This window comes from Streptomyces johnsoniae, assembly GCF_031845565.1.
Classification (GTDB): domain Bacteria; phylum Actinomycetota; class Actinomycetes; order Streptomycetales; family Streptomycetaceae; genus Streptomyces; species Streptomyces johnsoniae.
Genome location: NZ_JAVREV010000007.1, coordinates 283,421 through 398,763 on the forward strand (window position 1 = coordinate 283,421; position 115,343 = coordinate 398,763).

Below are 115,343 nucleotides of genomic sequence, written 5' to 3' on the forward strand. Positions count from 1 at the left end.
TCGATGGGCCTCCTCGCCGAGTTCACCGGCGCCCGCGCCGCGGTGATCACCGGCGGACTGGTCTGCGTCGCCGCCACCCTCGTGGTAGCCGCCGCCTTCCCCGCACTGCGTCACGCCTCCCTCACCGGCCCCGCCGCCGAGGAGGCGCCGCGGCCGTGACCGCGGCCCGACCGCGAATCTCACTGTCAGTGACGCGCCGTACGCTGAGCGCGTACAGGTGTGAACGGCGAAGGAGGCGCGCCATGACGGTGATGACGGTGGTGACGCAGCGGCCGAAGAGGACGGAGGACGTCCCGGGCGCCGCGGAGTTCGAGGAGCTGCGCCATGCGCTGGACGGGATGGATGTGCCCGCGGGCTACCAGGCGGCCCCAGGGGTTCTGCCTCGACGTCATGGAATCGCTGGCGGAGCAGCTGAAGCCGCACGCGCCGACGGGACACCGAGTCAGCCAGGCGCCCTGCCTGTACGTCTTCCCGAAGCGCCATCGCGGCTTCGGGCCGGACGTGCACGTGGCGGACGCGGCGGCCACGCGCGTCCGCGGCACACGCCTGCCAGGCGAGGCGCTGTCCCTGGTGGCCGAGCTGACTTCAAAGGCCACGGCCGAGCGGGACCGCTTCGAGAAGGTGGAGAGCTACGGTCGGGCCGGAGTCCCGGTGTACGTCCTGGTGGACATGCTGGCCTCACGGGTCGTGGTGCACTCGCGGCCCTCCGAGGGGGACGGCTACCGGACCGCCTGGAGACGAAGTTCGGCGAAGCGGCGCACGTTCCGGCGCCGTTCGGCTGCGATATCGGCACCTCGGGCTGGGAGACCTGAGCCCGGCCGCCCCCCGGCCCCGCGGGTGAACGGCGGGGCCGGGGGCGAAGATCAGCGGGAGGTCAGCAGCCGACGAGGCGGACGGCCAGGTAGGACTCGATCTGGTCCAGGGAGACCCGCTCCTGCTTCATGGAGTCGCGCTCACGCACGGTCACCGCGTTGTCGTCGAGCGTGTCGAAGTCGATCGTCACGCAGAACGGCGTGCCGATCTCGTCCTGCCTGCGGTAGCGGCGGCCGATGGCGCCCGCGTCGTCAAACTCGATGTTCCAGTTGCGCCGCAGCGCCGTTGCCAGGTCCCTGGCCTTCGGCGACAGCTGCGGGTTGCGCGAGAGCGGCAGCACGCCGACCTTGACCGGGGACAGCCGGGGGTCGAGGCCGAGCACGACGCGCTTCTCCATCTTGCCCTTGGCGTTGGGCGCCTCGTCCTCACGGTAGGCGTCCAGCATGAAGGCCAGCATGGTGCGGCCCACGCCGGCCGCCGGCTCGATGACGAACGGCGTCCAGCGCTCGCCCGCCTCCTGGTCGAAGTAGCTCAGGTCCTGACCCGACGCCTTGGAGTGCGAGTTGAGGTCGTAGTCGGTGCGGTTGGCGACGCCCTCCAGCTCGCCCCACTCCGACCCGCCGAAGCTGAAGCGGTACTCGATGTCGACGGTGCGCTTCGAGTAGTGCGACAGCTTCTCCTTCGGGTGCTCGTACCAGCGGATGTTGTCCTCGGACAGGCCGAGGTCGCGGTACCAGTTCCAGCGCTGCTCCATCCAGTAGCCGTGCCACTGCTCGTCCTCGCCCGGCTTGACGAAGAACTCCATCTCCATCTGCTCGAACTCGCGCGTGCGGAAGATGAAGTTGCCCGGCGTGATCTCGTTCCGGAAGGACTTGCCCATCTGCGCGATGCCGAACGGCGGCTTGCGGCGCGACGTCTGCTGCACGGCGGCGAAGTTGGTGAAGATGCCCTGGGCGGTCTCCGGGCGCAGGTACGCGACGGAGCCGGTGTCCTGGGTCGGCCCGAGGTGGGTGGCCAGCAGCCCGGAAAATTGCTTGGGCTCGGTGAACGAGCCCTTGTTCCCGCAATTCGGGCAATTGATGTCGGCGAGGCCGCTCGCCGGCGGGTGGCCGTGCTTCGCCTCGTACGCCTCCTCCAGGTGGTCCGCGCGGAAGCGCTTGTGGCAGGAGGTGCATTCGGTCAGGGGATCGGTGAACGTGGCGACGTGCCCGGAAGCCTCCCAGACCTCGGTGGCGAGGATGACCGACGAGTCGAGTCCGACCACGTCGTCGCGCGAGGTGACCATGGCGCGCCACCACTGGCGCTTGACGTTTTCCTTCAGCTCCACTCCCAGCGGTCCGTAGTCCCAGGCGGCGCGCTGCCCCCCGTAGATCTCACTGCTGGGGTAGACGAAGCCACGGCGCTTGCTGAGGCTGACGATGGTGTCGATCTTGTCGGCGGCCACGGTGCTCTCTTCAGGACGAAGGACGACATGGGATTGCCTCAGGTTACCGGCGTACGAGGGGCGCGCAGCAAATCGGTTGAGCGGAAGGCCGACCGCCTCCCGGTATCCCCCGACAGGAGGCGCTGATCACACTCATGTTGACACATTTGACAATCGTTTCCACATAACTTGAAAATGGCTGTCATGACCGCAAGAAGCCGTTCACGCTCTCGCTCCCGAATATCCGCCACCGCCCTGGTCGCCGGCATCACGGCGCTCGGCGTGCTCACCGGATGCGGTTCCGACGACGGCGACAACGGTGGGGGCGGCGGGGACGGCGGCCGGCTGGACGTGGTCACCTCGTTCTATCCCCTGGAGTTCCTCGCCGAACGCATCGGAGGGGAGCACGTCGACGTCCAGACCCTCACCGAGCCCGGCGCCGAGCCGCACGACCTGGACATCAGCCCGCGGCAGACCGCGGAGCTGACCGACGCCGACCTGGTCGTCTACCTGGCCGGGCTCCAGCCCGCCGTGGACGAGGCGATCGAGCAGTCCGGCGCGCAGGACGTCGTCGAAGCCTCCTCGCTCACCACCCTGCGCGAAGAGGAAGCGCACGAGGAGGACCACGACCACGACCACGGGGACGAGCACGCGGACGAGCACGCGGATGAGGGCCACGGTCACGAGGACGAAGGCCACGAGGGCCACGACCACGGGCACGACCACGGCGGCCAGGACCCGCACGTCTGGCTCGACCCGGTGAAGTACGCCGAGGTCGCCGAGGGGCTCGGCGCGGCGCTGGCCGAGCAGGACCCGGACCACGCCGCCGACTACGAGCGGAACACGGCGGAGCTGACGGACGAGCTGGCCACCCTGGACGGGGAGTTCGCCGAGGGGCTCGCCACCACGGAGACCGACACGTTCATCACCACGCACTCCGCGTTCGGCTACCTCGCCGAGCGCTACGGCCTGCACGAGGAGTCCATCAGCGGCCTCGACCCCGAGTCCGAGCCGAGCGGCGCCCGCATGCGCGAGCTCCAGGAGATCGCCGAGGCGGACGACGTCAGCACCATCTTCTTCGAGACCCTCGTCAGCGACGAGACCGCGCGTACGCTCGCGGGCGATCTCGGTCTGGAGACGGCCGTCCTCGACCCCCTGGAGGGAATCACGGAGGACTCCCCGGGCGCTGACTACTTCGAGGTGATGCGCGCCAACCTTCAGGCCCTGCGCGAGGCGCTGGGCGCATCCTGACCGACCACGGAAGCGGTGACCCATGGAGACCGTCATATCGCTGGCCAAGGTGACCGCCGAGCTGGGCGGGCGGCCCGTGCTGCGCGGCATCGATCTGGCCGTGCGCCCCGGCGAGGCGGTCGCGCTGCTCGGCGCCAACGGGTCGGGCAAGTCGACGGCCGTGCGGGCCGTCGTCGGCCAGGTGCCGGTCACCGGGGGTGAGCTGACCCTGTTCGGCTCGCCGGTCCGCCGGTTCCGCGACTGGGCGCGCGTCGGCTACGTGCCGCAGCGTTCCACCGCCGCCGCCGGCGTGCCCGCCACCGTGCGCGAGGTCGTGTCCGCCGGGCGGCTCGCCCGGCGCCGGCTGCGCCCGCTCGGCCGGGCCGACCGGGCCGCCGTGGACCGGGCGCTCGGCCTGGTCGGCCTCGCGGACCGGGCGGCGGAGTCCGTGAACGACCTGTCCGGCGGCCAGCACCAGCGGGTGCTGATCGCCCGCGCGCTGACCGGCGAGCCGGACGTGCTGATCATGGACGAGCCGCTGGCGGGCGTGGACCTGGACAGCCAGCAGGTGCTCGCGGACACGCTGCGCGAAGCGCTGGGCCGCGACGTCTCCGTACTGCTCGTGCTGCACGAGCTCGGGCCGCTCCAGCCGCTCATCGACCGGGCCGTGGTCCTGGCGGACGGCCGGGTGGAGCGCACCGTCGAACGGCCCGGCCGCCTGCCCGGCACGCAGACCGCCTGCCACCCGCCGGCCGCCGACGAGCTTTCCGCCACGCCCACCCTCCGGACCGGAATCCTCTGATGCTCGAACTTCTCGACTACCCCTTCATGCAGCGGGCCCTGCTGGCCGCGCTGCTGATCGGCGTTGCCGCACCGGCCGTCGGCATCTACCTGGTGCAGCGCCGGCAGGCCCTCATGGGCGACGGCATCGGCCACGTCGCCCTGACCGGCGTGGCGCTCGGCTTCCTGCTCGACACCAGCCCGGTCTGGATGGCGGTGGCCGTGTCCTCGCTCGGCGCGGTCGCGATGGAGCTGCTGCGCGCCTGGGGGCGGGCGCGCGGGGACATCGCGCTTGCCATGCTGTTCTACGGCGGCATGGCGGGCGGTGTCATGATCATCAACCTGGCCCCGGGCGGCTCGACGGCGAACCTCACCTCCTATCTGTGGGGCTCGGTCACCACCGTCTCCCCGTCCGACATCACCGCGATCACGTTCCTGTCCGGTTTCGTGCTGCTGATCTGCCTCGGCCTGCGCCGCCAGCTGTTCGCCGTCTGCCAGGACGAGGAGTTCGCACAGGTCACCGGCCTGCCGGTCCGCACGCTCAACCTGCTGCTCGCCGTCACCGCGGCGGCCACCGTCACGGTGGCCATGCGCGTCGTCGGGCTGCTGCTGGTCAGCGCGCTCATGGTGATCCCGGTGGTGGCCGCGCAGCAGGCGACCCGCGGGTTCGCGATGACGCTGGCCCTGTCCGTGGCCATCGGCGTGCTGGTCTCGGTGTCCGGAACGGTCACCTCGTACTACGTCGACGTCCCGCCGGGCGCCACGATCGTGCTCATCGCGCTCGGCCTGTTCCTGCTGATCTCCGCCCTCGCCCTGCCGCTGGCCAGGCGCCGCGCCCGCCGGGCCGCGCCCGTTACCCCCGCCGTGGCGAAGGCCCATCCGGCCGTCCGTTCGTGACGGCCGGGAAAGCGGCTACCCTGGCCGGGGCACGGATGCCGGATGCAGGGAGGCCAGACGTGGGGACGGCAGAACCGCCGGTGCGAGGCCGGTCGACGCGCCAGCGCGCGGCGGTGGCGGCGGCACTGGCCGAGGTCGACGAGTTCCGCAGCGCGCAGGAGCTGCACGACATGCTCAAGCACCGCGGCGACTCGGTGGGCCTGACGACCGTCTACCGGACTCTCCAGTCCCTGGCCGACGCCGGCGAGGTCGACGTGCTGCGCACCAGCGACGGCGAGGCGGTCTACCGCAGGTGCAGCACCGACGACCATCACCACCACCTGGTGTGCCGCTCCTGCGGCAAGGCGGTGGAGGTGGCGGGTCCAGCGGTGGAGAAGTGGGCCGACACGATCGCACGCGAACACGGCTTCCGGGACGTCGACCACACGGTGGAGATCTTCGGCACCTGCGGCGACTGCACCACCTGAGCCGCACGCGGATTCCGCAGGTGCGCGGGTTTCGCGGTTTTCCACCCACGCCCCAGCTAGTAAGGTTAGGCTTACCTCACCTGTTTCGGATCGGTGAGGGAGCTGTGCATGGCAGACGACGAGACGGCCGGGCCGCGGGTTCCGAGTGAGCGGGGGCGGGTGACTCAGCTCGTCTTCGGCACCATGGCGGCACAGACGCTGCGCGCGGCGGTCGAGCTTGGTGTCATGGAGCGGATCGGCGAGGGGGAGCGCACGGCCCGCGATGTGGCGCGGGAGTGCGGTACGCAGCCCGTGGCGACGCTCCGGCTGCTGCGCGCGCTGGCCGGTCTCGGGCTGCTGGCCCAGAGCGGCCCCGACACGTTCACCGCGACCCCGGCGGGCGCGCTGCTCGACGGGCGGCGGCCCGACTCCTACGCCTCGTTCGTCCGGATGTTCTCCGATCCGGTCATGACCCGCGCCTGGGAACGGCTCGCGGACAGCGTCCGCACCGGCGAGACCTCCTTCGACGCCGTGTTCGGCGCCGACTTCTTCGCCCACCTCGGGCGCCGGCCCGAGCTGTCGGCCGAGTTCAACGCCGCCATGAGCCAGGGCACGCGGGCGGCGGCCCAGGCGCTTCCCGGCGCCTACGACTTCGGCCGGTTCTCGCGGGTGGTGGACGTCGGCGGCGGCGACGGCACACTGCTGGCCGCCGTGCTGACGGCGTTCCCCGCGCTGCGCGGCGTCGTGTACGACACGGCCGAGGGGCTGGCGCAGGCCGCGGGCGTCTTCGCGGACGCGGGCGTCGCGGACCGGGCCGAGACGGTGGCCGGCGACTTCTTCGTCTCGGTGCCGTCCGGTGGCGATCTGTACCTGCTCAAGAGCGTGATCCACGACTGGAACGACGAGCAGTGCGCCGGTCTCCTGCGGCGCTGCGCCGAGGTCCTGCCCGCGCACGGCCGGGTTCTGATCGTCGAGCCGCTGCTGCCGGAACGGGCCGAGGAGGCGTTCGGCGGGCTGCCGTACCTGAGCGATCTGAACATGCTGGTGAACGTCGGCGGGCGGGAGCGCACCCGCGGGGAGTTCGCGGACCTCTGCCTGGCGGCGGGGCTTTCCGCGCCGGTGATCACCCCGCTGCCGCCGCCGCACTCCTTCGCGCTGATCGAGGCCGCTCCCGCCGGCTGACCCGGCCACGGCTACAGGCGTGCGGCCGGGTCAGCCGTGCGCAGCGGGTGCCGGGTCGACCTCGGCCGCACCCACGCGGGAACGGTCAGGAGCCGGGCTTGGACCGCAGCTCGTTGGGGATGGCGCCGCCGAACCTGCGGTCGCGCGAGGCGTACTCGACGCAGGCGTCCCACAGGTTGCGCCGGTCGAAATCCGGCCACAGGACGTCCTGGTAGACCATCTCCGCGTAGGCGCTCTGCCAGAGCAGGTAGTTGGACGTGCGCTGCTCGCCCGAGGGGCGGAGGAAGAGGTCGACATCCGGCATGTCGGGAAAGTACAGGTACCGGGTCAGCGTGCGCTCGTTCACCTTCTCCGGCGATATCCGGCCGGCGCGCACGTCCTCGGCGAGGCGCGCCGCGGCGTCCGCGATCTCCGCGCGCCCGCCGTAGTTGACGCACATGTACAGCGTCATCGCCTCGTTGTCCCGGGTGCGCTCCTCCGCGGTCTGGAGCTTGCGGATCACCGACTTCCACAGCCGCGGCTCGCGCCCCGCCCACCGGACGCGCACGCCGAGCGCGTGCAACTCCTCCGTGCGCCGGTCGATAACGTCCCGGTTGAAGCCCATGAGGAACCGGACCTCGTCCGGTGAACGCTTCCAGTTCTCCGTGGAAAAGGCGTACAACGACAGGTTTTTCACGCCGATCTCGATGCAGCCCTTGACGACATCGAGCACGACCTGCTCGCCGATCTTGTGCCCCTCGGTGCGCGGCAGCCCGCGCTGCTTGGCCCACCGGCCGTTGCCGTCCATGACGATCGCGACGTGCCCGGGCACCAGCTCACCGGGCAGCTTGGGCGGACGCGCACCCGACGGGTGGGGGTCGGGAACCCGGTATTCGCGGCGCCGCGCAGGCGCCAGCATTCCGCGGCGAGCCATAGGGGAACTCCGTTTAGTCGTTGCGGTCCTGTCACCGAGGGTATCCCGGTCAGCCCTTCTCGACGAACCTCAGGGACCGCAGCCCTCTTTCCAGATGCCAGTGCAGATAGGCCGACACCAGCCCGCTGCCCTCGCGCACGTGCCTGGCCTGCGCGCCGTCCGCCGTCGCCCAGTCGCCGGTGAGCAGCGCGCCCAGCAGCCGCAGCGCCTCGGGCGAGGGCACGACGCTGCCCGGCACGCGGCAGTCGCCGCACACCGAACCGCCCGCCGCCACGGAGAAGAAGCGATTCGGCCCGGTCATGCCGCACTTGGCGCAGTCCGCGAAGCTGGGCGCGTAGCCGCCGACGGCCAGCGAACGCAGCAGGAACGCGTCGAGCACGAGCCCCGGCGCGTGCTCCCCGGCGGCGAGCGTCCGCAGGCCGCCCACCAGCAGCAGGTACTGCTGAACGTTCGGCTCGCCCTCGTGGTCGGTGAACCGCTCCGCCGTCTCCAGCATCGCGGTGCCCGCGGTGTACCGGCCGTAGTCGTCGACGATGTGCCGTCCGTAGGGCCGGATCGTCTCGGTCTGGGTGCACAGCGGAAGCCCGCGCGCCACCAGCGCACTCCCCCGCGCGAAGAACTGCACGTCCACGTGCGAGAACGGCTCCAGGCGCGCGCCGAACCTCGACTTCGTGCGCCGCACCCCGCGCGCCACGGCGCGCACCCGGCCGTGACCGCGCGTGAGCAGGGTGATGATCCGGTCCGCCTCACCCAGCTTCTGGGTGCGCAGCACGATGCCGTCGTCGCGGAACAGACTCATGCGGCCATTCTGGCCCATGCCCCGTTCGGCCCACCCCCGCCGGGCGGGGCGGGCCCGCCTCGCGGATGGTGGGAAGGTGGACCCCACCCTGACGCCCCGCCGCACCACGTGGCTCCGCAGGGTCCTGATCCCCGGCGAGCCTGCCCTGCGCATCGGCCGCCTGAACGTCTCCTGGGTGCTGCCCGCCGCGCTGTTGGCCGCCATCGCGATCGGCGACTGGAACAGTTCGGGCGACTTCCGCATCATCACCTGGATCGTGCTGGTGCCGGGCATCGCGGCGGCGCTGTGCGGAGTCGCGGCGACCCTGATCTTCGGCGTGCTGTCCGTGGTCACCTACGTCGTGCTGGACAACGCCTGGGAGTACAGCTACCAGAAGGGGCCCGCCGACTTCCTGCTCGTGGTGGCCGGAGCCGCCCTCGCGGTGCTCGCCTCCTGGCTGAGCGGGCGCGCGCGGGGGCACATCCGGCGGGTGGTGAACGCGGCGGACGCCATCCGGCTCACCGTGCTGCGCCCGATCCCGCCGGGCGCGGGCGGTCTGGACACCGCGAGCCTTTACCTCACCGCGGACATCGAGACCAGGGTGGGCGGCGACTTCTTCGACGTGCAGCCCTCGCCGCACGGAGCGCGCGTGCTGCTCGGCGACGTCCAGGGCAAGGGCACCGGCGCGGTGGACGCGGCGGCGGCGCTGCTGAGCGCGTTCCGGGAGGCGGCCTACTACGAAAGCGACTTGGCCGTGGTGGCCGAACGCCTGGAGAGCCGGATGCGGCGGCACAACGGCTACATGGCCGAACTCGGCCAGCGGGACGAACGTTTCGCAACGGCCGTGCTCGTCGGCTTTCCTGCCACGGTCACCGACTGCGTCGAGCTGGTCAACTTCGGTCATGGCGGGCCCCTGGCCCTCACCCCCTCCGACGTGCGGAGCCTGCCCGAGGGCACCGGCGTGCCGCTCGGTCTGGCCGGGCTGATCGGCGGGCTGCCACCCGTGCTGCGCGTACCGTTCGGCACGGGTGAAACACTGCTGCTGGTGACGGACGGGGTGACGGAGGCCCGGGACGGCAACGGCGCGTTCCTGCCGCTGGCGGAGCACCTCCGGCGGGTCGGCGACGACCTCGCGCCCCAGTCCGTGGTGACCCGGGTGGAGGTGGCGGTGCTCGCCCACACCCGCGGGCGGCTCGCGGACGACACGGCCATCCTGGCCGTCCGGCGCATGCCCCCCTGCCCGGCGGACCCGGCCCGCTGACCGAAGCGCAGGACCGGAGCAGGACCGAAGCAGGACCGAAGCAGGACCGGAGCACGACCGGAGCACGACCGGAGCCGGGGACTCCGCGTCACCGGACGACCCCGGAACGGCAACGGTTCGGTACGGCCCCGTACCAGCGGCAGGGGCTGGGGCTAGGCTCCGGGCCATGACGGCCGACAGCGACAGAACCCGGTGGCGGTTCCGCCCCGTGGCCCTCGGGGCCGCGTTCTTACTCGCCGCGGCAACGGCGTGCTCCGGCTCCGAGGAGCCGCCCTGGGGCGGCGCTTCGGGCGATACCTCGGAGGGCGCCCTGCTGAGCGCACTGGAGAAGGTGCCCTACGCGGACGCGCCACCCGAGGGCCTGGCCTGGGTGGACATCGAACGTGCCGAGGAACTGCTGGCCGCCGACGAGCAGCGGTTCACGTACGTCCAGGACTTCGGCACGTCGCTGCTCAGCCATTACAGCGTGCCTGAGCACCGCTACGGCCTCGACCCGGCCGCCGCGCACACCGCGGTCACCGTGGGCTTCCGGGACCAGTGGGGCTTCTGGGCGGGCGACTTCGACGCCGCGGCCGTCGCCGAGGACCTGGCCGCGGACGGCTTCCGCGAGGATCGGTCGGGCGAGGCACCCGTGTGGACCGGGCCGGAGGGGCAGCCCGTGCTCCAGGTCACCGGCGAGGAGATCACCTGGGGCAACGAGGGCTTCGACCCGGCCGGCTCCGCGAGCGGCACCCCGCTCACGGAGGCCCCCGGCTATCAGGAGCTGAGCCGCTGCCTCGGCGACGAGGTCTACCGCGTGGACGTCATACAGCGCGATCCGGACAGCGCGGTGCTCGTCTGGGCCGTGGGGCTGCTCGCCGAGTCCCCCGAGGACACCTCAAGCGTGCTGTGCGGCATCAGCGCCGACCAGGACGCGGCGGACCGGGTCGCCGACCGTCTGCGCACCGTGCTCGACGAGGACGATGAGGCGTACGCGGGCAGCGAGATCGAGCGCGTCGACGGGGACCGGCCCGGCGTGCGGGTGCACATTCCGGACGATGCGGCCGAGCACCGGCCGGGGCGGCTGCTGACCCACCACATGGATCTGATGCTGGCCATGTCCGACCTGTGAGGCCGCCCCGCGGGGCGCGGCCGCCTCACTGCGGGGCGCGCGGAGTGATCAGGCCCGATTCGTAGGCCACGATGACCAGTTGGGCCCGGTCGCGCACGCCGAGCTTGCCCATGATGCGGCTGACGTGCGTCTTGGCGGTGAGCGGTGACAGGCCGAGCGCGTCGGCGATCTCCGCGTTGTTCAGGCCGCGCGCCACCAGGGCCAGCACCTGCCGTTCCCGGTCGGACAGCCGGGCGAGCGCGGCGGGCGTGGCCGTGCCGCCCGGGGCGTCGGGGGCGCGCAGCGCGCGGGCGATCAGGCGGGCGGTGGGACCCGGCGAGAGCAGCGCGTCGCCGGCCGCGACGATGCGGACGGCGTCGAGCAGGTCGGCCGGCCTGGTGTCCTTGACCAGGAAGCCGGAGGCCCCGGCGCGCAGCGCCGCCACCACGTGCTCGTCGGTGTCGTAGGTGGTGAGGATCAGCACCTTCACGCCCGCCAGATCCTCCTCCGCGGCGATGCGGCGGGTCGCCTCGATGCCATCGAGGTCGGGCATCCGGATGTCCATGACGACCAGGTCCGCACGCGCGGTGCCGGCCAGTTCCACGGCCTCGCGGCCGGTGCCCGCCTGTCCGACGACCGCCATGTCCTGCGCCGAGTCGATGAGCATGGCGAACGCCGACCTGACGAGCGTCTGGTCGTCCGCGAGCAGCACTCTGATCATCTGGGGGCCTCCTGGGCGGGCAGCCGGGCGGTGACGACGAAGCCGGGGCCGTCCTCCCGGGCGCCGGCGAACAACGTGCCGCCGATGCTGCGGGCCCGTTCCCGCATCCCGGCGATGCCGTAACCGGGCGGGTCGGCCGCCGTCTTTCCGGCCGGGGACGGATTTCCGGCCGGGAACGGCACGGACCCGCCGTCCGCCGCCGGCCCGTCGTCCTGGACGCGGATGCGCAGGTCGGGCCCGTCGCGCCGGACGGACACCCGTATCAGCACCTCGGCGCCCGCGTGCCGGACGGCGTTCGTCAGCGCCTCCTGCACGATGCGGTACGCCGCCGCCCCGGACGCCTGCGGCACCGGCTCCGCCGCGTCGAGGGCCAGTTCGACCCGGGCGCCCGCGGCCTCCGCGGCCCGGACCAGGTCCGGCAGCCCGGCGAGCCCCGGCAGCGGCCCGTCCGACTGCCGTTCGCCGTCGCCGCGCAGCACCTGGAGGGTGGTGCGCAGGTCGGCCTTCGCGTCCCGGCACGTGCCGGAGATGCTGTCGAGCGTCTCGGCCACCGCGGCCCGGTCGAGGCGCTCGGGACCGGCGGTCAGCAGGTGCGCGGCGACCGAGGCGCGCACCCCGATGAGCGTGATGGTGTGCGCGAGCAGGTCGTGGAGGTCGCGCGCGATGCGCACGCGCTCCTCCGCGACCCGGCGCGCGGCCTCCTGCTCGCGCGTGCGCTCGGCGCGCTCCGCACGTTCCCGCATGGCGGCCAGGTACTGGTGGTGCAGGCGCACCGCCTCGCCGAAGGCGATGACCGCCAGAATCCAGCCGGAGACCTGGAGCATTTCGACGCCGCGCTCGGGCCCCGACGAGGACCACACGGCCAGGATGACGGCCACCACGAGCACGGCCATGCCCAGGGTGCGCCGCCGCGGCCCCGTGGCGGCGGCCGTGAAGACCGCCAGCGCCGAGGCGGCGAACGGCGCCGCGTGGGTGTAGTCCAGGGCGTGGTAGAGCGCGGCGAAGGCGAGGCACAGCACCAGCACGGGCAGCGGCCGGAGCCGCCGCCACGCCAGCGGCACCACCGCACCGGCCAGCAGGAGCCAGCCGAGCGCGTCCAGCGGGCCGCCGTCGTGCTCGACGGTCACGGCGAGGGTGGCGCACAGCAGGCCGACGCCCGCGGCGATCGCCCCGTCCCGCCGGAACACCCGGTGCTCCGGGTCGTCCTCGCCCTCGGGCCGCGCCGGTTGCAGCAGATCCCTGATCACGGACACGCGTTCATCATCGGCCATCCGCGGCGGCGCCCGCGGGGCGGGCCGTGAACGTGCCGGGCAGCGCGCCGACCGCGCCGACGAGGCCGCGTCCGTTCATCGGCTCGGCTGTCACGTGCCCGGTGCCCATGGGCCGCCTCCTCGTGCGTTGCGCTGTGCGGACTTGCTGTGCGACTTGCTGTGCCGGCTTGCTGTGCCGGCTTGCCGTGCGGGCTTCCAGACTCCCCCGCCGCCGCGGGCCGGCGCGTCGTCCTGCGGGGCGAGGTCGCGGGTACTGCGGCCGGGGGCAGTCCTGGCGCGTTACTCCCCGGGGAGTAGCGCGCGGGGCGCCCGGTGGACGTCTCGGATGCTGATACGGCCGGGGCGGGTGGCGCGGGGCGGGTTAGGCTTGCCGTGCGATGCGTTTCGGGATGCTCCTCCTTAGCTGCCGCGGCGAGGGTCTGTAGTCACCTACGGCCGGCCCCCTCCCCGCGGAGTTCGGCGTTGCCGTCGGCCCTCTTTCCCACCGGGGCGCACTCCGGCCCCCGGTCGACGCCCAGGAGACACGCATCATGAGCAAGCCGACGCCGCTGACCGCCGCCTCCGTGACCCAGCGGTCCTCCGGAATGCCGATCCACAAGTACCGCCCCTACGAGGCGGTCGACATCCCCGACAGGACCTGGCCGCAAGCGCGCGTCACGGCCGCCCCCCGCTGGCTGTCCACGGATCTGCGCGACGGTAACCAGGCCCTGATCGACCCGATGTCCCCCGCGCGCAAACGCGCGATGTTCGACCTGCTGGTACGGATGGGCTACAAGGAGATCGAGGTCGGGTTCCCGTCCTCGGGCCAGACCGACTTCGACTTCGTGCGCTCCATCATCGAGGAGGACGCGATTCCGGAGGACGTCACCATCTCCGTGCTGACGCAGGCCCGCGAGGAGCTGATCGAGCGCACCGTCGAGTCGCTGGTCGGCGCCCACCGGGCCACCGTCCACCTGTACAACGCCACGGCCCCCACGTTCCGCCGCGTCGTCTTCCGCGGCGGGCGGGACGAGGTCAGGCAGATCGCGGTGGACGGCACCCGGCTGGTCGTGAAGTGCGCGGAGAAGCTGCTGGACGACCGGACGGCGTTCGGCTACCAGTACAGCCCGGAGATCTTCACCGACACCGAGCTGGACTTCGCCCTGGAGGTCTGCGAGTCGGTGATGGACGTGTGGCAGCCGGCCGAGGGGCGCGAGATCATCCTCAACCTGCCGGCCACCGTGGAACGGTCCACGCCGTCCACGCACGCCGACCGCTTCGAGTGGATGTCGCGCCACCTGTCGCGGCGTGAGTTCGTCTGCCTGTCCGTCCACCCGCACAACGACCGCGGCACCGCCGTCGCGGCGGCCGAGCTGGCGCTGATGGCGGGCGCGGACCGGGTGGAGGGCTGCCTGTTCGGGCAGGGCGAGCGCACCGGGAACGTGGACCTGGTGACCCTGGGGATGAACCTGTTCTCGCAGGGCGTCGACCCGATGATCGACTTCTCCGGGATCGACGAGATCCGCCGCACCTGGGAGTACTGCAACCAGATGACGGTCCACCCGCGCCACCCGTACGTGGGCGACCTGGTCTACACGGCCTTCTCCGGCTCCCACCAGGACGCCATCAAGAAGGGGTTCGAGGCGATGGCGGCCGAGGGCGCGGACGGCGTGTGGGACGTTCCCTACCTGCCGATCGACCCCAAGGACGTCGGCCGCTCCTACGAGGCGGTCATCCGGGTCAACTCGCAGTCCGGCAAGGGCGGTGTGGCCTACGTGCTGAAGAACGACCACAGCCTCGACCTGCCGCGCCGCATGCAGGTCGAGTTCTCCCGCATCATCCAGGAGAAGACCGACGCCGAGGGCGGCGAGGTCACCCCGGGGCAGATCTGGGAGGTCTTCTCCGACGAGTACCTGCCGGTGCCGGGCACGGGCTGGGGCCGCATCGCGCTGCGCGACGCGCAGACCTCGACGACGAGCGAGGGCGAGGACGCGCTGACCGTGGAGGCCGTGGTGGACGGCGCGGACACCGTGCTGACCGGCACGGGCAACGGGCCGCTCGCCGCGTTCTTCGACGCCCTGGGCTCGGCGGGCGTGGTCGGGGACGAGGTCAGGCTGCTGGACTACGTCGAGCACACGATGAGCGAGGGCGCGGGTTCGCAGGCCGCGGCGTACATCGAGTGCGCGATCGGGGACCGGGTGCTGTGGGGCGTCGGCATCGACGCCAACATCGTGCGCGCCTCCCTGAAGGCGGTCGTATCCGCCGTCAACCGCGCGGCGCGGTAGCGCACGACGGCGGGGCCGCGCGCTGTTTGTGCGTCCGGACTACTGACGCCGACGGTGGAGTGTGGTTAACATCACGCCCACGGCAATGTTGCCAGCGGGTAACGGAGGTACGGCGTGGTGCACTCCCGGATGGCGGGCGTCCGCACGGCCTGGCGTGTGGTGGACGACGGGGACTTCTTCTGCGTCTCGTGCGGCGGGGACCGCTGCTACCGGCGGCTGAACGGGCGGCGCAGGCTGACGCTGCTCGGGCTGCCGGTGCTGCCCCGCGGGGCGGCCGAGCCCGTGGTGGAATGCGTGGCCTGCCGCGGCCGGTTCCCGCTCGGCGCGCTGAACCAGCCGACCACCACGCGGCTCACCGCGCTGCTGCGCGACGGCGTCCACTCCATCACGCTGGCCCTGCTCGCCACGGGGGACAACGCCGCCGCCAACGCCGCCACCCGCCGCACCGCGGTGGAGGCGGTGCGGGCGGCGGGGTTCGCGGACTGCACCGAGGAGCGCCTGCTGACGCTCCAGGCCGCGCTGGCCGCCGACAGCCCCGCGCAGCTGGACCGGGAGGTGCGCGAGGCGCTGTCGGCGCTGACCCCGCATCTGGCGAGCCCGGGCCGCGAGAGCCTGCTGCTGCACGGGGCCCGCATCGCGCTGTCCGACGGGCCGTACCGGACCTCGGAGCTGGCCATGCTGTCGGTGATCGGCGAGGCCCTGAGCCTCGGCCCCGCCGACACCGAACGGCTGCTGGCGACGGCGGCGCTCTCCGCGTAACGGCCGCGCCCGCGGGCCGAGTCGGGGCGTTCAGGGCGTGCGGCGGCGCAGGGGCGTTCAGGGCGTGCGGCGGCGCAGGGTCACGGCGGCCAGCGCGAGGAAGCCCAGCGCCATGCCGACGACCACGGCCACGTCGCGCAGGAAGTGGTCGGGGACACCGGTGCCGTTGAGCACGCCGGTCATCGCGTTCACCGAGTACGACATCGGCAGCACGTTGGAGGCGTACTCCAGCGCGGGCTGCATCGTGTCGCGGGGCGCGAACAGGCCGCACACCAGGATCTGCGGCACGATCAGTGCCGGCATGAACTGCACGGCCTGGAACTCCGAGGCGGCGAACGCCGATACGAAGAGCCCGAGGGCGATGCCGAGCAGCGCGGTGAGCAGCGCCATGAACAGCAGCAGCCACGGCGATCCGGCGAGGTCCAGGTCCAGCAGCCACACCCCGACGGCGGTGGCCAGCCCCGCCTGGAGCACCGCGAACGCGCCGAACGCGAGCGCGTAGCCAAAGATCAGGTCGCCCTTGCCCAGCGGCATCGCCATCAGCCGCTCCAGCGTGCCCGTGGTGCGCTCGCGCAGCGTCGCGATCGAGGTGGTCAGGAACATCGTGATGAGCGGGAAGATCCCCAGCAGAGAGGCCCCGACCCGGTCGAACAGCCGCGGGTCGGCGTCGAAGACGTAGTGCAGCAGCGTCAGCAGGAACAGCGGAACGAACAGCAGCAGCGCAACGGTCCGCCGGTCGTGGCCGAGTTGGCGCAGCACACGGCGCGCGGTGGCGAGCGTGCGGCCCACGCTCACGGCGTGCGCGCCCTGCGGTCGGCCTCGACGAGGTGCAGGAACGCGTGCTCGACGGAGTCGGTGCCGGTGCGGGCCCGCAGCTCCCCTGGCGTGCCCTCGGCGAGGACGCGGCCCTCGCGCATCAGCATCAGCCGGTCGCAGCGGTCGGCCTCGTCCATCACGTGCGAGGAGATCAGCAGCGTGGCCCCCCGTTCCGCCGCCAGCCGGTGGAACAGATCCCACAGGCTGCGGCGCAGCACCGGATCGAGACCCACCGTCGGCTCGTCGAGCACCAGCAGCTCCGGCGCGCCCAGCAGCGCCACCGCAAGCGACACCCTGGCCCGCTGGCCGCTGGACAGCCGCCCGGCCAGCGCACCCGCGTGCTCGGTCAGATCGACGTCCGCGAGGACGGAACGGACGTGCTCGGAACGGTCGGCCCGCCCGACGCCGAGGACGGCGGCCCAGTAGTCCAGGTTCTGCGTGGTCGTCAGGTCGAGGTAGACGGACGGGGCCTGGGTGAGATAGCCGAGGCGGTGGCGCAGCGCGGCGCTGCCGGCCCGTTCGCCCAGCACCTCAAGACGCCCGGTCACCCGCGCCTGCGCCCCCACGACCGCCCGCATCAGCGTCGTCTTGCCGCAGCCGGAAGGCCCGAGCAGCCCGGTCACGGTGCCGCGCGGCACCGAGAACTCCAGCTCCTTCAGCACCGGCGCCCCGCCGCGCACGACCCCGAGGCGATGTGCGAGCACGGCCGGCCGGGACGTGTCGTTCATGCCGCCATTGCACCCCGCCCCGGCTGCCGCCGCGCGCGGGCGGCGGCAATCGGGGGACGGCCCCCGGGCCTTCAGAAGCCGAGGCGGCGCAGCTGCTTGGGGTCGCGCTGCCAGTCCTTGGCGACCTTCACGTGCAGGTCGAGGAAGACCGGCGTGCCGAGCAGGGCCTCGATCTGCCGCCTGGATGTGGTGCCGACCTCCTTCAGCCGCTTGCCCTTGGGGCCGATGACGATGCCCTTCTGGCTGGGCCGCTCGATGAAGAGGTTGGCGTGGATGTCCAGCAGCGGCCGGTCCGCCGGGCGGTCCTCCCGGGGCAGCATCTCCTCCACCACCACCGCGATGGAGTGCGGCAGCTCGTCCCTGACGCCTTCGAGGGCGGCCTCCCTGATCAGCTCCGCGATCATGACCAGCTCGGGCTCGTCGGTGAGGTCGCCCTCCGGGTACAGCGGCGGCCCCTCGGGCAGCAACGGCACCAGCAGCTCTGCCAGCAGCTCGACCTGTCGGCCCTCGACGGCGGAGACCGGGACGATCTCCGCCCACTCGAAGCCCGACTCCTTGCCCAGCTGGTCCACCGCGATCAGCTGCTCGGCCAGGGCATCACCCGCCATCAGGTCCGTCTTCGTGACGATCGCGACCTTCGGGGTGCGGGTGATCTGGGCCAGCTCCTTGGCGATGAACCGGTCGCCGGGTCCGACCTTCTCGTTCGCGGGCAGGCAGAAACCGATCACGTCGACCTCGGCCCACGTGGCGCGGACCACGTCGTTCAGCCGCTGGCCGAGCAGCGTCCGCGGCTTGTGCAGGCCCGGGGTGTCCACGAGCACAAGCTGCGCCTCCGGCCGGTGCACGATGCCGCGGACGGTGTGCCGGGTGGTCTGCGGGCGGTTCGAGGTGATGGCGACCTTGGTGCCGACCAGGGCGTTGGTGAGGGTGGACTTGCCCGCGTTGGGGCGGCCCACGAAGCAGGCGAATCCGGAACGGTGGTCCGGCGGCGGCGTGCTCATGAGGCGGCGATCGTCTCGCGGAGCCGTCCGTCGGGCCCTGCCAGCAGCACGGGAACGCCGGGCCCGCCGAGGTCGCGCACCGCGGCCAGGTCGCCGTCCGGCAGCGCGTCGGCCTCGGACACCACCGCGGCGGCCTCAAGCGACCCGGCGCCGCTGGCCACGGCCATGGCCACGGCGGTCCGCAGCGCGCTCAGGTGCAGCGAGGCGAGCGCGACGGTGGCGGCCACGTAGGTGCGGCCCGTCTCGTCCCGCACCGCGGCCCCCTCCGGAACGCCGTTGCGGGCGCGGGCACTCCGCGCCAGCGTGATGATCTTGCGGTCCTCGGGGTCAACGGCGTCATTCATGGGTCCGAGCTTATGCGGTGCCGACGGGTCACAGATCCGTGGTGCCCGGCTGATCCGGCGGCGGGGCCGGGGTGCGGCCCTCGGCGACCTGCCGCAGCTTCTCCGCCGCGCGTTCCGCGATGGCCGCCATCTCCTCGGTGCCCTCGTCCTCCCGCCCGGCCTGTGCGACGCGGACGGTGTGCGCGCCGACCCGCACCACCACCAGATCGGCCACGACCGGCGTCGCCGCGCCGGGACCCGACGGGCGCCGCTGGTACCGGACGGCCACGCTCTCGTCGCCCAGCCGTTCGGCGTCCAGCGCGGCGGCGTCGTAGGACACGGTGACGGTGCCCTCCCCGGCGCGCTCCTGGGTGTGAACGGTGGCGCACGCGCCGCGCACCGCGCCCTCCACCGCGGCCAGCACCCGCCCGGCCGCGGCCTCGTCGCCGTGCGCGGCGGCGACCGTGGTGACGAACGGGCCGCTGCGGGTGCGGGCGAACCCGGCCCGCGCGGCGGTGTCCGCCGTGCTGTCGAACAACCCGCCGCAGGCGGGCTCCGCCGGCCGCGGAACGCCGAAGCCCCGCTCGGCGGCGGACCGTTCACTGTCCCCGGCCCACCCCGCGGGCAGGTCCACCGCGTCGAGCAGCGCCTCGCGCAGCTGCCGCTCGCCGAGCACGTCGGCGGCGGCGGGCTGGCCGGGCGCAAGCCCCAGACTCAGTGCGGCCGCCCCCGCGACGACGGCCGTGCGTAGATGCGCGTACATGCTTCCATGGCGCCAGCCGGCCGCCCGTACGGCCACCGTCGCACGCCCATTGGAGTGAGCGCGCCCCTTCCGGGCCTTCCGCCCCTTCCGGGCCTTCCGGGCCTTCCGGGCGCGCGCGTCAGTCCGCGGGCTCCGCGGGGGCCGGGACCGGCTCGACCACGATGCGGTCGATCCGGTTGCGGCGGCCGGCCGGTGACTCCGCGGTCAGGCGCAGCCCCGCGATGCCGTCCGCGAGCGCGCTGCGCCCCTGCTCCTCGGACACGTCCACCACGGCGTGCGCGCCCGCGATGGGCACCCGCCCGAGCGCCTTGGCCAGCAGGCCGCCGACGGTCTCCACGTCCTCGTCGTCCAGCCGCAGCCCGTACAACTCGCCCAGCGCCCCCAGGTCGAGGCGCGCGGTGACCCGGTGGGCGCCGTCGCCCAGCTCCTCCACCGGCGGCAGCTCCCTGTCGTACTCGTCGGTGATCTCGCCGACGATCTCCTCCAGGATGTCCTCGATGGTGACCAGACCGGCCGTGCCGCCGTACTCGTCGATCACCACCGACACGTGGATGTGGTCGCGCTGCATCTCGCGCAGCAGATCCCCGGCGTTCTTGGTGTCGGGCACGAACGAGGCCGCGCGCATCACCGCCTCCACCTGGTCGGCCTCCGCCTCCCTGCTGACGTGCACCCGCCGCACCAGGTCCTTCAGGTAGACGATGCCGACGACATCGTCATCGCTCTCCCCCGTGACCGGAATCCGGGAGAAACCCGAGCGCAGCGCGAGCGTCATGGCCTGGCGCACCGTCTTGTGGCGGTCGATCGACACCAGGTCGGTGCGCGGCACCATCACCTCGCGGACCAGCGTGTCGCCCAACTCGAAGACGGAGTGCACCATCCGGCGCTCCTCGTCCTCGATCAGCGACTCGCGCTCGGCCAGGTCCACCATCGCCCGCAGCTCCGCCTCCGAGGCGAACGGCCCCTTGCGGAAGCCCTTCCCCGGCGTCAGCGCGTTGCCGAGGATGATCAGCGCCTGCGTCAGCGGGCCGAGCACGCGGGCCAGCGGCACCAGCACGTAGGCCGCGGCGGTCGTGGTCGCCAGCGGGTGCTGCCGGCCGATCGTGCGCGGGGACACCCCCGCGGCGACGAACGACAGCAGCACCATCACGCCGAACGCCACGGCGAGCGCCTGCCAGACCTCGTCGAACTCCTTGAGGCAGGCGTACGCCACCAGGACCCCGGCGCCCATCTCGCCCGCGACGCGCAGCAGCAGCGCCAGATTGAGGTAGCGGGTGGGGTCGGCGGCCACCGCGGCGAGCCGGGCGGCGCCCCGGCGCCCGGCGCGCACCGCCTCCTCGGCCCGGTAGCCGGTGATCACCGCGAGGCCCGCCTCGGCGCAGGAGGAGAGCCAGGCCACCACCAGGAGCCCGAACACGGCGAGCAGCAGGGTGGCGGTCATGTCGTCGTGGGGGCGGGGGACGGGCCCGGCAGCCCGCGCTCGTCGCGCCAGCCGTCGACGATGGCCTTCTGGAGGCCGAACATCTCGGCCTTCTCGACGGGCTCCTCATGGTCGTAGCCCAGCAGGTGCAGCACCCCGTGGACGGTGAGCAACTGCAGCTCCGCGTCCATGGAGTGGCGGGTCGGGGCCTGCTCGCCCTGCATCCTCGCCACCTCCGGGCACAGCACCACGTCCCCGAGGAGCCCCTGCACGGGCTCCTCCTCCTCGCGGGAGGGCGGACGCAGCTCGTCCATCGGGAACGACATCACGTCGGTGGGCCCGGACAGCTCCATCCACTGGAGATGGAGCTGCTCCATCGCCGCTACGTCGACCGCGATCACCGACAGCTCGGAAAGCGGGTGAATCCGCATCCGGCCGAGGGCGTAGCGGGCGATGTCGAGGATGGCCCGTTCATCGATGTCCAGGCCGGATTCGTTGTTGACCTCGATCGCCATGATGCGGGGCGGCTACTTTCCGTTCCGGTCGTCGAAGCGGTCATAGGCGTCCACGATGCGGCCGACGAGCTTGTGCCGCACCACGTCCTGGCTGGTGAGCCGGGAGAAGTGGACATCGTCCACGCCGTCGAGGATGTCCTGCACCTGCCGCAGACCGCTCTTGGTGCCGCCGGGCAGGTCGACCTGCGTCACGTCGCCGGTGATCACGATCTTGGACTCGAACCCGAGCCGGGTGAGGAACATCTTCATCTGTTCCGGGTTCGTATTCTGCGCCTCGTCCAGAATGATGAACGCGTCGTTGAGCGTCCGGCCTCGCATGTACGCCAGGGGCGCGACCTCGATCGTGCCCGCGCTGAGCAGCCGCGGGATCGAGTCGGGGTCGAGCATGTCGTGCAGGGCGTCGTAGAGCGGCCGCAGGTAGGGGTCGATCTTCTCGTAGAGCGTGCCCGGCAGGAAGCCGAGCCGCTCCCCTGCCTCGACCGCGGGCCGGGTGAGGATGATGCGGTTGACCTGCTTGGACTGGAGCGCCTGCACGGCCTTGGCCATGGCCAGGTACGTCTTGCCGGTACCGGCCGGGCCGATCCCGAAGACGATGGTGTGGTGGTCGATGGCGTCGACGTACCGCTTCTGGTTCAGCGTCTTGGGCCGGATCGTCTTGCCGCGGTTGGACAGGATGTTCTGCGTGAGCACCTGCGCGGGGCTGGTGCCGCCGCCCGTCCCGTCCGTGCCGCGCAGCATCGCGATCGACCGCTCGACGGCATCCTCCGTCAGGGGCTGACCGGTCCGCAGCACGAGCATCATCTCGTCGAAGAGACGCTGCACGAGCTGGACGTCGTCCTGCTCGCCGGTGGCCCTGATCTCATTGCCCCGGACGTGGATGTCGGTCCCGGGAAAGGCACTTTCGATCACGCGGAGCAGCGCGTCTCCAGAACCCAGCACCGTCACCATCGGATGCTTGGCCGGGACGGTGAACCGGGCGGTCGCCTCAGGAGCCGGGGCCGCTGGCTGGTGTGTGGGTGTCTGTGTCATGGGCGGCCCACTGCGGACCTGCTCATCCCTCTCTGCACTGGAGTACCTGAAGTCCAGGGTACGACGAGGGACCGACAGAGCCGTAGGGCATTACCGGGTGCGATCGCCGAGGACGGCGAGGGCCGGCCCCCGCCGCGCGCGTTCAGCGGCCGGGACGGGGACGGGGGCGGGGGCCTGCGCCGGGGCCTGTGCCTGTGCCTGGGCCGCTCGCCGAGCGGGGGCGGAAGCCGAGGGTCGGGACCGCGCGGCGCAGCGGCCAGGGGCGGGTCGCGCCGGGCAGCAGGCCGGAGAGGAACGCGTACCGGTCAAGCGCCGCCCCCGGCGGGCCCTCGGCCGGGGTCACCTCGCGGACCCGCTGCCACCACGCGGCCACCTCGCCCCAGCCGGGCGCGGACAGGGAGCCGCCGAACTCCTGCACGGACAGGGCCGCGGTCAGGCCGGCGAGGGCCAGCCGGTCGGCGAGCGGCCAGCCCGCGAGCGTGCCGGTCACGAACCCGGCCATGAACACGTCCCCCGCGCCGGTGGTGTCCAGCGCCTCGACGAGGATGGCGGGCACCTCCGCGGTCTCCCCGGTGCGGCCGTCGGCCGCGTACGCCCCCTCGGCGCCCATCGTGACGACGGCCAGCGGCACCGTCTTCGTCAGGGCACGGGCCGCGGCGCGCGGGCAGCCGGTGCCGGTGTAGCGCATGGCCTCCACCGCGTTCGGCAGGAAAGCCTCGCAGTACGCCAGGTCCGGCAGCGCCGCCAGGTCCCAGGTCCCGGTGTCGTCCCAGCCGGTGTCGGCGAAGACCATGCTGCCCGCCCGCGCCGCCTCGGCCACCCAGCCCTGCGGCTGCCCCGGGGTGAGCGACGCGATGCAGGAACGGGCGGGCGGCGGTCCTGGCAGCGCCTCGTGAACGGGCGCCTCGTGGCCGTGGGAGACCATCGTCCGCTCGCCCTCGTACGCCATGGACACGGTCACGGGCGAGTGCCAGCCGGGGACGGTCCGCGAGGACGTCAGGTCGATGCCCTCGCCGCGCTCCAGCGTCTCCCAGCAGTACTCGCCGTACATGTCGTCGCCGAACGCGGCGGCGAGGCTGGTGTGCAGGCCGAGGCGGGCCAGCGCGGTGGCCATGTTGGCCACGCCACCGGGGCTGGAGCCCATGCCGCGGGCCCAGGACTCGGTGCCGCGCACCGGGGCGGAGTCGAGGCCGGTGAAGATGATGTCGAGGAAGACGGTGCCGGTCAGGAACACGTCCACGGGCGGGTCTCCGGGGGCGCGGATACCGGCGAGCGGGTCCTGGGTCTTCGTGCTCACCGGCCGCTCCCCCTCGTCCCGCGCCTCGTCCCGCCCCTCGTCCCGCTCGTCCCCGTGGTCATCCGTCCCCGTCCCGTCCCCGTCCGATCCCGCCGACGTTCCCGGTCACTTCTACGGTACGTTCCGGGCCATGAGGCTCACGATCATCGGCGGGGGTGGCTTCCGCGTCCCCCTGGTATACCGGGCGCTGCTGTCGGACGCCGCACGCGATTCACCCGATCGGTGTACGCGGGTCACGCTGCACGACACCGATCAGGACCGGGTCCACGTCATCGCCTCGGTGCTGGCCGGGCTGGCCGCGGGGGTGCCGGGGGCGCCCGAGGTGCGGGTGGCCCGGTCGTTGGACGAGGCGGTGCGGGGCGCCGACTTCGTGTTCTGCGCGGTCCGGGTCGGCGGCACGGCGGGCCGCGTCCGCGACGAGCGCGTGCCACTGGGGCACGGCGTGCTGGGGCAGGAGACGACGGGCGCGGGCGGGGTGCTGTACGGGCTGCGCACGGTGCCGGTGGCGCTGGAGATCGCGGCCCGCGTCCGGGCGCTGGCGCCGGAGGCGTGGCTGATCAACTTCACCAACCCGGCGGGCATGGTGACCGAGGCGATGGCCACGCAGCTCGGCCACCGCGTCATCGGCATCTGCGACTCGCCGGTGGGGCTCGTGCGGCGGGCGGCGCGGGCGGCGGGGGCCGATCCGGGGGCGGTCGGTTTCGGCTACCTGGGGCTCAACCACCTCGGCTGGCTGCGGTCGCTGACCTACCGGGGCCGTGACCTGCTGCCGGGGCTGCTGGCGGACGACGAGGCGCTGGCGTCGTTCGAGGAGGGCCGGCTGTTCGGCGGCGCGTGGCTGCGCGCGCTTGGGGCGCTGCCCAACGAGTACCTGCACTACTACTACTTCCGGCGGGAGACACTGGCCGCGGCGCGGGCGGCGGAGGCCACCAGGGGCGAGTTCCTGAACGCGCAGCAGAGCGCGTTCTTCTCGGACGCGGCGCGCGAGCCGGGCCGCGCGCCGGAGCTGTGGGAACGCACGCGCCGGGAGCGGGAGGAGACGTACGGCGCGGAGGGGCGCGCGGCGTCGGGCGGCTGGCAGCGGGACAGCTGCGATCTGGCCGGCGGTGGCTACGAACGCGTCGCGCTCGACCTGATGGCGGCCATCGCGGGCGACCGGCGTTCCCGGCTGATCCTGAACGTCCGCAACGGCGGAACGGTGCCGGAACTGCCGGCCGACGCGATCGTCGAGACGGTCTGCGAGGTGACGGCGCAGGGCGCGCGCCCGGTGCCGTGCCTGTCGCCCGGAGCGGCGGAGCTGGGCCTCATGCTCCAGGTCAAGGCGGTGGAGCGGGCCACGATCGAAGCGGCGGCGACCGGCTCGCGCCGCGCGGCGCTGCGCGCCCTGGCACTGCACCCACTGGTGGACTCGCCCGCGGTCGCCACCCGCATCCTGGCCGAGCACGCCGGGGACACCGCGGCGGGCTGAAAAACACGTGGCGCGCCGCGGCGCCGGGCCCCGATGCTTCGGGACATGTCTCCCGCATCCCCTGACGCCACGCCGCCCGCACCCGCCTTCGGCTGGTCCGACATGTTTGTCCACCCCGACGAGGACCCCCGCTCCGACGGCCGTTTCCGCGGCGAACGCGACAACCTCGTCGGCTACCTGGCCGACCAGCGCCTGACCCTGGCCATGAAGTGCGAGGGGCTCGACGCCGAGGCGCTGGCGCGCCGCTCCGTTCCGCCGTCCCCCATGTCGCTGCTCGGTCTGGTCCGGCACATGGCCGACGTGGAGCTGGGCTGGTTCCGGCAGGTGCTGGCCGGGCAGGACGTGCCGCGGCCGTTCCGCACCGCGGAGGACCCCGACGCGGACTTCAACGGCGCGGTCGCCGACCCGCGGGCGGTCGAGGAGGCGTTCGCCGCCTGGCGCACCGAAATCGCCTTCGCGGAACGGTTCGTGGCCGAGGCACCCGATCTGGGCGTCACCGGGCGCCGGGCCAGGGACGGCGAGCCGGTCGAGCTGCGGGAGGTCATGGTGCACATGATCGAGGAGTACGCCCGGCACAACGGGCACGCGGATCTGCTGCGTGAGCGGATCGACGGCCGGGTCGGGCAGTAGCGCGTCAGGTCACGCGGCGCGGCACCGGGACGCGCATCAGGTCCTCGGCGACCGTCAGCGTGCCGGCGAATCCGGCGGCCCGCGCCTCGGCGGCGAAGTCCGCCGGGTCCTGGTAGCGCTGCGAGAAGTGCGTCAGCACCAGGTGCCGCACCCCGCACTCGGCGGCGACGCGGCCCGCCTGCCCGGCGGTGAGGTGGCCGTACTCACGGGCGAGCGCGACGTCCCGGTCGAGGAAGGTCGACTCGATGACCAGCAGGTCGCACCCGTCCGCGAGCGCGAAGACGCCGTCGCACAGCCGGGTGTCCATGACGAACGCGAAGGACTGCCCGGGCCGCGGCGCGGTGACGTCGTCCGCCGTCACGCCGCGCAGCGTCCCCGCGCGCAGGAGCCGTCCGACGTCCGGGCCCTCGATGCCGTGCGCCGCGAGCCGCTCGGGCAGCACGCGGCGGCCGTCTGGCTCCGTCAGCCGGTAGCCGAACGTCTCGACGGGGTGGGACAGTTCGTGCGCGGTGAGGGTGAACTCCGCCGTGCGTTCCAGGACTCCGGGGCCGGTCACGGGGCGCGGCAGGATCTGCGCGGTGTCGTGGTAGGCGGTGGCGTACCGCAGCCGGTCGAAGAACTCCTGCCCGCCCGCCGGGTAGTGCGCGGTGACCGGGTGCGGGACCCGGTCCAGGCTGATGCGCTGGAACACGCCGGCGAGCCCCAGGGAGTGGTCGCCGTGGAAGTGCGTGACGCAGATCCGGGTGAGCGCGGTGGCGCCGACCCCGGCGAGCAGCAGCTGCCGCTGCGTTCCCTCGCCCGGGTCGAAGAGGATGGTCTCCGCGTCCCAGCGCAGCACGTAGCCGTTGTGGTTGCGGTGCCGGGTCGGCACCTGGCTGGCGGTGCCGAGGACCACCAGTTCGCGTGCGGTCACGGCCTACCCGGGGGGCCATTCCAGGCCGCGGCCGCCCAGCACGTGGGCGTGCGCGTGGAAGACGGTCTGCCCGGCGCCGGTGCCGGTGTTGAACACGACGCGGTAGCCGCTGCCGTCCACCTTCTGGTCGGCCGCGACGTGCCCCGCCTCGCGCAGCACGTCGGCGGCGAGCGCGGGGTCGGCGGCGACGAGGGCCGCGGCGTCCCGGTGGTGCGCCTTGGGGATGATCAGCACGTGGCAGGGCGCCTGCGGGTTGATGTCCTGGAACGCGACCGTGGTGGCCGTCTCCCTGACCACCGTCGCGGGCACCTCGCCCGCCACGATCTTGCAGAACAGGCAGTCCGCCTCGGGTTCTCCCGCCATTGCCCGGCACTCTCCTCGCGGCCCTCGTCAACGCGTACGCACGGATGCTACCGCCGGGGCGGTACGGAAACGGGCCGCCGTACCTGATTCAGGCCCTGCCCGCCGGCCGAACCGGCTGGTAACGTGCGGCGGGCTCGTATACGGACAGACCGGATGATCAAGGACGCTCGACCATGACCCAGGAACCGCAACGGGAACAGTGGGGCACCCGCGCCGGCTTTCTCATGGCCGCCATCGGCTCGGCCATCGGCCTCGGCAACATCTGGCGCTTCCCCGCGGTGACCTACGAGAACGGCGGCGGCGCGTTCATGGTGCCGTACCTGCTCGCCCTGCTCACCGCGGGCATTCCGCTGCTGATCCTCGAATACACGATCGGCCGCAGGTACCGCTCATCGCCCCCGGGCGCCCTGCGCCAGCTGTCCCGGCCCGCCGAGGCGATCGGCTGGTGGCAGGTGGCGATCTGTTTCGTCGTCGCCACCTACTACGCGGCGATCCTGGCCTGGGCGGTCCGTTACGTCGGCTTCTCGTTCGACCAGTCCTGGGGCGACGACCCCGAGGGCTTCCTGATGGGCGACTTCCTCAAGGTCTCCGACAGTCCGGGCGAGATCTCGACGTTCGTGCCTGGCGTGGTCTGGCCGCTGATCGCCGTGTGGCTGGTCGTGCTCGCCATCCTCATCCTGGGCGTGCGGCGCGGCATCGAACGCGCCAACACGGTCTTCATCCCGCTGCTCGTGGTGTTCTTCCTGATCCTGGTGGTCAGGGCCCTCACGCTGGACGGCGCGGACCTCGGCCTCGACGCGCTCTTCGCGCCCGACTGGGGCGCGCTCGGCGACGGCGGCGTGTGGGTCGCCGCCTACGGACAGATCTTCTTCTCGCTGTCCGTTGGCTTCGGCATCATGATCACCTACGCCTCGTACCTGCGCCGCAAGTCCGACCTCACCGGCTCCGCGCTCGTGGCCGGTTTCGCCAACAGCTCCTTCGAGATCCTGGCCGGCGTGGCCGTCTTCGCCACCCTCGGATTCATGGCCGCCGAGTCGGGGCTCGCCGTCAGCGAGGTGACCAGCAGCGGCGTCGGCCTCGCGTTCGTCGCGTTCCCGCAGATCATTTCCGAGATGCCGATGGGCGCGTTCTTCGGCGTGCTGTTCTTCGGCTCCCTGGTGCTCGCCGGACTCACTTCCCTCATCAGCATCGTGCAGGTGATCGTCGCCACCGTCGAGGACCGCATGGGGCTGCGGCGCGTGCCGGCCGTGCTGGCCGTCTGCGGCGCGGTGGCCGTGGTGTCCACCGTGCTGTTCTCCAGCGACAGCGGGCTGCACTTCCTGGACGTCTCCGACCACTTCATCAACCAGTACGGCATCGTCCTGGCCGGGCTCGCCCTGGTGATCACCGTCAGCTGGGGCCTGCGCAGACTGCCCGCCCTCCAGCGGCACGCCGACGCGACCTCCGCGGTGCCGCTGCGGATCTGGTGGCGGATCTGCCTGGGCGTCATCACCCCGCTGGTGCTCATCTGGATGATGGTGGACAGCCTCACCGACGAGTTCGACGAGAACTACGCGGGCTACGACACCTCGTTCCTGCTCTGGTCCGGCTGGGGGGTCGCCGCCGCCGCCCTCGTCGTCGGCGTCCTGCTCTCCCTGGTGCGGTGGCGGCGTAATCCGGCCAGTTCCGAGGACGCCGAGGACACCGAGGACACGCAGGACACCCAGGACTCGACCGCGCGAAGGAGCAGCTGATGTCGGCCTCGGCCATCGTCATGATGATCATTGCCATGGCCATCGTGTGGGGCGGCCTCGTCGCCGCGATCGTGTGGCTGCGCCGCCACCCCGACGAACCGACCCCGGAAGCCTGACCGTTCCGGGACCGGTCACCGGTCTGGCCGGATATCCTCCAACCAACCCCGGGCGACGGAACGTCCATGCCGACATCCGGACCGTGCCGCGACGGGGCACGACGGGGACGGGGCAACGGCATTCCGAGGGGGACGGCAGATGCAGGGCGGGCGTGTCATCCGCAGGCTGCGGTTCACCCTGAGCACCGATGAGGTCACCGAACGGGTCACCGCCGCCGCGGACGGCACCGGCCGCCTGCCCGAGCACCTGCTGCCCCTGGTCGCCGCCGCGGCGCCCGCCCCTCCCGCGGGCGACGGCGGCTGCCTGGCCCATGCCGGGCTGCCGGGCGGCGGCAGCCTCCTCCTGTGCCGCGGCGCCGCCGACGGCACGGCCGACGGCACCGTCGACGCGCTGTACCTGCCGCACGGGCCGGAGCGCGCCCTCGGCGACATCCTGCCCGTCGACCTGTGGCGCTCCCCGCTGTGGGACCGCCCGCACGAGCCGGACACCGATCCGGCGCGGGAGCCGGAGCCGGAGCCGGGCACCGAGCTGACCGCCGAGGAGCTGGCCGACTTCGCCAGGGCGCGGTCCGACCGCCTGATCCCGTTCCTCAGCGACGTGCGCGCCCTGTTCACCTCCCCCGCCGGCCGGCAGCTCGTGCTCGCCGAGGAGGAACAGGCCACCGTGGCCCGGTGGATCGGGCTCGCCACCTGGTTCCTCGACCGGTACGGCACCGCGGGGCAGGCCAGGGCGCTGACGTTCACCACCGGCAGCACCCGTCCGCTCGACGCCCCGCAGCAGATCATCGGCATCGGCCCCGACGCCACGTTCGACCGCAAGGACCCCGACGTCCTGCGGCACCGCTACCGCGTGCACGACGGACTCGGCGGCGAGGGCAGCCCGCCGCGCGCCGACCCGTGGGTGGCCCAGGCCGTCCGGGACTGGCTGCCGCGGCTGCCCGGCGCGTCAGGCCCCCCGCCGCCGCTGCCGCCCGCGGCGCCCGCCGCCGTTCAGGAACGGCTGCGCGAGTCGGCGAGAAACCTGCGCGGCGGCCCGCACCACCTGCACGGCGTGGGCCTCTTCCGGATGCTGCGCGGCCGGCTCGGCGAGAACGAGGAGCTGAACGAGGAGACCCTCGGGCTCATCTACGAGCTGGTCTGGGACAAGTCGGACCCCGACCTGGCCGGCGCCCTCGAACTGGCCAGGACCTGCCCGCTGCCGCTGCTCGTCAGCACGCGCATCCACCTGCGCCTGCTGAACTGGATCACCCGCGGCGGCACCGTCAACGACAAGCGCTGCGAGCTGGCCCGCGAACTGCTGCGCCACGAGGACGCCTACCCGTTCACCTCCAGCAGGCGCGAAACCGCCCGCCTGCTGGTGCGGGGACAGGAGGTGAACGCGGGCGGCCCCGGGGCCGCCGACGCCGCGCAGCACCTGCGCCGCGAGCTGAACCGCGGCGACTCCATGGTGCTGGCCGAGGTGCGGATCTGGGCCCGGCGCCAGCTGCGCCAGTACGAGGAGAGCACCGCGCTGCCCCCGCCCCCGCCGCCCCCGCCGCCACGGACGGCACCCCCGCCCCCGCCGCCCCGGCAGCCGCCGCCCGCGCAGCCGCCACCCCCGCAGCCGCCGCCTCCGGTGCGCCGGCCGCCCCACATTCCGCCAACTGACCGGACCTGACCGTCCCTTCGGAGAGGTATCCCGTGAGCGACATCCCCGGTGGCCCCATGGCCAGCCGTCCCCTCCACTTCATCTGGCTGCTCGACTGCTCGGGCTCCATGGGGATCAATGGCAAGATCACACAGCTCAACTACGCCATCCGCGAGGCCATCCCCGAGATGCGCAAGGCCGCCGACGACAACCCCGGCGCCGAACTCCTCGTCCGCGCCGTCACGTTCAGCTCCGGCGCCTCCTGGCACCTGGCCGCCCCCACCGCCATCCAGGACTTCACGTGGGAGGACGTCTACGCCCACAGCACCACCGACCTCGGCGCCGCGCTGCGCCTGACCTCCGAGGCGCTGAAGACGCCGCCGATGCCGGGCCGCGCGCTGCGCCCGGTGCTCGCGCTGGTCTCGGACGGGCTGCCCACCGACGACTGGCGCTCCGGGCTGCGCGACATCGACGCCACCCCGTGGGGCAAGCGCGCGGTGCGCGTCGCCATCGGCATCGGCGAGGACGCGGACCGCGAGATGCTCAAGGAGTTCCTGGCCAACCCGGAACAGGAGCCGCTGCGCGTGAAGAACCCCAAGCAGCTGGTCGCCGCGATCCGCTGGGCCTCCACCGTCGCCGTGGCCACCGCCTCCACCCCGGCCGTCGAGGGCGACAAGCAGCTGGCCACGCCGATGGACCGCACGCCCACCATCACGGCCGGCGCGAGCGACGACGACGTCTGGTGAGCGACGCCCACGCGGCCACCGGGCCGCACCTCGTCACCCACCGCCTGCTCCGCCGCGTGGGCGGAGAAGCGAACGAGGAGGCACAGTGAGCGACGCCCACGCGGCCACCGGGCCGCACCTCGCCGGGTCCGCGCATGCCGCCTTCCGGCTGCTCGGGCAGGACGTGACGGGGCGGGGCAAGGAGTACAGCCAGGACAGTCACCTGGCGTTTCTCGCCGCGGACGGGGGCGCCGCGGTCCTCGCCGTCGCGGACGGGCACGGGGCCGCCGCCCACTTCCGCAGCGACCTCGGCGCCCGCTGGGCCGCCGAGGAGTTCGCCGCCTGCGCCCGCCGCTTCGTGGCCGGTGCCCTGTGCGGGGAGAAGTCGCCCGGGTGGCCGGTGCGGCGGGAGATGGCGCGGGACCTGCCGCGGCGTCTCGTGCACGGCTGGCGGCTGCGCGTCGCCCGGCACGAGGCCAGCGCGCCCGCCCACGGCCGGGCGGGCCAGGCCCCCGCGTTCGACGCCTACGGCAGCACCCTGCTCGGCGTGGTTCTCACCCGCGAGCTGCTGGTGTGCTGGCAACTCGGGGACGGCGACATCACGCTGGTGTGGAACGAGGGGCCGCCCGAGGCCCCGCTGTACGCGGGGCAGGATCTCGGCGACGAGACGGAGTCGCTGTGCCAGCCGGAGGCGTGGCTGCGCGCCCGCATGCACTGGCGGCCGCTGACCGGCAAGGGGCCGCCGCCGGCCGTGCTGCTGTCGACCGACGGCCTGTCGAAGAGCTTCGAGGACCACGACGGGTTCCTCGGATTCGCGCGCGGCGTGCGCGACCGCGTCGAGTCGGAGGGACGCGCGCAGGTGCAGGACAAACTCGCCGACTGGCTCGGCCATGCGGCGGCGCATTCGGGGGACGACACCACCTTGGTGGGCGCCATTCCCGTCCCCCTGGAACGCACGCCGGAACGCACGACAGAACGCACGGCAGAACGACCTGAGTGACGACCTGAGTGACGAGGGGGAACACCGGATGAGCAGTACGCAGGGCACCGGCGGCATGCTGGACGCGGGGACCCGGCTGACGACGGAACGGGACGAGCAGGTCACCGTCAAGAGCCTGCTGGGCTTCGGTGGGCAGGGCGAGGTGTACGAGGTCGACACCCCGGGCGGGCCCGCGGCCCTGAAGTGGTACTTCCCGCAGCTCGCGGACGTCCACCGGTGGCGCATTCTGGAGGCGCTGGTGGACAGGGCCTGGGGCGACGACCGCTTCCTGTGGCCGCGCACGATCGTCGCCGACCCCTCGCGCGAGAGCTTCGGCTACGTGATGGACCTGCGCCCCAAGCGGTTCCACGATCTGCCGGCGCTGCTGCGCCGCGACAAGGCGGTGGCCGCGGCGACGCCGCGTTCGCTGATCACCACGGCCCTCAACACGGTCGAGGCGTACAAGACCCTGCACGAACAGGGCATCGCCTACCGCGACATCAGCTGGGGGAACGTCTTCTTCGACCCCGACAACGGCGATGTCCTGGTGTGCGACAACGACAACGCGGTCGTCGAGGGCGAGTCCGCCGGCATCGAGGGCACCATGAACTTCATGGCGCCCGAGCTGGTCCGCCGCGACCAGGGCGTCAAGCCGGGCATCCAGACGGACCTGCACTCGCTTGCGGTGCTGCTGTTCTATCTGCTGATGAACCATCACCCCTTCGACGGCGCCCTCGAACTGCGGATTCACTGCCTGGACGAGAAGGCGCAGCGGAAGCTGTACGGCACCGAGCCGGTGTTCGTCTACGACCCGGTGCGCACCGCCAACCGGCCAGTGCCGGGCGAGCAGGACACCGTCATCGCGACCTGGGGCGTTCTTCCGCAGGTGCTGCGCGACCTGTTCATCAAGACGTTCACCGAGGGCCTGACGAGGCCAGGGGAACGGGCGCGCGAGTCGGAGTGGCGCGACGCGCTGAGCGCCGTGCGCGACGCGATCGTGCCGTGCGCGACCTGCGGCAAGGAGAACATGACCCAACCGGACGGCGCCGCGCCCGAATGCTGGAAGTGCCGCCGCCCGGTGGATCTGCCGATGCGCCTTGAGCTGACCGCGGGCAAGGGCAAACGGCGTCCCCAGCGCCACATCCGGCTGAACCGCGGCGCCGAACTGTACCCGCACCACCTGCAGGAGGACCCCGAGCGGCACGACTTCGGCACGCCCATCGGCGAGGTCACCCCGCACCCGACGACGCCGGGCCGGTTCGGGCTGACGAACCGCTCCGCCCGGCCGTGGCGGGTGCGGCGCGCGGACGGCAGCCAGCTGGAGGTGCCGCCGGGCCGCACCGCGGCGCTGCGCCCGGGTCTGCTCCTCGAACTGGGCGACGGCGCCGAGGCGGTCGTGCGGGAACGGTGAACCCGCCGGGCGCCCGCTACCGGCGGACCAGTCGGCTCGCCTGGCTGACGGTCCTGCCCACGGTCCTGCCCACCCTCTCGCGGGCGTAGTACAGCGCGAGCCGCGGGAACGGCAGCGCGGGCAGGCGGGTCTCCGCGGGTTCGCTGGTGGCGTGCGTGGCGTGCGTGGCGTCCGGGCGGGCCAGGGGCACGGCCGTGATCGTGTACGCGGCGCGGCCGACGGGCAGTTGGACAGGACCGGCGCGGTGCAGGCTGCGGGGCACGCGCCGCTCCTCGCGCCGCCCGCCGCCCTCCCACGTCACCAGGACCAGCACGGCGGGCTCCGGCCAGGTGAACGAGAGCTCCGCGCTGCCCGGCCCCCGCCTCCTCGCCGACAGGTCCCGCACCGCGCCCAGGGTCTCCAGCAGCACCGAGGGCCCGGCCACGGCCCGCGGACCCAGCACGCTGACGGCGGTCAGCCGCAGCGCGGCGCGCGGCGGCGGCAGCACGGTGACGGTGCGTTCCCTGCCCTCGCCCTGGAGCGCGGACAGGCCAGGCAGCGCAGCGGACACGTCGTCGCCGGGCTCGGGCACACGCTCCCGCCACCGCACGAGGCGGGACTCGCCCCGCTCCGGGGCCTGCCAGTTCAAGGTGACCCGGCCGTCGGCCGCGGCGGCGAGCGCGATGTCGCCCGGCACCGGCGCGGGCCACTCCTCGGCGACTCCGGTGACCCGTTCCCCGGCCGACCACACCGTCTCGCCGTCCTCGCCCGGGTAGGCGCACCGCAGCAGGTAGCTGTGGGGGCCGGGCGGCAGCGGCCGGTCGGTCAGCCCATCGGGGCCGCAGGGCACCGGCGTTCCGGCGTCCGCGCCCGGCCCCGCGGTCCGCACCACGCGCACCTCGGCCGCCGCCGGATGCGCCCGCCACCGCAGCCGCAGCCCGTCGGGCACCACCTCGGCCCGCGCGCCCGTGACGTCCGGCGTCACGCGCAGCGGCGCGGTGGCGCGGGCCGTGCCCGCGATGCGGCCGTCCTGCCAGGGCACGACGGCGTAGCGCAGCGTCCGCCCGGTCGGCGGGTCGGCGTCCCACGCCTCGTGCCCCGCGCCGCCCGCGGCGGAGGCGGCGACCTCGACGGCCGTGCCGGGTCCTTCCGTCTCGGCCCAGCGCAGCACCTGGAAGCGGACGGAACGGCCGGGCGCCGGCCACGTCAGCCGGGCCGTGCCTGACTCGACGCCGACGGCCACGCGGGACATCGCGCCGCTGTCGCCGCCCGTCACCGCGGCGGCGAGCAGCGCGGCGCGCGCCCCCTCGTCGTCCACGGCGAGCCGCACGGCGCGCAGGCAGGCGGTGGCGGCGGCGCGGTACAGGCCCGCCTCCCCGTGCCGGCCGGCGTCCGTCAACTCCCGTGCCACGTCGGCGAGCCGGGCCTCGATATCGGCGCGCAGCCGGACAAGTCCTGGGTCGGCCGCGTCCGGCGGAAGCTCCTGCGCGAGCTGCCGCGCCCGGTGCAGGCGATGCGCGCGCCAGGCATCGTCCAGGTCCTCCGCCGCCTTCCGCATCCGGCCCGCGGCGGGGAATCCGGCCGCGACGGCGGCGGCGAGGACGGCGGCCTCGGCGGGGTCGACGCCCAGCGCGACGGCCGCCTCCTCGGTGGGCCCGCCATCGGTCAGCAGGCAGGCCAGCTGGTACAGCACGAGGCGCCGCAGCGCCATGGGGTCGTCGTCCGCCGCCTCGGCCAGCCGTTCGAGGACGTGCCGGGCGGCGCCCGCGCGCGGGTCGCCCGACGTCTCCCACCGCTCCGCGGCGCGGCGGCACTCGGCGGCGTCGGCGCGGCGCAGGTCGTGGCCGCGTTCCGGGGGCAGCCACAGCCCGTCGAGGACGCGGAGGCCGGGCCCGGCCGTGTCGTCGCCCGCCAGCCCCTTCGGCCGGTAGGCGGAGCCGCCGCCGGGCGGCAGCAGGGCGTCGGCGGCGTGCCGGAAACCGCCGTCGGCGAGGTGGCGGCTCAGCTCCTCGTACCGGGGCACGGCAGGGAACAGCGGCAGCCAGGGCGGCGGCGGCCCGTCCGCGTCGGCCCGGCGGCCGGGGCGCCAGGCCCCGGCGGTTGCGGTGTCCACGGCGGCGGTCACCTCGGCGAGGTGTAGAAGTAGACCCAGAGCCGCGCGGTGTTGGCGGGCTCGTTGACCTGGAGGAAGTCCTCCGCGGTGATCTCCTCGGCGAACATGTCGGGGCGGGCCTCGTGCAGCTGGTCGTTGACGAGGCGGGCGTAGCCGGTGCCGTTCAGCGTGCCGCCGAAGGTCAGCACGAACGCGGCCTCCTGGCCGGCCCACTCCTCGGTCGCCGCCGCGATCTGCTCCCGCAGCCACCCCGTGTCCCGGCCCTCGACGTCGAACATGACGGGCTCCTGCTCCACCCCGCGCGGGATGTCGGGCTCCTCGGGCGGCTCGGTGGGCTCCTCCGTCGGCTCGGCGGGCCCGGTGGGCGTCGGCTCGGGTGCCGCGAGCGGGTCCTCCTGGCCGCTCATCGACACCAGCGCCAGTACCAGCAGCAAGTCGGCGAACAGCCAGCCCGCGAGCGCCATGAGGCCGATGCGGCGCCGCGGCCGCCGGGGGCGCCCGGGGCGGACGGCGGTCACCGGCCCGCGCCCTGCTGGCTCGGTACACCACCGAACCCGGGCGGCCGGCCGGTCAGTTCACGGACTCCGGTGTCGACGCGGGCCGCGGCGTCCTGCCAGTGCGCGGCCGCCACGTCCCACCGTTCCGCGGCCTCGCGCATGCCGAGCACCGCGTCGTCGGTGCGGGCGGCGCTGTGCGTGACGGCCTCCGCGGCCTCGTGGGACGCCTGCGCCGCGGCCTGGGTGGTGGCGGTCAGCTCCCGCTGCACGGTGGTGAGTTCGGTCAGGGCGGCCTCGATCTGCTGCCCCATCCTGGTGATGCGCTCGCCGACGTCGCGGACCTCGGCGGCGTTGGCCGAGCTGACACGGGTGGTCTCGGCCTGCCCGGACTGCACGGCCGCTTCGAGGCGGACGGTGGCGGCGCCGAGCGGCGTGGCCGCGTCGACGATGCGCTGTGCGGCGGCGCGCAGTTCCGTGGTGGCGTCGTGCGCGGCCGTGGTGGCCGTGGCGAGCGCCTGCTGCCCGTCGGTGGCGCGGCGCACCAGGGTGCCGAGCCGTCCAGCGGCCTTGGACAGCTCGCCGGTGAACTGCCGTGGCGTGGACAGGCGTTGCCCGGACAGGGCCAGCTGGGTGCGGGTGAGCACCGAGGTGAGGCGGCCCATGAGCCGTTCCCGCTCGGTCTGCTGCGCGTCCCACTCCCGCTCGGTGCGGCTCCTGACGCGGGCGTGCCAGATCGCGAGCAGCACGAGCAGGGAGATCAGCAGCACGGCCATCAGCGCGACATTGTCGAACTCGCCGAGCGTGGAGACCCGCCCGTCGAAGCCGGACTGCCACAGCTGGAGGAACGGCCGGGTCGCCTGCTCCGGGTCGTCACTGGCCAGCTCGTCGTAGGCGCGCCCCGCCTCCCGCAGGCCGTACCAGGTGATCAGCAGCGGCACGAACACGAGGATGCCGAGCGCGGCTTCCAGCAGGTCGTCGCGGACGCGGCGCCGCCGCACGGCCGCCACCGCGTCGCGCAGCAGCTGCCCGGCGGGCCGCCCCTTCAGGCCCTGCCGGAACGCGGGGCTCAGCAGGTGGCGCAGGGTGCCGAGGGCGCCACGGCGGGCCGGGGCCGGCGCGGCCGGGGCCATGCTCTCCTGGCGGGCGAACGCCTGGAGCAGGTCGATCTCGGCCCACTCGGCCAGATCGCGGTCGTGCTCCAGGTCGTCCGCGAGCCCGCGCAGCTCGGCGCGTCTGAGCGCGAGCAGCTCCTCGTCGGAGAGGAGCCTCAGCTCCCTGGCCAGCTCCGTCGTGTCCGTCAGCGGCGCGTGCGGCACTATCGCGTTCCCCCCTGGGCCGAAGTACGCAGGACCCTACCCCACCACGGCTGGGACCGGTCCCCAATCACAGGACGCCGGACCGCTGTTGACCGGTTGCGGTCCGGGCCCGTCCGGTTGCTCAGGCCCAGCGGCCGGTGCGGCCCATCAGGAGGGCGGCGGCGGCCGTGCCCGCCGTCGAGGTGCGCAGCACGGTCGGCCCCAGGCGGTAGGCGCGGGCCCCGGCGGCGGCGAACGCGTCCAGCTCCTCGGGCGTGACACCGCCTTCTGGGCCGACGATCAGCACGATGTCGCCCTGCTCCGGCAGCGGCGCCGTCGCGAGCGGCTGGTCGGCCGACTCGTGCAGAACGGCCACGAACGTGGCCCCGGCGACCGGCCCTTCGGCCACCTGACGCGTCGTCATCGGCCCGGGAACCCGCGGGAACCACACGCGGCGCGCCTGCTTGCCCGCCTCGCGCGCGGTGGCGCGCCACTTCTCCAGCGACCTGGCCCCTCGTTCGCCGTGCCACTGGGTGACGCACCGGGCCGCCGACCAGGGGACGATGGCGTCCACGCCCGTCTCGGTCATGGCGGCCACCGCCAGCTCGCCGCGGTCGCCCTTGGCCAGGGCCTGCACCACGGTGAGCCGCGGGCGCGGCGGCTCCTCCTGGCTGACCTCGGTCACGTCGATCGTGAGCCGGTCCCGGCCGTCCACCGCGGCCACCGTTCCGGAGGCGCCGGTGCCCTCGCCGTCGGTGAGGACCACGGCCTCGCCGACCCGGAGGCGGCGCACCGACACGGCGTGCCTGCCCTCGGGGCCCGCCAGGGTCAGCGGCCCCGGGCCCCTGCCGGTGAGGCCGTCGTGCACGAAGACGGGCGCCGTCGCCATGCCGTTCGACTCCTGCCGTCCGTTGCTCCGATTCCTGCCGCCCTGGCCGCTAACGGCCGTTGAACGCGTCCTTCAGGCGCGAGAACAGGCCCTGCTGCCCCGGCTGGAACTGCCCGAGGGGACGCTCCTCACCGCGCAGCTTCGCCAGCCTGCGCAGCAGCTCCTCCTGCTCCGGGTCCAGCTTGCCGGGGGTCTGCACCTCGACGTGCACGATGAGGTCGCCCCGGCCGTTGCTGCGCAGGTGGGACACGCCGCGGCCGTGCAGCGGGATGGACTGCCCCGACTGCGTGCCGGGCCTGATGTCCACCTCCTCCATGCCGTCGAGCGTCTCCAGCGGCACCTTGGTGCCGAGCGCGGCGGCCGTCATGGGGACGGTGACCGTGCAGTGCAGGTCGTCGCCGCGGCGCTGGAAGGTCGGGTGCGGCTTCTCGCGGATCTCCACGTAGAGGTCACCGGCGGGACCGCCGCCGGGGCCGACCTCGCCCTCGCCCGCGAGCTGGATGCGGGTGCCGTTGTCCACGCCGGCCGGAATCTTCACGGTCAGCGTGCGGCGGCTGCGGACCCGGCCGTCGCCCGCGCACTCCGGGCACGGGGTCGGCACGACGGTGCCGAAGCCCTGGCACTGCGGGCAGGGCCGCGAGGTCATGACCTGCCCCAGGAACGACCGCGTGACCTGCGAGACCTCGCCGCGCCCGCGGCACATGTCGCAGGTCTGCGCGGAGGTGCCGGGGGCCGCGCCCTCGCCGCTGCACGAGGTGCAGACGGTGGCGGTGTCGACCTGGATCTCCTTGGTGGTGCCGAACGCCGCCTCGTTGAGATCGATCTCCAGACGGATCATGGCGTCCTGGCCGCGCCGGGTGCGCGACTTCGGGCCGCGCTGGGACGCGGTGCCGAAGAAGGCGTCCATGATGTCCGAGAAATTGCCGAAGCCGGCGCCGAAACCGGCCCCCGCCCCGGCCGAGGCGCCGCCCATCGGGTCGCCGCCAAGGTCGTACATCTGTTTCTTCTGCGGATCGGAGAGCACCTCGTACGCGGTGTTGATCTCCTTGAACCGCTCCTGGGTCTTCGGGTCCGGGTTCACGTCCGGGTGCAGCTCACGAGCCAGCCTGCGAAAGGCCTTCTTGATCTCGTCCTGCGAGGCATCGCGCTGCACGCCAAGGATCGCGTAGTAGTCCGCCGCCACCTAGTTCTCCGCGAGGATCTGTCCGACGTAACGTGCCACTGCGCGCACTGCTCCCATCGTTCCGGGGTAGTCCATGCGGGTCGGTCCGACCACGCCGAGCTTGGCGACCGCCTCGTCTCCTGAACCGTAACCGACCGAGACCACCGAGGTGGACGTCAGGCCCTCGTGAGCGTTCTCATGGCCGATGCGCACGGTCACGCCCGAGTCCTTCGCCTCCCCCAGCAGCTTCAGGAGCACCACCTGCTCCTCCAGCGCCTCAAGCACCGGCCGGATGGTGAGCGGGAAGTCCTGCCCGAAGCGGGTCAGATTGGCGGTGCCACCGATCATCAGCCGCTCCTCGGTCTCCTCCACCAGAGTCTCCAGCAAAGAGGACAGCACCGTCGAGACCGTGCCGCGCTCTTCCTGGTCGAAGGAATCCGGCAGATCCGCGACCAGGCGCGGCACCTCGGAGAAGCGCTCGCCGACGATCCTGCTGTTCAGCCGGGCGCGCAGATCGGCGAGCGAGGTCTCGCCGAAGGGTGCGGGGCAGTCGACGACGCGCTGCTCGACCCGTCCGGTGTCCGTGATCAGCACCAGCATCAGGCGGGCCGGAGCGAGCGAGAGCAGCTCGACGTGGCGCACCGTCGAGCGGCTGAGCGAGGGGTACTGCACGACGGCGACCTGCCGGGTCAGCTGCGCGAGCAGCCGGACCGTGCGGCCGACGACGTCGTCCAGGTCCACCGCGTTGGCCAAGAAGTTCTGAATGGCGCGGCGCTCGGCCGTCGAGAGCGGCTTGACGTCGGCGAGCTTGTCGACGAACAGCCGGTACCCCTTGTCCGTCGGCACCCGCCCCGCGCTGGTGTGGGGCTGGGCGATGTACCCCTCCTCCTCCAGCGCGGCCATGTCGTTGCGCACGGTCGCCGGGGAGACGTGCAGGTTGTGCCGCTCGGTCAGCGCCTTGGAACCGACCGGCTCCTCGGTGCCCACGTAGTCCTGGACGATGGCACGCAACACTTCCAGCCTGCGCTCACTGAGCATGTCGCACACCTCCCGTCCGGCTGTCCGTCGCTGGTCGGCCGCCCTGGCACTCATCTGCGAGGAGTGCCAAGCCCTGTCCCAGTGTACGGCCGGGTAGCACGGCCAGGGAACGAGCAGCGGGCAGAAGGTGCCCACCACCCCGGCCGTTCATGCCCGTACGCGCGGCCAGACAGGGCCTAACGTCGTGGCATGGAATACACGTGGGAACGGCTCGCACCCGGTGTGATCAGGTGCCGGCTGGCCGGCTGGGACGAAACGGTCGGGGCCGTCGCCGGGGCGGACGGCGTTCTGCTGGTGGACGCCGGGCCCTCGGCCGCCGCGGGTGCCGCCCTGGCCGGGGAGGCGGCCGGGCTGCTGGGGGCGCCCGTCACCCGCGTGGTGATCACTCACCCGCACTTCGACCACGTGCTCGGGCTCGCGGGCCTGCCCGGGGTCGCCGCGCACGGCGCGGCCGGGCTGCCCGCCCACCTGGACCGCGGCGGGCGGGCGGAAGTCGCGGCCGCCGCCGTGCGGTACGGCATCGCGCGCGAGGCCGCGGAGGCGGACGCCTCGGCGCTGCGGCGCCCGTGGCACGAGGTGCGCGGCGAGACGGCCGTCGGCCTCGGCGGCGGCAGAACGGCGGTGCTCGCCGACCTGGGGCCCGCGCACTCGGGGCACGACGTGGTGGTGGTCGTTCCGGGCCCGGTGCCCGTGGTGTTCTGCGGCGACCTGGTCGAGGAGTCGGGCGAGCCGCAGGCCGGGCCCGACGCGACGCCGGAACGCTGGCCCGCGGCCCTGGACCGGCTGCTCGCCCTCGGCGGCCGGAACGCGCGCTACGTGCCGGGCCACGGGGCCGTGGTGGACGCGGAGTTCGTGCGGGCGCAGCGGGGCGTGCTGGCCCGCAGGTTCGGTGTGCCCGCATGAGGCGGCGTGGTCGAATGGGCCCATGCGCAGCAGACAGTACGGACCCGATCTGACGCCGCCGTGGAAGCGGCGCAAGCCCGTTCCCGAGCTGGCGGCCGACCCCGGGCTCGTCGTCGAGGAGGTCACCACCGGCTTCTGCGGTGCGGTGATCCGCTGCGACAAGACGGCCGTGACGCTGGAGGACCGGTTCGGCACCCACCGGGACTTTCCGCTCGCTCCGGCCGCGTTCCTCTTCGAGGGTGACCCGGTGACCCTGGTCAGGCCGCGTCCGCGGGCCGCCGCGGAAGGGCCGGCCCGCACCGCCTCCGGCTCACTCGCCGTACCGGGCGCCCGCGCCCGGGTGGCGCGCGCCGGGCGCATCTATGTGGAGGGGCGCCACGATGCGGAGCTGGTCGAGAAGGTGTGGGGCGACGACCTGCGGATCGAGGGCGTCGTCGTGGAGTACCTCGCGGGCATCGACGACCTGCCCGAGGTCGTCCGGGCCTTCGGCCCCACCCCCGGGGCCAGGCTCGGGGTCCTGGTGGACCATCTGGTGCCGGGCTCCAAGGAGTCCAGGATCGCCGCCGGGATCGACGACCCGCACGTACTGGTCGTCGGGCACCCCTTCATCGACATCTGGGCGGCGGTCAAGCCCGCCGCCGTGGGCATCCCGGCCTGGCCGGACGTGCCGCGCGGGCAGGACTGGAAGACCGGCGTGTGCCGCGCGCTCGGCTGGCCCGAGCACACCGGCGCGGCCTGGCAGCGCATCCTCGGCCGCGTGCACAGCTTCCGCGACCTCGACCCCGCACTGCTCGGCCCGGTCGAGCACCTGATCGACCACGTGACCGTCGGCGGACCGGGCGGACCCGGCGGACCGGCGTAGGCGGCGGACCGGCGTAGGCGGGCCCGCGGGGCAGGGGACAATGGGGGCATGCCCTCCGCACCCCTGGACGGCGAGCCCGTGCCCGCGGACGGCGCGCTGCCCGCCACCGCGCGCGCCGGCGCCGCCGGCCGGCCACTCGCCTTCTACCTGCACGTGCCGTACTGCGCGACCCGTTGCGGGTACTGCGACTTCAACACCTACACGGCGGGCGAGCTGCGCGGTTCCGGCGGGGCGCTGGCCTCCCGGGAGAACTACGCGGAGGTCCTGGAGCAGGAGGTCCGGCTCGCGCGCAAGGTGCTGGGCGACGACCCGCGCCGGGTCAGCACGGTGTTCGTCGGCGGCGGCACCCCGACCCTGCTGCCGCCCGCCGACCTCGCGCGCATGCTGGACGCGGTGCGCGCCGAGTTCGGCCTCGCCGCCGACGCCGAGGTCACCACCGAGGCCAACCCGGACTCGGTCGGCCCCGAATCGCTCGCCGCGCTGCGCGCTGCGGGCTTCACCCGGGTCTCGTTCGGCATGCAGAGCGCACGCCGGCACGTGCTCGCCGTTCTGGAACGCACCCACACGCCGGGGCGCCCGGAGGCGTGCGTCGCCGAGGCGCGCGCCGCCGGCTTCGAGCACGTCAGCCTCGACCTGATCTACGGCACCCCGGGCGAGACCGACGCGGACTGGCGGGCCTCGCTGGCGGCGGCCATCGGCGCGGGCCCCGACCACGTCTCGGCGTACTCGCTGATCGTCGAGGACGGCACGCGCCTGGCGGGCCGCGTCCGCCGCGGCGAGGTGGCCGCACCCGACGACGACGTGCACGCCGACCGCTACCTGATCGCCGAGGAGGCGCTCGCCGCGGCCGGGTTCGCCTGGTACGAGGTCTCCAACTGGGCCACCTCCCCCGCCGCCCGCTGCCGGCACAACGAGCTGTACTGGACCGGCGCGGACTGGTGGGGCGCGGGACCCGGCGCGCACAGCCACGTCGGCGGCGTCCGCTGGTGGAACGTGAAACACCCCGGCGCGTACGCCCAGGCGCTCGCCGAGGGCCGCTCCCCCGGCGCGGGCCGCGAGGTGCTGACGGCGGAGGACCGCCGGGTGGAGCACATCCTGCTCCGGCTGCGCCTCGACGCCGGCTGCGAGCTGTCCCTGCTGCGCCCCGACGGCCTCGCGGCGGCCCGCCGCGCCCTGGCCGACGGCCTGCTGCGCCCCGACGCGTTCACCGCGGGGCGCGCGGCGCTGACGCTGCGCGGCCGGCTCCTCGCGGACGCCCTGACCCGGGACCTCGTGGACTGACGGCCCTCCGACGCCGGCCGCCCCGCGGCCCGGCGTTGCCGACGGCGGCCACCACGACCAGCCCGCGTTCCCGGCCCGCGTTCCCGGCCCGACCACCGGCGCCCAAGAGCTCTCTCCCGGCCTTCCGCGTTTCCCGGCCTCGCCGGCCGGCGAAAGGCCGCCGCCGTTCCGACCCGGTCGCCGTCGGCGTCGGCGTCGGCGGGCTCGCCGCTCAGGCGTTCTCGTACATCGAGCCGATCAGCCCGTCGAACTCGCGCTCCACCACGGGCCGCTTCAGCTTCAGGCTCGGCGTGAGGTCGCCGTGTTCCACGTCCAGCTCGCGCGGCAGCAGCTGGAACTTCTTCACCGTCTGCCAGCGCTGGAGCGTCCCGTTCAGCTCCTGCACGTACCCGTCGATCAGCTGCCGCGTGCGCTCGTGCGCCACCACCTCGGCGTAGCCGCCGCTGATGCCCGCCTCCTCGGCCCAGCCGAGGATCGCCGCCTCGTCCAGCGCGATCAGCGCGGAACAGTACTTACGGCCCGCGCCGATCACGATCATCGTCGAGGCGTAGGGGCACACCGCCTTGAAGCGGCCCTCGATCTCCGTGGGCGCCACGTACTTGCCGCCCGAGGTCTTGAACAGGTCCTTCTTCCGGTCCGTGATGCGCAGATAACCGTCGTCCGACAGCTCGCCGATGTCGCCGGTGTGGAACCAGCCGTCGGTCCCGAGGACCGCCTCGGTCTGCTCCGCAAGCCCGTGGTAGCCCTGCATGATGCCGGGGCCGCGCAGCAGGATCTCGCCGTCGTCGGCGATCTTGACCTCGTTGCCCGGCAGGGACTTGCCGACGGTCCCGGTGCGGTAGGCGGCGCGCGGGTTGCAGAAGCTGGCCGCCGCGGACTCCGTCAGGCCGTAGCCCTCCAGGATCGGGATGCCCGCGCCGCAGAAGAAGTAGCCGATCTCCGGGGTGAGCGCCGCGGAGCCGGACACGCATACCTGCATGCGCCCGCCGAAGGCGGCGCGCAGCTTGGCGTACACCAGCCGGTCGGCGACGCGGTGGCGCGCCGCGAGCCCGGCGGGGACGGTGGCCTTGCCGGTGCGCCGGAAGTTCTCCTGGGAGACCTGGGCGTACTCGCGGGCGATGCCGGCCGCCCAGTTGAAGATCTTGAAGCGCAGCGCGCCGCCCGCCTTGGCCTTGGCCGCGACGCCGTTGTAGACGCGCTCGTAAATGCGCGGCACCCCGCACATCAGGCTCGGCCGCACGACCGGCAGGTTCTCGATGATCTTGTCGATGCGCCCGTCGACGGCCATCACATGCCCGATCTGGACGTGCGCGGCGAGCAGCACCTTCCCGAAGACGTGCGCGAGCGGCAGCCACAGGTACTGCAGGCCGTCCGGCCGTTCCAGGTCGATGGCCTCTATCGCCAGGCCCATGTACGACCAGGTGTCCTGGCTGAGCCGCACACCCTTGGGGCGGCCGGTGGTGCCCGAGGTGTAGATGAGCGTGGCCAGCTGGTCGGGACGCAGCGCCGCGACGGTGTCGGTGACGCAGTCCGGGTTCTTCTCCAGGTGGGCGGCCCCGCGTTCCGCCAGGTCGGCGAGCGAGAGGACCCAGCCCTCCGGGTCGCCCTCGGCGGGCACCGCGTCCGCCGCCTCGATCACCACCACGTGCGCGAGGCCGGGCAGCTCGGCCCGCCGTTCGCGGGCCTTGGCCAACTGCGCCGCGTCCTCGGCGATCAGGACGCGGCTGCCGGAGTCGGCGAGGATGTACGCGGTCTCCTCGGCGTTGGTCTGCGGGTACACCGTGGTGGTGGCCGCGCCCGCGCAGATGATGCCGAGGTCGGCGAGTATCCAGTCCACGCGCGTCGTGGAGGCGATCGCCACCCGCTCCTCCGGCCGCACACCGAGGTCCATCAGACCCGCCGCTATGGCGTAGACGCGCTGCGCGGACTGCGCCCACGTGTAGCTGCGCCAGTCGTCGGGCCCCTCCCCCGCGGAGGGCACCGGGTAGCGGAACGCCTCACGGTCCGGGGTGGCGGCGACCCGGTCGAGGAACAGGTTGGCCACGGACGGCGGGCGTTCCGCGATCGAGCGGGTCGGGGTCTGCTTCTCGCTCACGACTTCCTCCGGGTGCCGCACTGCAACGGGGGTCACGGGTCACCGGGGTAACTCGTCAGTAACCGCCGGGTGGCGATCAGACTAAAGGGCCCGGCCCTCGCACGTAAGGGGCCTATTTCTTGTTCTTCGCCTCGCCGCCGTCGGAGTCGGAGGAAAGCGCCGCGATGAACGCCTCCTGGGGCACCTCGACCCGCCCCACCATCTTCATGCGCTTCTTTCCCTCCTTCTGCTTCTCCAGCAGCTTCCGCTTGCGGGAGATGTCGCCCCCGTAGCACTTGGACAGCACGTCCTTGCGGATCGCCCGCACCGTCTCCCTGGCGATCACCCGCGAGCCGATCGCGGCCTGGATCGGCACCTCGAACTGCTGCCGCGGAATCAGCTCCCTCAGCTTCCCGGCCATCTTCACGCCGTACGCGTACGCCTTGTCCTTGTGGACGATCGCCGAGAACGCGTCGACCTTGTCGCCGTGCAGCAGAATGTCGACCTTCACCAGCGCCGCGGCCTGTTCGCCGGTCGGCTCGTAGTCGAGCGAGGCGTAGCCGCGGGTCTTGGACTTCAGCGCGTCGAAGAAGTCGAAGACGATCTCCGCGAGCGGCAGCGTGTAGCGCAGCTCGACCCGCTCCTCCGAGAGGTAGTCCATCCCCTGCATGGCCCCGCGCCTGGCCTGGCACAGCTCCATGATCGCGCCGATGAACTCGGTGGGGGCGATGAGCGTGGCCCTGACCACCGGCTCGCGGACCTCCGCGATCTTCCCCACGGGGAACTCGCTCGGGTTCGTCACCGTGTGCTCCGAGCCGTCCTCCATGGTCACCTGGTAGACCACATTGGGCGCGGTGGCGATCAGATCGAGACCGAACTCGCGCTCCAGACGTTCACGGATGACCTCCAGGTGCAGCAGCCCCAGGAAGCCGACGCGGAAGCCGAAGCCCAGTGCCACCGAGGTCTCCGGCTCGTAGACCAGCGCCGCGTCGTTCAGCTGGAGCTTCTCCAGCGCGTCGCGCAGCGCCGGGTAGTCCGAGCCGTCGATGGGATACAGGCCGGAGAACACCATGGGCCGCGGGTCCTTGTAGCCGCCCAGCGGCTCGGTCGCGCCGTTCCGCTGCCAGGTGACCGTGTCGCCCACCTTCGACTGCCGCACGTCCTTCACGCCCGTGATGAGGTAGCCGACCTCGCCGACGGCGATGCCGTCGGAGGGCGTCATCTCCGGGGAGTTGACGCCGATCTCCAGCAGCTCGTGGGTGGCGCCCGTGGACATCATCTGAATGCGCTCGCGCCGGCCGAGCCGCCCGTCGACGACCTTCACGTAGGTGACGACGCCGCGGTACGCGTCGTACACGGAGTCGAAGATCATGGCGCGGGCGGGCGCGTCCGCGTCGCCGACCGGCGCCGGAACCTGGCGGATCACCTCGTCGAGCAGCTCGGGAACGCCGTCCCCGGTCTTGGCGGAGACGCGCAGCACGTCGTCCGGATCGCAGCCGATGAGGTGCGCCAGCTCCGCGGCGAACTTGTCGGGCTGGGCGGCGGGCAGGTCGATCTTGTTGAGCACGGGGATGATCGTCAGGTCGTTCTCCATCGCCAGGTAGAGATTGGCGAGGGTCTGCGCCTCGATGCCCTGGGCCGCGTCGACGAGGAGGATGCAGCCCTCGCACGCGGCGAGGGACCGGGAGACCTCGTAGGTGAAGTCGACGTGCCCCGGCGTATCGATCATGTTGAGCACGTGCGGGGTCCCGTCGGACGCCCACGGCATCCGGACCGCCTGGGACTTGATCGTGATGCCCCGCTCGCGCTCGATGTCCATGCGGTCGAGATACTGGGCACGCATCTGGCGCTGCTCGACCACGCCGGTCAGCTGAAGCATCCGGTCGGCGAGCGTCGACTTGCCGTGGTCGATGTGCGCGATGATGCAGAAGTTGCGGATGAGAGCCGGCTCGGTGCGGCTCGGCTCCGGCGCGTTCGAAGAGATCGCGGGCACGCGTGGTCCTGTCGGGTCATGGCGGTGGGTCGCTTGGTCGCCCCCATGGTCCCATGCGGACGGCCCCGCTCCCCGATTGGGAGCAGGGCGCAGGCCGCTGGTACGCTGGCCCACTGTGTCCCGTTCGGACACCCATCATCTCAACCGCACTGAGAAGGCTCATTCGTGGCGAACATCAAGTCCCAGATCAAGCGGATCAAGACCAACGAGAAGGCCAGGCAGCGCAACCAGGCCATCAAGTCCGAGGTCAAGACCGCCGTCCGGCGCGCCCGCGAGGCCGCTGCCGCCGGTGACTACGAGCAGGCCGAGGCCGCCCGCTCGGCCGCGGCCCGCAAGCTCGACAAGGCCGTGAGCAAGGGCGTGCTGCACCGCAACAACGCGGCGAACAAGAAGTCCGCGCTGGCCGCCCAGGTCAACGCGCTCAAGGGCTGACCACTCCCGTACCAGGACCGGCTCCCGCGGCCCCTCTCTCCGCACCGGCCGGTACGCCACGGGCACCGCGCTGATCCCAACGTTCGCCACGACGGGTGCGGTGCCTGACCATACGTCCAGGGCCCCTGGCCGCCTCCCCGGCGGCCGGGGGTTCTGCCTTTTCCGGTGCGTGCGCTGGCTTTTCTGTGCGCCCGGCGACCCGAAAGCGACTGGGGGCGGCCGGTCGGAGGCGGTAGGTTAACGGCATGTCGATACCGGGGGGGTCGTCGAACCCCTACCAGCAGCCGCCCTACGGGGCGGCCCCCGCGGCCTACGGATACTCGCAGGGCCCGGCCGGGTTCGGGCCGATGGTGCCGCCGCAGCCGGGCCCGCCGCCGCGCGGCGGCGGGATGCCCGGCTGGCTCTACGGCGTCGGCGGGGTACTGGTGACCTCGGCGGCCTGGGGCGGTGTCATGTTCGCGACCGGTGCGATCGGCTCCGACGACACGGCCGACCTGGCCGGATACCGGTTCGAGGCGGACCTGTGCGGCACGGCGGACATGGCCGCGTTCGAGGCCGACTACCAGCCGTACGAGGACGACGAGCCGACCTCGCAGGCCGCGCAGACCGAGGCCCTCGACATCAGCAGCTGCGAGTTCACCCTGGAGCCGACCGGGGCCGACTCGGACAGCTACTACAGCGCCTACATGATGTACGAGCTGAGCTGGCACAAGGGAACGGACCCGGCCCCCGAGTTCGCGGCGAGGGCCGAGGCGTTCGAGCAGTACAACGAGGGCGACGGCTACTACGACTACCGGACGGAGCCGCTGGCGGACCTGGGCGAAGAAGCGTTCATCATCTTCGGCGAGGACGCCCTCAGCGGCGACCTGACCTGGGCCAGCGTCACCGTGCGGGACGGCTGGTTCGAGTACTCACTGACCTGGAACGCCTACCTCGGCGACGATCCCGACGGCCTCGCCGAGGAGGACCGGGTGCGGGACATGCTGCGCGACGCCACCGAGGAGACGCTGGCGGCCCTGCGCGACGGGACCGGCGAGGGCGACGGTCCAGACGGTGGTGTCGATGGCGGTGTCGACGGCGGCCGGGACGGCAACGACGACGGCGGCACCGAGGGGCCGGACGACGGCGGAAGCCGGGGCGGCCCGGGAGAGCCGGAAGCGGTCTGAGCACGGGAGGCCGGCTGCCGCCGTCGGCAACGACCGCGCGCCCTCACGTCAACGGGAGCGCGCCGCCCCCGCGATGGCGACCACGGCCTTCTCCAGCGCGTACGCCGGGTCGTCGCCGCCGCCCTTGACGGCCGCGTCCGCGTCCGCCACGGCGCGCAGCGCGAGCGCCACCCCGTTCGCCGACCAGCCGCGCATCTGCTGCCTGACCCGGTCGATCTTCCACGGCGGCATACCCAGCTCCCTCGCCAGGTCGCCCTGCCGCATCCCGCCGGGCGCCGAGGCCAGCTTGCCGATGGCACGCACGCCCTGCGCCAGCGCACTCGTGACGAGCACCGGCGCGACCCCCGTGGCGAGCGCCCAGCGCAGCGCCTCCAGCGCGTCCGCGGTGCGGCCCTCGACGGCCCGGTCGGCGACGGTGAAGCTGGACGCCTCCGCACGACCCGTGTAGTAACGGGCCACCACCGCCTCGTCGATGGCCTCCGGCACGTCGGCGGCCAGCTGCGTGCAGGCCGAGGCCAGCTCGCGCAGGTCGCTGCCGATCGCGTCGACCAGCGCCTGGCAGGCGGCGGGGGTGGCACTGCGCCCCGCCGCGCGGAACTCGGCCCGCACGAACGCCAGCCGCTCCGCCGGCTTGGTCATCTTCGGGCAGGCGTACTCGCTCGCCCCCGCCTTGCGCGCCGCATCGAGCAGCCCCTTGCCCTTCGCGCCGCCCGCGTGCAGCAGCACCAGCGTGATCTCCTCCGCTGGCGCGGCCAGATACGCCTTGATCTCCTTGACGATGTCGGCGGGCAGATCCTGCGCGGCCCGCACGACCACCACCTTGCGCTCGGCGAACAGCGAAGGGCTGGTCAGCTCGGCCAGCGTGCCGGGCTGGAGCGCGCCGGGCGCCAGATCGCGCACGTCGGTGTCCGGGTCCGCGGCCCGCGCGGCGGCGATCACCTGCTGCACGGCGCGGTCGAGCAGCAGCTCCTCCTGCCCCACGGCCAGGGCGAACGCCCCGGGGGCTCCGCCATCGGACACGGTGGTTGTGGCAGCCATGCGCCCCAGCATCCCACGCGCCTGTGACAGCCTGGCCCCATGCAACACGTGCTGGTGCTGCCCGACCGCGAGGCCGCGGACGACGTGGCGGCGGAAGTGGCCGACCGCCTCGGCCTGCCCGAGGAGCCGCGGCCGGTCCGGGACGCCCTGGCGGGCGAGGACGACGCCGAGGACGCCCAGTGGCTCGTGGTCCTCAACGCCCCACCGGCCGGCTGGTCCCCAGCCACCCTCGCCGCCCTGGCGGCCCTGGCCGAGGAGTACGACGGCTGGCTCGAACGCGAGTGAGGCGTTCCGCGGGGCGACCGGGCGTGGCGCGTTCCTACTGCCAGGTAAAAATCATGGACGCCCCTTCTTGCGTTCCGCGCCTCCTCGCGGCTCAATGAACATCGCGCGGTAAACAGCAAGTTCGAGCAGAGTTCGACATGCCGGCGGAGACCGGTACGGGACCGTGCACGCCCGTACGCGATCCGGCCGCCGCGGGCACCCCGCATCCGCACGCGCACGGGCGCACCCCCGCGCGCCGCAGTCCCCCCAGCACCGCCCCGGGGCACGGTGGAGCTCCGCCACGCCCCGGTACATCCGTGCGCCCGTGCGCCGTGCACCCGTGCACGGCGGCGAGCGGAAGTGAAACGACTCCCCCACACCGAAAGGCAGTTTCCATGCGACGCAGCAAGCTCGGAATCGGTCTCGTGACGACCACCGCGGCCCTGGCCACGGGCGCGCTCGCCCTGGCCCCCACCGCCATCGCGGTGGAGCCGACGACCGCGACGGTATCGGCCGACTGTGGTTCGTACGGCTCCGGCGAGGCCACGCTCGTGGCCACGCAGGACGGCACATCGGCGACCATCACCGTGACCTCCTCGGCCGTCACGGCGCCCATCGCCGTCCCGGCGGGCACGGTCGACTCCACGCTCACGCTGACGCTGAACGGCAGCGGGACGACGACGTTCACCGGGAACGACAACCCGGCGATGGCGGCCGGTGACGATGTGACGACCGGCCCGCTGAGCGGGACGGTCGCCGCGGGCGACGTGCTCGAAGTGGAATCCCTGGAGTTCACGGCCCTGGGGCTCATCACGGTGAACTGCACCGCGACCTCGCCGCAGTCGCCGGGACCGTTCGAGTTCTGACGGCGGACGGACGTCAGGGGTGCGGCGGCCGGATGGCCGCCGCACCGGCGCTCAGGGCGCTCAGGGCACTCAGGCGCGGCTCCGCGTCCAGCTCGATCCCGAAGTGGGTGCGGTAGGCGTCCAGAACGGCCGCCTCGTCCGGCAGCTCCGTGACCTCGCGCCGACCCGCGGTCGTCATCTTCAGCGTGCGTCCGCTGAGCGTGACCCGGCCCTGTTCTGTGAACCGGGAGCACACCAGGGAGCGGGTGAAATGCGAGAGCGGCGAGGTCCTGTGGTACCAGCAGGTGGCCTCGAAATCGGCGAGCACGCGCGGCCGTTGTTCGACGACCAACTGCGGCTTGCCGTCCCGCAGCAGCTCCAGGTCGCCGTCCGCCGTCTCCGCCAGCCGGAACGTTCCCGCCGGATCGGCCTGTTCGTCCCGGCTGTCGTAGCGCAGCGGGTGGTGCGCGTGGTCGCCGAAGCCGACGTCCGCGAGCCACGGCTCGGTCAGCCCCGCGCCGGTGACGAGGAGCACGAGGTGGTCGTAGGGCAGCCCGGGGCCCCCGTCCGCGACGACCCGGCCGCTGAGCGGCGTCACGTCGAAGCCGAGGCCGCGCAGGAGCGTGGCGAACGCGCCGTTGAGCTGATAGCAGATGCCGCCGCGCCGCCGGTCCACCACCTGCTCGTGGACGGCCGCGTCGGTGAGGGGCATCTCCTCGCCGAGGTGAATCGACAGGTTCTCGAAGGGCACCGTGTGCAGGTGCCGCACCTGGAGCTGCCGCAGGGCCTCCGCGTCGGCGACCGCGGGGCGCCCGGCCCCGATGCGGCGGAGATAGGCGGCGATGCGTCCGTCGTTCATCAGCCAATCGTGACACGGGCGTGGGACTAGGTCCTGCGGCCTATGGCCTGGTCAGCTGCCTGGTACTAGCGTGACGTGCATGGCGAGCGAGAAGGCCGCGGCGCGCGAGGGCGCGCAACGCAAACAGGACGTGCTGGCGCGGCTGGCGGAGGACATCGACCTGTGGGTGTCCACCTCGGGCCCGGACGGCGACACGTGCCTGGTGCCGCTGTCGTTCGTGTGGCACGAGGGCGTTCTCGTGGTCACCACGCGGGAGACCAACCCGACGACGGTCAACGCCCGCAGGACCGGCCGCGCGACGCTCGCCCTCGGCCACACCAGGGACGTGGTGATCATCGACGCGGACGCCGAGGTCGTGGCGAACGACCGGATCGGCGACGAGGAGGGCGACCGCTTCGCGGAAAAGCTCTCCTGGGACGTCAGAGGCCGTCCCGCCTGGACGTTCATCCGCTTCCACCCGCGCACGGTGCGCGCCTGGCGCGAGGTCAACGAGATCCCGGGCCGCCACCTGATGAGAGACGGCACCTGGCTCGTGTGAACGCTTCGGCCGCGCTGGAGCGAGTGGCGGCGGCACCGACGGTTCGGCTCGGACTTCTCATGGCTCAGAGGTGCTTGTTTCGATGGACCTGACCACGGCTTACAGCGACGCCCGGCACCGGCAGCCCGACCCGGTGAAGCGGGCAGGCGGCCGGCGGCCGACGAACGAGCAGTGGGTGATGGTCGCGGCGGTGTGGCTGCTGGCGGCGTGGTCGCCGGAGGAGACGACCGGGTGGGCAGCCACCCTGGTGCCCGGAAGGACCAAGTCGCGCGAGGATCAGCAGTGGCCGAAGCCGCCGCCGTTGCCGGAGATCGCGGAGGCCGGTGACCTCCCGGCGGTCAGCGGTGCAACAGTGCTGACCAGTCGCGTGTCTGTCGGCCCCGGCCGACCGTACGGGTCGGCCCGTTCCGACGCGGAGGTGGCGGACGAACTCGCGACTTCGATCACGGAAGTGACGGGAGTGCGCGGTGGGCGTGGGGAAGCGCTGGTCCGTCTTCTCGCCGACCGTATCGCGGGCCCGTATTCCGACGTGCTCCGGTTGACCACCGCCGCCGGGGCTTCGAACGGGCCGGGCCCGCGTGAGCCGCTGCACCTGCTGCACCGCGACACCTGGGGCAGCACGCTGCGTGTCCTTCTTGAGGCGGCGCCGAAGGTCCAGCAGCCGCCGGCCTTCGCCGCCGAGGGCGCGGACGGGCCGCTGCGCACCCGGATCGCCTGCCTCATGACGTTGCTGAGCGAACTGCTTTGGGTGGACAACAACACCCCGGTCACCTTCCGCTTCCGGCTCGACCAGCTCGGTCAAGGCGACGGCAACCGAATGACCGAGGCAGTCCGCTGGTGGGCCGAGAGCGGCGAGAACGGCGAGAACGTGAACGAGCGCGGCGAGGGGGAGTTTCAGACCGTCTCGGCGGCCGAGTTCCCGGCCCGGCTCCGCAACGGGATCCTTTTCAACAGGCTATGGGACGAGGACGACGCCGAGGACGGCGAGGAACTGCCGGACGGCCACCTCGTGGCCTTCCTCATGGATGACCTGAGCGACCTCCTTCTGACGCGCATGGGAGAGGGCGCGCGGATCGCATGCGCGGGCTACCCGTCCGACGGGGCGCACGAGCGAATCACCGTGCTGCTGGCCGCCGGTCAGGAGGCAGCGGTCCTCGAAGTCGACCTCACCTGATGCCCCGCGCGTTGCGGGGAGTGACCTATGTGGCCAGCTCATCCGGGCGTACGACAGCCCGTATGAACGCCCGCCACGCGCCAGCGGAGACGACGAGGCCCGAGCCGGGCATCTTGCTGTCCCGCACCGGAACGCTCCGGGGAAGCCCTCCGGCCACCTCCAGGCATTCGCCTCCGGTTGTATTGGAGTAGCTGGACCGCCGCCAGTGAACGGCGCTCAGGCCGGGGGATCGCATGGTCCGTAGTCCTCCATCGCTTGCTCGATCAGCGCCGCCGTGTCCTTGGGGGACAGTGCGTACGCCCGCAGGGCATCGTAGATTCGCTGACGCCTGCTGACATCCCTAGGGTCCTCGAACAGGCGGCTCGTCTCAAGGCCTTCTTCGTAGGCGACCTCGACGCCGTTGGGAAGTTTGAGCAGTGTCAGTGGTCCACCGAGCAATGCGTGGGCACCGTGGCTGTACGGCAAGACCTGGATCTTGGTGGTGGCGGTGTCCGTCAGCGGCAGCAGGGCGGCCAACTGGTCATGCATCACCTGTGGTCCGCCGATGGGCCGCCGGACCACCGCTTCGTCCAGGATGGCCCATATGTAGGGCGCACCATCCGGTGTCAGTCGCTCCTGGCGGCTCATGCGCGCCGCCACCAGCTCCTCGGCCTTTTCGGCGGAGGTGTCGGGGTCGCAGCGCAGCAGCGCCCTCGCGTACGCCTCGGTCTGCAGCAGCCCGGGAACGACGTGGGCAGCGTAGTGGGCGATGGACTCGGCGGCGGACTCGGCACTCATGTATCTGCGGTACTGATCGGGGTGCACTTCCCGTCTGACCAGTCCGTAGAGGCGGGTGAAGTGGCCGTCCGTGCCGAAGATCCGGTCGAACTCCTCGGACAGGCCGGGCGGAACGATCGACTCGGCGGTCTCGATCCGCGCCAACTGGCTCTTGCTGCACGGCACCTGCCCCGCGAGCTGCGCGAGCGACGTGTCCGCCTTCATCCGGTGACGGCGCAGATCCGCGCCGTAGAGGTGCCGCACCGACCGGTCGGGGGTCAACTCCCCCGGCTTGAAAAGCATCTGTCCCCCATTCCCCGGATCTCCCGTGGACCCGTGTTCGCCACCTTACCCACCGTGACTGACACGCGTGGCGGAACGACTGCCGGAGCTTGCGGCCCGTCGGCCTTCCGGCGTGTGCCGAGCGGGGGAACCGTGCCCGCGGTGGCACAGGAGGGCGGGGTGGGTGCGGCGGGATCGGAAGTGACACTTCCGCTCAGGCCGCTGACTCGACCCGGGGCGCCGGTTCGGCGGTGGGGAGGTCGCGGAGGCGGGGAATCGGGGAGGGGAGTATCCACAGCAGGCCGAGTACGGCGCCGGCGGTGCCGATCCACAGGCTCGGGCGTAGTCCGATGGCGGTGCCGAGTGCGCCGCCCGCGAGGGCGCCGAGCGGGCGGAAGCCGTGGTTGAGCATGCGGTAGGCGCCGGTGACACGGGCGCGCAACTCGTGCGGGATCAGGGCCATCTGGAGGGAGCCGAGGGTGATGTCGGCGAGCATCACGCCGAAGCAGGACAGGAATTCGGCCGTGCCGAGCATCGCGATCACCAGGGGCTGCGGGCCGTCGGCGAGCGGTATGAGCATCAGCGGCACGGTGAACCCGGCGGCGCCGAGGACCGCGGTGGGTCCGACCCCCAGGCGCCGCACCACGCGGCCGGTGAGGGCGGCGCCCAGCAGGCCGCCGACGGCGCCGAGGCCGAGCACGAGGCCCAGAACGCCGGGGCTGAGGCCGAGTTCGGTGGTGGCGTAGAGCACGAACAGGGTGTGGAAGATGAAGTTGAAGAACTGGAGGGTGCCGGATGCGGCGAACATCGCCCGCATGTACGGGTTGTTCAGCACCCAGCGCAGGCCCTCGGTGAAGTAGCCCTTGGCGGGCGCGGCGGGCGGCGGCTCCACCGGGTGGACGCGGGCGAGGAAACCGGCGGACGCCAGGTAGGCCAGGCCGGTGGCGATCAGCGCGATCGGGGCGGTCAGGATCTGAACGAGGATGCCGCCGGCGCTCGGCCCGCCGACGTTGGCCATGGCGCGGCTCCCGTTCAGCAGCGACTGGCCCTGTACGAAACGTTCGGCGGGGACGAGCGAGACGAAGAGCGTCACGTTGCAGACGTCGAACAGCACCGTCAGCGCCCCGATGCCCGCGGCGACGCAGTACATCTGCGCGAGGGTCAGCACGCCCAGGAGGTGGGCGAGCGGCACGGAGGCGATCAGCGCGGCGCGGCCGAGGTCGGTGGCGATCATGACGTGGCGACGCCTGGTCCTGCGGTCGGCCCAGGCCCCGGCGGGCAGGGAGAGCAGCAGGGCGGGCAGCAGCTCGACGGTCTTGAGCAGCCCCATCTGCGCTGCGTCGGCGTCCAGGATGAGGACGGCGGCGAGCGGCAGCGCGATGAGGGATATCTGATCGCCGGCCAGCGAGATGGACTGGCCCGTCCAGTAGCGGCGGAACGGCCGCCCCCGCAGCAGCTCGGGCACGTGCCGGCCGAACCGGCTCACCTGGAGTCCCCGCCGTCTTCGCCCTCCTGACGGGCGTAGGCGATGCGCAGGAACTCGACCGGCAGTGCCCCCTCGGGCCGCCGCGCGGGATCGGCCCGGTCGGCGTACCTGTCGAGGAGCGCCGTGATGTCCGCCCGCAACTCCTTCAGCTCGGCGGGCAGCAGGAAGAGCACCTCGTCGCTGAACTCCTCGGCCTCCTGCCATTCGCGCGGCAGCGTGCCGCGCGTCTCGATGGCCCGGAGGACACGCTCGAACCAGTGCTCGGCAACCGCGGTGGTCAGGGCGGCGCTCGCCTCGGCGACGGCGGGATCGTCGGAGTGCTCGGGCCACGAGGTGTAACGGGCCGTGGCGCGCCAGGGCTTCTGCCGCCCGGTGCCGCTCGCGTCCTCCTCCACCAGTCCGTACTTGGCCAGCATCCGCAGGTGGTAGGAGCAGCTGGCCACGGACTGGCCGGTGAGCTGGGCGGCCTCGGTCGCGGTCAGCGGCCCCCGCAGGCGGAGCAGCCCCACCAACTGCATCCGGGTCGGATGGTTGTAGGCGCGCAACGCCTTCGGGTCGGTGAGACGGATGTGTGACTGCGCGAACGGCCCGGCACTCGGCTCCGGGGCGGCGGGCTCGTTGTCGTTCTCCATGCCCGCGACGATAGCTATAACAAGAAAGCTTTAGCAAGATACCTTTAGCAACTTTCCTTTAGTGGGTTTTCTTTACATGGGGGCTTCGCGGGCGATACCGCGCGGCCCCTCGGCCGTCGAGGCGACGGCCAGCGGGCCGTGCGCGTCCGTCCGCAGCACCGCCGCCCCGGCTCGGGACAGGGCCGCGAGGGTGCGCGGCGCGGGGTGGCCATACCGGTTGTCCGCGCCGCAGCTGACCAGGGCGATCCGCGGTCGCAGCCGGTCGAGCAGCGGCTGGTGCTGCGCCGCCGACCCGTGGTGCGCCACCTTCAGCACATCCACCCGCGGCAGACCGGGGCGCTCGGCCAGTAGCCGCTCCTGCGCCGGTGGCTCCAGATCACCCGGCAGGAACACCGTCAGCTCCCCGGCCCGCACCAGCAGCGTGACGCTCGCGTCGTTGGCCCCGAGCCCGGCGGCGCCCGCGCCCGCGGGCGGCCACAACACCTCCCAGCTCAGCCCCTCCCCGAGGCGGCGCCGCTCCCCCGGCACCGCGGTGAGCACCGGCACCCCCGCGTCGGCGGCCGCCCGCGCCACGAACTCCGCCTGCTCCGGCGGGTCCCGCACGGCCGTGGTCTGGACGGCGCCGACCGAACGCCCCCGCAGCACGCCGGACAGTCCCCCGACGTGATCGGCGTGGTAGTGGCTCAGGATCACCAGCGGCACCTCCCGCACCCCGAGATCCCGCAGGCACCGGTCCACGGCCGCCGGCTCGGGACCCGCGTCGACCACCAGCGCCCGGCCGGGTCCCGCCGCCAGCACCAGCGCGTCGCCCTGGCCCACGTCACACGCCACGACCCGCCAGCCCGGCGGCGGCCAGCCGGTCAGCACCCGTACCAGCGGCGGCGGGCGCAGCACGGCGAGCAGGAGCAGCAGCACGCAGACCGCCGCCGTGACCGGACGGCCGGGCAGCCGCCGCGCCAGCGCCACCGCGGCGACGGTGGCGCCCGCGAGCAGCACCGCCCCCCACCAGCCGCCCGGCCAGTCCAGCTCGGCCCCTGGCAGCGCCGCGCCAGTGCGGGCCACGGCCGCGATCCAGCGCACCGGCCAGCTCGCGATCAGGGTCAGCGCTTCGGCCGCGCCCGGCGCCGGCAGCGCCAGGGCCATCGCCGCCCAGCCGAGCACGATGACGGGGGCGACGGCGAGTCCGGCCAGCAGGTTGCACGGGATGGCGACCAGGCTGGTGGTCTCCGCGAACACGGTGACCACCGGGGCGCACACCAGCTGGGCCGCCCCCGCGGCGGCCAGCGCCTCGGCCGGCCGCCGCGGCACCCCGCGGCGGCGCAGCGCCAGGCTCCAGACCGGGGCGACGGTCAGCAGCGCACCCGTCGCCAGCACCGACAGCAGGAAGCCGAACGACCGCGCCAGGGACGGGTCGTACAGGATCAGCAGAAGGGCGGCGGCGGCCAGCGCGGGCAGCAGCGAACGGCGCCGCCCGGTGGCCAGGGCGAGCAGCAGGATGCCGGCGCAGACGGCGGCGCGCAGGACGCTGGGATCGGGGCGGCACACCAGGACGAAACCCACCACGAGCACCCCGCCGACCAGCGCCGTACTCCGCAGCGGTATGCCGAGCCGGGCCGCGAGCCCGCCCCGCTCGGCCCGCGACGCGGTGCCGGGGCTGCCGATGAGCAGGCCGAGCACGATGGCCACCTGACTGCCGCTGACCGCGACAAGGTGCGTCAGCCCGGTGGCCTGGACGGCCTCCTCCAGGTCGGCCGGCACGCCGGAGTCGTCGCCGATGACGAGCGCGGGCAACAGCACCCGGGCATCGCCCGGCAGATCCGCCGCGGCCTCACGCAGCCCGGCCCGCAGCCGCCCGGCGAACCGCTGGACCGCACTCGGCCCGCCCGTCACCGCGGGCGGCCCCGCCTCCCGCACCCGCAGGACGGATGCCAGCTCCCAGGCGCGTCCCGGCATCGGCGGCGCGGCGCGCGCGGTGGTCCGCAGGCGCGTCGAGGGCAGCAACGACAGCCAGGGCGCCGCCCGTTCGCCCTGGGCGACGACCAGGACCCGGCCGCGCAGGCTCCGCACCCCGCCGTCGGCCGTGTGCAGCCGCACGACCTGAGCCGGCAGCAGCACCGGACGGGGTGCGTCTCCCGCGGCGCCTGCCCGCCGCGCGGCCAGGACCGGATCGCCGGTGACCTCGACCTCCACGTCGACCCGCTGCCCGGCCAGGCCGGGGAGCGGCCCAGCCCTGGCCGCCGCCGCGTGCAGCCCCGCGACCGCGCCGCCCGCGGCGGCACACAGCAGCGCCATCGCCACGGCCGCCGCGAGCCGGCGGCCCGGCCGGTGCAGCCGCCACAGCAGCACCGCTCCCGCGGCGAGCAGGCAGCCCACGACGCCGAGGGCGACCGGCCGTCCCGGGGCGTCGAGGGCCAGGGCCGCGGCCGCCCAGGCCGCGGCGGCGGCCGGAACGAGACGCAGATCCGCCGGTGCCGCCCGCCGCTCCCCCGCGCGCCCCGGCCGCCCGGCCCGTGCGGCCGGGATCGCGGCGTCAGAGCGTGACACGGTCCCTCAGATCCGCGAGGCGCCGCTCACCGATCCCGGCGACCTCGCCCAACTGCTCGACGGAGGTGAAGCCCCCGTGCTCGGTGCGGAACGCGACCAGGCGCCCCGCCAGGACCGGGCCGATACCCGGCAGCTCCTGCAACTGCTCGACCGTCGCCGTGTTGAGCCGGAGGGGAGCCGCGGGGCCGCCGCCGGGCGGCGGCGCGCCCCCGGCGGGCGCGGCCGGCGCGGCCGGCTGCTCGCCGCCGACGAGGACCTGCTCGCCGTCGACCAGCACCCGGGCCCGGTTGAGCCCGTCGGCGGCATCGCCCGGCGCCCCGCCCGCGGCCTCGATCGCGTCGGCGACGCGGGAGCCCGCGGGCAGCGTGTACACGCCGGGCTCGCGGACCTCGCCCGCCACGTCGACCACGACGGACCCAGCGGCGGGCGCCCCGGACGGCGCCGCGGCGGCGTCGGCCGCGGGGCCTGCCGCCTCCGCCGCGGACTCCGCCGGGGAAGCCGCGGCACCGGAACCAGATCCGGGACCGGCACCGGAACCGGCGGACGGCGGGGCGCCGGGCGGCGCCGCCGCCTGCTCCACCGCCGTCACCGCGCGCGGGCGCCCCGTCCAGTAGTGGTGCACGGCGAACCCCGCGGCGACAACGAGCACCAGGCACAACGCGGCGACGGTCCTCGGCTCGACCCCGCAGCGCAACCGCGCCCACCCCGGCAGCCGCTCGCCCACGGCGAGCCGGACCCGTGCGCGCCATGGCAGCGGGGCCGCGGGCGGCGCCGCGTCAACGGCAGCCGGCCCGTCGGGCTCCACCCGCCCGGCCGACGACGGTGACGGCGGCGACGGCGACGGCGACGGTGGCGGTGGCGGTGGCGGCGGTGGCGGCGGTGGCGGTGGCGGCGACGGCGCTTCGGGCTGGAGCCCCGGACCCCGACCGGGACCGGGGCCGGGACCGGGACCGGGACCGGGACCGGCCGCGAACAGCGCTGCCGCGCGGCTGCGCGCCGCCTCGTCCCGGGCCGCACGGCCGCGCATCGCCCTGCGGCCCGGGCCGCTCCCGCCCCGGCCGCCCGGCGCACGACCGGCCCCCGAGCCGCGTACTCGCGTCATCTCCATGACTACAGAGAGTAATCACCACAGGTGGCACGCCGCCAGACCCGCCCCCAAATCTGTGGATAACCACTTGCATGTGGAAAACTCCGTCACCCGCCCGAGTGACCACCCCCCGCCGCGCCTCAACGCGGGGCGCCTCAACGCGGGGCGCCTCAGCGCGGGGCGACGACCGCGCCGAGCAGGCCCGGGCCCGTGTGCGCGCCGAGCACCGCGCCGACCTCGCTCACGTGCAGCTCGGCCAGCCCGGGCAGCCGACCACGCAGCCGCTCCGCCAGCTGCGTCGCCCGTTCCTCCGCCGCCAGGTGGTGCACGGCCACGTCCACCGGCCCCGCCCCCGCCTCCGCGTGCTCGACGGCCAGCTCCTCCAGCCGGGCGATCGCCCGCGACGCCGTCCTGACCCGTTCCAGCGGCTCGATGCGCCCGTCGGCCAGTTGCAGCAGCGGCTTCACCGCGAGCGCCGAGCCGAACAGCGCCTGCGCCGTGCCGATCCGGCCGCCGCGCCGCAGGTGTTCCAGGGTGTCGACGTAGAAGTAGGCGCGGGTGGCCTCGGCCCGTTTGACGGCCGCCGCGACCGCCTCGTCCGCCGTGCCGCCCGCCGCTGCCGCCTCCGCCGCGGCGAGCACGCTGAACCCGAGCGCCATCGCGATCATGCCGCTGTCCACGACGCGCACCGGGACCGGCGCCTCCCGCGCCGCGAGCACCGCCGCGTCGTGCGTGCCGGAGATCTCCGAGGACAGGTGCAGCGAGACCACACCGTTCGCGCCCGCCTCGGCCGCCGCCCGGTAGGCCGCGGCGAACGTCTCGGGGCCCGGCCTCGACGTCGTCACCGGCTGCCGCTGCTGCAACGCCCGCGTGAGCCGCCGCGCGGCCTCCCCCGTGCCGTCCTCGTGCGCGGTGCCGCCGAGCACCACCGTCAGCGGAACGACGGTGATCCCGTGGCGCGCGACGGCCGCCCGCGGCAGATAGGCCGTGGAATCGGTGACGATGGCGAGGGAGCGGGACATAGACCGGAGACTAGCGGAGCGCGGCGGAACGGCCCCGGTCGCCCGGGTCCCGCTCCCGGCGGCTACGCCTCCTCCTCCGCCTTCCGGAAGCGCCGGGAGAGCCGCGAAGGCCGGGAGGAATCCCCGGCACCGGGGGCCCCCGGAGCTTCGGGAACCTCCTCGCCCTTCGGGCCCTTCGGCACGTCCGAGGAAGCCCCCAAGAGATCCGAGGCACCCGAAGCACCCGAAGCACCGGACGCATCCGGCGCGTCCCGCAGCTCCCGCGCGGCGTCCTGCGGCTTGCGCAGCCCGGAGGGCCCCGCCGCGGCTCCCGGCCCCGGCACCGCCGCCCCGGTGCCCTGCACGCCCTGCACGCCCTGCGATCCGTCGCCGCCCTCCACCGGGTCCCAGTGGCGCAGCGCGCTCGCCTCCATGCCGATCTGCTGGTGGAGGGCGTCGAGGGCCTCCGCGTCGTGCCGCCCGGCCCGTTCCTGCGCGGCGAAGCGCAGCGCGTCCGCGGACCGCTTGATGTCCTCGGCGCGCTTGCGCAGCTCCGGCATCCTGGCGGCGATCCGTGCCCGGTCCGGCTCCCCGGACATCAACGCGCTCAACTCGCCGTCCAGCTGCCGGTAGTGGCCGTCGAGCCGGCCGAGCAGCGCCAGCGCCTCGCCCAGCGCCGGGTCGTCCTCGGTGCCGAGCCGCAGGGTGTTCCGCGTGCCCTCGATGCAGGCCCGCAGCTCCTTGCGCGTGCGCGCCAGCTCACCCACCATGCCGGGCTGCGCCGCGCGCGCGGCGAGCGTGGCGTCGCTGACCGTGCGGCGCACTTCCCGCCCGGCGCGCTGGATGCCGCGTTTGGCGGCGCGCACCCCTCGTACCACCGCGACCACGCACATCACGACGGACAGGAGCAACAGCGCCAGCAGGGCGAAAGCTATCTCCATAAGTCCCCAGAGTAAGACGCCTTCGGGCCCTTCGAACCGGAACGAGCCGATACCCGCCCCCGAACGTTCCCTCCTCCGTGCCCGGCCCGCCCGTCACACCAGGTCAGCGAGCCAGAAAACGGAGAAGGGAACGGAGAAGGGAACGGACACGGACCAACTCACACCGGAACGATCACGCCGGAACGATGTTGACCAGCTTCGGCGCGCGGACGATCACCTTCCGGACCGCGCCGCCGCCCAGCGCGTCGACGATCGCGGGTGCGCCCAGCGCCAGCGCCTCCAGGTCGGCCTCGGACACCGTCGGCGCCACCTCCAGCCTGGCCCGCACCTTGCCCCTGATCTGCACCACGCACGTGACCGTCTCGTCTACCACGAACGCCGGGTCGGCCACGGGGAAGTCCGCGGCCGTCACGCTGTCCTCGTGCCCCAGCCGGCGCCACAGCTCCTCGGCGACATGCGGCGCCAGCGGGGCGATCAGCAGCACCAGCGTCTCGGCCGCCTCCCGCGGCACCCGGCCGCCGGCCTTGGTGACGTGGTTGTTCAGCTCGGTGATCTTGGCGATGGCCGTGTTGAACCGCAGCTGCTCCAGGTCCTGCCGCACCCCGTCGATCGCCTTGTGCATGGCCCGCAGCGTCGCCTCGTCCGGCGCCTCGTCGGCCACCGCCGGCTCGCCGGTGGCCTCGTCCAGCACGTTGCGCCACAGGCGTTGCAGCAGCCGGTACTGGCCGACGACCGCCCGGGTCTCCCACGGCCTCGACACGTCCAGCGGGCCCATCGCCATCTCGTACAGCCGCAGCGTGTCCGCCCCGTACGCGGCGAAGATCTCGTCCGGCGAGACCACGTTCTTCAGCGACTTGCCGATCTTGCCCAGCTCGCGCGTCACCGGCTCGCCCGCGTGGACCCAGCCGCCGTCGTGCTCCTCGACCTCGGCCGCGGGCACCGGGAAGCCGCGGGCGTCCCGGTAGACGTACGCCTGGATCATGCCCTGGTTGTACAGCTTGTGGTAGGGCTCGGGGGACGACACGTGCCCCAGGTCGAACAGCACCTTCTGCCAGAACCGCGCGTACAGCAGGTGCAGCACCGCGTGCTCGGAGCCGCCGACGTACAGGTCGACGCCGCCGGTGGGCATGCCCTCGCGCGGGCCCATCCAGTAGCGCTCGATCTCCGGGTCGACCAGCTTCTCGGCGTTGAACGGGTCCAGGTAGCGCAGCTGGTACCAGCAGGAACCCGCCCAGTTGGGCATGGTGTTGGTCTCCCTGCGGTACTTCTTCGGCCCGTCGCCCAGGTCCAGGGTGACGTTCACCCACTCCTCGTTGCGCGACAGCGGCGTCTCCGGCCGGGTGTCCGCGTCGTCCGGGTCGAACGTGCGCGGCGCGTAGTCGTCGACCTCTGGCAGCTCCAGCGGCAGCATCGACTCGGGCAGCGCGTGGGCCACGCCGTCCTCGTCGTAGACGACGGGGAACGGCTCGCCCCAGTACCGCTGGCGGCTGAACAGCCAGTCGCGCAGCCGGAAGTTGACGGTCCCCTCGCCCAGACCGCGCTCCGCCAGCCAGACGTTGACCCGCGCCTTGGCCGAGGCGACGTCCAGGCCGTCCAGGGACAACTTGCCGGCCGCCGAGTTGACGATGCGGGCGTCCTTCGCATTGAACGAGTCGTCCCACGCGGCCGGGTCGGTACCGCGCCCGTCCGTCGGCTCGACGACGCAGCGCATCGGCAGCTCGAAGGCGCGGGCGAACGCGAAGTCCCGGCTGTCGTGCGCGGGAACGGCCATGATCGCGCCGGTGCCGTACCCCAGCAGCACGTAGTCCGCGATGAAGACGGGGATGCGCTCCCCGGTGGCCGGGTTGACGGCGAAGGCGCCGGTGAAGACGCCCGTCTTCTCCCGTGCCTCGGCCTGCCGCTCCAGGTCGGACTTGGCGGCCGCCTGCTTGCGGTAGGCCGCGACCGCGTCGCGCGGCGTGGCGTGCCCGCCGGTCCACGCCTGCCGCGTGTCCGCGGGCCAGGACTCGGGGACGACCGTGTCGATCAGGGGGTGTTCGGGCGCCAGGACCATGTAGGTCGCGCCGAACAGCGTGTCCTGCCGCGTGGTGAAGACGGTGATCGTCTCCTCGCGGACCCCGCCCGCCGCGTGCGCCAGCGGGAAGTCCAGCCGGGCGCCCTCGGAACGGCCGATCCAGTTCCGCTGCTGGATCTTGATGGCGGCCGGCCAGTCGACCGTGTCCAGGTCGTCGATCAGCCGGTCCGCGTAGGCGGTGATCCGCATGTTCCACTGGCGCAGCTTGGCCTTGAAGACGGGGAAGTTGCCGCGTTCGGAACGGCCGTCCGCGGTCACCTCCTCGTTCGCCAGCACCGTGCCCAGGCCGGGGCACCAGTTCACCGGCGCGTCCGAGGCGTAGGCCAGACGGTGGCCGCTCAGCACGTCCGCGCGCTCGGCGGCGGTCAGCTCGGCCCAGGGCCTGCCGTCCGGGGTGGCGCGCTCGCCCGCGGCGAACTGCGCCACCAGCACCTCGATGGGCCGCGCCCGGCCCGCGTCGCGGTCGTACCAGGAGTTGAAGATCTGGACGAAGATCCACTGAGTCCAGCGGTAGTAGTCCGGATCGATCGTGGCGAACGAACGCCGCAGGTCGTAGCCCAGGCCCAGACGGCGCAGCTGCGTGCGGTAGGTCCGCATGTTGGCCTCGGTGGACACCCGCGGATGGGTGCCGGTCTGCACCGCGTACTGCTCCGCGGGCAGCCCGAAGGCGTCGAAGCCCAGGGTGTGCAGCACATTGTGCCCGTTCATCCGCTGGAAGCGGGCGTAGACATCGGTGGCGATGTAGCCCAGCGGGTGGCCGACGTGCAGGCCCGCGCCCGAGGGGTACGGGAACATGTCCATGATGAACTTCTTGGGCCGGTCCGCCCGGCCCGTGCCGTCCGCCAGCTCACCCGTCGGGTTGGGCGTCTCGTAGGTGCCGTGCCGCTCCCAGTAGTCCTGCCAGCGTGCCTCGATGTCCGCGGCCAGGGCGGCGTCGTACCTGTGTGTCTCGCTCATCGTCCTCGAAGCTCCATCGGTCGTCATCTGCCATGCCATGAAAAAACCCCCCGCTCAGGAGGGGTGGCCGCGCCGACGTCGATCGTGGTCAGCGCGGCTGCATAAGCAGAAGGCGTACAGCACGCATGGCGACAGGGTAGCGCACTCGGTGAAACCCGGCCGGGCGCGGGGCGCCCGTAATGCCCAGTTCGGTGGGCCGTGTCACACGCTGATCGGAAACGGTCCAGACCGGCGTCCGCTTCTCGTCATGTCGGCCGGAAACGCTCGCAGCCGTTCCATGAAAGGGCGGAGGCCGCAGTGAGAGCAGTGACCGAAGTTTCCCGGGTGTCCCGAGTGAAGAAGCAGGTCTGGCGGGCGACGGCGGTGGCGGCGTTCGGCTGCCTCGCGCTGACCCTGGCACCGGCGGCCGCGCAGGCGGACGAAGGGAATGAGGGGAACGCGGGGAACGAAGGACCCGCCGTCCTCGCCCACCGCGGTTCGTCCGGCATGGCGCCGGAGAACACCGCGGCGGCCACGGACCTCGCCATCGCGCAGGGCGCCGACTTCGTCGAGATCGACGTCCAGCGAACGAAGGACGGCCGGCTGGTCAACTTCCACGACTGCACGATGGAGCGCACCACCAACGTGGAGGAGGTGTACCCGGGCCGTTCCAGCTACCGCGTCTCGGACTTCACCTGGGCGCAGCTGCGCCGACTGGACGCGGGCTCGTGGTTCCACGAAAACTTCGCGGGGGAACGGATCATCACGGTGAACGACGTGATCCGCCGCGTCGATCGCAGCAACGGCGCGACCGGGCTGCTGGCCGAGATCAGCCCCTGTGCGCACTACGAGGGTCTTGCGGACGACCTGGCCGAGACGCTGTGGGGGAAGCCGCGCTTCACCGAACGGGCGCTGGCCGCCGGGCGGCTGGGCGTTCAGTCCTTCGAACTGGACGACGCCCAGGCGTTCCACGGCCTGATGCCCGAGGTGCCGATCGGCTTCCTCACCGCCGAACGGCCCACCGAGGAGGAGCTGGTGACCCTCGGCACGTGGGCCGACCAGGTCAACCCGCAGTACACGGTCACCGACCAGGAGCTGGTGGACCGCGTCCACGAGCTGGGCATGGCCATCAACGTGTGGACCGTCAACGAGCCGGGGGCCATGCGCACGATGGCGGGCCTCGGCGTGGACGGCATCATCACCGACTACCCGCAGTCGCTGACCCAGCGCTGAACGGGCACGGCTCACGGGAGGCGGCCCCGCGGGGCCGCCTCCCGGCGCGTGGTCAGCCGAGCGCGCCCGCCACCTCTTCGCGCAGCTGCGGCAGCATGTCGTGGAGGACGCCGGGGCACAGCGTGTTCCCGAAGTCCTTGTGGCCGTAGATCTCGGTCGGTGGGACGGCGTACTGCTGGCACACGTACGCGCACAGGCCCACCAGCACGTCCCACTGCGCGGCCGGCGGCGTCGCACCGTCGTGGTAGGCGCCCTCATTGGCGATGCCGATGCCCCGGTCGTTCTGCCCCGAGGTGTGCGCGCCGAACACGAAGCCGGTGCCGCCGTTCAGCGCCTCAAGGCTCCGGTGCCTGCCCTCGGTGATCCAACCGCCGCGGCTGACCAGGAAGTTGTACCCGGTGTCCACCCAGCCGTTGCCGTCCATGTGCAGGTCCTGGACCCAGTGCGCGTGGGAGTGGGCCTGGGCGCGCGAGAAGTCCGAGGTGTTGTCGCTCACGGTGTGGTGGACGACGATCATGCTCGGCCGGTACGGCAGGACGGAGATGTTGCCGCCCGGTGGCCGCGCGTTCCACTGCGCCGTGCCGTCGATGTCGGGCTCGACGGCCTGGGCCGCCGACGCGGCGCCTGGCAGGGCGACGGCGGCGGCGGTGCCCGCCGCGGCGGCGAACAGCAGCCGGCGCCGGATCGAAAAGTCGCGGACCACGGGTGCTCCTTCGAGAACGGGGTGGAGCCGGGTGGGAGCCGGCTCCACCGCGAGCGTGGGGGTTTCTCAGGGCGTGTTACCGATGTCGGACCGTGTCAGGCCGCCGTGTCAGGCCGTGTTGTTGGCCAGGGCCAGCAGCCGTTCCCTCGACCCGTTGAACTTGTTGCGGTCGACGTCACCCGAGACGCCGCCGACCCTGCCGGTGGCGGTGTACTGCCACACCGTCCACGTGGGGAACCCGGCGGGGATGGTGGGGCTGCCCGTGGTCCAGTGGGCGACCCACAGCGGGGACTTGGCGGCCATGCCGGTCCAGCTCCCGGTGCAGGTGTTCCACCAGCTCGCCGTCGTGTAGATGACGATGTCACGGCTGGTGCGCGCCTTGTAGGTGTTGTAGAAGTCGTTGATCCAGGTGCGCATCTGCGTGGTGGACAGGCCGTAGCACATCGCCCCGTACGGGTTGTGCTCGATGTCCAGCACGCCCGGCAGGGTGAGGTTGTCGCGCGACCAGGCGCCCCCGTTGGAAGCGAAGTAGTTCGCCTGGGTGGCTCCGTTGGAGACGTTGGGACGCGCGAAGTGGTAGGCGCCGCGGATGACACCCGCGGCGTGGGCCGCCGGGTAGTTGGTGTTGAAGCGCGAGTCCTTGAAGTTGGTGCCCTCGGTGGCCTTCATCCAGGCGAACTGGATGCCCGCGTTGCGCACGGAGCCCCAGTTGATCGCACCTTGCCAGTGCGAGATGTCGATGCCCTGGACGCCCGTGGTGTCGAGCGGAAGCACGGGCTCGCCGCCGGTCGGGTCCTCGCCCTCGTGGATGAGGGCGCCCGCGCCCATGAACGCCTCGCCCGGCTCGATGGAGCCGAAGGCGGGCGCCGGGGTCGCGTCGGCCGGGGTGGCCGCGGCCGCGGAGGGCGCGGTCAGCAGCATGGCGAAAACTGCCGTGAAGACGCCGGCCGCGGTGGCGGCACGCCACCTGAGCTTCGGCAGGGGGGATCTGAGGGTAAGCATGACTGACTCCTGGTACGTCGCGGACGGGGGGGACGGATCAGCAGCACTTTGACGCGGCCACGTCATTAGTGACGCACGTAGACCCCGCTGACGGGAAGGGCCTTCGGGGGATCTCTATGGTCTAACCCTGTGAAAAAGAGATGCGCCTGCGGCGATGACACGCGGGAGACGAGAACTTTCACCCACTGAAGGGCCGCACCTCCCTGCCGCACCGCCACCCGACCGCCGCACCGCCACCCGATCGCCGTACCCGGGCACCCACCGCCCACCGCCCGCCTCCGGCCCGGCGGCGCGGCGGGCCCGCGCTACGCGCCGGGGACCGGGGGCCCGCCGAGCTTGTGCAGCACCCGGTCCCTGAGCAGCTCGTACTCCTCCCGGAGCCGCACGAAGGTCGGCGGCCTCGGCACGACCACACCCTCCGTGACGATCTCCTCCGGGCCGAACTGCTCGCGGGTCAGGTCTACTTCGACTCCGAGACCCAGCCGGTTCCACCAGTGGTAGTCCGTGCGCTCACCGTCCACCATGACCTCGCCGCGCAGCAGCTCGCCCCCGAGCAGGTCGTTGATCACCATGGCGGTCACCCCGCACTGGTCCCGCGACGGATTGTCCTGGCTCCAGTGCGGCCGGTGGGCGGGCGTCGCGGTGTCGGCCCCCCAGCTGCTGCGCACGGCCCGTTCGATATCGGCGAGAAGCAACGGTGTCGTCATACCGGCATCCTCGCACCGGCCACTGACAACCGCGGAGCTGAGCCGAGCTGAGCCGAGCTGAGCCGAGCTGGGGAAACTCACAGGGAAACGTCGAGTCGCGCCGCGTGAAGCCGCTCGTAGAAGGGCCGGTGGTGAGCGGCGAACCGGGCCAGCTCGGCGGAGTTCTCGACGGTGCGCGTGTACACGCGTGCGCGCCGTTCCAGGCCGGAGCTGGCTTGTACGTCGGCGTGCCAACGCGCGGACCGCCGCCACTCGGGGCGTTCGCCTGGCTCCCAGCTCAGCGCCCGCGGGATGAACGGCAGCCCGACGGCCGCGCAGTAGGCCGCCATCGTCGCTGCGGGCCGTGCCACGAGGTCGTCGGAGTCGATGACGACCGGCGGGTTCCCGCCGGCGTCACGCACCGCGGTGTACAGCTCGTACAGCGCCTGGAGCCCGATCGCGTTGATGCTCATGTCGGGGTACAGCGCGTAGTAGGACGCCGCGATCTCCTCGGGACGGCGGATGAGGAAGGTGTGCCGGCCCTCGGCGAGGAACCGCCGGTCGGCGAGGACTTCCCGGTGCCGGTTGTCGGTCGTGTCCTTGAGGAAGACGGTGACGCCGCCCGTCTCGTCACGCAGCCAGGCGAGGAGCGCCCGGGGCGAGTCGAACGTCCGGCCGTCGACGTCCGTTTCCCCGAAGCCCGCCAGATTGCAGAAGGGCTCGTGGAGAGCGATCAGGTCGCCTCGTTCGAGCATGGAACGGAAGAAGGCCGTCGAGCGGGCCCGGGGCGCGCTCCACAATGCGAACACCGGCATGCGCGCAGCGTATCCCGGCTCCGCCGGCCGGCTCACCTCGAACGGGTCCGCGACGCGGAGGCGTTCGAGGTGAGCCGGGCGATGCCCCAGGCGACGAGGCCGCTGACCGCCCCGACCAGGACGCCGGTGAACAGGCTGCTCGGCACGGCGAAGACGCGCAGGATGACGGTCTGCGCCGTGGGGTCGAGGTCGCTCAGGTTCCCGCCGAGAGCGGGCGGATCGTCGCCGAAACTCCGCTCCCAGAACAGCTGGTGCCCCAGCGCCAGCAGCACCCCGTAGGCGAGTCCGACCGCCAGGAGGGTGAGGAACGGGTTGGCCACGCGCCTCCACCACGCGACCGCGACCCAGATCACCGGGGGTCCGAAGACGAACAGGGCGTTGACCGCCGTCCCTTCCTCGATGACGTCCAGATCGTGCAGCACGACGCGCGGCGCCGCGATCAGCGCGAGGCCGATCACGGCCACCGGCGGCAGGCCGAGGGTCCGGCCGCGCCCGGCCGCCGGGCGACGCGACGGCTGGTGCGGCTGATGCGGCCAGTGCGGTGGCCAGTGCGGTGGCCGGTGCGGTGGCCGGTGGTGCGGCTGCTGCGGTGGCTGGTCCGGGAAGGGCATGGCGCCACGCTAGGAACGGCACCGCCCGCGCCGCGTCCGCGGCGCGGCGCGAGCCCGGTACGTTCCCGGGCGACATCCGGTGTCGCTTTCCGTCGCTTTCCGTCGCTGCCGCGGTCCGCCGGGCCCGCCGTAGGGTGAAGCCGTGGTCAGTGAGCGACGGGAACGGCGGGGCGCGGCGCTGCCGCCCTGGGCGGTCGACGCCCTGCTCGGCGCGGCGGTCTGCCTCGTTCTCTCCCTCGTCATCTCCGCCGACCAGGGCGGGCGGCACGGTCCGGACGCGCCGGCGTACCTGTGGGCGGCGGGGCTCGGGGCCCTGATGCTCGCGCGCCGCCGCCACCCCGGGGTCGTGCTCGCCGTCACCGCGCTCGGGCTGTGCGCGTACTACGCCGCGGGCTACCCGGCCGTCGGGGTCGCCGTTCCGGTCGCCGCCGCGCTGTTCTCCGCCGCCGAGTTCGGGCGGCTGGCCCTCGCCGTCGTCACCACGGCGGCCGTGCTCGCGGTGTCGCTGTTCTTCCGCCTGCTCGAGGGCCAGGACTTCTCGTTCGTCGTCGGCTACGAGCTTGCCGGGCACGTGCTGCTCATGGCCGCGGCCATCGCCCTCGGGGACAGCCTCAGGTCGCGCCGCTCGGTGCAGGCGGGGGCCCGGCGGATCGCCGACCTCGCCGCCGAACGGTCCCGGCAGGACGCGGACGCGCGCCTCCACGCCGAACGCCTGGCCATCGCCCGCGAGTTGCACGACTCCATCGGCCACACCACGTCCGTCATCTCCCTCCACGCCGACGTCGCGCGCGAATCCCTCGGGCGCGACGAGGCGCAGACCCGCGCGGCGCTCGGCCTCATCAAGTCGGCCACCACGCACACCATGACCGAGCTGCGGCGGACCGTCGCCCTGCTGCGCGAGCCGGGCGAGGGCGGGCGCACGGTCGTCTCCCTGGCCAACGTCGAGAGCCTGCGCGTGTCCGCCTCGGCCGCCGGTGTCGACGTCGACCTGCACGTCGACCTCGACGGCGCCCACGGCGGCACCCTCGACGGACTGCCCGCCACGGTGAACGCCTCCGCGTTCCGCATCGTGCAGGAGGCGGTGACCAACATCGTGCGGCACTCCCGCGGCAGCCGCGCGCGCATCAGTGTGCGCGCCGACGGCGACGTGCTGCGCCTGACCGTGTCCGACGACGGGCCGCCAGGGCCAGGCGGGCCGGATGGGCCGGGTGGGCCGGATGGGCCGACCGGCGCGGCCGGCCGGGGCCACGGCATCGCGGGCATGCGCGAACGGGCCGAGGCGCTCGGCGGCACCCTGACGGCCGGGCCCGAGGACGCCGGCTTCGTGGTGCGGGCCGTGCTGCCCCTGGAACGGCCCGCGGGGCGGCCGGCATGACCGACGTCGTCGTCGTGGACGACCAGGACCTGGTGCGCGTGGGCCTGCGCGTCCTGCTGGGCAATGACCCGCGGATCAGGGTCGTGGGCGAGGCGGCGGACGGCGCGGCCGCGCTCCCCCTCGTGCGCCGGACGCGCCCCGACGTCGTGCTCATGGACATCAGGATGCCGGGCATGGACGGGCTCGCGGCCACCGCGGCGCTCCGCGCCGACCCGGGCCTGGCCGGCACCCGGGTGGTGATCCTGACGACGTTCGACGACGACACGGACATTCTCGAAGCGATCGGCCTCGGCGCCGCCGGCTACCTGCTGAAGGACACGCCGTCCGACGAACTGCGCCGCGCCGTGCACACGGCCGCGGCCGGCGGCAATCTCCTGTCGCCCCCGATCGCGCGGCGCGTCATGGAGCACCTCGCCCGCGCCCCGCGGCCCCCCGCCCCCGATCCGCGGCTGGCCGCGCTGACCGAACGGGAACGCGCCGTGCTGACGCGGATCGGCCACGGCGACGCGAACGACGAGATCGCCGCCGCGCTCCACATCAGCCCGGCGACCGCGCGCACCTACGTCAGCCGCATCCTGGCCAAGCTGCACGCCCGCGACCGCACCGCGCTGGCCGTTCTGGCCCACCGCTCCGGCCTGGTCACCCCCGAGGGCCCGCCGGGTCCGCGGGCCGGTGGCCGATGAACATGGTGCGCCCCTGCCCGCCGCTCTCGCGCGCGGTGGAGACCTCGAACCCGGCCGCGCCGAGCAGCCGTTGCCACTCGGCGACCGTGAACAGGCCGGTGACGTGCGTCTCGTGCACGGTGCGAATGGTGCCGTCGGCGTCCCGCAGGGTGAACGTGTACTCGGTGCGCGCCGTCGTCGCGCCCGGTTCGCGCGGCAGGCGCCACTCCAGGTACCGGACGCCGCTGCCGTCCTCGGCATCGCTGCCGCCGCAGTCGGTCACCGGCTCGAAGGTGTCGGCGACGTGGTCGGGGAAGAAGACGGCGACGCCGCCGGGGCGGCAGTGCTCGAACGCCGTGCGGAAGGCGGCCGACAGGTCCCGCGGCGTGGTCATGTAGTCGACCGCGTCGTGCACCAGCACCGCGTCGAACGTGCGGCCGAGCCGCACGTCGCGCATGTCCCCGAGCACGTGCGAGGCCGCCGGGTTGAGTTGGCGGGAGACGGCCAGCATGCCGGGCGAGAGGTCGACGAGCGTCATCGTGTGCCGGGGCAGCAGATGGTGGGCGAGATGCCCGCCGCCGCTGCCCAGTTCGAGCACGTGGCGGACGGGATGCCCGGCCAGCCCGAACAGTTCGACGGCGGCCCGCGCGTCGTCCTCGTACACCTCGACGGGGGAAATGAGCGGCCACCAGCCGGCGAGATCCCCGTACAGCCGCGCGGCCGGACCGGCAGTCGTCACATCAACCCGATCTTCCCCCGCCGGTACCCGTGCCCGTGAACGCCGCCGACGGCACAGCCGGCGCCCCGCCCGGGATCATAGCCCCGCCCCGTGACGCCGGGGCGCCGCGGCGCCGCAGGTTGGCGGCCGAGCCGACCCCTGCCAGTGGCCATCGCGGGCCCGCGCCGCCCTCGCGGACGGCGAGTACGGACCCCAGACACGGCGGGCGATGGCCTGGCCCCGCCACGACAACCACAACGGCAGCTGGAACGGCAGGTGCGTCCTGGTGCTGTGTCCTGAGGCTCGGTGTCCTCCCGCCCCGCGGAGCCGCGACATCGCGGATGACGGCGCCGGTCCCGGTGCGCGTCCGGTTCGGCCAGCGGCTACGGTGCCAGCACGTCACGCACCGGAAGACCAGAAGGCTTGAGGCAATGAGGACACGCACCCTGAGGTTCGGCCTGTACGCGGACGAGCAGGGGCTGGCATGGGTCCAGAGTCTCGTCGACGAGGCTGTGGCGGCCCGGAGCGCCCGGGTCGTCGCACGGACCGCCGAACCGCCCGCCACCGACCTCTTCGACGGCCTGGCGGAACAGTGGGCCTGGGAGCATCCCGGCCGGAGCAGTGGCGCACGGCGGCCGGTCGAGCTGCGCGTCCGCGTGGTGTGTTCCCTGCGGACCTGGCGCGCGCTCCGTAAGACGGTGATCAGGACCCTGTGCCCGGAAGGCGCGGCGCCCCATGCCTGCCGCGTTCCGTGGTTCGCCGCCTGAGCCGGCGCACGGAGCCCGCGGGGCCCGCGGGGCCCGCGGAGCCCGGCGCGGCCGGCCGGCCGGCCGGGGAACTTTCCCGGCCGGCCGCCCGACCAGTTGAGTGTGCCGTCGGCTCCCCCTGTGCCCGCTGGGCACGTTCACGAGCCGCACCTGGCGAGACACGCGTACCGCACGTTGGCCGCTGAACCGACCTTCGCGGAGGAAGCCTCATGGATGACTACGGACCGGAGACCTACGGCGAGCTGAACGCCGACGTCTACGACGAGTGGCACGCGATCGACCCCACGGAAGCCGTTCGGTTCCTGGCCGAACTGGTCAAGGAAGGGCCCGCGGGACCGGTGCTCGAATTGGCCGTGGGCACCGGCAGGGTGACGATCCCCCTGGCCGCGCAGGGCGTCGACCTGCGGGGCATCGACGCGTCGGAGGCGATGGTGGCCCGCATGCGCGCCAAGCCGGGCGGCGAGCGGATTCCGGTCACCATCGGTGACATGGCGGATGTCGCCCCGGACACCGACGACCAGTTCGCCATGGTCTTCGTCGTGTTCTCCACCTTCTTCTTCCTGATGACCCAGGAGGAGCAGGTGCGCTGCTTCGCCAACGTCGCCCAACGCCTCCTTCCGGGCGGCCGGTTCGTCCTCGAGTGCCCGATGCCGGACGTGGCGCGCTACGACCGCGACCAGCGGGTGGAGGCGCACCATGTGGGCCTCGACCAGGTACGGCTCACCGCCGTCCGCCACGACCCCGTGGCGCAGCGTTTCGAAGGCCACCACGTGCTGATCACCAACGGCGGGATTCGGCTGGCGCCGGCGTTCATGCGCTACGCCTGGCCCAGCGAACTCGACCTGATGGCACGGCTCGCCGGGCTCGAATGCCGCGGTCGGTGGGGCGGCTGGCGTCGTGAGCCGTTCCGCGGTCAGGGCAACTACGTGACGGTGTACGAAAAGCCGGCCACGCCCGCCTCCTGACCGCACCGACCGCCATGCCGGGGCGCGGGGCAGCGGCTCAAGGCCGGCTGGCCCTGCGCAGCCGGCGTCCCGCCACGAGGACCAGCGGCGGAAGCAGAACGCACTGCGCGGCAACGGCCAACCAGAATCCGGGCAGCAGATCCGCCCGCTCGAACAGCCCGTACACGGTGCCGCCGATCACCCCGCTGAACAGCGCGCCCACGCCGACCGCCAGCCGCTGCTGGCCGAACGTCACGGTGACCGATCTCCGTGACCGCGCCAGCGCCTCCAGCTCGTTCTTCAGGAACAGCACCGCGTTGCCCACGCTCATCGCCATGGCGCCGCCCGCCACCCCGGCCGGTCGGCCGCTGGCGAACGCCGCCATGCCAACGGCCATGCAGGAGAAGCCGATTGCCATCACCACCGAGTGGCGGGTCCGTCCCACCCATTCCGCAAGCAGCGGTTGCAGCACCACCAAGCCGAACGAATAGCCCATCATGATCATGCCGAAGACGGCCGTGGCGAGACGCCCGTCCACGAAGATCGCCAGGTATTGGTAGAACTGCATGTACAGGTAGTGGGTGAGCACGGTCACCGTGAACGGCACCCCCGCCAGGCCGCGAAGCACCCGCCGGAACGGTTCGGCGGCCGTCCCGCCCTCGGCCGGCCGCTCGGGGCGGAGGAACGCGTGGCCGACCGCCAGCACGGAGTAGAGCACCGTGCTCATCGCGAACAGCAGGCCCGGTTCGCGGAGGAACAGCGCCCCGACCACAGGACCGAGGGCGATGCCGAGATTGCCCGCGGCGTTCCCCGAGGACACCAGCCGCGGTCGCTGCTCAACTGTCGCCGAGTGCACCAGATAGCCGCGGTACGCGGGTGAGTAGAGCGCCCCCGCGCCGCAGTTGACGAAGAGGGCGAGCACCATCAGCACGGGCTCGCCCACCCCGCCCAGGTACGTCAGCGCACCGAGGGTGTAGAGACCCGTGGCGAGCACCAACGTCCGTTTCAGCCCAACCCGTTCGGCGAACGCGGCGGTGAACGGCGCGCTGGCGAACTGCATCAGCGTGGCCACCCCGAGCACGACGCCGACCTGCGCCATCCCGATGCCCACGCGATCACGCAGCAGGACGGCAAGGTACGGATAGACCGCGAAGGTACCGATGTTGACCAGGAACCCGCCGACGAGCAGCGCGAGTTGGGCACCCGTGAGGGTTCGCCACAGCCGGGCGGGCGGAAAGCGGCGCGCCCGAGCGCCCGCTTCGGCCGCTGCCCGGGTGCTCATCGACCGGCGTGCCAGGAACTGCCGCCCGGCGCCCGGCCGGATCGTGTCCGCAACGATCCCGCGGCGCGGCCGGGGCCTGCCCGCCAGCCCATGCGTGACCTCCGATCTGCTGCTGCTCGCGTCGGGACGGGCGCGAGCCACGAACCCGACGCCAGGAGAGGACTCAGCGACCGTCGGGGCTCGCCGCGCGGCTTTCCGCGGGCGTGGCGGGCCGCGCCGCGGCGGCGGCCCGGGACCGGAGCCGGAGGATGACGGTGACGATGGCCAGCGTGAACAGCAGCAGGCCGACCCAGATCACCCACTTCTCCGGCCAGGGCGGGGGAGAGCCGCCCTCCGGGGTGCGCCCGCCGTCCACGCCGGTGACGATGACCGCGACGAGCCCCAGAATCGTGGCCACCACGACGATCCGGCCGACCACCCGCGCGCTGAACGGCAGCGCGTGCTCGCGGCGGCCCGGGCCGCGCGCCCGGAGGCGTTCCCCCGGCCGGGCCGGTGCCATCAGCCGCACCAGGAGCAGCACGGCGACCGGTATCTGCAACGCCCACAGCAACGTGCGGAACGCGCCGTCATACCATGCCTGGCTGCTGTAGAGCAGCGTGTGCCACGCGCTGAGCACGTAGACCACGATGACGAAGCGGTGCAGGGCCAGCCACATCCGCGGGCCGGTCCTGTGCCGCAGGTAGAACGCCAGGCCGAGCGGGATGGCCAGGTAGAAGGCCAGCAGGCCCACCAGGATGGCGACCCGCCCGGTGCCGGTGGCGTAACCGCCGGGCACGAAGACATCGACGAACGCGGTCCACAGGCTGCGCCCGAACGACCAGTTGTGCTGGTTGGTCCTGAGCTGGTCGGTGAAGAAGAAGAACATGTGCATGAACATCAGCCCGATGGTGGTCAGGCTCGTGGTGCGGTGCCACCTCTCCAGCCGGGCGGCCGGCAGCCAGCCCCAGCGGGGCCGCGGCCCGGAACGCATCAGGCCGAATATCACGGTGATGTAGGCCCACAGCATCGCCGACCAGCCGAACGCCTGGCACATCCAGTACATCCAGAACTCGTCGGCGTCCGCGAGCATCGGCATGATCTGAATGGTCGCCGAACTGCCGTTCTCCACGCGGACGTAGAGCAGCCAGTAGATCAACACGGTGATCGCCAGGGCCAGCGAGGCGTCGGGCACCGCGGCCCGCAGGTCGGCGCGCAGACCGGCCCAGTCGAAACGAGCGCGGCGTTCCTTCTCCTTGCGTGAGGAGGGCGTCACTGTTTCCGAGACCTCTGCCATGACACAACTCCGCTTTCCTATGGCGTGCCAACGGGTCGCCGATGAGGGACGGCCCGCGGCGACATCGTCGGTCCCGCGCTCCCAGCCATGAAGGGTAACGGCGTTTTCTCCGCCACGGAAGACATCGATCCGGTTCCGGATTTCGGCCGCGGGCAATGGGTATTTACGCGCCGGACAGAAAAAAGCGGCCTTACTCGGGAACCAATCGGCCCGGTTGAACGACCCGGGATTCGGTGGCGTTCTCCGCGGAGCGGCGCATGTGCGGAATCACGGAATCACAGAAAGCGCGCGAAACCGCGCGCGAAACCCCGGATGACCTGCCGACCTGGCGACCCGCCGACCCGCCCCGCTGGCCGACCGCCGCACGACCAGAGAATTCCCGGCACGGGACATCCCCGTCACCTATCCGATGGCCGGCCGGGCACCGCGGGTTTGTCCGTTCGCGGTGGGCCGGAAGGGCGCGAGGGAGTCCCCACCTCTTGCCACTCTCAACGTATAGCGCATCGGGGGGCTTGCGGCAAGACCCGGGTCGTGCCGGAGAATCACCCGCCGAGGCCGGAACCTGCGGAAAAAGGAGATACACGAAGTGTGTGTGCTGTTGTCGGGGGATAGAGGCGCTGGGGTGTCCGCCGCCGGACCGTTCCGGAGCGTCCCCGGATCGGAGTCGCTGACATGAACGCCTCGGCCACCAGCGCGTTCGACCTGCCCGAGCGCCTCTCCCCCAAGGCCGACCCGGCGCTGATCGCCGACGACGAGCGGCACTTCGCGGCCGTCGCGGAGAGCCTCGGGCAGGCGATCGCCGAACTGTCCGGCCGCCTCGCCGCCGAGCGCAAGGCGCCCGGCGGCGTCGGCCGGGCGGCGATGGACCGGGACACGGAGATCCACCGGCTGACCGGTCGGCTGCGCGCCCTGCGGCGCTTCGGCCTGGACCTGTGCCTCGGGCGCATGGTCCACGCGGACCACGCGGAACCCCTGTACGTCGGGCGGCTCGGGCTCACCGACAGCACGGGACGCCGGCTGCTGCTCGACTGGCGCTCGCCCGCGGCCGAGCCGTTCTTCGCGGCGACCCACGCCAACCCGATGGGTCTGGCGAGCCGCCGCAGGTATCGCTGGACCCGCGGCCGGATCAGCGACTACTGGGACGAGGTGTTCACCGCCGACGGGCTGGAAGGGCATGCCGCGCTCGACGACCAGTCCGCCTTCATCGCCGGTCTTGGCGGCAGCCGGTCGTCCCGGATGCGCGACGTGCTCGCCACCATCCAGGCCGACCAGGACGCCATCATCCGGGCCGGCTCCCGCGGCGCCCTCGTCGTCGACGGCGGTCCCGGCACGGGGAAGACCGTCGTCGCGCTGCACCGTTCCGCCTACCTCCTCTACTCCGACCCGCGCCTCGGCCACCGCAGGGGCGGCGTGCTGTTCGTCGGTCCGCACCAGCCCTACCTGGGTTACGTCGCCGACGTTCTGCCCAGCCTCGGGGAGGAGGGCGTGCGGACCTGCACCCTGCGGGACCTCGTGACCGAGGGAGCCCGGGCGGCGATCGAGGCCGACCCGGACGTGGCCCTGCTCAAGTCGTCCGCGGACATGGTGAAGGCGATCGAGCCGGCCGTCAGGCTCTACGAGGAGCCGCCCGCGAAGGGGATGACGGTCACGACCGACTGGTCCGACGTCTGGCTGAGCGCCGACGACTGGGCCGAGGCGTTCGACGCAGCTGAACCAGGCACCCCGCACAACGAGGCGCGCGAGCAGATCTGGGCGGAACTGGTCACGATTCTGCTCGACAAGCACGGCGGCGACGTGCCGCCCGACCAGTTCCGAAGGTCGCTGGCGCACGACGAAGAGCTGGTCGGCACCCTCAACCGCGCGTGGCCGCTGCTGGAGGCGGCTGACCTCGTCGGGGATCTGTGGTCGGTGCCCGCCTACCTGCGGATGTGCGCCCCCTGGCTCAGCCCCGAGGACGCGCGGAAGCTCAGGCGCGCGGACGCCCAGGCCTGGACGGTGTCCGACCTGCCGCTGCTCGACGCGGCACGGCAGCGGCTCGGCGACCCGGAGGCGGCGCGGCGCAAGCGACGGCACAGCGCCTCCGTCGCCGCGGAACGCGAGCGCATGGCCGGCGTCATCGACCACCTGCTCCAGGCCGACGACGACGGCGAGGGCGCGGTGACGATGCTGCGCGGGCAGGACCTCCAGGAGAGCCTGGTCGACGAGGCCGCGCTGCCCGGCACCGACCCGGAGCCGCTGGCCGGCCCGTTCGCGCACATCGTCGTGGACGAGGCGCAGGAACTGACCGACGCGGAGTGGCACATGCTGCTGCTCCGCTGCCCGTCCCGGAGTTTCACCATCGTCGGGGACCGCGCCCAGGCCAGGCACGGGTTCACGGAGTCGTGGCGGGAACGGCTGGAGCGGGTCGGGCTCGACCGGATCGACGTGGCGTCCCTGAGCATCAACTACCGGACGCCCAAGGAGGTCATGGCGGAAGCCGAACTGGTCATCCGGACCGTGCTCCCGGACGCCAACGTGCCGGTCTCCGTCCGCGGCGGCGACGTTCCCGTCGTCCACGGAGCCGTTGCGGACCTGCGAGCGATCCTCGACGCCTGGCTCGCCGCGCATGCGGAAGGGACCGCCTGCGTCATCAGCGATCCGGCGTTCGGGGCGACGTTCGAGGCGACGTTCCCGGCGACCTCCCGCGTCCGGTCGCTGACCCCGGAGCTGTCGAAGGGGCTTGAGTTCGACCTGGTCGTCCTCATCGACCCGGAGGCGTTCGGCACGGGCATCGAGGGAACGGTCGACCGCTACGTCGCGATGACCCGGGCGACGCGGCAGCTCGTCATCCTCACCAGCTCCTGACTCCGGCCGCGGCGCCACGTGACCGCGCGGATGCGTGACCGCGCGGATGCGTGGCTGCGCGGCTCTTGCCCGGCGGCCACGGGCGAGGACAGCATGTGCCCGTCCGTCCAGTACCCGGGCCTTTGTCATGGAGCGTGAGATGGTCAGCAACCCGAACCGTCGTACAGTCCTGGGCGCCAGTGCCGGCGCCGTGCTCGCCGGAGGGCTCGCCGCCCCCGCCACCGCATCCGCCGCGACGCCAGGACACGTCACGGTCCGCTCGCCGAACGGCCTGCTGCGGGTGACCGTTTCCGTGGCGAACGGGCGTCTCCGGTACGGGGTCGTGCGCCGCGGCCGGGTCCTGGTGGCCCCCTCGGGGCTCGGGCTCGACCTGGCCGACCGGCCGTCGCTCACCGGCGGCCTGGTGGTGGAGTCCGTCGAGCGCAGGACGATCGACGAGTCGTGGCGTCCGCTGTGGGGCCCCGACGCGCTCGTCCGCAACCATGCCAGGGAATGCGTGCTGCGGACCGTGCAGGCGTCGACGGGAACACGGCTCGACCTGATCGTCCGGGTCTTCGACGACGGCGTCGGCTTCCGCTATCGCCTGCCCGCCCAGGCCGGGCTCGACACCTACACCGTCACCGCCGAGCGCACGGAGTTCGCGCTGCCGCCGGCCGCCACCAGCTGGTCGCTCGCGGCGGGTACCGACTGGAACGCCGACGAACGGCATTACCGGCAGGCCCGGTTGTCGGATGTGGACACCGCGCAGACCCCGCTGACGCTGGCCACACCGGACGGTCAGCACATCGTGGTGCACGAGGCGGCGCTGATCGACTATCCGAGCATGACCCTCGCCGCCGGGAGCGGGCGGCCGGGCACGTTCGCCAGCGAGCTGATCAGCCTGCCCGACGGCACGAAGGCCCGGCTGTCGGGTGAATTCTCCACTCCGTGGCGCACGCTGACCATCGGCGACCGCCCCGGTGATCTCGCCGAATCGCATCTGATCGAAAATCTCAACGAGCCGTGCGCGCTCGCCGACACCTCGTGGATCTCGCCCGGCACGTACGTCGGTGTGTGGTGGGAGCTGCAACGGCGGCACACCACCTGGACCGAGGGGCCGCGGCACGGGGCGACGACCGAACGGGTCAAGCAGTACATCGACCTCGCCAGGGAGGCGGGCGCGAGCCATGTGCTGGCCGAGGGGTGGAACACGAACGCCGGCGGTGAGTGGACCGGCCAGGACTTCCTCACGCCGCGACCGGACTTCGACCTGCCCGAGGTGCTGCGCTACGCGCGGGCCAACGGCATCGGGTTCGTCGCACACAACGAAACCCGCGGCTTCGTCGACTATTACGAACAGAACATGGACACGATCTTCGCCCGGTACGCCGAACTCGGCATTCACTCGATAAAGACCGGCTATGCCACCAGGTTCGAGCTGGGCGGGGTGAACCGCAGCCACTACGACCAGGAAGCCGTGCGCCACTACCAGCGGGTCATCGACGCGGCGGCCCGCCACAAAATCATGATCAACGCGCACGAGGCCATCAAGCCGACCGGCCTGGCGCGCACCTACCCCAACATGATGACCGGCGAGGGAGTCGCCGGGATGGAGCAGCACAACTACATGGGGCCGCGGGGGAATCCGCCGGAGCAGGCCACGATCCTGCCGTTCACCAGATTCATGGGCGGGCCGGCCGACTACACCCCGGGCGTGCTCAACGTGACGTGGGACCCGGCCGGGCTCGGTACCCGGGTGCAGACGACCTCGGCCGCGCAACTCGCGCTGTACTCGGTGTTCCACAGCCCGACGCAGATGCTGGCCGATACCCCGGAGAACTATCACTCACACCCGGGGTTCGCGTATCTGAAGGACATGCCGGCCAGTTGGGACGAGACCCGGTTCCTGGACTGCGTGATCGGCGACTACACGGTCGCGGCCCGCCGGAAAGGTGACACCTGGTATCTCGGCGCGATCACCGACGAGCACGACCGGACATTGCGCGTGCCGCTGCGGTTCCTGGGGCCGGGGCGGCACAGCGCCGAGATCTACCGCGACGCCGTGGACACCAGCTGGCACGACAACCCGCTGCCGATCGACGTCCACACCCGGACGGTGCGATCGGCCACCGTGCTCACCCTGCGGCTCGTCGCCGGTGGCGGCACGGCGATCCGCTTCCGCCCGACGCGTTCCTGACCGGGAAGGACGTTCCCGAACGCCGGGGACCGGCGCCGGTCCCCGGCGCCGGTCCCCGGGGCCGGACCTAGCCGCCGTAGGGAAAGGCGGAGACCGTGTTCCCGTTGGCGTCCTCCAGGAGCGCGGTGTCGCCCTCCTCGTTCCGGACCTGCTGCCCGATTCCGTAGGAAAAGCCGCCGGAGAACCGCGAGTGCGGCAGCGGGGGATGCGGTAATTGTGGTGCGTGAGGGTACCCAGCACGAATTCGGAACCGTCAGCACTGCCTCGGCCCGGGGATTGCCCCGGAAGTGGTAACCGCTTCTCCTGCTGTCCGGGACGTTGCCCCAACTGACGTGATTCGCTTTCAGGCCGATAAACATCGACGCGTAGTCCCTGGCGTGCCAGGTACCGCTGGTTTCAATGTTCCCCGTGGCCGGCCTGCTCCCTCCCTGGGCGAAGATTCCCGCGACCGAATCTAGAAGCGGAGCCGGGCGACGTGAATACGAAGAATTGACAACTCCCACGCCCGGGCGGCGCTCGCCCCCGGGGTGCGCCGCACCGGTGGCCGTGGGGTGGCCTTCTGAGCGGAACAATCTGTTCACACAGCGGTCGAACTCGGACACTACGTTGGCGTTCATGATCGATACGCAACTGTCGCGCCGTTCCATGCTGGGCGGGCTCCTGGGCGGAACCGCCGGAGCCGGCCTCGCCGGTTCGGCCGCCTGGGCGCGCCGGCCCCGGCCGCTCCGTGTGCTGATCGCCACCAACGAGCCCTGGGGCACCTACCACGTCGCCCCGCTCCTCGACGAGGCCCTGCGCCGCCGCTGGGACCTCACCCAACTCGTCCCCGACTACGCGGGCGTCGGCCCCGGCGACCCCGTCCAGGTCGCCACCCCCGCCGACGCGCCCGAGGCGGACCTGCTCGTGGTCACCGGCGCGGGCGACTGGCCCGCGGACTGCGCGGCTCGGTTCCGCCGACTGCCCCTCAACGCCTCCGCGCTGGCCTACCAGCTGCCGGTCGAGGCGCCGCGGGCCCGCGAACTGCGGCGTCATGTCCGCCTGTTCACCGCCTCGTCCCCGGCGGAGGGGCGGGCGTTCGCTGACTACTTCGGCACCAGGCGCCCGGTGCGGGTGGTGGGCTCGCCGCAGACCGACGATCTCCCCCGGCGCCGCCCCGAACGGGACCTGGTGCTCGTGCTGACCAGTGTCACCCGCCCCGACCAGACCGGGGACGCGGCGCCCGGCACCGAGTTGCTGCTCCGTTCGGCCGAACGGCTGGCCGCGGCGGGCAAGCGCATCCTGGTCGGCCTGCACCCGCGCGAGGACCGTTCGCTGTGGGAGCAGTACGAGATCAGCACCGTTCCTTCCGTGATCGCCTCGGCGTGCGCAGAGGCGGCGATCGGCATACCCGGCACCGTCTTCCCCCTGGTCGCCGCCGTCGGTACCCCGCTCGTCGGCTGCGTGGACCGGGAACTGTCCGTCCCCGACTACCTGTTGTCCGTCTGCTCCGCGACGATCACCGACCCGGCCGGGGCGGCGGACGCGGTGGACGCCGCCGAACTCCCCGACCCGGCCACGCTGTCCGACGCGCTGGGCCCGGTGGACGGCTCGGCCGACCGCCTGCTGGACGCCTGGCGCGAACGCACGCCGGCCGGCCGAGCCGCCGCCCTTTCCGGTGCCGGATCTCAGTCGGTGTAGACCTCGGCGCGGTCCACGCTCACGAATGCCGCCCCCGACTCGGGGTTGTGCTCGCCGGTGACCCGGATCTGGAGGGTGTGCTCGCCGTGCGGCAGCCGCGGGCTCAGGTACTGGAGGGTCTCGCCCGTCCGGATCGGGCCGTGGAAGTCGACACGTTCCTCCGGGCCCCCGTCGACGCTGATCGCGGCGATGCCGTTGCCGGTGTCCCGCACGGAGAGCAGCGCGATCCTGGTGCCGGTGAAGCGGAACGTCGCGGTGTTTCCCGCCTGATCGCTCCAGTGGTCGTCGCTCCAGAAGCACTGGGCCGCGCAGCCGCTGCCGGAGTTCCAGGTGCCCTGGTACGTGACCGTGCCGTCACCGCTCGACCGGCCGTCGTCGTTGATCCAGTAGTTGCCCGACCCCGGGTCGCCGGACGGCAGGTCCTGTGTCGCGCCCTGCGCCAGCGGGGTGCCGAAGTCCGGGCTGCCGTCCGCGTTCCAGCTGATCTTCTGGGCGCGGGTCGTGCGGTTGGTGTAGGTGATCTCCGAGGTCGTCTTGGCGTGGTAGACGATCCAGTCCTCCGTTCCGTCGGGGGACCGGAAGAAGGAGTGGTGGCCGGGGCCGTAGACGCCCACGGCGTCGTTGCGCGAGAAGATGGGGCCGTCGTGCTGGGTCCAGTTGCCCGGCACCAGCGGGTCGGCGCCGTCCGGCAGGGACATCATCCACACCTGGTAGTCGGGCTTGCCGGTGTCGCAGGTCGAATACGTCATCCAGGTATGGCCGTTGCGGTACAGGAACTGGGGGCCTTCCCGGACCTCGGGGCAGCCGCCGGCACCGTCGAGGGCCACCGCGTTGCCGGAGACGGTGTAGGGGTTGGACATCGGCGCGATGTTCAGGCCGTTGTGCTGGTAGGCGTTGATGCCGCTGTACGCCAGGTAGAGCCGCCCGTCGTGCTGGAGGATGCCGGGATCGATGGCGAACGTGTCCACGTGGTTGGGCGGTTCGAGCTGCGATTTGAAGTGGTAGGGACCGGTCGGGTCGTCGCCCTCCGACTCCAGCACGTACAGCCGGTGGTGATCGTCCACACCGTCGTCCGCCGTGTAGTACATGTACCAGCGGTCGTCGAAGCGGTAGAACTCGGCCGCCCAGATGTGCTGGTTGCGCGAGGGGTCGGAGTCCGTCCACACGGTGACCGGGTCGGCGGCCAGCAGGGTGCTCAGGGAGGGCGAACTCCACATCCTGATGCTGTCGCCCTGCGTAGTGGTGAGGTGGTACTCCCCGTTCGCATAGGCCACGAACGGGTCGGGGCCGGTGTTGAGCGGATTGCGGAACGTTCCTGAAGCGGTCGGGGACGTCGGCTGTGCGGCGGATGCCGGGTCGGCGGCGGCCGTCGGGTCTGGGGCGGTTACGGACATCGTGCCTCCGGCAGTGGCCTGCGGCGCCGAGGCCAGGCCGATGAGCAGCGCGAACAACGCTGTGACCAGCGGGATTCGGGATCGGGGGGGGGGACATCAGCGGCTCCCTTGTGTCTCGCCACGTGTCATGAACGCGGTGACGGAGTCAGTTGACGATGGCCCATGGCACCACGGCACTTACAACGATGTAAACATGCGCGTCAAAAGTGCCCGCCGACGCGATCGGCCGGCCTGTCCGGCCGACTCGGGTTCGCCGTCATCGGGCCCCGCCAACCGGCCCGGGACGCCTCGGCCGGGCCGGGCCGGACCGGTATCTAGGCGAACTTGACCTGATCCTGGCCATCGAAATGACCTCTTTCCGCTCCACCGCCCACGGCGCGTTTCCCCGTCCTAGGCTGCCGCGCTATGAAGAGACAGACGCAGGTCACAGCCGCTCTGTTCACCATGGCGGCGGGTCTGATCACCGTCCCACCGACCTCCGCCGCACAGTCCGCACCCGCACCCGTGGCCATGGCGGCCCCGGTAGCTCCCGCAGCCCCGGGGGCCACCGGGGAGGTCACCCTGATCACGGGCGACCGGGTGCTGCTCCGGGCCGACGGCGAGGTGGCGTCCGTGGTCCGGGGCGAGGGCCGCGAACAGATCGCCTTCTCGGTGCGCCGCACCGACGACGGGCTCCTCGTCGTGCCGAGCGACGCCGAGCAGCTCATCCAGCAGGGAATCGTCGACCAGCAGCTTTTCAACGCAACGGAACTGAGCCGTCCGGAGTACCAGCGGCTGGCCGGGGACGGCACCCCGGTCATCATCACCTACGAAGGAGAACGCCCCGCACAGCTCTTCGACGGATCGGCCCCGCAGGTGCGGGCCGAGTTGGAAAGCATCAACGGCGAAGCCCTCACCGTGGCCGACGAGGACGCCGGCGACGTCTGGGCGGCGCTGACCGGCCCCGGCACCCTCGGCTCCGCGTCCTCCGCCGTCGCCACGCTTGCCCTCGACGGACTCAACCGCGCCCAACTCGACACCAGCACCGGCCAGATCGGGGCCCCGGAGGTGTGGGAGGCGGGTTACGAGGGCGATGGCGTGACCATCGCGGTCCTGGACACCGGCATCGACACGTCACACCCGGACCTGGCGGGCGGCAAGGTCGTCGCCCAGGCCAACTTCGCGGGCACGCCCGACACCCACGACCACTTCGGGCACGGAACGCACGTGGCGTCGATCGCCGCCGGCACCGGAGCCCACTCGGGCGGGGCCTACGGCGGCGTCGCTCCCGGGGCGGAGTTGTTGAACGCCAAGGTCTTGGACGACCTCGGTAGCGGTTTCGACTCCGGGATCGTCCAGGGCATGGAGTGGGCGGTCGAGCACGATGCCCAGATCGTCAACCTGAGCCTGGGCGGCTCCGACGCACCAGGCATCGACGTACTGGAGGAGGCCATCAACCGGCTCTCGGCCGACTCCGGCGTCCTGTTCGTGGTCGCGGCGGGCAACGCAGGCCCGGGCGCGGTCGCCTCCCCGGCCACGGCCGACGCGGCGCTGGCGGTCGGCGCGGTGGACGACGAGGACGCGCTGGCCGACTTCTCCGGCACCGGCCCCCGCCAGGGCGACTTCGCGGTGAAACCCGACCTGACGGCTCCCGGTGTCGCCATCGGCGCGGCAGCGGCCGAAGGCAGTGTCCTGGCCGGTGAGAACGAGCCGGTGGCCGATGGCTACATCGCCATCGGCGGCACCTCGATGGCGGCGCCCCACGTGGCGGGCGCCGCGGCGCTGTTGCTCCAGCGGAACCCGGCCCTGACCGGGGAACAGGTGAAGGCGGCGCTGGTCGGCTCCGCCCAACCGAACCCGGACCTCGGCGCGTTCGAGCAGGGCTCCGGCCGCGTCGACGTGGCGAGTGCCGTCGAGCAGTCGGTGATCGCCGAGCCGGTCTCCCTCAGCTTCGGCTCCGCGCTGTGGCCTCACGAGGACGATACGCCGATCGCCCGGGAGCTGACCTACCGCAATCTCGGCGAGGACGAAGTGACCCTTGACCTCGGCCTGACGAGCAGCGGCCCGGCCGGAGACGCGGCACCGGACGGCATGTTCACGCTGAACGCCGAGCAGGTCACCGTACCCGCCGGCGGCACGGCCACGGTCGAGGTCACCGTCGACACCCGCCTCGGCGGCGAGGTCAACGGCGACTACAGCGTGCTCGTCACCGCGGACGGTGACGGCCAGTCGGTGCGCACGGCCGGCGCGGTGCACCGCCAGGACGAGCATTACGAGCTGACGATCGAGGCCATCGGCCGCGACGGCGAACCGCACCCCGAATGGGGCTTCTTCCTGGAGAAACTCGGCGACGATACGGTCAGCACCCTGTCGCACGGTGCCCGCGACAGCGACGGGACGACGACCCTGCGGGTGCCCCCGGGCGACTACTACGCCCGGCTCGACGGGTTCATCGTGGACGAGGATCTCAACCTGCTCGGCGGCGAGTCGTTCATGCAGCCGCTGCTGGAGATTACCGAAGACACGACGCTCACCTTCGACGCGCGGGAGGGCCGGGATATCGACTTGTCGGTGTTCGCGGAGGACGCCGTCCGAACGAGCCTGATCCTCGGATTCACCAACCGCAACGGGTACAGCGAAACGGCCATCCTGCCGGGTGAGTTGCCCGCGGGCTTCCGCACCAGGCACCTCGGTCCCGAAGTGCCGGAAGACGACTTCTACTCCTTCGTCAGCGCCGGCTGGACGGGCGCGGAGGGCCGGTACCACACCTCGTACGACCGCAACGGCAGCTTCTTCACCGGCCTCACCGACCATGTGGGCGAGGAGGACGTGGCCGAGCTGACCGTCCACCAGGGGCAGTGGGCCGAGCACCACCTGGGGACAACGCTCGTCTGGCCGGAGACCGGTCCGGCCACCACCGTGTTCGACTGGGAGAACCCCGGCGAGGACCTGCCACGCATGTCCACGGAGTTCGTCAGGGCCGACGGTATGGGCTGGGCCATCGGCGCGGACCACCCCACCCCCGACAACCGGTCGGAAGGCACCTACCAGACCGAAGTCGAGCAGTACGCGCCCGGTGAAAGCTACGAGTTGACCATGGGCGTCGGCGTTCTCGGCCCGCACCTGAACATGGAGACCGACCTGACCCGCCAGGGCGACCGCCTGTTCACCGATGTCGATCTCTTCGCCGACGGCCAGGGCAACCGCCTTTACAACGGCTTCTACGACGAATTGTCGATCACGCTGTACCGGAACGGCGAGGTCTTCCGGACCGCGGAGGACGGACGCACCTGCGGCAACTGGCCGCTCCTGCCCCCGTACATCCAGTCGTGCGTGCGCTTCGACGTTCCGCCGGACGAGGCCGAGTACGAGTGGGTCACCAGCGTCAACCGCGCTTCCCGGGCGGATGTCAGCACGGAGGTCACCACCTCGCTCTCCTTCACCTCGGCCCACTCCCCCGGCGAGGAGCACCAGAAGCTGCCGGTCTCGGTCGTGCGCTTCACGCCCGAGCTCGCGCTGGACAACTCGGCCCCGGCGGGCGAGACCTTCCCGGTCCCGGTGACCGTCGAAGGCACGGCGGCCGACGGGAACCTGGGAGCGCTGTCCGTCGAGGTCTCCTACGACCGCGGGGAGAGCTGGAGTGAACTCCCGGTCGAGGACGGTCGGATAACGGTGCAGAACCCCGCGGCCGACGGCAGCGTCTCCTTCCGGGCCGAGGTCTCCGACGCGGACGGGAACACGACGCGCCAGACGATCCTCGACGCCTACCTGACCCGGTAGGGGAACGAGGGGATGCGGCCGGGTCCGGTGGGAGACGCCTCGCGTCTCCCACCGGCCCCACGACCGCGGCCCGCCGGCCACCCGGGCGATGTCCTTCGGAACGTACGAGGCCATGCTGCCGAAGCCCACATACACCGGTGGTGCGCTCGCCTCCAGGAACGCCTCCAGCCCTCCGGAGCGACGGGAGGCCGGTCTCCTCCGGCGAGGTGCGGGTTGCCTTGTCCACGGGTTACTAGTGGCGTTCGCTGTAGCCGTACCGGGACATCGGCTCTGCGCTCACCGCCACCCCGGGCAGGTCGGCGGCTCCGGTGACGTCGTGAGGCTCCCAGAGTTGGAGGGTGCGCAGGCGGGGCAGCCGCTGGAGCGGCCGGAGATTCTGGCCGGTGATGTGGTCCAGGGTGAGTTCTTCGAGGTGGGGTACGGCTTCGGCGAGGCGGACGAGGTCGAGGTCGCGGGGGGCTCCTTCCAGAGTCAGGCGAGTGACGTGCGGCAGGGCGGTGCCGTGGGCGAGGAGGGACGCGGCCACAGGCGCGGAGACGCGCAGCCCCGTGACCTCGCAGGCAGCGAGTGCTTGCCAATCCGCCGCGTGGAGCTGGGGAGCGAGGCCGCGCAGGGTGAGATCACGCAGCCGTGGCCACTCCCTCAGACCGGAAAAATCGCGCAGGTCCTCCCACCAGACGAGCCCGGTCATAGGAGTCCCCGGCGGGAAAAGGGCCGATGGGTGCTCAGGACCTTGCGAAGCCACCGTCACTTCGCCGATGTGCGCGAAATGCCCAAGCTCGCCGGGGACGCTCCCAGGCGGAAAGGTGAAAAGCATGGAGGGGACCGGAAGGTCCGCCAGGGGAGTCAGATCCTGGCCGGCCGCAGACGAAAGCACGGATAGATGACGCAATTGAGAGAAGCTGCGCAGGAGGCGGAAGTCGACTGCGTCCGCGAAGCTGAGCACCTCGCATTTGTCGGCGATGCCGGCGTCCAGGAGCACCCGCGGGTCATCGATCGCCGCCGTGTAGAGGCGGGGGGAGGCAGCCAGGTGCGGGACCTGCGCGGCCGAGTTCAGCAGCACCGTGCTGCTGGGGCGCAGGGCGGGCAGGATGGTCTCGGCGTATGCGGCGGCATCGAAATGGCTCCAGGCCGTGGTGAGCCACAACTCGACCCTGTCGTTGGGGTGCCCGCAGAAGGCGGCCAGCCGGGTGAGCGCTGCCGGGCTGCCCAACTCGCGCAGCGCGTGGATCACCGCGAGGGCCTCGTGGTCCGTCAGGCCCTCAGGGCCGGGCAGCAGTTCGACGAGTACCTGCCCGGCCTTGGCCAGTGCGGACGCCTCGGCACGAGTTCTGGGTGGCAGCAGCGCCGCGGTGCGGGCGGTGACCAGTTCGCGGACGGCGGGGTCGAGTTCGGGGGCGTGCTCCAGGCAGGCCGCGGCGAGCAGGTGCAGCCGGATGCGGTGACGCTTGACGTCGTCGCCGCGCTTGACCAGGCCCTTCAGCAGCCGCGCGCGTTCCTCGGGGCGGCCGTGGGCGACGGCCATGCGGACCACGTCTTCCCACTGGTCGCGGTGCGCGTTGCGCACGATGAGCGGGATGTCCCTGGCCTCGATCGCCTCGCGGGCGGCGAGGTAGTCCTGGAACGTGCGGTGGACGAAGTCGACGAGCCCTTCGGCCGGCTCCCGCAGGAGGCCGGAGCGTTCCACCAGGTAGCGGCACACCGTCTGCGGCGTTCCCGCGGCGGCCACGTGGGGCATCAGCGGCATCGACTTCTCGATCACGTCCTCGGCGTCGTCCTGTTCGATCTCGGAGTGGCCGTTGCGGATCAGCCAGTACGCGATCTTCTGCAGCAGCAGGGTCTGGGTCTGCGCGTCCAGGGCGATGCCGGTCGCCACGCCGCGCTGCCGGTCCCGGCGTTCCAGCAGCATGCGCAGCGCCGCCTCGTACAGCGCGGTCCGGCCGCGAGGGAGGTAGCCGTGGCTGGAGCGGTGCAGCGCGCACATCACCGCGCACATGAGCGGGTTGGTGGCCAGCAGCGCCAGGTCCTGCCGACTGCGCACGGCCGTCAGCAGCGCACCGGCCGCCTCCTCGCCGGCGCCGGCGGCCCGGTGCCAGCGGTGCACGAAGGTCGCAACGTCCTGCTGGTTCATCGGGCTCAGGGAGAAGTCGGTGAAGCCGTCCGCATCCAGCCAGTTGGCTCCCACGGCCGAGGGGCGGCTGGTCACCACCAGCGCGGTGAGGGGGAACTCCCGCATCAGTTCGCGCAGCCACTCGCGGGCCGCGGGACGCCGTTCCTCGGGTATCTCGTCGAGGCCGTCGACCAGCAGCAGCCCGCGGCCGTCCGACAGCACGCGCTCGCACCAGCCGGCCGGCGGGGAATGCGGGCAGCCGACCGCCGACAGAAAATCGGCCGGCATCGGCAGCTGCTGCCCGGACCGGGTGAGCGTGCGCATCGGCAGCACGAACGGCACCCGGACCACGAAATGCCCGAGGTGCGCCCCGAACTGCCGCTCGGCCGCGGTGACCGCCAGCCACTGCACCAGCGTCGTCTTCCCCGACCCGGCCACCCCGCGCAGCAGCACCCGCCGCAGTCCGTCCAGGGCCCGCTCCGCCCGTTCCGGAGGGCGGGGCACCTCGCGCTCCTCGACGGTACGGGTCAGCTCCAGATGCAAGTAGGCGTCATCAAGCGGCCACTGCGTGTCCAGTTCCAGCCCGAAAATGGTCAGCTGGCCGTGCCGACCGGCCACATACCGCCGGTAGCGGTCTTCGAACGCGGTATCCGTCGCGGTCTGCCCCGGGACCCGTTCGGCCAGGGCCTTCAGCCGGTCGGCAATCTCCTGGTTCTGCCGTGTCTGCTCCACCAGGGTCCTGGCGATGAACGTCGAGCGCCGGGTGAAGAAGTCGATGATGTGGACACAGGCCAGTCGCGTCAGGGAGTCCAGGAACTCCGCCGCCTCCGAATCCTGCGCGGGCCCGGCCCCGGCCGCCTTCGCCAAGGCCCGCGCCAGCCCGTCCGCGCCCAGTGCCACCGCGTGCGCATCGTTCATTCCCAGCGCGCCGAGCGTCAGCAGCCGGTCGGCCAGCGCGGAACGCAGGAACTCCCGGTGGTCGGCCAGCTCGCCGGCCTCGGGACCCATCGAGCGCAGTGCCCGGTCCACGATCTCGCCCGCCAGCCTGTGCACGTCCCTGACGGACAGCTCGCGCTTCTCCCCGCGGAAAGCGAGCAGCGCGTCCAGGCGAACGGGCTTGTCCACCAGGCCGGCGCCCGCGGGCTGACCGCGGAACAGCTTTCGCACCACAGGCCCCACCGCTGCGGCGGCCACCCGGCCCCCCAGGTACATCGGGTCCACCATGCCCCACCCCCTCCCGGCAGCGGGAGCGTACCCGCACATCCGGCGGGATCACACCACACCGGCTGCCGACAGGAGACCTGTCCCCCGTCGTTTCAGCCCTTGCCGTCGCCCCTGCCCTTGGAGTCCGGCTTCCAGTCCTGGGCGAGGAGCCCGAGCACCACCTCGTCCAGGAACTCGCCCATCACCCAGGCCGCGGAACGCAGCACACCCTCGCGGACGAAGCCGTTGCGCTCGGCGGAGCGCAGCATCGCGTCGTTGTCCGACAGCGTCTCGATCTGCAGCCGGTGCAAGCCGCGCACGACGAAACCGTAGTCGCACAGCACCGCGACCACGTCGGTGCCGTAGCCCTTGCCGCGGGCGGACGGCACCAGCCCGATCCCGATGTGCGCGGACCGGTGGTGGTTGTCGATGTCCCACAGCGACGCGGTGCCGACCAGCGCGTCGCCCTCCAGCTCCACCACGGAGAACGGGACGATCCGCTGCTCCTCGTCGTTCACCGCGAGCCGCGAGTCCTTCGAGCCGGGCGTGATCGGCCGCCACGGCCCGCCTTCGAACCGCGAGGCGTTCACCACGTCGTCGTAGAGCTCGGCCCGAAGGATCGGAACGTCCTCCTCGTGCCGGGCCCTGAGCCCGACCTTGCTGCCCCTTAACATGCACGCTTCCTATCCGACCGGCCCGACCGGCGGCAAACCATTAAGGGGCCGACCGTTCAGCCGGTGCTGGGCCCTGTCCTAGGCCCTGTCCTAGCCGATGGGCACCACGCGGGCCCAGGTGGGCGGTTCGGGGCGTCGGTAGTGGCCCGCGTGCTCGCGGCGGAACAGTCCGACCACCGTCCGGCACAGTGGCCGGCTGCTCGGCCAGGGGGTCTGGCCGTCGGTCAGGACGACGATGACGTCCGGCCCGGGCCGGGTCCGCAGCGCCCTGGTGAAGCCCGTGCGCAGATCCGTACCGCCGCCTCCGGTCAGCGTGATTCCCTCGGCCCGGCACAGCGGACCGGCGAGGTGGGCCGCGGCGTCGCAGGACAGCACGGTGACCAGGTCCCGGCGACCGCCCACGGCGCGGGAGATCGCGGCGACCTCGTGGAGCGCGCTGCCCAGTTCGGCGTCGCTGACCGACCCGGAGGTGTCGATGATCACCGAGACCCGGGGCGGCCTGCGCCGGAGGCTCGGCAGCAGGGCGCCGGGCACTCCGGCCGAGCGCCGCGAGGGCCGGCCGTAGCTGTAGTCCTCGCCGGCCCCGGGGCCGGAGGCCGCCGAACGGACCGCCGCGCCCAGCAACTCCCGCCACGGCTGCGGCGGATGGAACGCTTCCTCCGCCCAGCGCCGCCACCCCTTGGGGGTGTCGCCCGGGCTGCCGATGATGCCCTGCGCCACGCGGAAGCGGACGGCGTCCCGTTCCTGGTCGCTCAGTCCATGTGCACCGTCAGGTCCGAGGTCCCACTCCCGTTCACGTCCGTCGGCGCCGCTGCCGCACTCCAGCCAGGCGAAGTCCTGGGTGCGCGCCCCGAGACGGAACTGGCGCAGGTAGTCCTCCATCAACTCGCCTTCGCGCAGGCCCAGGTTGGCCGGCGTGACGGCGCCCGCGGGCCGCGGCAGCCCGTCGCCGAACACGTCGTCGTTGATCTCGCAGTCCGCGGCGATGTTGATGCGCAGCCGTTCCGCGGGGCCGGTGAGCCCGTGCTCCCGGGCGAACCGGTCGCCGCGCCCGTGGTGGTCGCGCAGCAGGTGCGACACCTCGTGCACCCACACCCCGGCCAGTTCCTCCACGGGTGTCCTGTCCACGAACGCCGGGGAGGCGTAGGCCCGCCAGTGCCGGTCGACGGCCATCGTCGGCACCCGCCGCGACTCCACGACGTGCAGGGCGAACAGCGCCGACGCCAGGTAGGGCCTGGCCCGGACGGCGCGCAGCCGGGCGGCGAAGAGTTTGCCGAGGTCCAGCGTCCCCGGCTCACCGGCGGTCAACGGCCGCCCCGCCCGGCGGTGGAGCGGGCCGCGGCCAGGTCGGCGCGCCGGGACAGGGACACCGCTCCGGCGAGCCGTTCAATGGTCGCCGGGACCTCCCAGCCCTCGCGGCGCAGGGTGGCCAGCGTGGTGGCGGGAACGACGACCAGGTCCGGGGCTCCCGTCTCCACCGCGCGGGCCAGCAGCGCCCAGGCGGCGTCCCAGCGGGACTTGTCCGGCCGCGCCCGGACCGCCGCCACCACCGCGTCGAGCGCGGCCTGGCGCAGGTCTCCCCGTTCGGGGAGAGCGGCGCCCGCCGGGTCGGCGAGCAGGTCTTCTGGGTCGGGGAGGTCCATCCGGTCGAGACCGGCCAGGAGTTCAAGACCGGGGCCGTCCCCGACGGCGCCCCTCACCAGCAGGGAGAGCACTTCTCTGGACGAGCCGGCCGCGGTCGCGAAGGCGACCAGGCTCAGGGTCATCTCCCAGCTCCGGGGGGACGGCCACGCACCGCCCCGGCCGGTTTCCCCGCTGGGCAGCCGGTGCACGAGGCCGGGCCGGGCAGCGAGCAGCCCGCACACCGCTCGGCGGGCGAAGTCCACGGCGTCCGCGAGCCGTTGGGGGTCAAGCCGGGGCAGGGTGGCGCGCGGCCAGGTGCCGCCGAGGCCGCGTACCACGACCTCGTGGTCGTGGGTCCACCGGAGGTGGACGAACCGGTTGGCCAGGGGCGGGCTCAGTTCCCAGCCGTCGGCGGCCGAGGAACGCGGATTGGCGGCGGCGACGATCCGGACCCCGGGCGGCAGCCGCAGGGCGCCGACCCGCCGTTCGAGTACGAGGCGGAGCAGGGCGGCCTGGACCGCCGGTGCCGCGGTGGACAGTTCGTCAAGGAACAGCAGTCCGCGGCCGGCCCGGGCCAGCCGCACCGCCCAGTCCGGCGGGGCCATCGGAACGCCGCGTTCCGCCGGATCGTCCCCGACGATGGGCAGGCCCGCGAAGTCGGACGGCTCGTGCACGCTGGCGATCACGGTGGTCAGCGGGAGGTCGAGGGCGGCGGCGAGCTGGGTGAGGGCCGCGGTCTTGCCGATCCCCGGCTCGCCCCACAGGAGCACGGGCAGGTCGGCGGCGACGGCCAGGGTCAGGGCCTCCAGCTGGACATCCGGGCGCGGTTCCGTGGTGGCGTCGCGCAGCAGCGCCAGCAGCTCGCCCGCGACGTCGAGTTGGGAGGCGGCGGACCGGGCGGGGGCGTCGGCGGGGGCGGACGCGGTGGCGGACGGGGTGCTTGGGGTGCTTGGGGTGCTTGTGGGCATGAGTGATCACCTGTCGGGTTCGTCGTGGGCCGCGGATGTGCGGCGGGGATGGGCCCTGCGGGCCCGGGTCAGCGGGTGGTGGCGTGCCGCGGGTGCGCGCGGCGGTCGCGGGTGCGGCGGTCGCGCGGGTGGGTGCCCGGGGCCGGGCCTGGCCCGGCGAGGCCCGCCCGGAACAGACCGTGGGCGACGCGCCCTCGCGCGGCGGCCTCCAGCTCGTCGCGCAGGGCGCCACCGGGCAGCGTCGATTCGCGGCCCAGCAGCCCCTCGACGACGGCCAGCGCGCCGTCGATGTCGCCGTGGTCCAGGCGTTCGCGGACTCCGGTGAGGGCGTCCGGCTCCCGGTGCGCCCGGCCGATCTCCCGCAGGCAGGGCAACGGGGTACCGGTCAGGGCGGCCAGCAGTTCCTCGCGCCGGATCTCGTCGGGGTCGTGGTCCAGCGCGGACAGCACGCCGTCGACGAGGCCGATCCGGTGCCGCGCGCCCCGGCACTCCACCAGGTGCGGCCCGCCCGCCCGCCGCGGCCCGGGGCCGGGGGGCGGCGGCGCGTCCGGTGCCAGGGCCAGGGCGACCAGCGGGTGCAGCTGGTCGGGCCTGATCAGCCCGGCGCGGATCAGCTCCAGATCGGGCAGGGCCCAGGTCGCCGCGTCGGGCAGCACCGGCAGCGCGGACGCGCGGCGTTCGAGGGGCGTTGCGGTGATCCGCGGCGCGGGCGGCCCGGTGCCGTTCCGCGCGGCGAGCTTCAGGAGCAGCCGGTGCCGGGCCCCGAGCCGAACGGTGACGGCGCCGGGCGGGCGCCCCTCGGCGCGGAGCAGGATGCCCGCCTCGGCCGGCCAACGGTCCACCGCGCAGCGGCGCTCGCCGGGCATCATCCGAAGCGGCTCCAGGTCAGGACCGGGTCCTTCCGCGCCGGGCGGCCGGTCGGCGCCGGCGCGGCTGCGCAGCTCACCGGCCCGGTGCGCGTCCCACAGATGTCGGTGCAGGTCGAGACGGTACCGCGGGTGCGGGCGTGGCCGCGGGTGCCGGTGGCCGCCGGTCCCGGAGCGGGACCCGTCCCACAGGGCGAGGCTGATCCGCTGGCCGGCGGCCGCCCAGGCGGGCGGGGTCCTGACCACCAGGTGCACCGCGCCCGCGCCGTCGCACCCCGCGCCGTCGCACCCCGCGCCGTCGCATCCCGGGCCGTCGCATCCCGGGCTGTCGCCGCCGGTGCCGTACCGGGCCAGCGTGAGGGTCAGGCCCGGGCGCAGCAGCCCGTCGGGGGCGATCCGCGGCATGTGCCAGCGCAACAGGTCGGGAGCCAAGCGGCGGAGATCGGCCCGGACTCGGGTGGCGAGTTCCTGGCCGTGAACGCGGGCCACCGAGCGGAGGCTGAGGTCGACATCGAAGCCCGCGGCGGCGCATGCCCCGGCCCAGTCGCCGGCGCGGCGGCGGGCGGTCGCGGTGTCGATCATGGAGGGCGGCACGGCGAACTCGCGCACGCGCAGCCACAGGGAGAGGCGGGAATCCTCGTTCGCGGTATGAGTGAGCATCAGCACTCACCTTGCGCGGACGGGTCCCCCAATCTGCTGAGAGAGTCAGTCGTCATCGCCCGCAGCGTAACGCTCCCGGCCGGTGATCCGCCAGCCATGCGGCAGCGATCACGGCCGGCCCGCGCGTTCCGCGCGAGCGCGGTCATTCCTCCGCGTCGCGGACCAGGAGTGCGATCTGCACCCGGTTCTCGACCGCCAGCTTGGCGAACAGGTTGCCCGTGTGCGCCTTGACGGTCGCGACGCTGATGCGCAGCCGCTCGGCGATCTCCGGGTTGCCAAGACCGTCCGCGATGGCCCGGGCGGTGGCGAGTTCCCGTTCGGTCAGTGCGGACAGCTGTTTCCGCGCGGCTTCGCGTGCCGATTCGCGAGCGTCGGAGGGCTGCGGCCCGGTCGCCGCGGCGATCACCCGCGCCGTGACCGCCGGGGACAGCACGGGGTCGCCGTCCGCGACTGTCCGCACCGCGTCGATGATCCGCGGCGGCTGGGTGTCCTTGAGAACGAACCCGAGCGCTCCGGCGCGCAGCGCGCCGAGCACCAGATCGTCGGAGTCGAACGTGGTCAGCATGAGCACCCGCGGCGGCGCCGGTTGGGTGAGGAGTTCCCGGGTCGTGCTGAGACCGTCCCGGCCGGGCATGCGCACGTCCATCAGAACGACGTCCGGCCGCTGTTCGTCCACCACCGTGAGCGCGGCGTCCCCGTCGGCCGCCTCGGCGACGACGGTCAGGTCCGGTTCGCCGTCGATGATGAGCCGCAGTGCCATCCGCACCAGTTGGTCGTCGTCGACGATGACGATACGCACCGGCTCCCGCTCGGTATCCACTCATCTCCTCTTTTCGTGATTGTTTCCCGGCCAGGGTAGTCGCGCGGTGAGGAGATATCCGTTGTCGGGTGTCGCGTGATGGTCGAGTTTTCCGCCGGCGAGAACGATGCGTTCGGTGAGGCCGAGCAGGCCGAATCCTGACGCCGGCGGTTGCGCGGTTGTCGTGGTGGCCGGGGAGTTATGCACGCTCACGTGCAGTTTTTCGCCGGCTGCTCCTTCGAGAACGATGCGCACGTGTGCGCCCGGGGCGTGTTTGGCGGCGTTGGTCAGCCCTTCCTGGACGATCCGATAGCAGGTTCGTCCGACGACGTCGGACGGTTTTCCCGTCACGGTGCTGGTGAGCGTGACGTCCAGTCCTGAGGCGCGGGCCTCGGCTACCAGTTCGGGGATTCGGTCGAAGGAAGGTTGTGGCGGTTCCAGGCGGCCAGGACCGCCCGGGCGGTCCGGGCCGGCTCGGAGCACACCGAGGACGTCGCGCAGTTCTTCCAGTGCTTGGTGGGAGCCGTCGGCGATGCCGCGGATCAGCACGCGCATGTCCTCGGCGGGGAGGTCGCCGCGGTGGTCCAGCACTCCGGCTTGCATAGCGACCAGGGAGATCCGGTGCGCGAGCACGTCGTGCATCTCGCGGGCGATCCGGTTCCGTTCCAGGGCCCGGGCCTGCGCCGCTCGCGCGCTCTGCTCCCGTTCCGCGCTTTCCGCCCGGTCTCGCAGGGAACGCACTTCGACACGCCGCGCCCCGACGGCCATGCCCGCGGCCACCGCGATGCCCGCGGTCAGTGCCGAGAGCGCGAGTTGGAGCCACATCGCGCCGCGCGGACTCTCGATCGGGTAGAACCCGCCGGTGAATTGTGACGCGGTCACGTAGGCCAGCCCGACTGCCCCGATCTCCACCGGACGGCGACGAGCGGAGATCGAGCCCAGCGCCAGAAGCGCGGCGCCGGAGGCGAGCGTCGACGCGGTCGAGGCGATCGCGACCGTCATGGCGACGGCGAGCGGGAACCGCCGCCGCCACAGGAGCGCCATCAGGCAGCCGAAAGCCACCAGCGGATCACCGGTGAAGAACCAGGAGTACGTCTCGTTCGTCTGCTCCCGATCGAGCACCACCCCCATGGAGAGCCAGATCGGTATGCCCAGTGCCGCGGCCGCCAGCAGCCGCCATATCTGCTGCCACGCCCCGAGCCGTGGCGCGAGGTCTGTGTTCACCCGGTCATTATCGTGAAACGGTGCGGCCGGTGCAGCGGACCGGGGTCTGATGCGTCCTCGACCACGGTCGAAGTACCACCTGGTCCCTGGTCGTAGACGATTCGAGCCGCCGGGCTGATGTGCCGGCGCCGGTGCCGGGACAGAATCGTTCACGTGCCGAAACAACCGGAAAACAGGGCTGGCTATCTGGCCCTTGAGGCGGTCGGGATGGTGATCACAGCCCTGTCCGCCCAAGCGGTGATCCGCGGTTTTTTCAATCCGGAATACGAGCCGCTTTGGGGCATCTTCAACGGGGTGCCCGGCGGCCTTTCCGGCCAGATGATCCTCCTCGCCTTCATCGCGCTCGTCGGAACGGTATTCGGCGGCTGGGCACATATCCGTCAGGAACCGAGCACCGAGCGGGCCGCTCATTTCAGGGGAGCACGACGTAAATACCGAAGGAATACCGGAAAATAGCGCGGTGCGTCACGGGCGTCCCGCACCGGAACGTTGATCGCACGCCGCCACCACCCCAGCCACGCCAGCCACGCCAGAGACCCCGCGCCGCCCCTCAGGAGGACAACAGATGCACAGAACTTCGCCCCTCGCCGTCGCCCTCACCGCCACGGCGGCAGCGGCGGCGGCAGCGACTCTGGCCCCGGGAGTGTCGGTGGCGGCAACGCCGGACACCGTGCGGTGGGGCCCGTGCCCGGAGGAGGTCGACGCACCCCGTCTCGAGTGCTCGACGCTCGAAGTCCCGCTGGACTACCGGGACCCGGACGGCCGGCAGATAGACATCGCGATCTCCCGGCTGGCGAGCGAGGAACCGTCGCAGCGCCGCGGCGTGCTGCTGACCAACCCGGGCGGCCCCGGCGCCACGGGACTCGACTACCCGGCCGTGCTCGCCGGCTCGGGGCTGCCGCAGGAGGTGCTGGACTCCTACGACCTGATCGGCTTCGATCCACGCGGCGTCAGCAACAGCTCGCCGGTGACCTGCGATCTGACGCCTGAGCAGCAGCAGCGCGGCGCCTTCGCGCCGTACGCGCACACCGCGGCCGATGTGGCGCGGGAGGCGGAGTACGCGCGGACCATCGCCGAGCAGTGCGCCGCCTCGCCGACCGCGTGGATGCTGCCGCACACCACCACCGCGAACACCGCACGCGACATGGACCGCATCCGGGCAGCGCTGGGCGAACCCAAGCTCTCCTACCTCGGCGCCTCCTACGGCACCCACCTCGGCTCGGTGTACACGACGATGTTCCCGGACCGCGGCGACCGGATCGTGCTCGACAGCGCCCTTGGCCCCGGCGGTTACGACGTCACGGCCATGCGGATGTTCGCCCCCGGACTTGAGGACCGGTTCCCGGACTTCGCCGCCTTCGCCGCCGCGCGCCCCGAGTACGGTCTGGGCACCACACCGGAGCAGGTCACCGCGAAGTTCTTCGATCTCGCGGAGCGGTTGGAGGCGGCACCGGTCCAGGGCGTCGACGGGACGGCGTTCCGCGGGATCACGTTCGAATTTCTCTACAGCGACGCGCTCATGCCCCTGCTGGCCGAAACCTGGCAGGCGCTCGACACGGACCGGCCGCTGCCGCCCATGCCGCCGCTGCCGCCGGACCCGGAGAACTCGATGGCCGCCCGTCTGTACGTGATCTGCAGTGATTCGCGCTGGCCGGGGACGGTCCAGGAGTATCAGCGGAATGCCGCGGCCGACCGGCAGAGGTACCCGATGCTGGGCGGGATCGCGGCCAATATCGGACCGTGCGCGTTCTGGCCGACCGAGCGGGTCGAACCGCCGGTGCACATCGGTGACCAGGGCCCGTCGAACGTGCTCATAGTGCAGAACGAGCGCGACCCGGGGACGCCGCTGGCCGGCGCCCAGGAGCTGCGGCGGGCGTTCGGGGACCGGGCCACGATGGTGACGGCCGACCAGGGCGGGCACGGTGTCTATCCGTTCGGCCGCAACACGTGCGCGAACGACGCGGTGACGGCGTTCCTGACCACCGGGCAGCGCCCGTCGCAGGACCGCGCCTGCCCGGCGGAGCCGAGCGAGTAGCGAGTAACGGGTAGCGAGTAGCGGGAACGGAGCACTGTGCGCCTGGGCGGACGACCGCAACGGTCGTCCGCCCGGGCAACGTTCGTCCCGCCGCCGTTCGCCGGGCTACGGCTGTCCGGCGCGGCGGCGGCGGAACTGCCCGAGCGCCGCGTCGACGGCGAGGAAGGCGAGCAGCGACAGGCCAAGCAGCGGAACGTAGTAGCCGACCACCGCGGCGAGCGCCAGCAGGGGCACGAGCACCGCCCACGGCGCCCTGCGCCAGGCGCCGCGCGGGGGCGGGCGGCCCCAGGCCATGCGCCGGGCCGTGGTGGGCCGCCGCTGCCACCACATCCGGTAGCCCAGGACGATGACCGTCATCAGGGCGCAGGCCAGCGCCATGAGCACGATCTGGTTGGCGAGCCCGAACAGCAGGCCCATGTGGGCGTCGACCCCCCACCGGGCGAGTTTGGCCGCCAGCGGCCAGTCCTCGAACCTGACGGTGTCGGTCACCTCGCCCGTTGCCGAGTCCACCGCCACGGCGTCCTGGGCGACGGGCCAGTGGCTGCGGGTCTCCTTGATGGAGTAGACACCGCCCGGCTCGGCCGGGTAGATGATCTCCACCTCGTCGCCGAGCCCTTCGTCCCTGGCGGCCGCGAGTACCCGGTCAGGACCCACGTCGGCGGCGTGGCCGTCCCCTCCCGCATGCCCTTCGTGCCCCTCATGCTCGCCGTGCCCCTCGTGCTCGCCGTGCCCCTCGTGCTCGCCGTGCCCCTCGTGCTCGCCGTGCCCCTCGTGCCCCTCGTGCTCGCCGTGCCCGCCGTGTCCTTCGTGTTCCGCGTGCTCTCCGGCGGTCGTGCTCACCGCCGGGGTCTCCCAGGACAGGGCCGAGCGCAGCTCCGTGATGTTGGCGCCCGCGTGCTGGGACCAGGTCAGGCCGGTCAGCGAGAGGAAGCCGAGCCCGAGCCCGATCCACAGGCCCACCGTTCCGTGCCAGGTGAGGGACGCCCGGCGCCCCCGCAGCCCTCGTTCGGGCAGCAGGGTACGGCGGACCCGTCGTTCGGCGCGCCGCCGCCCGATCCACAGCACCACACCCCCGAGGACGATGACCGCCAGCCAGCTCGCGGCGAGTTCACTGTAGTGACGCCCCAAGTCCCCCAGGTGCAGGTTGCGGTGCAACTCGTCGACCCACCAGCGCACGGGCAGCGCGCCCGAGGAACCGTACGCCTCCAGCGCACCCCGCACCTCCGCGGTGTACGGATCGACGAAGACCGCGAGCCGGTGGCTGGGGCCGAGCCCCGGAACGTCGAGGAGGACGCGCGTCGTCGCGCCCTCGTCCGCGCCCGGGCGCACCCCGTTGACCGTCCCCTCCGGATGCGCCGCGCGGGCGGCCGCCACCTGCTCCTCGACCGGGAGCCGCTCGTCACCGACGGGCACCCGCAGTTCGTGGTCGTAGACGATCTTCTCGAACTGCACCGACGCCGCGTAGAGCAGGCCGGAGAACGCGGCGACGAACAGGAACGGCGCCACCAGGAGCCCGGCGTAGAAGTGCAGCCGCAGCACGAGCGGTTTCACGGCCGAACGGCTCACACGGCTCGAACGGCTCGCACCGCCGGCGGAGCCGCTGTCCGCCGTCTGCTCCTCCTCGGGCTCGCCCACTTCGGGCAGAACGGTCATCGCCAGTCTCCTTTGCACCCGTGCATCACTCAGGTAGTCGTGAAACCGGCCCACCGCGTTCCCGGACGGACCCGACGGGCGGTGAGAGCGGGAGCGGAGCATGCGCCGGCATATCGCCTCCGATAAAACGTTCGCGCGTGCCGTCGTCCGGATGGTGAGGTGGCACGGTGACCGACCACGACGAGGCGGCGGCTGTCCGACCGTTGACACTGGCCTGGGTGGGCCGGCACCTGGCGGCCGGCGAGCGGATCACCAGGATCGAGGCGCTGCACGGCGGCATCACCGCCGAGATGCGGAGGCTGACCGTCGGCGCGCGGGACGGAGACACCCGGCACCTGGTGCTGCGAAGCTTCGTCGACCCGTTCCACGTGGAACGCGCCGAGGAGTCGCTGACCGGGGAGTCCGGCGCCCTGACTCTGCTCACGCGGACCGCGGTGCCGGCTCCTGGGCTGATCGCGGTTGATCCGGCCGCCGCGCATTGCGAGTATCCGTCGCTCCTCATGACACATCTGGCGGGCCGGACGGTCCTCGACGACGAGGGGCTTGAGACGCGCGTTCCGCTGCTGGCCCGTCAACTCGTGGCGATCCACGCGTTGCGGCCCGCCGAGCGGCCCCGGAAGTACGGGACGTTGACGACCGCCGACACCGTCGTGGTCCCGAGCGGCGCCGACGCGGCGGCATGGGCCGCGGCGATCGACGTGATCCGCGAGCCCGCGCCGCCCTACGAAGGGCGGTTCCTGCATCGCGACTTCCAGCCCGGGAACGTGCTCTTCGACGTGCCGCCCGCGAGGCCGGCAGCTGCCCGGATCACCGGCGTCGTCGACTGGGCCGCGACCTCCTGGGGCCCGGCGGATCTCGATGTGGCGCACTGCTCCGTCAATCTGGCGCTGCTGCACGGCCCGACGTGGGGTCTGCGGTTCCCTGCGGCGTACGAGGAGGCCGGCGGGGTGCTGGCCGCGTCCGCGAGCGAGCGGCGGTTCTGGCAGGTCCGGGACGCGCTGGCGTCCTCGGAAGAAGTGGAGTCGGTGTCGCGGCTATGGCGCGAGGCAGGCAGGACGGAGCTGACGACGCGTGCCGTGGAGGAGCGGCTGGATGCCTATGTCACCGCCCTGATGGACACGCTCGGCTGAGCCTCTGGGCCCGGGTGCACTGCTGCCCGGTGTCGCGCAGCGCGGCCTCGCGGTAGTCGCGTGGTGGCACGCCGTACGCGGCGCGGAAGGCGCGGCCGAAGTCGGCAGGCCGGCGGAAGCCGAGGCGGTGCGCGATGGCGCTGACCGTGACATCGGCCAGCAGGGGGTCCGCCAGGTCGCGGCGGGCTCGTTCCAGCCGCTCGCGGCGGACGAGCCCGGCGACGGTCGCGCCGTGCCGCTGGAACAGCCGGTGCAGCGAGCGGGCGGACAGGTGGTGGGCGCTGGCGATGGTCTCGGGGGCGAGCGCCGGGTCGGAGAGGTTGCGGAGGATAAAGTTCTGGACGCTCAGGTAGAGCGCCTGGGGGTGCCGATCGGCCGGCGGCATCGGGCGCTCGTCGACGCGCTGGCCGATGGCGGCGGCGATCAGGTCGACGAGCACGGTGGTGAGCCGTGGCCCATCGGCGGGCCCGTACTCGTGGGGCCGTTCGGTGACCTGGATCAGGAACCGCCTGAGGACCTCGCCGAAGCCCCGGTCGGTCGGCATCCTGGTGGAGAGCAGCGGGGTGAGCCGGTCCGGCGGGACGGGCAGCAGGCGGCGCGGTAACTGGACGACGATCTGGCGGACCACGTCCCCATGCCGCGACAGTGCCGAGCCGTCGAACGGATAGGACGAGTCGTAGAGCACCAGTCCGCCGTCATCCAGTTCCGCCTCGTTCTTGGACTGGGCGAGGCGCATCCGGCCGGTGACGGTCAGGGACAGTTGCAGGTACTCCGGGTCGCTGCGGCGGATCAGCTCCGGCGTGCGGCGGACGCTGGAGATCGAGGGGTAGAACATGGACGAGATCTGGGCGAGTCCGAAGTCCAGCATGGTGAGGGAGGCGCGGAAGTCGGCCGCATGATCCGTGTGGATCGCGGTCGGTATCAGCGTGGCCATGGTCATGTCGTGCCACCAGGCGAACCTGTCCGCCTCGGGCGAGTCCTCGGTGGTCCGAGTGGTGACTATCACGCCGTCAACACCTCTGCTCCCACTCCGCATCGGGGGCCGGGGAGACCGGACAGGCCCGGCCTCCCCACGCGTACTCCCTGTGCGGGACGCCTACCCGGCGCCCACGGTTTCGTCTCCCGGCACTTCGGCGCCGGGCGGCCCCCGAGTGGTGGCGCGGAAAGCGGAACGGTTGGCGCCGAGAGCTGTGGACCGCGCCGGCGCGAGCCGGGACAGTCGACAGCGACGGAACACGGCACGGCTCGGCTGGCCAACGGGGGTCGGCGCCGGGTTCCGTCGTATCGGGGACGACGGTTGGGCGGGAGGCGATCCGGCTATGGCCATGGCCACCACGTGCGGGGACTGTACGTGCGAGGGCATCGGAGATGACGGCATGGCGGGTACACGCCGCGCGGCCGGCGGACGGGAGGCGAGGTCGTGATGTTTCCGGGCCAGGCCGTGGCGCAAGCCAACCTCTCCGCAGGGCAGTTGGCCGAGTTCCCCACCCTCGGATTCGTCCCCTGCCCGGGGAACGCCGACGCCGCCGCGAGCCTGGCATCCGAGGTGCGGAACGTCACCACCCAACTGGGCGACGCCCTCGCGGAGATGAACGGCTCCGCCTTCCAACGACGGTGGGAGGGCAAGGCGGCGGACGCGTTCCGCGACACCTGGACGCAGCTGCGCCCCAAGGTCGACACCCTCCACCAGTCGATGAACGGCGCCGCCGACGCCCTTGGGGAGTGGGCCGGTTACATGCCCGGCCAACAGAGCGCGGCACACACTCTGGAGGAGCGCGCCCGGCAGATCGAGCAGGCGCTGGACGCCCTGCCGGCTCCCCCGCCCCAGTTGATTGGGGCCCCGTCGATCGTCCGTTCCCAAGAGCTGAGCGAGCTGTACGGCGAGGAACAGGCCGCGACCTACCTCCGCAACGAGGAGCGGCGCGAGCAGCTGAACGACCAGCTCGACAACATTCAGGAGCAGGCGCGCCTGCTCGCGCAGGCGTATGCCTCCCACGGTGAGGACATCGCCGACCGGCTGCGCAGCGCGCTCAGCGAGGTGACCGAGGGCGGGTTCTTCTCCCGCATCGGCCGGGCCCTGGCGGACGGGGTGCTCGGGCCGCTGGAGCCCCTCCAGGAGTGGATCGTGGGGAACGCCGCACGCATCGGCGAGGTGGGCGACGTACTCGCCCTCTACAGCACGGTGATGGCGGTCGGCTCCGAGCTTCCCTTCATGCCGCCCACGGCCAAGGCGGTGCTGGGCATCGGTGCCGCCGTACTGGGGCTGGGCGCGCTCTCGGTCCACGGCACGGCCAAGCTCGCCGGCGCCGAGGTGACGGGGCGCACACTCAAACAGGACTTTTTAGGGGCGCTGGGGTTCGGGACGGTGGGCGGACTCGCGGGCGGCTACGCCAAGACGATCGGTTGGTTGGGGCGCTTCGGGACGGGCGACAGCATTCACAACACCTACGAGGACCCGTCCACGCTGCGCTACTTCGTACCGACCAACGCACGGCAGGGGCTCACGCTGCTCACCGGCCAGCACGCGCTGGTGGCGTTCGAGAACGCCTGGCGGGCCGGCGGAGAAATGAAGAAATAGCGACCCGGGAAAGGGGGTTCGTGGATGTTGCAGGTGGCCTTTGACATACCCGAGAATTTTGCCAGGACCCCGGTCGGTATGACCGAGGACGAGGTCCGGGCGCACGCCACGGCCCGGCTCCGTGACGGCGCCGGCGAGGCGCGGGCCCCGAGCGACGAGACGTTGCGCGAAGTGCTGGAGCACTCACAGAGGTTGAGCGAGGCGGGCACCCTCTACTGTGGCTCGTTCCTCGGCGAGCTGGATGCCGAACTCTCGTTGGCCACGCTGATGGTGAACGTCGTGGAGTTCCCCTACGGGGACGACCCGCGGCTCGCCACCGAGGGCATGGCACAGTCGCTGTCCGCCGCCCGGGGGCCGCAGTGGGCGGGCGGCCTCTACGAGTTGCCGTGCGGACAGCCGGCCTGCGTACTGACCGGGCCGGTCGTCTTCCAGTCGCCCGACGCCGAGCCCGACGAGGTCGCCTACACGAAGCTACAGGCGTTCGTGCCGGTGCCGGAGACGAGTGACCAGCAGGAGCAGCTGCTCTTGGTCGTCGACTTCGGCTCCCCGTCGCGGCAGCACTGGGAGCGTTACATGGAGGTCCCCGCGCGACTGCTGCGCAGCCTCTCCTTCACCGAAGCCGACTCGAAAGGGCCTGAACATGGCTGACGTGTACGTGGAGTACCAGTCCGTCCGTGGCATGCGGGACAAGGTGAACGAACTGCACAGCCAGTTGCGGGGGGTGGCGGGAACCGTCCGCGGATTCGACGGTGAAGCCATGGGCGTGGTCGCGCTGGCATCGGTCGTGAACGACACGGGCGAGGAGTGGGAGCGGGAAACGGAGCAACTGGCCCAGGTCTTCGACCGTGCCGTGGACTCGCTGGACGATGTGCTGAGCCACTTCCAGGGCGTGGAGGAAGAACTGCGCCAACGCGCGACGCGCGACTGAGTCCCGCCCCACCGGAGGCCGTCGTCGCTGACCTCGGCCGAGGACGACCGGGCTGCTCATCGCGGAGGAAAGCGCCTCTGCTACGCGACGTCGGGCCGTGTCATCAGCGGCGACCGCACATGCAACGCCAGACTTGGGCTGGTCAGGGGCACGACGTTCCACGTCGCCATCGCTGTCCCCGCGTCGGCGTAGACCGACAGCAGAACCCGGTGCGGTGTGGTGATGACATAGATCTCGGCGACGAACGTGTTGCCCTGCCAGGCACCGGCCGCGACGACAGGGCGGCCGAGCGGCGCACTTTCCCGCCATTCGCCGTGGCCCGCCTCGATGTTGAGGAGCGGCCCGAGCCGAAGGAGCCATCCATCGTCCACGGGATCGACCATCACCGTCGTTCCGTCGGGCAGAGCCGAATCCCCGACGGAGGCGTCGAGTCTCGCCTTGACGGAACGCTCCGGGTCGGCCGAACCCGGCACCGACGCCAGTGACAGCCGCCGCAGCCGATCGGCGAGGATCTCATCGTCCCGGCTGCTTCCCGCGTGGTCCAGGCCGGGCAGCAGGCACTCCCACAAGGGGGCGAGCACTGCCTCCCCCTGCGGTATGGCGCCGGTCACGGCGACCACGAGATCGGACGACGGGACGACCACGCACAGCTGACCGAAGGCGCCTTCGCCGCGGTAACCGTGACGCGACATCCAGAACTGGTAGCCGTACCCGCGAAGCGCGTCGGGATTCTTCGACCAGTCCTCGATCTGCGGGGTGTCGACGTGCCGTCTGGTCGCGAGCTCCACCCATTCGCGCGGGACGAGCCGGCGGTCGCCCCAAAGCCCTCCGCGCAGCAGCAGTTCGCCGAAGGCAGCGACGGCCTCGGTCGTGAGGTGCAGCCCGTGGAATCCGAAGGCGGCGCCGCTCGCCACCCGGTCCCATTCGGCGTGGTCGACGCCCATCGGCTTGAAGAGGCGCTCGTCCAGCAGTTCCGGGAGGCTGCGGCCCGTGACCCGTTCCACCATCCCGGGCCAGGACGAAGGTGGTCGGATTGTCGTAGGCATGCCGTGTCCCCTCGGCCTCGGGGAACGGTACGCGCAGGAAGCCCTTCACCAGGTCGCCCGGTTCCCGTTCCCATGCTTCGGCGAGGCTGTCCGTACGATGTCCGGCCGTCATGGACAGCAGGTGGTGAACGGTGAGGCGGCGTCCCTGCGCCGAGATGCCGGCCGGAACGTGGTCGGGCAACACGTCCACCATCCGATCGTCCAGCGAGAGCAGCCCGTCGGCGATCGCGAGCCCCACGGCGACCGAGGTGAACGACTTGGTCAGCGAGTAGAGAAGGTGCGGGCGCTCGGCCGAGTACGGCGCCCACCAGCCTTCGGCGACGACGTGACCGTGGCGTACGACCATGATGGAGTGACACTCGACGGATTGCGCTTCGAGCCGGTCCAGCAGCGCGGTGATCGAACGGGACGACACCCCCGAGGCGGCCGGGGCCGAGCGCGGCAGCAGGGTGGGCCGAGAAGCCATCCGGGTACCGTACACGAGAGCGCTTTCGGGCCCCAGCGATTAACTGATCGCCCCATGTGAACGTCGACCGGCACGTGCCGGGTGGTCAACTCGCGGTGTGGGCCCGCAAGATCTCGACCAGGGCGAGCGCCTTCCAGAGAGGGTCGGTGATGGTCTGGGCAAGGGGCTCGGCACGCTCGGTGTCGACGGGGACGAGCGCCTTCACCAGCCTGTACAGGGCGTGCGCTCTGCGCATGTCGTCGGTGAAGCGTTCCGCGGTTCTTCCGGCTCTGTCCGCGTGGGCCGGTCGGTGGGTGACGATCTCGACTTGGAGGTCCATGATCCGCGACAGGTCGAGGTCCTTGTGCTCCTTTCCGTCCGGCGATATGCGGATGACGCGTTCGGCTTCGCGGGCGTACCGGATCGCCCGGTCAGGGTCCCTTCCGGCCACGGCTTTTCCGGCGGTGGCCAGTGCTCTGGCGATGGCGGACAGGGGCCATTTCGCCTCTGTGCCCGGAAGTCCGAGGGCCATGCGTTCGGACTCCCGGACGAAGGTGTCCACTCGGTCGGGACGCGTGCCCGCGACCGCTTCCCCGGCCTTGGCCAGCGCCTCCGCGACAGCGCGCAGACCACGCGTCCTCTCCTGCTCGGGAAGGACGTGGGCGAGCGATTCGGCCTCCCGGATAAGTGCCTCGGCCCGACTCGGGCTGGCTCCGGCCAGGTGACCACCGGCCTGCGCCAGCACCTCGACGGCGTCGCGCGACACCCACTGCTTCTGCAAGCCGTCGCCCTGTGAACTGGCGATGCCCCACGCCTCGTGGGCGAGTTCCACCGCTCGCTCGGCGTCGACCGGGACGAGGCCCTTGCCCACTTGGACCAGCGCCAGCGCGACGTGATCCCCGAGGGCGCGTTGCCGAGAGCCGGCGAGGTGGGGAATGATGCCCTGGGCTTGGCGGATGAGATCGACCGCTCGCCGGGGGTCCGTGTCGGCCAGGTGCCACGCGACATCGCTCAGGGCCTTCGCGAGATCCTCCAGCCGGTCGGCCCGATCGTCGTCGTCGTTGAGGTCGTCGACGAGTCGTCGTGCCCGTGCCAGCAGGGCGATGACACGGTCAGGGCTGGTCCTGGCCGCCCAGCCGACACCACGGGGCAGCGCGCCCGTGAGGTCGTACAGCGCCATCTCCCTCTTCCGGTGGCTGACCTGCGGGATGGTCTGCGCGGCTTCCTCCAGCAGTTCCAACGCCTGATGGTGGTGTTTGTGCTCGACCAGGTCCTTCGCGACTCTCACCAGCTTCTCCACTCGCCGCTGCAGGTCGGCGGTGGCCCTGGCTTCGTCGGCCAGGAGCGCGTCCCGTGATGAACGGCGCGAGGCCTCGTCGAACGCGTCGCTGTAGCGGTCGGCGTCGCGAAGGTTCTCGGCCTCCGCCACGAGGCGCTGACGCCATTCCGGCGTGTCGTCCAGCACTCCGCAATAGGACAGCCTGCGCAGGAGGTCCCCCTTGTCGCGGGAGTTGGGGAGGCTGTCGATGACCTCCTCCGCCTCCTCCACGAGCCAGGTCGCCCGGTCACGGTCGGTGGCAGCCAACGCATCGGCCAGGCTCGCCAGACCTGACGCCCTCGTGGGGAGTTCCGCCAGGCCCTGGATGGTGGACTCGGCCTCGTCCACGAGACGTCGCGCGCGTGCCGGGTCGAGCGCGACCAGGCTGGTGGCGGCCTTGGCCATGAGGAGCGCGCGTTGGGTGGGGTCGGTGGTTTCGCGACCGGCCCGTATGACCTCGTCGGCGAATTGCCCGGCCCGATCGGGGGCGACCCTGGCCGTCGCGCCCGCGATCTCGGCCAGCAGCCGCATCCGGCCGAGGACGTCCGGGACCGCGCGGGCGGCGCGTTCGGCAGCGGCCAGAGCCGCGAGATGCGCGGCGGACGTGCCGGGGCCCGGCTCTGAGGCGCGACGTTCGCGGGTGGCGCGGTTGTGGAAGTGGATGTGGCGTGTGGCGTTGTTCTGCGCGAAGTGCTGTGGCTCAGGGCTGCCGCGGCTCCGCATGCGATCACGAACGCGCAGCCAGGTGCTCTCCAGGCTGATCAGCGACCCGGCTCCGGTGATGCCCGCCCCCAACGTGGTGATCAGTTCACCCGTGAACTCGGGAAACGACGCGCCGGGGCGCACGAAAGAACGGCTCTCCGCCGGCGCCGAGGTCAGGACGCAGTCCCCGTAACTGTCCCCGTGGCCGTCCCCGTGACCGTCCTCGCCCTGCCCGTGTTCCTCCTCGTCCGCGCCGTTCGCGTGGGCACGTTCGTCCAGCGCGTGGGCCAGCTCGTCACGGCTGGGAGCCGCGGTGGGGGACATTCCGCCGGCGATGCCGCTGTAACAGCAGTCCAGCACGGTCACGCGGTGCCTGGCGCGGTGACCGCTCTGGCGCATCAGGTCGCGGAGTTGCAGGTACGGCAGGGTGCCGAGCTGCGGGTAGTCGGGATCGGCGTCCGCCAGGGCGAGGTACAGGTGCCCGCCGAGGTCGCGCAGCCCGTGCCCGGCGAAGTACACCAGCAGCGTTTCCTCGGTGGCCACCGCGGCGTCCTTGACCGCTGTCAGAATCCGTACGCCCGAGGTCTCGGCGCCCAGGACCGTCACGTGGTCCTGCGGGAGCCCCCAGACCGACAGGTCACGCAGGAGACCAGCCAGGTGGCTCGCACCGGTCGCCGCCGCCGGCATGGTGGCGAGGTCGTCGTGCGCGTAGTCGCCGATCCCGACCACCACTGCCCGGCTCTTGCGCGGATCAGGAATCGCCACCGGCGCCCTCGCCCGTGTCCTCCCCGTCCACCGACCCCGCGCGGCCGGCGGCGTCGCCGCCGGGGGTGGCAGTCGTGGTGCCCAGGAGGCGAACGAGCCGCGCGGCGTCCTCCGCGCTGCCTTCCTCGATCACGAGCCGGACGCCGTTGTGCTCGACCACCATCTGCGCACCGGGCCGCTGGCGGGGCGGGAGTGAGGCGCGGAAGTTCAGGTGGGAGTAGATCAGGCCGGCGGCCGAGAAGCCCGTGCTCAGGGTCAGGCCGATCCACTCCAGGAGATCTCCGGACATCCCCCCGTCCGCGGTGGCCGACCGTTCGCGGGTCATCGTCACGTGTCTGCCCACGCTCCGGTCCCTGGCCAGCCAGTCAGCGAAGCGCCCAGTCAACTCCGCGCCGCCGTCACCACTTTCGTTCCCTCCGACACGTATCCGCATACCCCCACCTTGTCCCGACGAGCGACCTCACCGGAGTCTGGCCGCACTGAGTCACCGGTGTGAACCATCCGCGACCGTACTGGCCTTGGGCGCGTTCGCCAAGTGCGGAAGGCCCCCACCGGTGCTCCAGATCATCCGGACCGCACAAGGCCCGGCCGGCCAGGCGACTTCTCATTGATCAGGTCCTGGGCGTCGTACGCCGGGATGACGGTGCGTGCGGTGCGGCACTGCCGGAGCGGGATCGCTCCGGCAGTCGCAGGTACGGTGCCGACGCCGGTGCCGTGGCCGAGCTGATCAAGATCCGGGCCCGCACCGAGGCCGGGGCGAGGCGTAGTTCGCCTCGGCGGTCGCGGACATCGGCAAGCGGCCGGCACACCGTCGCGTTCTGCGGACCGATCGTGGCACCGCCGACCGACCTTGATGCCGTACTTCACAGCGTTCGCCTCGGCGTTCGCCTCGGCGGTTTCCGGCCGGGGTATCTGCTCCGCCACGAGAGCGAAGAACCCTCTCGCGAGTGCGGCATTCCGTAGTCTCGGATATGAGGGCGTTGTTGACGCCGATGACGAGATCCACGTCGTCCTCTGCGATCAGCCGTTTTGGTCGTCGCAGCGGACGAACTCGACCTGGCGGCCGAGCAGTCCGCCTCGACTGTTTGAGTCCTCGCGCCAGATTTCATATGGGCGAGACGGGCCGACCGGCTGTTGTCCGCGAGGGAGCCGGCGCGGCAGTCACGTCAGGCGCCGCCTCCGGCACGCCCCCCGGCGAGGAGCTGTGTCTCCCAGGCGAACGCCACACCGGTGGCACCGGTGTGCTGAAGCATGACCTCGGTGACGCCCTGAATGGTCTTCTCGCGGGCCCAGTCGCGCTGCCACTCGCTCATTACGGCCATCCAGGTGATCGGAACCACGCCCGCCCGGACCATGCGCCGCACGGCCATGTCGTGTGTCTCCTTCGAGGCACCGCCCGAGGCGTCGGTGACGGCGAAGACCTCGAAGCCCTCGCCCGCCGCCTGTATGGCCGGCATCGCCACACAGACCTCCGTCCAGAGACCGGCCACGATGAGCTTCTTGCGTCCGGTCGCCTTGACGGCATCCACGACGCGCTCGTCCTCCCAGGTGTTGATGAGAGTCCTGTTGATCGGCTTCTGCTCCGGGAACACGTCCTGCACACCCTGGATGAGAAGGCCGCCGCGGTCCTCCAGAACGGTCGTCAGAATCGTCGGGACGTCGAACACCTTGGCGGCCTTGGCGAGTCCGACGACGTTGTTGACAACCATCGCCGGTTCGTGGCTGTGCAGGTTGGCGAACTGGAACGGCTGGTGGTCGATCAGTACGAGAACGCTCTCCTCGGGCGTCAGCAGCGCGTTGAGTCCGGCCTTGTTCTCAGTGCTCATGGGATTCCCTTTCTGAAGCTTCGAAGCCTGCAGCGAGCCCACATGCGGGCTGACCACCTGGCGACCCCACATCGTTTGGTTGACGCGTCAACCAGATTAGGGCACAGGTCATTGAATAGTCAACTAGTCGCCGAGTAGGCCAGGTCGGACCGGGGCGCCGCGGTGCACCTCTTCGGCTACCTGGTGGAGCAGATGCCGCGCGCCCGCGCGACGGCCGACTTGGACCTGGCCGCCTTCGCCTTCACCTTCGGCATCACGACCGGCTTCCGCCCGGTCCGGTAGGCCCGCCCGCCGCCCCTCGGCCCTCCACCGCTTCGACTGCGGCAGGAACACCCGTCGCCCCCCAGGCCCGCTTCACGTCATCGCCGCCGTCGCCCTCGCCGCGGACACGGACTGCTGGACCGCTGGACCGCTGGCCCAGGTCGCCGAGCCCACCGGCCGCACCAGCCGGGGCGACCGTGGTGCAGGGCGCCCGCACGACCGCGATCCGCCGGGCCGGACTCCGCGACGAAATACACCTATTCGCGCAATCTGCGACCAGATACGCGCGCTCGGCTCGTTCGCGCACACGTTGACCGTGGACACCGGAGACGGCACAAGCCCTGGCGATCTGGCGGCAACTGCACACAGACCCCATATCGAACTTGTCCCGCCACCGGTGGCGCGCCATCCCCGGCCCACGTCGGATTCCCGCAGTACCGCGCAGGAAAGAGCTTTGGAAAAGATGCGCAGCAACACGCTATGCCGACGGCGGGTAGGACCCGCCCGTCCCCAACACCGCTCGGCACTGCCCCCTCTGAGCACCGAAAACAGTAATGCGCGCACGTTCCTCGCACAGTTCCACGACAAGGACCGGGTGATCGACGGCCCTGATGACGGCTTCTTCGTCGATATCAGCTGACCGCTCGGGCGGCGCTCCGACCGGGTCAGCGTTCAGCCGCCGATCGTTTTGGTCCGCGACACCCCGCGCTTTTCAGGCACCCTTTTCCGGAGAAGGACAGCCGCCCTGCTGCTGGAACCTGATCTTGGCAGGGCCGAATCTCAGG

At 72.5% G+C, this 115,343-nt stretch carries 100 protein-coding genes and 2 pseudogenes (1 of these 102 cut by a window edge); 44 read left to right on the forward strand and 58 right to left on the reverse strand.

Going from position 1 to position 115,343, the window contains the following annotated elements; genetic code table 11:
- Positions 1-159, forward strand: the final stretch of a protein-coding gene (locus RM779_RS15330; protein ID WP_311618248.1) for an MFS transporter. It extends 1,128 nt beyond the left edge of the window; the window shows 159 of its 1,287 coding nt (coding positions 1,129-1,287); its start codon lies beyond the left edge, outside the window; its stop codon occupies positions 157-159.
- A 231-nt stretch (positions 160-390) separates the two neighbouring features.
- Positions 391-666, forward strand: a pseudogene (locus RM779_RS33715) (Uma2 family endonuclease); the annotation flags it as partial.
- A gap of 208 nt (positions 667-874) precedes the next feature.
- Here the strand turns inward: RM779_RS33715 and RM779_RS15335 are convergent.
- Entirely contained in the window at positions 875-2,257 is a 1,383-nt protein-coding gene (locus RM779_RS15335) for a glycine--tRNA ligase (protein ID WP_077061528.1), read from the reverse strand.
- A gap of 174 nt (positions 2,258-2,431) precedes the next feature.
- Between RM779_RS15335 and RM779_RS15340 the strand changes: the two genes are divergently transcribed.
- The 5 genes from RM779_RS15340 to RM779_RS15360 all read left to right on the forward strand — a co-directional run bounded on the left by RM779_RS15340 (position 2,432) and on the right by RM779_RS15360 (position 6,771).
- Positions 2,432-3,487 (forward strand): metal ABC transporter substrate-binding protein, encoded by a 1,056-nt coding sequence (locus RM779_RS15340; protein ID WP_394813298.1) that lies wholly within the window; start codon positions 2,432-2,434, stop codon positions 3,485-3,487.
- A 22-nt stretch (positions 3,488-3,509) separates the two neighbouring features.
- Complete coding sequence (locus RM779_RS15345) at positions 3,510-4,268, forward strand: metal ABC transporter ATP-binding protein (RefSeq protein ID WP_311618250.1); 759 nt, start codon at positions 3,510-3,512, stop codon at positions 4,266-4,268.
- On the forward strand, positions 4,268-5,143 hold the full coding sequence (locus tag RM779_RS15350) for a metal ABC transporter permease (protein ID WP_311618251.1): 876 nt from the start codon (positions 4,268-4,270) through the stop codon (positions 5,141-5,143). Before RM779_RS15345 ends, RM779_RS15350 begins: the two co-directional genes overlap by 1 nt.
- Before the next feature lie 59 nt (positions 5,144-5,202).
- The gene (locus RM779_RS15355) at positions 5,203-5,610 is read left to right on the forward strand and encodes a Fur family transcriptional regulator (RefSeq protein ID WP_077061524.1); all 408 of its coding nucleotides are present in this window, start codon (positions 5,203-5,205) and stop codon (positions 5,608-5,610) included.
- 108 nt (positions 5,611-5,718) lie between these two features.
- Positions 5,719-6,771, forward strand: a complete 1,053-nt coding sequence (locus RM779_RS15360) for a methyltransferase (protein WP_311618252.1) — start codon at positions 5,719-5,721, stop codon at positions 6,769-6,771.
- Between the two features lie 85 nt (positions 6,772-6,856).
- Here the strand turns inward: RM779_RS15360 and RM779_RS15365 are convergent, their stop codons facing one another.
- Both RM779_RS15365 and recO read right to left on the reverse strand, forming a co-directional pair.
- A complete protein-coding gene (locus RM779_RS15365; RefSeq protein ID WP_311618253.1) occupies positions 6,857-7,684 on the reverse strand; it encodes an isoprenyl transferase in 828 nt (275 codons plus the stop codon).
- Between the two features lie 49 nt (positions 7,685-7,733).
- Complete coding sequence (gene recO / locus RM779_RS15370) at positions 7,734-8,483, reverse strand: DNA repair protein RecO (RefSeq protein WP_077061520.1); 750 nt, start codon at positions 8,481-8,483, stop codon at positions 7,734-7,736.
- 76 nt (positions 8,484-8,559) lie between these two features.
- Between recO and RM779_RS15375 the strand changes: the two genes are divergently transcribed.
- Positions 8,560-9,723: a PP2C family protein-serine/threonine phosphatase gene (locus RM779_RS15375; protein ID WP_311618254.1), complete on the forward strand. Its 1,164-nt coding sequence runs from the start codon at positions 8,560-8,562 to the stop codon at positions 9,721-9,723.
- A 166-nt stretch (positions 9,724-9,889) separates the two neighbouring features.
- Entirely contained in the window at positions 9,890-10,834 is a 945-nt protein-coding gene (locus RM779_RS15380) for a hypothetical protein (RefSeq protein WP_311618255.1), read from the forward strand.
- Positions 10,835-10,859: 25 nt separating this feature from the next.
- Here the strand turns inward: RM779_RS15380 and RM779_RS15385 are convergent, their stop codons facing one another.
- Positions 10,860-11,534 carry a response regulator transcription factor gene (locus RM779_RS15385; RefSeq protein ID WP_311618256.1) on the reverse strand — a complete coding sequence of 225 codons (675 nt, stop codon included), beginning with the start codon at positions 11,532-11,534 and terminating at the stop codon, positions 10,860-10,862.
- Positions 11,531-12,787: a sensor histidine kinase gene (locus RM779_RS15390; protein ID WP_311618257.1), complete on the reverse strand. Its 1,257-nt coding sequence runs from the start codon at positions 12,785-12,787 to the stop codon at positions 11,531-11,533. The genes RM779_RS15385 and RM779_RS15390 overlap by 4 nt, the downstream gene beginning before the upstream one ends.
- Before the next feature lie 548 nt (positions 12,788-13,335).
- Here RM779_RS15390 and leuA point away from each other — a divergent pair.
- Positions 13,336-15,069 carry a 2-isopropylmalate synthase gene (gene leuA / locus RM779_RS15395; RefSeq protein WP_311618258.1) on the forward strand — a complete coding sequence of 578 codons (1,734 nt, stop codon included), beginning with the start codon at positions 13,336-13,338 and terminating at the stop codon, positions 15,067-15,069.
- A 129-nt stretch (positions 15,070-15,198) separates the two neighbouring features.
- Positions 15,199-15,828: a TerB family tellurite resistance protein gene (locus tag RM779_RS15400; RefSeq protein ID WP_394813303.1), complete on the forward strand. Its 630-nt coding sequence runs from the start codon at positions 15,199-15,201 to the stop codon at positions 15,826-15,828.
- A gap of 57 nt (positions 15,829-15,885) precedes the next feature.
- On the opposite strand, the gene RM779_RS15405 is transcribed toward RM779_RS15400, so the two are convergent.
- From RM779_RS15405 to RM779_RS15445, 9 genes are all read right to left on the reverse strand, one after another.
- Entirely contained in the window at positions 15,886-16,623 is a 738-nt protein-coding gene (locus tag RM779_RS15405) for an ABC transporter permease (protein WP_311618260.1), read from the reverse strand.
- Positions 16,620-17,372, reverse strand: a complete 753-nt coding sequence (locus RM779_RS15410; RefSeq protein WP_311618261.1) for an ABC transporter ATP-binding protein — start codon at positions 17,370-17,372, stop codon at positions 16,620-16,622. The genes RM779_RS15405 and RM779_RS15410 overlap by 4 nt, the downstream gene beginning before the upstream one ends.
- Before the next feature lie 71 nt (positions 17,373-17,443).
- Complete coding sequence (gene era, locus RM779_RS15415; protein ID WP_311618262.1) at positions 17,444-18,373, reverse strand: GTPase Era; 930 nt, start codon at positions 18,371-18,373, stop codon at positions 17,444-17,446.
- Positions 18,370-18,717, reverse strand: a complete 348-nt coding sequence (locus RM779_RS15420; protein ID WP_077061513.1) for a cytidine/deoxycytidylate deaminase family protein — start codon at positions 18,715-18,717, stop codon at positions 18,370-18,372. The genes era and RM779_RS15420 overlap by 4 nt, the downstream gene beginning before the upstream one ends.
- 28 nt (positions 18,718-18,745) lie before the next feature.
- Positions 18,746-19,459, reverse strand: coding sequence for a hypothetical protein (locus RM779_RS15425; protein ID WP_311618263.1), 714 nt, complete (start codon positions 19,457-19,459; stop codon positions 18,746-18,748).
- Positions 19,460-19,577: 118 nt separating this feature from the next.
- Entirely contained in the window at positions 19,578-20,897 is a 1,320-nt protein-coding gene (locus tag RM779_RS15430) for a hemolysin family protein (protein ID WP_311618264.1), read from the reverse strand.
- Positions 20,894-21,391, reverse strand: coding sequence for an rRNA maturation RNase YbeY (gene ybeY, locus RM779_RS15435; protein WP_311618265.1), 498 nt, complete (start codon positions 21,389-21,391; stop codon positions 20,894-20,896). The genes RM779_RS15430 and ybeY overlap by 4 nt, the downstream gene beginning before the upstream one ends.
- A gap of 12 nt (positions 21,392-21,403) precedes the next feature.
- A complete protein-coding gene (locus RM779_RS15440) occupies positions 21,404-22,420 on the reverse strand; it encodes a PhoH family protein (protein WP_311618266.1) in 1,017 nt (338 codons plus the stop codon).
- A gap of 142 nt (positions 22,421-22,562) precedes the next feature.
- Entirely contained in the window at positions 22,563-23,717 is a 1,155-nt protein-coding gene (locus RM779_RS15445; protein WP_311618267.1) for a carbohydrate kinase family protein, read from the reverse strand.
- 130 nt (positions 23,718-23,847) lie between these two features.
- Between RM779_RS15445 and RM779_RS15450 the strand changes: the two genes are divergently transcribed.
- Both RM779_RS15450 and RM779_RS15455 read left to right on the forward strand, forming a co-directional pair.
- A complete protein-coding gene (locus RM779_RS15450; protein ID WP_311618268.1) occupies positions 23,848-25,185 on the forward strand; it encodes a family 4 glycosyl hydrolase in 1,338 nt (445 codons plus the stop codon).
- A gap of 45 nt (positions 25,186-25,230) precedes the next feature.
- Positions 25,231-25,815 (forward strand): DinB family protein, encoded by a 585-nt coding sequence (locus RM779_RS15455; protein WP_311618269.1) that lies wholly within the window; start codon positions 25,231-25,233, stop codon positions 25,813-25,815.
- Between the two features lie 4 nt (positions 25,816-25,819).
- On the opposite strand, the gene RM779_RS15460 is transcribed toward RM779_RS15455, so the two are convergent.
- Both RM779_RS15460 and RM779_RS15465 read right to left on the reverse strand, forming a co-directional pair.
- Positions 25,820-26,728, reverse strand: coding sequence for a ribonuclease Z (locus tag RM779_RS15460; protein WP_311618270.1), 909 nt, complete (start codon positions 26,726-26,728; stop codon positions 25,820-25,822).
- Positions 26,729-26,731: 3 nt separating this feature from the next.
- The gene (locus RM779_RS15465; protein ID WP_311618271.1) at positions 26,732-27,091 is read right to left on the reverse strand and encodes a histidine triad nucleotide-binding protein; all 360 of its coding nucleotides are present in this window, start codon (positions 27,089-27,091) and stop codon (positions 26,732-26,734) included.
- Positions 27,092-27,264: 173 nt separating this feature from the next.
- On the opposite strand from RM779_RS15465, the gene RM779_RS15470 reads away from it, so the two are divergent.
- The 6 genes from RM779_RS15470 (at position 27,265) to RM779_RS15495 (ending at position 33,682) form a co-directional block, all read left to right on the forward strand.
- On the forward strand, positions 27,265-28,824 hold the full coding sequence (locus tag RM779_RS15470; RefSeq protein WP_311618272.1) for a sodium-dependent transporter: 1,560 nt from the start codon (positions 27,265-27,267) through the stop codon (positions 28,822-28,824).
- Positions 28,824-28,940, forward strand: a complete 117-nt coding sequence (locus tag RM779_RS15475) for a methionine/alanine import family NSS transporter small subunit (protein WP_311618273.1) — start codon at positions 28,824-28,826, stop codon at positions 28,938-28,940. The genes RM779_RS15470 and RM779_RS15475 overlap by 1 nt, the downstream gene beginning before the upstream one ends.
- Positions 28,941-29,079: 139 nt before the next feature.
- The gene (locus RM779_RS15480; RefSeq protein ID WP_311618274.1) at positions 29,080-30,597 is read left to right on the forward strand and encodes a GAP1-M domain-containing protein; all 1,518 of its coding nucleotides are present in this window, start codon (positions 29,080-29,082) and stop codon (positions 30,595-30,597) included.
- A gap of 47 nt (positions 30,598-30,644) precedes the next feature.
- Positions 30,645-31,313 carry a vWA domain-containing protein gene (locus RM779_RS15485; protein ID WP_079252171.1) on the forward strand — a complete coding sequence of 223 codons (669 nt, stop codon included), beginning with the start codon at positions 30,645-30,647 and terminating at the stop codon, positions 31,311-31,313.
- A gap of 85 nt (positions 31,314-31,398) precedes the next feature.
- Positions 31,399-32,292 (forward strand): protein phosphatase 2C domain-containing protein, encoded by an 894-nt coding sequence (locus tag RM779_RS15490; protein ID WP_311618275.1) that lies wholly within the window; start codon positions 31,399-31,401, stop codon positions 32,290-32,292.
- 28 nt (positions 32,293-32,320) lie between these two features.
- The gene (locus tag RM779_RS15495) at positions 32,321-33,682 is read left to right on the forward strand and encodes a serine/threonine-protein kinase (RefSeq protein WP_311618276.1); all 1,362 of its coding nucleotides are present in this window, start codon (positions 32,321-32,323) and stop codon (positions 33,680-33,682) included.
- Between the two features lie 16 nt (positions 33,683-33,698).
- Here RM779_RS15495 and RM779_RS15500 read toward each other — a convergent pair whose 3' ends face one another.
- From RM779_RS15500 to hrcA, 6 genes are all read right to left on the reverse strand, one after another.
- On the reverse strand, positions 33,699-35,774 hold the full coding sequence (locus RM779_RS15500; protein WP_311618277.1) for a hypothetical protein: 2,076 nt from the start codon (positions 35,772-35,774) through the stop codon (positions 33,699-33,701).
- Positions 35,775-35,782: 8 nt separating this feature from the next.
- The gene (locus RM779_RS15505) at positions 35,783-36,292 is read right to left on the reverse strand and encodes a hypothetical protein (protein ID WP_311618278.1); all 510 of its coding nucleotides are present in this window, start codon (positions 36,290-36,292) and stop codon (positions 35,783-35,785) included.
- On the reverse strand, positions 36,289-37,587 hold the full coding sequence (locus tag RM779_RS15510) for a hypothetical protein (protein WP_311618279.1): 1,299 nt from the start codon (positions 37,585-37,587) through the stop codon (positions 36,289-36,291). Before RM779_RS15510 ends, RM779_RS15505 begins: the two co-directional genes overlap by 4 nt.
- Positions 37,588-37,708: 121 nt before the next feature.
- On the reverse strand, positions 37,709-38,455 hold the full coding sequence (locus tag RM779_RS15515) for a 16S rRNA (uracil(1498)-N(3))-methyltransferase (protein ID WP_311618280.1): 747 nt from the start codon (positions 38,453-38,455) through the stop codon (positions 37,709-37,711).
- Positions 38,456-38,504: 49 nt separating this feature from the next.
- Positions 38,505-39,638: a molecular chaperone DnaJ gene (gene dnaJ / locus RM779_RS15520; protein WP_077061496.1), complete on the reverse strand. Its 1,134-nt coding sequence runs from the start codon at positions 39,636-39,638 to the stop codon at positions 38,505-38,507.
- The gene (hrcA, locus tag RM779_RS15525) at positions 39,639-40,655 is read right to left on the reverse strand and encodes a heat-inducible transcriptional repressor HrcA (protein WP_077061495.1); all 1,017 of its coding nucleotides are present in this window, start codon (positions 40,653-40,655) and stop codon (positions 39,639-39,641) included. It lies immediately after the preceding gene.
- Between the two features lie 189 nt (positions 40,656-40,844).
- Between hrcA and RM779_RS15530 the strand changes: the two genes are divergently transcribed.
- From RM779_RS15530 to hemW, 3 genes are read left to right on the forward strand one after another with little or no spacing between them, the layout of a single operon-like run.
- On the forward strand, positions 40,845-41,558 hold the full coding sequence (locus RM779_RS15530; protein ID WP_311618281.1) for an MBL fold metallo-hydrolase: 714 nt from the start codon (positions 40,845-40,847) through the stop codon (positions 41,556-41,558).
- Positions 41,559-41,580: 22 nt separating this feature from the next.
- The gene (locus RM779_RS15535; protein WP_311618282.1) at positions 41,581-42,420 is read left to right on the forward strand and encodes a DUF3097 domain-containing protein; all 840 of its coding nucleotides are present in this window, start codon (positions 41,581-41,583) and stop codon (positions 42,418-42,420) included.
- 48 nt (positions 42,421-42,468) lie between these two features.
- The gene (gene hemW, locus RM779_RS15540) at positions 42,469-43,701 is read left to right on the forward strand and encodes a radical SAM family heme chaperone HemW (RefSeq protein WP_311618283.1); all 1,233 of its coding nucleotides are present in this window, start codon (positions 42,469-42,471) and stop codon (positions 43,699-43,701) included.
- A gap of 211 nt (positions 43,702-43,912) precedes the next feature.
- On the opposite strand, the gene RM779_RS15545 is transcribed toward hemW, so the two are convergent.
- Together RM779_RS15545 and lepA are read right to left on the reverse strand one after the other, a co-directional pair.
- Positions 43,913-45,796 carry an AMP-dependent synthetase/ligase gene (locus RM779_RS15545; RefSeq protein WP_311618284.1) on the reverse strand — a complete coding sequence of 628 codons (1,884 nt, stop codon included), beginning with the start codon at positions 45,794-45,796 and terminating at the stop codon, positions 43,913-43,915.
- 112 nt (positions 45,797-45,908) lie between these two features.
- Positions 45,909-47,768, reverse strand: coding sequence for a translation elongation factor 4 (lepA, locus tag RM779_RS15550; protein WP_077061490.1), 1,860 nt, complete (start codon positions 47,766-47,768; stop codon positions 45,909-45,911).
- Positions 47,769-47,933: 165 nt separating this feature from the next.
- Between lepA and rpsT the strand changes: the two genes are divergently transcribed.
- Together rpsT and RM779_RS15560 are read left to right on the forward strand one after the other, a co-directional pair.
- Positions 47,934-48,200: a 30S ribosomal protein S20 gene (gene rpsT / locus RM779_RS15555; RefSeq protein ID WP_077061489.1), complete on the forward strand. Its 267-nt coding sequence runs from the start codon at positions 47,934-47,936 to the stop codon at positions 48,198-48,200.
- A 245-nt stretch (positions 48,201-48,445) separates the two neighbouring features.
- Positions 48,446-49,366 carry a hypothetical protein gene (locus RM779_RS15560; protein WP_311618285.1) on the forward strand — a complete coding sequence of 307 codons (921 nt, stop codon included), beginning with the start codon at positions 48,446-48,448 and terminating at the stop codon, positions 49,364-49,366.
- Positions 49,367-49,414: 48 nt separating this feature from the next.
- Here the strand turns inward: RM779_RS15560 and holA are convergent, their stop codons facing one another.
- The gene (gene holA / locus RM779_RS15565) at positions 49,415-50,404 is read right to left on the reverse strand and encodes a DNA polymerase III subunit delta (RefSeq protein WP_311618286.1); all 990 of its coding nucleotides are present in this window, start codon (positions 50,402-50,404) and stop codon (positions 49,415-49,417) included.
- 39 nt (positions 50,405-50,443) lie between these two features.
- On the opposite strand from holA, the gene RM779_RS15570 reads away from it, so the two are divergent.
- The gene (locus RM779_RS15570) at positions 50,444-50,689 is read left to right on the forward strand and encodes a hypothetical protein (protein ID WP_311618287.1); all 246 of its coding nucleotides are present in this window, start codon (positions 50,444-50,446) and stop codon (positions 50,687-50,689) included.
- 374 nt (positions 50,690-51,063) lie between these two features.
- Entirely contained in the window at positions 51,064-51,534 is a 471-nt protein-coding gene (locus tag RM779_RS15575; RefSeq protein ID WP_077061486.1) for a hypothetical protein, read from the forward strand.
- 13 nt (positions 51,535-51,547) lie between these two features.
- On the opposite strand, the gene RM779_RS15580 is transcribed toward RM779_RS15575, so the two are convergent.
- Entirely contained in the window at positions 51,548-52,372 is an 825-nt protein-coding gene (locus tag RM779_RS15580) for an arylamine N-acetyltransferase family protein (protein WP_311618288.1), read from the reverse strand.
- Between the two features lie 79 nt (positions 52,373-52,451).
- Here RM779_RS15580 and RM779_RS15585 point away from each other — a divergent pair, with 79 nt between their 5' ends.
- Entirely contained in the window at positions 52,452-52,910 is a 459-nt protein-coding gene (locus RM779_RS15585; protein ID WP_311618289.1) for a pyridoxamine 5'-phosphate oxidase, read from the forward strand.
- Between the two features lie 82 nt (positions 52,911-52,992).
- On the forward strand, positions 52,993-54,084 hold the full coding sequence (locus RM779_RS15590) for a hypothetical protein (RefSeq protein ID WP_311618290.1): 1,092 nt from the start codon (positions 52,993-52,995) through the stop codon (positions 54,082-54,084).
- A gap of 25 nt (positions 54,085-54,109) precedes the next feature.
- Here the strand turns inward: RM779_RS15590 and RM779_RS15595 are convergent, their stop codons facing one another.
- The 9 genes from RM779_RS15595 to leuS form a co-directional block, all read right to left on the reverse strand.
- Positions 54,110-54,319, reverse strand: coding sequence for a DUF397 domain-containing protein (locus RM779_RS15595; RefSeq protein ID WP_311618291.1), 210 nt, complete (start codon positions 54,317-54,319; stop codon positions 54,110-54,112).
- Positions 54,301-55,143 (reverse strand): helix-turn-helix domain-containing protein, encoded by an 843-nt coding sequence (locus tag RM779_RS15600; protein ID WP_311618292.1) that lies wholly within the window; start codon positions 55,141-55,143, stop codon positions 54,301-54,303. The genes RM779_RS15595 and RM779_RS15600 overlap by 19 nt, the downstream gene beginning before the upstream one ends.
- Before the next feature lie 193 nt (positions 55,144-55,336).
- Positions 55,337-56,608 carry an MFS transporter gene (locus RM779_RS15605; RefSeq protein WP_311618293.1) on the reverse strand — a complete coding sequence of 424 codons (1,272 nt, stop codon included), beginning with the start codon at positions 56,606-56,608 and terminating at the stop codon, positions 55,337-55,339.
- Positions 56,605-57,240: a winged helix-turn-helix domain-containing protein gene (locus RM779_RS15610; RefSeq protein ID WP_311618294.1), complete on the reverse strand. Its 636-nt coding sequence runs from the start codon at positions 57,238-57,240 to the stop codon at positions 56,605-56,607. Before RM779_RS15610 ends, RM779_RS15605 begins: the two co-directional genes overlap by 4 nt.
- Before the next feature lie 72 nt (positions 57,241-57,312).
- A complete protein-coding gene (locus RM779_RS15615) occupies positions 57,313-59,784 on the reverse strand; it encodes a ComEC/Rec2 family competence protein (RefSeq protein WP_311618295.1) in 2,472 nt (823 codons plus the stop codon).
- Positions 59,771-60,589, reverse strand: coding sequence for a ComEA family DNA-binding protein (locus tag RM779_RS15620; protein ID WP_311618296.1), 819 nt, complete (start codon positions 60,587-60,589; stop codon positions 59,771-59,773). Before RM779_RS15620 ends, RM779_RS15615 begins: the two co-directional genes overlap by 14 nt.
- Before the next feature lie 452 nt (positions 60,590-61,041).
- Positions 61,042-61,893: a DegV family protein gene (locus RM779_RS15625; RefSeq protein WP_311618297.1), complete on the reverse strand. Its 852-nt coding sequence runs from the start codon at positions 61,891-61,893 to the stop codon at positions 61,042-61,044.
- Between the two features lie 62 nt (positions 61,894-61,955).
- Entirely contained in the window at positions 61,956-62,813 is an 858-nt protein-coding gene (locus RM779_RS15630; RefSeq protein WP_311618298.1) for a hypothetical protein, read from the reverse strand.
- A gap of 172 nt (positions 62,814-62,985) precedes the next feature.
- Positions 62,986-65,844, reverse strand: a complete 2,859-nt coding sequence (leuS, locus tag RM779_RS15635) for a leucine--tRNA ligase (protein WP_311618299.1) — start codon at positions 65,842-65,844, stop codon at positions 62,986-62,988.
- Positions 65,845-66,177: 333 nt separating this feature from the next.
- Here leuS and RM779_RS15640 point away from each other — a divergent pair, with 333 nt between their 5' ends.
- Entirely contained in the window at positions 66,178-67,056 is an 879-nt protein-coding gene (locus RM779_RS15640; protein ID WP_311618300.1) for a glycerophosphodiester phosphodiesterase, read from the forward strand.
- Positions 67,057-67,108: 52 nt separating this feature from the next.
- Here the strand turns inward: RM779_RS15640 and RM779_RS15645 are convergent, their stop codons facing one another.
- The 5 genes from RM779_RS15645 to RM779_RS15665 all read right to left on the reverse strand — a co-directional run bounded on the left by RM779_RS15645 (position 67,109) and on the right by RM779_RS15665 (position 70,873).
- Positions 67,109-67,759, reverse strand: a complete 651-nt coding sequence (locus RM779_RS15645) for a peptidoglycan recognition protein family protein (RefSeq protein ID WP_311618301.1) — start codon at positions 67,757-67,759, stop codon at positions 67,109-67,111.
- Between the two features lie 108 nt (positions 67,760-67,867).
- On the reverse strand, positions 67,868-68,761 hold the full coding sequence (locus RM779_RS15650) for a lysozyme (RefSeq protein ID WP_311618302.1): 894 nt from the start codon (positions 68,759-68,761) through the stop codon (positions 67,868-67,870).
- A gap of 305 nt (positions 68,762-69,066) precedes the next feature.
- On the reverse strand, positions 69,067-69,468 hold the full coding sequence (locus tag RM779_RS15655) for a YunG family protein (RefSeq protein ID WP_311618303.1): 402 nt from the start codon (positions 69,466-69,468) through the stop codon (positions 69,067-69,069).
- Positions 69,469-69,545: 77 nt separating this feature from the next.
- The gene (locus RM779_RS15660) at positions 69,546-70,262 is read right to left on the reverse strand and encodes a sulfotransferase-like domain-containing protein (protein WP_311618304.1); all 717 of its coding nucleotides are present in this window, start codon (positions 70,260-70,262) and stop codon (positions 69,546-69,548) included.
- A gap of 32 nt (positions 70,263-70,294) precedes the next feature.
- Complete coding sequence (locus RM779_RS15665; protein WP_311618305.1) at positions 70,295-70,873, reverse strand: hypothetical protein; 579 nt, start codon at positions 70,871-70,873, stop codon at positions 70,295-70,297.
- A 142-nt stretch (positions 70,874-71,015) separates the two neighbouring features.
- On the opposite strand from RM779_RS15665, the gene RM779_RS15670 reads away from it, so the two are divergent.
- Both RM779_RS15670 and RM779_RS15675 read left to right on the forward strand, forming a co-directional pair.
- Positions 71,016-72,248 (forward strand): sensor histidine kinase, encoded by a 1,233-nt coding sequence (locus tag RM779_RS15670; protein ID WP_311618306.1) that lies wholly within the window; start codon positions 71,016-71,018, stop codon positions 72,246-72,248.
- The gene (locus RM779_RS15675; protein WP_311618307.1) at positions 72,245-72,931 is read left to right on the forward strand and encodes a response regulator transcription factor; all 687 of its coding nucleotides are present in this window, start codon (positions 72,245-72,247) and stop codon (positions 72,929-72,931) included. Before RM779_RS15670 ends, RM779_RS15675 begins: the two co-directional genes overlap by 4 nt.
- Here the strand turns inward: RM779_RS15675 and RM779_RS15680 are convergent.
- A complete protein-coding gene (locus RM779_RS15680; protein WP_311618308.1) occupies positions 72,888-73,649 on the reverse strand; it encodes a class I SAM-dependent methyltransferase in 762 nt (253 codons plus the stop codon). The genes RM779_RS15675 and RM779_RS15680 overlap by 44 nt on opposite strands.
- 410 nt (positions 73,650-74,059) lie before the next feature.
- Between RM779_RS15680 and RM779_RS15685 the strand changes: the two genes are divergently transcribed.
- Together RM779_RS15685 and RM779_RS15690 are read left to right on the forward strand one after the other, a co-directional pair.
- Positions 74,060-74,395: a hypothetical protein gene (locus RM779_RS15685; RefSeq protein ID WP_311618309.1), complete on the forward strand. Its 336-nt coding sequence runs from the start codon at positions 74,060-74,062 to the stop codon at positions 74,393-74,395.
- A 209-nt stretch (positions 74,396-74,604) separates the two neighbouring features.
- Positions 74,605-75,360, forward strand: a complete 756-nt coding sequence (locus RM779_RS15690; RefSeq protein WP_311618310.1) for a class I SAM-dependent DNA methyltransferase — start codon at positions 74,605-74,607, stop codon at positions 75,358-75,360.
- A 37-nt stretch (positions 75,361-75,397) separates the two neighbouring features.
- Here RM779_RS15690 and RM779_RS15695 read toward each other — a convergent pair whose 3' ends face one another.
- Positions 75,398-76,621, reverse strand: a complete 1,224-nt coding sequence (locus tag RM779_RS15695) for an MFS transporter (RefSeq protein WP_311618311.1) — start codon at positions 76,619-76,621, stop codon at positions 75,398-75,400.
- A 163-nt stretch (positions 76,622-76,784) separates the two neighbouring features.
- Positions 76,785-77,894, reverse strand: a complete 1,110-nt coding sequence (locus tag RM779_RS15700) for a ferric reductase-like transmembrane domain-containing protein (RefSeq protein ID WP_311618312.1) — start codon at positions 77,892-77,894, stop codon at positions 76,785-76,787.
- 672 nt (positions 77,895-78,566) lie between these two features.
- Between RM779_RS15700 and helR the strand changes: the two genes are divergently transcribed.
- The 3 genes from helR to RM779_RS15715 all read left to right on the forward strand — a co-directional run bounded on the left by helR (position 78,567) and on the right by RM779_RS15715 (position 84,591).
- On the forward strand, positions 78,567-80,738 hold the full coding sequence (helR, locus tag RM779_RS15705) for an RNA polymerase recycling motor ATPase HelR (RefSeq protein WP_311618313.1): 2,172 nt from the start codon (positions 78,567-78,569) through the stop codon (positions 80,736-80,738).
- Between the two features lie 139 nt (positions 80,739-80,877).
- Positions 80,878-82,914: a glycoside hydrolase family 97 protein gene (locus RM779_RS15710; protein WP_311618314.1), complete on the forward strand. Its 2,037-nt coding sequence runs from the start codon at positions 80,878-80,880 to the stop codon at positions 82,912-82,914.
- Between the two features lie 615 nt (positions 82,915-83,529).
- Positions 83,530-84,591, forward strand: coding sequence for a hypothetical protein (locus RM779_RS15715; protein ID WP_311618315.1), 1,062 nt, complete (start codon positions 83,530-83,532; stop codon positions 84,589-84,591).
- Here the strand turns inward: RM779_RS15715 and RM779_RS15720 are convergent.
- Positions 84,579-86,054 (reverse strand): family 43 glycosylhydrolase, encoded by a 1,476-nt coding sequence (locus RM779_RS15720; protein WP_394813304.1) that lies wholly within the window; start codon positions 86,052-86,054, stop codon positions 84,579-84,581. The genes RM779_RS15715 and RM779_RS15720 overlap by 13 nt on opposite strands.
- 336 nt (positions 86,055-86,390) lie before the next feature.
- Between RM779_RS15720 and RM779_RS15725 the strand changes: the two genes are divergently transcribed.
- Complete coding sequence (locus tag RM779_RS15725; protein WP_311618317.1) at positions 86,391-89,744, forward strand: S8 family peptidase; 3,354 nt, start codon at positions 86,391-86,393, stop codon at positions 89,742-89,744.
- 232 nt (positions 89,745-89,976) lie between these two features.
- Here the strand turns inward: RM779_RS15725 and RM779_RS15730 are convergent, their stop codons facing one another.
- From RM779_RS15730 to RM779_RS15760, 7 genes are all read right to left on the reverse strand, one after another.
- Complete coding sequence (locus RM779_RS15730) at positions 89,977-93,078, reverse strand: NACHT domain-containing protein (RefSeq protein WP_311618318.1); 3,102 nt, start codon at positions 93,076-93,078, stop codon at positions 89,977-89,979.
- 92 nt (positions 93,079-93,170) lie between these two features.
- Complete coding sequence (locus RM779_RS15735; protein ID WP_311618319.1) at positions 93,171-93,731, reverse strand: GNAT family N-acetyltransferase; 561 nt, start codon at positions 93,729-93,731, stop codon at positions 93,171-93,173.
- A gap of 90 nt (positions 93,732-93,821) precedes the next feature.
- Positions 93,822-95,039 carry a vWA domain-containing protein gene (locus RM779_RS15740; RefSeq protein ID WP_311618320.1) on the reverse strand — a complete coding sequence of 406 codons (1,218 nt, stop codon included), beginning with the start codon at positions 95,037-95,039 and terminating at the stop codon, positions 93,822-93,824.
- Positions 95,036-96,322: an AAA family ATPase gene (locus RM779_RS15745; RefSeq protein WP_311618321.1), complete on the reverse strand. Its 1,287-nt coding sequence runs from the start codon at positions 96,320-96,322 to the stop codon at positions 95,036-95,038. The genes RM779_RS15740 and RM779_RS15745 overlap by 4 nt, the downstream gene beginning before the upstream one ends.
- A gap of 68 nt (positions 96,323-96,390) precedes the next feature.
- Entirely contained in the window at positions 96,391-97,848 is a 1,458-nt protein-coding gene (locus tag RM779_RS15750) for a hypothetical protein (RefSeq protein ID WP_311618322.1), read from the reverse strand.
- Between the two features lie 142 nt (positions 97,849-97,990).
- Positions 97,991-98,668 (reverse strand): response regulator transcription factor, encoded by a 678-nt coding sequence (locus tag RM779_RS15755; RefSeq protein WP_311618323.1) that lies wholly within the window; start codon positions 98,666-98,668, stop codon positions 97,991-97,993.
- Complete coding sequence (locus tag RM779_RS15760) at positions 98,669-99,871, reverse strand: sensor histidine kinase (protein ID WP_311618324.1); 1,203 nt, start codon at positions 99,869-99,871, stop codon at positions 98,669-98,671.
- A 153-nt stretch (positions 99,872-100,024) separates the two neighbouring features.
- On the opposite strand from RM779_RS15760, the gene RM779_RS15765 reads away from it, so the two are divergent.
- Positions 100,025-100,327: a hypothetical protein gene (locus RM779_RS15765; protein ID WP_311618325.1), complete on the forward strand. Its 303-nt coding sequence runs from the start codon at positions 100,025-100,027 to the stop codon at positions 100,325-100,327.
- Between the two features lie 109 nt (positions 100,328-100,436).
- A complete protein-coding gene (locus tag RM779_RS15770; RefSeq protein ID WP_311618326.1) occupies positions 100,437-101,906 on the forward strand; it encodes an alpha/beta hydrolase in 1,470 nt (489 codons plus the stop codon).
- Between the two features lie 105 nt (positions 101,907-102,011).
- Here RM779_RS15770 and RM779_RS15775 read toward each other — a convergent pair whose 3' ends face one another.
- Complete coding sequence (locus RM779_RS15775; protein ID WP_311618327.1) at positions 102,012-103,559, reverse strand: PepSY-associated TM helix domain-containing protein; 1,548 nt, start codon at positions 103,557-103,559, stop codon at positions 102,012-102,014.
- 167 nt (positions 103,560-103,726) lie between these two features.
- On the opposite strand from RM779_RS15775, the gene RM779_RS15780 reads away from it, so the two are divergent.
- A complete protein-coding gene (locus RM779_RS15780) occupies positions 103,727-104,689 on the forward strand; it encodes a phosphotransferase family protein (RefSeq protein WP_311618328.1) in 963 nt (320 codons plus the stop codon).
- On the opposite strand, the gene RM779_RS15785 is transcribed toward RM779_RS15780, so the two are convergent.
- Positions 104,661-105,695, reverse strand: coding sequence for an AraC-like ligand-binding domain-containing protein (locus RM779_RS15785; RefSeq protein WP_311618329.1), 1,035 nt, complete (start codon positions 105,693-105,695; stop codon positions 104,661-104,663). The two genes, RM779_RS15780 and RM779_RS15785, sit on opposite strands and share 29 nt — an antisense overlap.
- Positions 105,696-106,112: 417 nt before the next feature.
- Here RM779_RS15785 and RM779_RS15790 point away from each other — a divergent pair, with 417 nt between their 5' ends.
- The 3 genes from RM779_RS15790 (at position 106,113) to RM779_RS15800 (ending at position 108,195) form a co-directional block, all read left to right on the forward strand.
- Positions 106,113-107,267 (forward strand): WXG100 family type VII secretion target, encoded by a 1,155-nt coding sequence (locus RM779_RS15790; RefSeq protein WP_311618351.1) that lies wholly within the window; start codon positions 106,113-106,115, stop codon positions 107,265-107,267.
- A gap of 78 nt (positions 107,268-107,345) precedes the next feature.
- Entirely contained in the window at positions 107,346-107,915 is a 570-nt protein-coding gene (locus RM779_RS15795) for a hypothetical protein (RefSeq protein WP_311618330.1), read from the forward strand.
- Positions 107,908-108,195, forward strand: coding sequence for a hypothetical protein (locus tag RM779_RS15800; RefSeq protein WP_311618331.1), 288 nt, complete (start codon positions 107,908-107,910; stop codon positions 108,193-108,195). The genes RM779_RS15795 and RM779_RS15800 overlap by 8 nt, the downstream gene beginning before the upstream one ends.
- An 80-nt stretch (positions 108,196-108,275) precedes the next feature.
- Here RM779_RS15800 and RM779_RS15805 read toward each other — a convergent pair whose 3' ends face one another.
- The 5 genes and pseudogenes from RM779_RS15805 to RM779_RS15825 form a co-directional block, all read right to left on the reverse strand.
- Positions 108,276-109,202, reverse strand: a complete 927-nt coding sequence (locus tag RM779_RS15805; protein ID WP_311618332.1) for a serine hydrolase domain-containing protein — start codon at positions 109,200-109,202, stop codon at positions 108,276-108,278.
- A 70-nt stretch (positions 109,203-109,272) separates the two neighbouring features.
- A pseudogene (locus RM779_RS15810) lies at positions 109,273-109,707 on the reverse strand (serine hydrolase domain-containing protein); the annotation flags it as partial.
- Between the two features lie 85 nt (positions 109,708-109,792).
- Positions 109,793-112,471 carry a caspase, EACC1-associated type gene (locus tag RM779_RS15815; RefSeq protein ID WP_311618333.1) on the reverse strand — a complete coding sequence of 893 codons (2,679 nt, stop codon included), beginning with the start codon at positions 112,469-112,471 and terminating at the stop codon, positions 109,793-109,795.
- Positions 112,458-112,904 (reverse strand): effector-associated constant component EACC1, encoded by a 447-nt coding sequence (locus RM779_RS15820; RefSeq protein WP_311618334.1) that lies wholly within the window; start codon positions 112,902-112,904, stop codon positions 112,458-112,460. Before RM779_RS15820 ends, RM779_RS15815 begins: the two co-directional genes overlap by 14 nt.
- A gap of 733 nt (positions 112,905-113,637) precedes the next feature.
- Positions 113,638-114,297: a hydrolase gene (locus tag RM779_RS15825; RefSeq protein ID WP_311618335.1), complete on the reverse strand. Its 660-nt coding sequence runs from the start codon at positions 114,295-114,297 to the stop codon at positions 113,638-113,640.
- Between the two features lie 577 nt (positions 114,298-114,874).
- On the opposite strand from RM779_RS15825, the gene RM779_RS15830 reads away from it, so the two are divergent.
- Positions 114,875-115,198, forward strand: coding sequence for a hypothetical protein (locus tag RM779_RS15830; protein WP_311618336.1), 324 nt, complete (start codon positions 114,875-114,877; stop codon positions 115,196-115,198).
- The last annotated feature ends 145 nt before the right edge of the window (positions 115,199-115,343 follow it).

Bases quoted from the DNA above. Each gene is read 5' to 3' on its own strand.
- RM779_RS15440 (WP_311618266.1), bottom strand. From the start codon at position 22,420: ATGACACAGACACCCACACACCAGCCAGCGGCCCCGGCTCCTGAGGCG.
- RM779_RS15340 (WP_394813298.1), top strand. From the start codon at position 2,432: ATGGCTGTCATGACCGCAAGAAGCCGTTCACGCTCTCGCTCCCGAATA.
- RM779_RS15420 (WP_077061513.1), bottom strand. From the start codon at position 18,717: ATGAATGACGCCGTTGACCCCGAGGACCGCAAGATCATCACGCTGGCG.
- RM779_RS15825 (WP_311618335.1), bottom strand. From the start codon at position 114,297: ATGAGCACTGAGAACAAGGCCGGACTCAACGCGCTGCTGACGCCCGAG.
- RM779_RS15675 (WP_311618307.1), top strand. From the start codon at position 72,245: ATGACCGACGTCGTCGTCGTGGACGACCAGGACCTGGTGCGCGTGGGC.
- recO (WP_077061520.1), bottom strand. From the start codon at position 8,483: ATGAGTCTGTTCCGCGACGACGGCATCGTGCTGCGCACCCAGAAGCTG.
- RM779_RS15805 (WP_311618332.1), bottom strand. From the start codon at position 109,202: ATGGTGGAACGGGTCACGGGCCGCAGCCTCCCGGAACTGCTGGACGAG.
- RM779_RS15485 (WP_079252171.1), top strand. From the start codon at position 30,645: ATGGCCAGCCGTCCCCTCCACTTCATCTGGCTGCTCGACTGCTCGGGC.
- RM779_RS15600 (WP_311618292.1), bottom strand. From the start codon at position 55,143: ATGCTTTTCAAGCCGGGGGAGTTGACCCCCGACCGGTCGGTGCGGCAC.
- RM779_RS15575 (WP_077061486.1), top strand. From the start codon at position 51,064: ATGCGACGCAGCAAGCTCGGAATCGGTCTCGTGACGACCACCGCGGCC.
- RM779_RS15385 (WP_311618256.1), bottom strand. From the start codon at position 11,534: ATGATCAGAGTGCTGCTCGCGGACGACCAGACGCTCGTCAGGTCGGCG.
- RM779_RS15470 (WP_311618272.1), top strand. From the start codon at position 27,265: ATGACCCAGGAACCGCAACGGGAACAGTGGGGCACCCGCGCCGGCTTT.
- RM779_RS15365 (WP_311618253.1), bottom strand. From the start codon at position 7,684: ATGGCTCGCCGCGGAATGCTGGCGCCTGCGCGGCGCCGCGAATACCGG.
- RM779_RS15665 (WP_311618305.1), bottom strand. From the start codon at position 70,873: ATGCCCTTCCCGGACCAGCCACCGCAGCAGCCGCACCACCGGCCACCG.
- RM779_RS15730 (WP_311618318.1), bottom strand. From the start codon at position 93,078: ATGGTGGACCCGATGTACCTGGGGGGCCGGGTGGCCGCCGCAGCGGTG.
- RM779_RS15360 (WP_311618252.1), top strand. From the start codon at position 5,719: ATGGCAGACGACGAGACGGCCGGGCCGCGGGTTCCGAGTGAGCGGGGG.
- RM779_RS15495 (WP_311618276.1), top strand. From the start codon at position 32,321: ATGAGCAGTACGCAGGGCACCGGCGGCATGCTGGACGCGGGGACCCGG.
- RM779_RS15725 (WP_311618317.1), top strand. From the start codon at position 86,391: ATGAAGAGACAGACGCAGGTCACAGCCGCTCTGTTCACCATGGCGGCG.
- RM779_RS15770 (WP_311618326.1), top strand. From the start codon at position 100,437: ATGCACAGAACTTCGCCCCTCGCCGTCGCCCTCACCGCCACGGCGGCA.
- RM779_RS15630 (WP_311618298.1), bottom strand. From the start codon at position 62,813: ATGGAGATAGCTTTCGCCCTGCTGGCGCTGTTGCTCCTGTCCGTCGTG.
- hrcA (WP_077061495.1), bottom strand. From the start codon at position 40,655: ATGCTCAGTGAGCGCAGGCTGGAAGTGTTGCGTGCCATCGTCCAGGAC.
- RM779_RS15820 (WP_311618334.1), bottom strand. From the start codon at position 112,904: ATGCGGATACGTGTCGGAGGGAACGAAAGTGGTGACGGCGGCGCGGAG.
- leuA (WP_311618258.1), top strand. From the start codon at position 13,336: ATGAGCAAGCCGACGCCGCTGACCGCCGCCTCCGTGACCCAGCGGTCC.
- RM779_RS15800 (WP_311618331.1), top strand. From the start codon at position 107,908: ATGGCTGACGTGTACGTGGAGTACCAGTCCGTCCGTGGCATGCGGGAC.
- RM779_RS15465 (WP_311618271.1), bottom strand. From the start codon at position 27,091: ATGGCGGGAGAACCCGAGGCGGACTGCCTGTTCTGCAAGATCGTGGCG.
- RM779_RS15695 (WP_311618311.1), bottom strand. From the start codon at position 76,621: ATGAGCACCCGGGCAGCGGCCGAAGCGGGCGCTCGGGCGCGCCGCTTT.
- RM779_RS15535 (WP_311618282.1), top strand. From the start codon at position 41,581: ATGCGCAGCAGACAGTACGGACCCGATCTGACGCCGCCGTGGAAGCGG.
- RM779_RS15660 (WP_311618304.1), bottom strand. From the start codon at position 70,262: ATGCCGGTGTTCGCATTGTGGAGCGCGCCCCGGGCCCGCTCGACGGCC.
- RM779_RS15690 (WP_311618310.1), top strand. From the start codon at position 74,605: ATGGATGACTACGGACCGGAGACCTACGGCGAGCTGAACGCCGACGTC.
- RM779_RS15700 (WP_311618312.1), bottom strand. From the start codon at position 77,894: ATGGCAGAGGTCTCGGAAACAGTGACGCCCTCCTCACGCAAGGAGAAG.
- RM779_RS15585 (WP_311618289.1), top strand. From the start codon at position 52,452: ATGGCGAGCGAGAAGGCCGCGGCGCGCGAGGGCGCGCAACGCAAACAG.
- RM779_RS15530 (WP_311618281.1), top strand. From the start codon at position 40,845: ATGGAATACACGTGGGAACGGCTCGCACCCGGTGTGATCAGGTGCCGG.
- RM779_RS15345 (WP_311618250.1), top strand. From the start codon at position 3,510: ATGGAGACCGTCATATCGCTGGCCAAGGTGACCGCCGAGCTGGGCGGG.
- RM779_RS15735 (WP_311618319.1), bottom strand. From the start codon at position 93,731: ATGTTAAGGGGCAGCAAGGTCGGGCTCAGGGCCCGGCACGAGGAGGAC.
- RM779_RS15350 (WP_311618251.1), top strand. From the start codon at position 4,268: ATGCTCGAACTTCTCGACTACCCCTTCATGCAGCGGGCCCTGCTGGCC.
- RM779_RS15775 (WP_311618327.1), bottom strand. From the start codon at position 103,559: ATGACCGTTCTGCCCGAAGTGGGCGAGCCCGAGGAGGAGCAGACGGCG.
- RM779_RS15425 (WP_311618263.1), bottom strand. From the start codon at position 19,459: ATGTACGCGCATCTACGCACGGCCGTCGTCGCGGGGGCGGCCGCACTG.
- ybeY (WP_311618265.1), bottom strand. From the start codon at position 21,391: ATGGCGATCGAGGTCAACAACGAATCCGGCCTGGACATCGATGAACGG.
- RM779_RS15590 (WP_311618290.1), top strand. From the start codon at position 52,993: ATGGACCTGACCACGGCTTACAGCGACGCCCGGCACCGGCAGCCCGAC.
- RM779_RS15655 (WP_311618303.1), bottom strand. From the start codon at position 69,468: ATGACGACACCGTTGCTTCTCGCCGATATCGAACGGGCCGTGCGCAGC.
- RM779_RS15710 (WP_311618314.1), top strand. From the start codon at position 80,878: ATGGTCAGCAACCCGAACCGTCGTACAGTCCTGGGCGCCAGTGCCGGC.
- RM779_RS15795 (WP_311618330.1), top strand. From the start codon at position 107,346: ATGACCGAGGACGAGGTCCGGGCGCACGCCACGGCCCGGCTCCGTGAC.
- RM779_RS15580 (WP_311618288.1), bottom strand. From the start codon at position 52,372: ATGAACGACGGACGCATCGCCGCCTATCTCCGCCGCATCGGGGCCGGG.
- RM779_RS15480 (WP_311618274.1), top strand. From the start codon at position 29,080: ATGCAGGGCGGGCGTGTCATCCGCAGGCTGCGGTTCACCCTGAGCACC.
- RM779_RS15715 (WP_311618315.1), top strand. From the start codon at position 83,530: ATGATCGATACGCAACTGTCGCGCCGTTCCATGCTGGGCGGGCTCCTG.
- RM779_RS15380 (WP_311618255.1), top strand. From the start codon at position 9,890: ATGACGGCCGACAGCGACAGAACCCGGTGGCGGTTCCGCCCCGTGGCC.
- RM779_RS15400 (WP_394813303.1), top strand. From the start codon at position 15,199: ATGGCGGGCGTCCGCACGGCCTGGCGTGTGGTGGACGACGGGGACTTC.
- RM779_RS15410 (WP_311618261.1), bottom strand. From the start codon at position 17,372: ATGAACGACACGTCCCGGCCGGCCGTGCTCGCACATCGCCTCGGGGTC.
- RM779_RS15570 (WP_311618287.1), top strand. From the start codon at position 50,444: ATGCAACACGTGCTGGTGCTGCCCGACCGCGAGGCCGCGGACGACGTG.
- era (WP_311618262.1), bottom strand. From the start codon at position 18,373: ATGAGCACGCCGCCGCCGGACCACCGTTCCGGATTCGCCTGCTTCGTG.
- RM779_RS15625 (WP_311618297.1), bottom strand. From the start codon at position 61,893: ATGTCCCGCTCCCTCGCCATCGTCACCGATTCCACGGCCTATCTGCCG.
- hemW (WP_311618283.1), top strand. From the start codon at position 42,469: ATGCCCTCCGCACCCCTGGACGGCGAGCCCGTGCCCGCGGACGGCGCG.
- RM779_RS15430 (WP_311618264.1), bottom strand. From the start codon at position 20,897: ATGACCGCCACCCTGCTGCTCGCCGTGTTCGGGCTCCTGGTGGTGGCC.
- leuS (WP_311618299.1), bottom strand. From the start codon at position 65,844: ATGAGCGAGACACACAGGTACGACGCCGCCCTGGCCGCGGACATCGAG.
- RM779_RS15650 (WP_311618302.1), bottom strand. From the start codon at position 68,761: ATGCTTACCCTCAGATCCCCCCTGCCGAAGCTCAGGTGGCGTGCCGCC.
- RM779_RS15450 (WP_311618268.1), top strand. From the start codon at position 23,848: ATGAGGCTCACGATCATCGGCGGGGGTGGCTTCCGCGTCCCCCTGGTA.
- RM779_RS15515 (WP_311618280.1), bottom strand. From the start codon at position 38,455: ATGGCGACGGCGCCCGTCTTCGTGCACGACGGCCTCACCGGCAGGGGC.
- RM779_RS15790 (WP_311618351.1), top strand. From the start codon at position 106,113: ATGTTTCCGGGCCAGGCCGTGGCGCAAGCCAACCTCTCCGCAGGGCAG.
- RM779_RS15745 (WP_311618321.1), bottom strand. From the start codon at position 96,322: ATGCCCACAAGCACCCCAAGCACCCCAAGCACCCCGTCCGCCACCGCG.
- RM779_RS15475 (WP_311618273.1), top strand. From the start codon at position 28,824: ATGTCGGCCTCGGCCATCGTCATGATGATCATTGCCATGGCCATCGTG.
- RM779_RS15610 (WP_311618294.1), bottom strand. From the start codon at position 57,240: ATGGAGAACGACAACGAGCCCGCCGCCCCGGAGCCGAGTGCCGGGCCG.
- holA (WP_311618286.1), bottom strand. From the start codon at position 50,404: ATGGCTGCCACAACCACCGTGTCCGATGGCGGAGCCCCCGGGGCGTTC.
- RM779_RS15595 (WP_311618291.1), bottom strand. From the start codon at position 54,319: ATGCGATCCCCCGGCCTGAGCGCCGTTCACTGGCGGCGGTCCAGCTAC.
- RM779_RS15750 (WP_311618322.1), bottom strand. From the start codon at position 97,848: ATGCTCACTCATACCGCGAACGAGGATTCCCGCCTCTCCCTGTGGCTG.
- RM779_RS15455 (WP_311618269.1), top strand. From the start codon at position 25,231: ATGTCTCCCGCATCCCCTGACGCCACGCCGCCCGCACCCGCCTTCGGC.
- RM779_RS15560 (WP_311618285.1), top strand. From the start codon at position 48,446: ATGTCGATACCGGGGGGGTCGTCGAACCCCTACCAGCAGCCGCCCTAC.
- RM779_RS15685 (WP_311618309.1), top strand. From the start codon at position 74,060: ATGAGGACACGCACCCTGAGGTTCGGCCTGTACGCGGACGAGCAGGGG.
- helR (WP_311618313.1), top strand. From the start codon at position 78,567: ATGAACGCCTCGGCCACCAGCGCGTTCGACCTGCCCGAGCGCCTCTCC.